Source organism: Klebsiella sp. K-3 (assembly GCF_051207495.1).
GTDB lineage: Bacteria > Pseudomonadota > Gammaproteobacteria > Enterobacterales > Enterobacteriaceae > Klebsiella > Klebsiella aerogenes.
Window position 1 is genome coordinate 1 of record NZ_JBPNXF010000005.1, and the last position, 111,642, is coordinate 111,642.

General features: G+C 57.4%; 112 protein-coding genes, 3 tRNA genes and 2 pseudogenes (1 of these 117 only partly in view). 44 read left to right on the forward strand and 73 right to left on the reverse strand.

Going from position 1 to position 111,642, the window contains the following annotated elements; translation table 11 throughout:
* The first annotated feature begins 242 nt into the window (after positions 1–242).
* Both ACSEMK_RS08770 and ACSEMK_RS08775 read left to right on the forward strand, forming a co-directional pair.
* Complete coding sequence (locus tag ACSEMK_RS08770) at positions 243–518, forward strand: DUF2574 family protein (RefSeq protein ID WP_020079736.1); 276 nt, start codon at positions 243–245, stop codon at positions 516–518.
* A 324-nt stretch (positions 519–842) separates the two neighbouring features.
* Positions 843–1,160, forward strand: coding sequence for a hypothetical protein (locus ACSEMK_RS08775; protein ID WP_020079735.1), 318 nt, complete (start codon positions 843–845; stop codon positions 1,158–1,160).
* Positions 1,161–1,188: 28 nt separating this feature from the next.
* On the opposite strand, the gene ACSEMK_RS08780 is transcribed toward ACSEMK_RS08775, so the two are convergent.
* Genes ACSEMK_RS08780 through ACSEMK_RS08790 form a run of 3 tightly spaced genes read right to left on the reverse strand, consistent with a single transcriptional unit; the run spans position 1,189 to position 6,133 of the window.
* Positions 1,189–2,313, reverse strand: a complete 1,125-nt coding sequence (locus tag ACSEMK_RS08780) for an ABC transporter permease (RefSeq protein ID WP_430914786.1) — start codon at positions 2,311–2,313, stop codon at positions 1,189–1,191.
* On the reverse strand, positions 2,313–5,072 hold the full coding sequence (gene rbbA, locus ACSEMK_RS08785; RefSeq protein ID WP_430914787.1) for a ribosome-associated ATPase/putative transporter RbbA: 2,760 nt from the start codon (positions 5,070–5,072) through the stop codon (positions 2,313–2,315). Before rbbA ends, ACSEMK_RS08780 begins: the two co-directional genes overlap by 1 nt.
* Positions 5,069–6,133, reverse strand: coding sequence for an HlyD family secretion protein (locus tag ACSEMK_RS08790; protein WP_213317783.1), 1,065 nt, complete (start codon positions 6,131–6,133; stop codon positions 5,069–5,071). Before ACSEMK_RS08790 ends, rbbA begins: the two co-directional genes overlap by 4 nt.
* 371 nt (positions 6,134–6,504) lie before the next feature.
* Between ACSEMK_RS08790 and ACSEMK_RS08795 the strand changes: the two genes are divergently transcribed.
* A complete protein-coding gene (locus ACSEMK_RS08795) occupies positions 6,505–7,899 on the forward strand; it encodes a diguanylate cyclase (protein ID WP_430914788.1) in 1,395 nt (464 codons plus the stop codon).
* Between the two features lie 46 nt (positions 7,900–7,945).
* Here ACSEMK_RS08795 and trpS read toward each other — a convergent pair whose 3' ends face one another.
* The 24 genes from trpS to dagR all read right to left on the reverse strand — a co-directional run bounded on the left by trpS (position 7,946) and on the right by dagR (position 30,076).
* Positions 7,946–8,953: a tryptophan--tRNA ligase gene (gene trpS, locus ACSEMK_RS08800; RefSeq protein ID WP_430914789.1), complete on the reverse strand. Its 1,008-nt coding sequence runs from the start codon at positions 8,951–8,953 to the stop codon at positions 7,946–7,948.
* 200 nt (positions 8,954–9,153) lie between these two features.
* The gene (locus tag ACSEMK_RS08805; protein ID WP_004204123.1) at positions 9,154–9,483 is read right to left on the reverse strand and encodes a DMT family transporter; all 330 of its coding nucleotides are present in this window, start codon (positions 9,481–9,483) and stop codon (positions 9,154–9,156) included.
* Positions 9,484–9,500: 17 nt separating this feature from the next.
* Positions 9,501–9,914 (reverse strand): DMT family transporter, encoded by a 414-nt coding sequence (locus ACSEMK_RS08810; protein ID WP_047043812.1) that lies wholly within the window; start codon positions 9,912–9,914, stop codon positions 9,501–9,503.
* A gap of 31 nt (positions 9,915–9,945) precedes the next feature.
* Positions 9,946–10,614: a hypothetical protein gene (locus ACSEMK_RS08815; RefSeq protein WP_430914790.1), complete on the reverse strand. Its 669-nt coding sequence runs from the start codon at positions 10,612–10,614 to the stop codon at positions 9,946–9,948.
* A gap of 12 nt (positions 10,615–10,626) precedes the next feature.
* Entirely contained in the window at positions 10,627–11,247 is a 621-nt protein-coding gene (locus tag ACSEMK_RS08820; RefSeq protein WP_047043816.1) for a phosphate propanoyltransferase, read from the reverse strand.
* Positions 11,244–11,642, reverse strand: coding sequence for a BMC domain-containing protein (locus ACSEMK_RS08825; protein WP_430914791.1), 399 nt, complete (start codon positions 11,640–11,642; stop codon positions 11,244–11,246). Before ACSEMK_RS08825 ends, ACSEMK_RS08820 begins: the two co-directional genes overlap by 4 nt.
* 12 nt (positions 11,643–11,654) lie before the next feature.
* Entirely contained in the window at positions 11,655–12,602 is a 948-nt protein-coding gene (gene cutD / locus ACSEMK_RS08830) for a choline TMA-lyase-activating enzyme (protein ID WP_045395444.1), read from the reverse strand.
* 85 nt (positions 12,603–12,687) lie between these two features.
* On the reverse strand, positions 12,688–16,074 hold the full coding sequence (gene cutC, locus ACSEMK_RS08835) for a choline trimethylamine-lyase (RefSeq protein WP_430914792.1): 3,387 nt from the start codon (positions 16,072–16,074) through the stop codon (positions 12,688–12,690).
* 133 nt (positions 16,075–16,207) lie between these two features.
* Positions 16,208–17,389 carry a 1-propanol dehydrogenase PduQ gene (locus tag ACSEMK_RS08840; protein WP_430914793.1) on the reverse strand — a complete coding sequence of 394 codons (1,182 nt, stop codon included), beginning with the start codon at positions 17,387–17,389 and terminating at the stop codon, positions 16,208–16,210.
* A 17-nt stretch (positions 17,390–17,406) separates the two neighbouring features.
* Positions 17,407–17,664, reverse strand: coding sequence for a EutN/CcmL family microcompartment protein (locus ACSEMK_RS08845; protein WP_020079728.1), 258 nt, complete (start codon positions 17,662–17,664; stop codon positions 17,407–17,409).
* Positions 17,665–17,688: 24 nt separating this feature from the next.
* Positions 17,689–19,290, reverse strand: coding sequence for an acetaldehyde dehydrogenase (acetylating) (locus ACSEMK_RS08850; protein ID WP_430914794.1), 1,602 nt, complete (start codon positions 19,288–19,290; stop codon positions 17,689–17,691).
* 53 nt (positions 19,291–19,343) lie between these two features.
* Entirely contained in the window at positions 19,344–19,622 is a 279-nt protein-coding gene (locus ACSEMK_RS08855) for a BMC domain-containing protein (protein ID WP_004146125.1), read from the reverse strand.
* A gap of 12 nt (positions 19,623–19,634) precedes the next feature.
* Positions 19,635–19,919, reverse strand: coding sequence for a BMC domain-containing protein (locus ACSEMK_RS08860; protein WP_002442227.1), 285 nt, complete (start codon positions 19,917–19,919; stop codon positions 19,635–19,637).
* 17 nt (positions 19,920–19,936) lie between these two features.
* Entirely contained in the window at positions 19,937–20,215 is a 279-nt protein-coding gene (locus ACSEMK_RS08865) for a BMC domain-containing protein (protein WP_012542984.1), read from the reverse strand.
* A 446-nt stretch (positions 20,216–20,661) separates the two neighbouring features.
* On the reverse strand, positions 20,662–21,180 hold the full coding sequence (locus ACSEMK_RS08870; RefSeq protein ID WP_015368469.1) for a FidL-like protein: 519 nt from the start codon (positions 21,178–21,180) through the stop codon (positions 20,662–20,664).
* Entirely contained in the window at positions 21,177–21,980 is an 804-nt protein-coding gene (locus ACSEMK_RS08875) for a winged helix-turn-helix domain-containing protein (RefSeq protein WP_015368468.1), read from the reverse strand. Before ACSEMK_RS08875 ends, ACSEMK_RS08870 begins: the two co-directional genes overlap by 4 nt.
* Before the next feature lie 21 nt (positions 21,981–22,001).
* Positions 22,002–22,586 carry a TetR/AcrR family transcriptional regulator gene (locus ACSEMK_RS08880; RefSeq protein ID WP_015704263.1) on the reverse strand — a complete coding sequence of 195 codons (585 nt, stop codon included), beginning with the start codon at positions 22,584–22,586 and terminating at the stop codon, positions 22,002–22,004.
* 166 nt (positions 22,587–22,752) lie between these two features.
* A complete protein-coding gene (gene dagF / locus ACSEMK_RS08885; protein WP_430914795.1) occupies positions 22,753–23,499 on the reverse strand; it encodes a 2-dehydro-3-deoxy-phosphogluconate aldolase in 747 nt (248 codons plus the stop codon).
* Entirely contained in the window at positions 23,486–24,595 is a 1,110-nt protein-coding gene (gene dgaE / locus ACSEMK_RS08890) for a D-glucosaminate-6-phosphate ammonia lyase (RefSeq protein WP_113374524.1), read from the reverse strand. Before dgaE ends, dagF begins: the two co-directional genes overlap by 14 nt.
* 3 nt (positions 24,596–24,598) lie before the next feature.
* Complete coding sequence (locus ACSEMK_RS08895) at positions 24,599–25,459, reverse strand: PTS system mannose/fructose/sorbose family transporter subunit IID (protein WP_161799897.1); 861 nt, start codon at positions 25,457–25,459, stop codon at positions 24,599–24,601.
* Complete coding sequence (locus ACSEMK_RS08900; RefSeq protein ID WP_015368463.1) at positions 25,456–26,205, reverse strand: PTS mannose/fructose/sorbose/N-acetylgalactosamine transporter subunit IIC; 750 nt, start codon at positions 26,203–26,205, stop codon at positions 25,456–25,458. Before ACSEMK_RS08900 ends, ACSEMK_RS08895 begins: the two co-directional genes overlap by 4 nt.
* Before the next feature lie 25 nt (positions 26,206–26,230).
* Positions 26,231–26,716 carry a PTS system mannose/fructose/N-acetylgalactosamine-transporter subunit IIB gene (locus ACSEMK_RS08905; protein ID WP_015368462.1) on the reverse strand — a complete coding sequence of 162 codons (486 nt, stop codon included), beginning with the start codon at positions 26,714–26,716 and terminating at the stop codon, positions 26,231–26,233.
* Between the two features lie 10 nt (positions 26,717–26,726).
* Entirely contained in the window at positions 26,727–27,155 is a 429-nt protein-coding gene (locus ACSEMK_RS08910) for a PTS sugar transporter subunit IIA (protein ID WP_015368461.1), read from the reverse strand.
* Between the two features lie 119 nt (positions 27,156–27,274).
* Complete coding sequence (gene dagR, locus ACSEMK_RS08915; protein WP_430914796.1) at positions 27,275–30,076, reverse strand: transcriptional regulator DagR; 2,802 nt, start codon at positions 30,074–30,076, stop codon at positions 27,275–27,277.
* 179 nt (positions 30,077–30,255) lie between these two features.
* On the opposite strand from dagR, the gene fosA reads away from it, so the two are divergent.
* Positions 30,256–30,675, forward strand: coding sequence for a FosA5 family fosfomycin resistance glutathione transferase (gene fosA, locus ACSEMK_RS08920; RefSeq protein WP_435336372.1), 420 nt, complete (start codon positions 30,256–30,258; stop codon positions 30,673–30,675).
* 157 nt (positions 30,676–30,832) lie between these two features.
* On the opposite strand, the gene ACSEMK_RS08925 is transcribed toward fosA, so the two are convergent.
* Both ACSEMK_RS08925 and ACSEMK_RS08930 read right to left on the reverse strand, forming a co-directional pair.
* The gene (locus ACSEMK_RS08925) at positions 30,833–32,176 is read right to left on the reverse strand and encodes an APC family permease (RefSeq protein ID WP_430914798.1); all 1,344 of its coding nucleotides are present in this window, start codon (positions 32,174–32,176) and stop codon (positions 30,833–30,835) included.
* Positions 32,166–33,083 carry an acetamidase/formamidase family protein gene (locus ACSEMK_RS08930; RefSeq protein ID WP_275518258.1) on the reverse strand — a complete coding sequence of 306 codons (918 nt, stop codon included), beginning with the start codon at positions 33,081–33,083 and terminating at the stop codon, positions 32,166–32,168. The genes ACSEMK_RS08925 and ACSEMK_RS08930 overlap by 11 nt, the downstream gene beginning before the upstream one ends.
* A gap of 476 nt (positions 33,084–33,559) precedes the next feature.
* Here ACSEMK_RS08930 and ACSEMK_RS08935 point away from each other — a divergent pair, with 476 nt between their 5' ends.
* Complete coding sequence (locus ACSEMK_RS08935; protein WP_049058330.1) at positions 33,560–34,036, forward strand: hypothetical protein; 477 nt, start codon at positions 33,560–33,562, stop codon at positions 34,034–34,036.
* Between the two features lie 3 nt (positions 34,037–34,039).
* Complete coding sequence (locus ACSEMK_RS08940; RefSeq protein WP_063443556.1) at positions 34,040–34,624, forward strand: OmpA family protein; 585 nt, start codon at positions 34,040–34,042, stop codon at positions 34,622–34,624.
* Positions 34,625–34,660: 36 nt separating this feature from the next.
* On the opposite strand, the gene ACSEMK_RS08945 is transcribed toward ACSEMK_RS08940, so the two are convergent.
* The gene (locus ACSEMK_RS08945) at positions 34,661–36,073 is read right to left on the reverse strand and encodes a PLP-dependent aminotransferase family protein (RefSeq protein WP_046883368.1); all 1,413 of its coding nucleotides are present in this window, start codon (positions 36,071–36,073) and stop codon (positions 34,661–34,663) included.
* Positions 36,074–36,250: 177 nt separating this feature from the next.
* Here ACSEMK_RS08945 and ACSEMK_RS08950 point away from each other — a divergent pair, with 177 nt between their 5' ends.
* The 4 genes from ACSEMK_RS08950 to ACSEMK_RS08965 all read left to right on the forward strand — a co-directional run bounded on the left by ACSEMK_RS08950 (position 36,251) and on the right by ACSEMK_RS08965 (position 39,156).
* The gene (locus ACSEMK_RS08950; RefSeq protein ID WP_064571553.1) at positions 36,251–36,415 is read left to right on the forward strand and encodes a DUF1127 domain-containing protein; all 165 of its coding nucleotides are present in this window, start codon (positions 36,251–36,253) and stop codon (positions 36,413–36,415) included.
* A gap of 148 nt (positions 36,416–36,563) precedes the next feature.
* On the forward strand, positions 36,564–37,028 hold the full coding sequence (locus tag ACSEMK_RS08955; protein WP_049047305.1) for a MarR family winged helix-turn-helix transcriptional regulator: 465 nt from the start codon (positions 36,564–36,566) through the stop codon (positions 37,026–37,028).
* Positions 37,029–37,034: 6 nt separating this feature from the next.
* On the forward strand, positions 37,035–38,102 hold the full coding sequence (locus ACSEMK_RS08960; protein WP_015704273.1) for an HlyD family secretion protein: 1,068 nt from the start codon (positions 37,035–37,037) through the stop codon (positions 38,100–38,102).
* Complete coding sequence (locus tag ACSEMK_RS08965; protein ID WP_435336376.1) at positions 38,092–39,156, forward strand: DUF2955 domain-containing protein; 1,065 nt, start codon at positions 38,092–38,094, stop codon at positions 39,154–39,156. The genes ACSEMK_RS08960 and ACSEMK_RS08965 overlap by 11 nt, the downstream gene beginning before the upstream one ends.
* Here ACSEMK_RS08965 and ACSEMK_RS08970 read toward each other — a convergent pair.
* The 6 genes from ACSEMK_RS08970 to ACSEMK_RS08995 form a co-directional block, all read right to left on the reverse strand.
* Positions 39,153–39,407, reverse strand: a complete 255-nt coding sequence (locus tag ACSEMK_RS08970) for a DUF3343 domain-containing protein (protein ID WP_213317803.1) — start codon at positions 39,405–39,407, stop codon at positions 39,153–39,155. The two genes, ACSEMK_RS08965 and ACSEMK_RS08970, sit on opposite strands and share 4 nt — an antisense overlap.
* Entirely contained in the window at positions 39,404–40,171 is a 768-nt protein-coding gene (gene yjiL / locus ACSEMK_RS08975) for a putative 2-hydroxyacyl-CoA dehydratase activator YjiL (protein WP_087858260.1), read from the reverse strand. The genes ACSEMK_RS08970 and yjiL overlap by 4 nt, the downstream gene beginning before the upstream one ends.
* Positions 40,172–40,180: 9 nt before the next feature.
* Positions 40,181–41,332, reverse strand: a complete 1,152-nt coding sequence (locus tag ACSEMK_RS08980; RefSeq protein ID WP_213317805.1) for a double-cubane-cluster-containing anaerobic reductase — start codon at positions 41,330–41,332, stop codon at positions 40,181–40,183.
* Positions 41,333–41,429: 97 nt separating this feature from the next.
* Positions 41,430–41,669: a DUF2164 domain-containing protein gene (locus tag ACSEMK_RS08985; protein ID WP_015704280.1), complete on the reverse strand. Its 240-nt coding sequence runs from the start codon at positions 41,667–41,669 to the stop codon at positions 41,430–41,432.
* A gap of 24 nt (positions 41,670–41,693) precedes the next feature.
* Entirely contained in the window at positions 41,694–42,938 is a 1,245-nt protein-coding gene (gene mdtM, locus ACSEMK_RS08990; RefSeq protein ID WP_411325771.1) for a multidrug efflux MFS transporter MdtM, read from the reverse strand.
* Positions 42,939–42,994: 56 nt separating this feature from the next.
* Positions 42,995–44,287: a DUF445 domain-containing protein gene (locus ACSEMK_RS08995; protein ID WP_430914799.1), complete on the reverse strand. Its 1,293-nt coding sequence runs from the start codon at positions 44,285–44,287 to the stop codon at positions 42,995–42,997.
* 205 nt (positions 44,288–44,492) lie between these two features.
* Between ACSEMK_RS08995 and ACSEMK_RS09000 the strand changes: the two genes are divergently transcribed.
* Together ACSEMK_RS09000 and ACSEMK_RS09005 are read left to right on the forward strand one after the other, a co-directional pair.
* Positions 44,493–45,443: an Rpn family recombination-promoting nuclease/putative transposase gene (locus ACSEMK_RS09000; protein ID WP_113374530.1), complete on the forward strand. Its 951-nt coding sequence runs from the start codon at positions 44,493–44,495 to the stop codon at positions 45,441–45,443.
* Between the two features lie 167 nt (positions 45,444–45,610).
* On the forward strand, positions 45,611–46,981 hold the full coding sequence (locus ACSEMK_RS09005) for an NAD-dependent succinate-semialdehyde dehydrogenase (protein WP_316425136.1): 1,371 nt from the start codon (positions 45,611–45,613) through the stop codon (positions 46,979–46,981).
* A gap of 57 nt (positions 46,982–47,038) precedes the next feature.
* On the opposite strand, the gene yjiA is transcribed toward ACSEMK_RS09005, so the two are convergent.
* From yjiA to ACSEMK_RS09075, 14 genes are all read right to left on the reverse strand, one after another.
* Positions 47,039–47,995 (reverse strand): GTPase, encoded by a 957-nt coding sequence (gene yjiA, locus ACSEMK_RS09010; protein ID WP_087858253.1) that lies wholly within the window; start codon positions 47,993–47,995, stop codon positions 47,039–47,041.
* A gap of 11 nt (positions 47,996–48,006) precedes the next feature.
* Positions 48,007–48,210, reverse strand: a complete 204-nt coding sequence (locus ACSEMK_RS09015) for a YbdD/YjiX family protein (protein ID WP_002887451.1) — start codon at positions 48,208–48,210, stop codon at positions 48,007–48,009.
* 109 nt (positions 48,211–48,319) lie between these two features.
* Positions 48,320–50,470, reverse strand: a complete 2,151-nt coding sequence (locus ACSEMK_RS09020) for a carbon starvation CstA family protein (protein ID WP_435336381.1) — start codon at positions 50,468–50,470, stop codon at positions 48,320–48,322.
* 300 nt (positions 50,471–50,770) lie between these two features.
* Positions 50,771–51,283, reverse strand: coding sequence for a 4-hydroxyphenylacetate 3-monooxygenase reductase subunit (locus tag ACSEMK_RS09025; protein WP_002887467.1), 513 nt, complete (start codon positions 51,281–51,283; stop codon positions 50,771–50,773).
* A gap of 19 nt (positions 51,284–51,302) precedes the next feature.
* Positions 51,303–52,865: a 4-hydroxyphenylacetate 3-monooxygenase, oxygenase component gene (gene hpaB, locus ACSEMK_RS09030; RefSeq protein ID WP_002887473.1), complete on the reverse strand. Its 1,563-nt coding sequence runs from the start codon at positions 52,863–52,865 to the stop codon at positions 51,303–51,305.
* Between the two features lie 225 nt (positions 52,866–53,090).
* Entirely contained in the window at positions 53,091–53,981 is an 891-nt protein-coding gene (gene hpaA / locus ACSEMK_RS09035) for a 4-hydroxyphenylacetate catabolism regulatory protein HpaA (protein ID WP_004182836.1), read from the reverse strand.
* Between the two features lie 9 nt (positions 53,982–53,990).
* Entirely contained in the window at positions 53,991–55,349 is a 1,359-nt protein-coding gene (gene hpaX / locus ACSEMK_RS09040; RefSeq protein ID WP_411325768.1) for a 4-hydroxyphenylacetate permease, read from the reverse strand.
* 21 nt (positions 55,350–55,370) lie between these two features.
* On the reverse strand, positions 55,371–56,168 hold the full coding sequence (gene hpaI / locus ACSEMK_RS09045; RefSeq protein WP_430914801.1) for a 4-hydroxy-2-oxoheptanedioate aldolase: 798 nt from the start codon (positions 56,166–56,168) through the stop codon (positions 55,371–55,373).
* Positions 56,169–56,178: 10 nt separating this feature from the next.
* Positions 56,179–56,982 (reverse strand): 2-oxo-hept-4-ene-1,7-dioate hydratase, encoded by an 804-nt coding sequence (hpaH, locus tag ACSEMK_RS09050; RefSeq protein ID WP_002887487.1) that lies wholly within the window; start codon positions 56,980–56,982, stop codon positions 56,179–56,181.
* A gap of 108 nt (positions 56,983–57,090) precedes the next feature.
* A complete protein-coding gene (locus tag ACSEMK_RS09055; RefSeq protein WP_430914802.1) occupies positions 57,091–57,471 on the reverse strand; it encodes a 5-carboxymethyl-2-hydroxymuconate Delta-isomerase in 381 nt (126 codons plus the stop codon).
* A 9-nt stretch (positions 57,472–57,480) separates the two neighbouring features.
* Positions 57,481–58,338, reverse strand: a complete 858-nt coding sequence (hpaD, locus tag ACSEMK_RS09060) for a 3,4-dihydroxyphenylacetate 2,3-dioxygenase (RefSeq protein ID WP_009485358.1) — start codon at positions 58,336–58,338, stop codon at positions 57,481–57,483.
* A 1-nt stretch (position 58,339) separates the two neighbouring features.
* Positions 58,340–59,806 carry a 5-carboxymethyl-2-hydroxymuconate semialdehyde dehydrogenase gene (gene hpaE, locus ACSEMK_RS09065; protein ID WP_009485357.1) on the reverse strand — a complete coding sequence of 489 codons (1,467 nt, stop codon included), beginning with the start codon at positions 59,804–59,806 and terminating at the stop codon, positions 58,340–58,342.
* Positions 59,803–60,567, reverse strand: coding sequence for a fumarylacetoacetate hydrolase family protein (locus tag ACSEMK_RS09070; RefSeq protein ID WP_020079698.1), 765 nt, complete (start codon positions 60,565–60,567; stop codon positions 59,803–59,805). Before ACSEMK_RS09070 ends, hpaE begins: the two co-directional genes overlap by 4 nt.
* Complete coding sequence (locus ACSEMK_RS09075) at positions 60,564–61,196, reverse strand: fumarylacetoacetate hydrolase family protein (protein WP_015704295.1); 633 nt, start codon at positions 61,194–61,196, stop codon at positions 60,564–60,566. Before ACSEMK_RS09075 ends, ACSEMK_RS09070 begins: the two co-directional genes overlap by 4 nt.
* A gap of 287 nt (positions 61,197–61,483) precedes the next feature.
* Between ACSEMK_RS09075 and hpaR the strand changes: the two genes are divergently transcribed.
* Positions 61,484–61,924 (forward strand): homoprotocatechuate degradation operon regulator HpaR, encoded by a 441-nt coding sequence (gene hpaR / locus ACSEMK_RS09080; protein ID WP_045395485.1) that lies wholly within the window; start codon positions 61,484–61,486, stop codon positions 61,922–61,924.
* A gap of 3 nt (positions 61,925–61,927) precedes the next feature.
* On the opposite strand, the gene ACSEMK_RS09085 is transcribed toward hpaR, so the two are convergent.
* The 4 genes from ACSEMK_RS09085 to ACSEMK_RS09100 are packed head-to-tail and all read right to left on the reverse strand — an operon-like array spanning position 61,928 to position 65,484.
* On the reverse strand, positions 61,928–63,190 hold the full coding sequence (locus ACSEMK_RS09085) for an FAD/NAD(P)-binding oxidoreductase (protein ID WP_316425141.1): 1,263 nt from the start codon (positions 63,188–63,190) through the stop codon (positions 61,928–61,930).
* Positions 63,171–63,434 (reverse strand): (2Fe-2S)-binding protein, encoded by a 264-nt coding sequence (locus ACSEMK_RS09090; protein ID WP_316425142.1) that lies wholly within the window; start codon positions 63,432–63,434, stop codon positions 63,171–63,173. Before ACSEMK_RS09090 ends, ACSEMK_RS09085 begins: the two co-directional genes overlap by 20 nt.
* Positions 63,431–64,540, reverse strand: a complete 1,110-nt coding sequence (locus tag ACSEMK_RS09095; protein ID WP_435336387.1) for an NAD(P)/FAD-dependent oxidoreductase — start codon at positions 64,538–64,540, stop codon at positions 63,431–63,433. The genes ACSEMK_RS09090 and ACSEMK_RS09095 overlap by 4 nt, the downstream gene beginning before the upstream one ends.
* Positions 64,537–65,484, reverse strand: a complete 948-nt coding sequence (locus ACSEMK_RS09100) for a 4-hydroxyproline epimerase (RefSeq protein ID WP_411325764.1) — start codon at positions 65,482–65,484, stop codon at positions 64,537–64,539. The genes ACSEMK_RS09095 and ACSEMK_RS09100 overlap by 4 nt, the downstream gene beginning before the upstream one ends.
* A gap of 310 nt (positions 65,485–65,794) precedes the next feature.
* Here ACSEMK_RS09100 and ACSEMK_RS09105 point away from each other — a divergent pair, with 310 nt between their 5' ends.
* From ACSEMK_RS09105 to ACSEMK_RS09125, 5 genes and pseudogenes are all read left to right on the forward strand, one after another.
* On the forward strand, positions 65,795–66,619 hold the full coding sequence (locus ACSEMK_RS09105; RefSeq protein WP_087858240.1) for an AraC family transcriptional regulator: 825 nt from the start codon (positions 65,795–65,797) through the stop codon (positions 66,617–66,619).
* Positions 66,620–66,770: 151 nt separating this feature from the next.
* Positions 66,771–67,691: a dihydrodipicolinate synthase family protein gene (locus tag ACSEMK_RS09110; RefSeq protein WP_008807565.1), complete on the forward strand. Its 921-nt coding sequence runs from the start codon at positions 66,771–66,773 to the stop codon at positions 67,689–67,691.
* A 14-nt stretch (positions 67,692–67,705) separates the two neighbouring features.
* On the forward strand, positions 67,706–69,310 hold the full coding sequence (locus ACSEMK_RS09115) for an aldehyde dehydrogenase (NADP(+)) (protein WP_430914804.1): 1,605 nt from the start codon (positions 67,706–67,708) through the stop codon (positions 69,308–69,310).
* Between the two features lie 15 nt (positions 69,311–69,325).
* A pseudogene (locus ACSEMK_RS09120) lies at positions 69,326–70,927 on the forward strand (APC family permease).
* A gap of 11 nt (positions 70,928–70,938) precedes the next feature.
* On the forward strand, positions 70,939–71,955 hold the full coding sequence (locus ACSEMK_RS09125) for an Ldh family oxidoreductase (protein WP_435336390.1): 1,017 nt from the start codon (positions 70,939–70,941) through the stop codon (positions 71,953–71,955).
* Positions 71,956–72,067: 112 nt separating this feature from the next.
* On the opposite strand, the gene ACSEMK_RS09130 is transcribed toward ACSEMK_RS09125, so the two are convergent.
* Together ACSEMK_RS09130 and ACSEMK_RS09135 are read right to left on the reverse strand one after the other, a co-directional pair.
* Positions 72,068–73,288, reverse strand: coding sequence for an amino acid deaminase (locus tag ACSEMK_RS09130; protein ID WP_430914805.1), 1,221 nt, complete (start codon positions 73,286–73,288; stop codon positions 72,068–72,070).
* A 43-nt stretch (positions 73,289–73,331) separates the two neighbouring features.
* On the reverse strand, positions 73,332–73,511 hold the full coding sequence (locus ACSEMK_RS09135; protein WP_113374541.1) for a hypothetical protein: 180 nt from the start codon (positions 73,509–73,511) through the stop codon (positions 73,332–73,334).
* On the opposite strand from ACSEMK_RS09135, the gene ACSEMK_RS09140 reads away from it, so the two are divergent.
* From ACSEMK_RS09140 to ACSEMK_RS09160, 5 genes are all read left to right on the forward strand, one after another.
* Positions 73,489–74,928, forward strand: a complete 1,440-nt coding sequence (locus ACSEMK_RS09140; protein WP_430914806.1) for an N-acyl-D-amino-acid deacylase family protein — start codon at positions 73,489–73,491, stop codon at positions 74,926–74,928. The two genes, ACSEMK_RS09135 and ACSEMK_RS09140, sit on opposite strands and share 23 nt — an antisense overlap.
* A 10-nt stretch (positions 74,929–74,938) precedes the next feature.
* Positions 74,939–75,331, forward strand: coding sequence for a RidA family protein (locus ACSEMK_RS09145; RefSeq protein WP_015368415.1), 393 nt, complete (start codon positions 74,939–74,941; stop codon positions 75,329–75,331).
* 186 nt (positions 75,332–75,517) lie between these two features.
* Positions 75,518–77,005 (forward strand): sodium:solute symporter family protein, encoded by a 1,488-nt coding sequence (locus ACSEMK_RS09150; protein ID WP_395226973.1) that lies wholly within the window; start codon positions 75,518–75,520, stop codon positions 77,003–77,005.
* A 9-nt stretch (positions 77,006–77,014) separates the two neighbouring features.
* Positions 77,015–77,887 (forward strand): 2-dehydro-3-deoxygalactonokinase, encoded by an 873-nt coding sequence (locus tag ACSEMK_RS09155; RefSeq protein ID WP_087858231.1) that lies wholly within the window; start codon positions 77,015–77,017, stop codon positions 77,885–77,887.
* On the forward strand, positions 77,874–78,473 hold the full coding sequence (locus ACSEMK_RS09160; protein WP_032713256.1) for a 2-dehydro-3-deoxy-6-phosphogalactonate aldolase: 600 nt from the start codon (positions 77,874–77,876) through the stop codon (positions 78,471–78,473). The genes ACSEMK_RS09155 and ACSEMK_RS09160 overlap by 14 nt, the downstream gene beginning before the upstream one ends.
* On the opposite strand, the gene ACSEMK_RS09165 is transcribed toward ACSEMK_RS09160, so the two are convergent.
* Together ACSEMK_RS09165 and ACSEMK_RS09170 are read right to left on the reverse strand one after the other, a co-directional pair.
* On the reverse strand, positions 78,470–79,333 hold the full coding sequence (locus ACSEMK_RS09165) for a MurR/RpiR family transcriptional regulator (RefSeq protein ID WP_015368411.1): 864 nt from the start codon (positions 79,331–79,333) through the stop codon (positions 78,470–78,472). The genes ACSEMK_RS09160 and ACSEMK_RS09165 overlap by 4 nt on opposite strands.
* An 81-nt stretch (positions 79,334–79,414) precedes the next feature.
* Positions 79,415–79,948 (reverse strand): GNAT family N-acetyltransferase, encoded by a 534-nt coding sequence (locus ACSEMK_RS09170; RefSeq protein WP_430914807.1) that lies wholly within the window; start codon positions 79,946–79,948, stop codon positions 79,415–79,417.
* 32 nt (positions 79,949–79,980) lie between these two features.
* Here ACSEMK_RS09170 and ACSEMK_RS09175 point away from each other — a divergent pair, with 32 nt between their 5' ends.
* The gene (locus ACSEMK_RS09175) at positions 79,981–80,796 is read left to right on the forward strand and encodes a GNAT family N-acetyltransferase (protein ID WP_430914808.1); all 816 of its coding nucleotides are present in this window, start codon (positions 79,981–79,983) and stop codon (positions 80,794–80,796) included.
* A 27-nt stretch (positions 80,797–80,823) separates the two neighbouring features.
* On the opposite strand, the gene opgB is transcribed toward ACSEMK_RS09175, so the two are convergent.
* The 6 genes and pseudogenes from opgB to ACSEMK_RS09205 all read right to left on the reverse strand — a co-directional run bounded on the left by opgB (position 80,824) and on the right by ACSEMK_RS09205 (position 86,534).
* Positions 80,824–83,115 carry a phosphatidylglycerol--membrane-oligosaccharide glycerophosphotransferase gene (gene opgB, locus ACSEMK_RS09180; RefSeq protein ID WP_308958693.1) on the reverse strand — a complete coding sequence of 764 codons (2,292 nt, stop codon included), beginning with the start codon at positions 83,113–83,115 and terminating at the stop codon, positions 80,824–80,826.
* A gap of 256 nt (positions 83,116–83,371) precedes the next feature.
* Positions 83,372–83,863, reverse strand: a complete 492-nt coding sequence (locus ACSEMK_RS09185) for a DUF2501 domain-containing protein (RefSeq protein WP_015368407.1) — start codon at positions 83,861–83,863, stop codon at positions 83,372–83,374.
* 65 nt (positions 83,864–83,928) lie between these two features.
* The gene (dnaC, locus tag ACSEMK_RS09190) at positions 83,929–84,666 is read right to left on the reverse strand and encodes a DNA replication protein DnaC (protein WP_026612409.1); all 738 of its coding nucleotides are present in this window, start codon (positions 84,664–84,666) and stop codon (positions 83,929–83,931) included.
* Between the two features lie 2 nt (positions 84,667–84,668).
* On the reverse strand, positions 84,669–85,208 hold the full coding sequence (gene dnaT / locus ACSEMK_RS09195) for a primosomal protein DnaT (protein WP_087858226.1): 540 nt from the start codon (positions 85,206–85,208) through the stop codon (positions 84,669–84,671).
* 85 nt (positions 85,209–85,293) lie between these two features.
* Positions 85,294–85,767: pseudogene (locus ACSEMK_RS09200) on the reverse strand (threonine/serine exporter).
* Positions 85,758–86,534, reverse strand: coding sequence for a threonine/serine ThrE exporter family protein (locus ACSEMK_RS09205; protein ID WP_087858225.1), 777 nt, complete (start codon positions 86,532–86,534; stop codon positions 85,758–85,760). Before ACSEMK_RS09205 ends, ACSEMK_RS09200 begins: the two are co-directional and overlap by 10 nt.
* A gap of 270 nt (positions 86,535–86,804) precedes the next feature.
* Between ACSEMK_RS09205 and pobA the strand changes: the two genes are divergently transcribed.
* The 4 genes from pobA (at position 86,805) to bglJ (ending at position 90,506) form a co-directional block, all read left to right on the forward strand.
* Entirely contained in the window at positions 86,805–87,989 is a 1,185-nt protein-coding gene (gene pobA, locus ACSEMK_RS09210; RefSeq protein ID WP_213794989.1) for a 4-hydroxybenzoate 3-monooxygenase, read from the forward strand.
* Positions 87,990–88,013: 24 nt separating this feature from the next.
* On the forward strand, positions 88,014–88,883 hold the full coding sequence (locus tag ACSEMK_RS09215) for a helix-turn-helix domain-containing protein (protein ID WP_087858223.1): 870 nt from the start codon (positions 88,014–88,016) through the stop codon (positions 88,881–88,883).
* 259 nt (positions 88,884–89,142) lie between these two features.
* Positions 89,143–89,865, forward strand: coding sequence for a helix-turn-helix transcriptional regulator (locus tag ACSEMK_RS09220; RefSeq protein WP_435336397.1), 723 nt, complete (start codon positions 89,143–89,145; stop codon positions 89,863–89,865).
* A complete protein-coding gene (gene bglJ / locus ACSEMK_RS09225; RefSeq protein ID WP_228306553.1) occupies positions 89,826–90,506 on the forward strand; it encodes a DNA-binding transcriptional activator BglJ in 681 nt (226 codons plus the stop codon). Before ACSEMK_RS09220 ends, bglJ begins: the two co-directional genes overlap by 40 nt.
* 8 nt (positions 90,507–90,514) lie before the next feature.
* Here the strand turns inward: bglJ and ACSEMK_RS09230 are convergent, their stop codons facing one another.
* Positions 90,515–90,973, reverse strand: a complete 459-nt coding sequence (locus ACSEMK_RS09230) for a YbaK/EbsC family protein (RefSeq protein ID WP_087858220.1) — start codon at positions 90,971–90,973, stop codon at positions 90,515–90,517.
* A gap of 336 nt (positions 90,974–91,309) precedes the next feature.
* Between ACSEMK_RS09230 and ACSEMK_RS09235 the strand changes: the two genes are divergently transcribed.
* Positions 91,310–92,653 carry a PTS sugar transporter subunit IIC gene (locus ACSEMK_RS09235; protein ID WP_430914809.1) on the forward strand — a complete coding sequence of 448 codons (1,344 nt, stop codon included), beginning with the start codon at positions 91,310–91,312 and terminating at the stop codon, positions 92,651–92,653.
* 37 nt (positions 92,654–92,690) lie between these two features.
* Here ACSEMK_RS09235 and fhuF read toward each other — a convergent pair whose 3' ends face one another.
* Together fhuF and ACSEMK_RS09245 are read right to left on the reverse strand one after the other, a co-directional pair.
* The gene (gene fhuF, locus ACSEMK_RS09240) at positions 92,691–93,479 is read right to left on the reverse strand and encodes a siderophore-iron reductase FhuF (RefSeq protein ID WP_430914810.1); all 789 of its coding nucleotides are present in this window, start codon (positions 93,477–93,479) and stop codon (positions 92,691–92,693) included.
* A 112-nt stretch (positions 93,480–93,591) separates the two neighbouring features.
* The gene (locus tag ACSEMK_RS09245; protein WP_113374549.1) at positions 93,592–94,638 is read right to left on the reverse strand and encodes a GGDEF domain-containing protein; all 1,047 of its coding nucleotides are present in this window, start codon (positions 94,636–94,638) and stop codon (positions 93,592–93,594) included.
* A 265-nt stretch (positions 94,639–94,903) separates the two neighbouring features.
* Between ACSEMK_RS09245 and ACSEMK_RS09250 the strand changes: the two genes are divergently transcribed.
* Complete coding sequence (locus ACSEMK_RS09250; protein WP_123273287.1) at positions 94,904–95,143, forward strand: DUF1435 domain-containing protein; 240 nt, start codon at positions 94,904–94,906, stop codon at positions 95,141–95,143.
* 21 nt (positions 95,144–95,164) lie between these two features.
* Here ACSEMK_RS09250 and ACSEMK_RS09255 read toward each other — a convergent pair.
* The 4 genes from ACSEMK_RS09255 to rsmC all read right to left on the reverse strand — a co-directional run bounded on the left by ACSEMK_RS09255 (position 95,165) and on the right by rsmC (position 96,684).
* Positions 95,165–95,251, reverse strand: a tRNA-Leu gene (locus ACSEMK_RS09255).
* A gap of 29 nt (positions 95,252–95,280) precedes the next feature.
* Positions 95,281–95,367: transfer RNA gene (locus ACSEMK_RS09260), tRNA-Leu, on the reverse strand.
* Between the two features lie 28 nt (positions 95,368–95,395).
* Positions 95,396–95,482, reverse strand: a tRNA-Leu gene (locus ACSEMK_RS09265).
* Positions 95,483–95,655: 173 nt separating this feature from the next.
* A complete protein-coding gene (gene rsmC, locus ACSEMK_RS09270; protein ID WP_430914811.1) occupies positions 95,656–96,684 on the reverse strand; it encodes a 16S rRNA (guanine(1207)-N(2))-methyltransferase RsmC in 1,029 nt (342 codons plus the stop codon).
* A gap of 102 nt (positions 96,685–96,786) precedes the next feature.
* Here rsmC and ACSEMK_RS09275 point away from each other — a divergent pair, with 102 nt between their 5' ends.
* The 12 genes from ACSEMK_RS09275 to deoD all read left to right on the forward strand — a co-directional run bounded on the left by ACSEMK_RS09275 (position 96,787) and on the right by deoD (position 107,926).
* Entirely contained in the window at positions 96,787–97,200 is a 414-nt protein-coding gene (locus ACSEMK_RS09275; RefSeq protein ID WP_015368390.1) for a DNA polymerase III subunit psi, read from the forward strand.
* Positions 97,169–97,615: a ribosomal protein S18-alanine N-acetyltransferase gene (gene rimI / locus ACSEMK_RS09280; RefSeq protein ID WP_087858214.1), complete on the forward strand. Its 447-nt coding sequence runs from the start codon at positions 97,169–97,171 to the stop codon at positions 97,613–97,615. The genes ACSEMK_RS09275 and rimI overlap by 32 nt, the downstream gene beginning before the upstream one ends.
* Positions 97,616–97,629: 14 nt before the next feature.
* On the forward strand, positions 97,630–98,307 hold the full coding sequence (gene yjjG, locus ACSEMK_RS09285) for a pyrimidine 5'-nucleotidase (RefSeq protein WP_045395924.1): 678 nt from the start codon (positions 97,630–97,632) through the stop codon (positions 98,305–98,307).
* Between the two features lie 91 nt (positions 98,308–98,398).
* Positions 98,399–99,988 carry a peptide chain release factor 3 gene (prfC, locus tag ACSEMK_RS09290; protein ID WP_045395922.1) on the forward strand — a complete coding sequence of 530 codons (1,590 nt, stop codon included), beginning with the start codon at positions 98,399–98,401 and terminating at the stop codon, positions 99,986–99,988.
* Between the two features lie 217 nt (positions 99,989–100,205).
* Complete coding sequence (gene osmY / locus ACSEMK_RS09295; protein WP_430914812.1) at positions 100,206–100,817, forward strand: molecular chaperone OsmY; 612 nt, start codon at positions 100,206–100,208, stop codon at positions 100,815–100,817.
* 123 nt (positions 100,818–100,940) lie between these two features.
* Complete coding sequence (locus tag ACSEMK_RS09300) at positions 100,941–101,102, forward strand: DUF1328 domain-containing protein (RefSeq protein WP_015368384.1); 162 nt, start codon at positions 100,941–100,943, stop codon at positions 101,100–101,102.
* A 151-nt stretch (positions 101,103–101,253) separates the two neighbouring features.
* Positions 101,254–102,327 carry a patatin-like phospholipase family protein gene (locus ACSEMK_RS09305; protein ID WP_047065126.1) on the forward strand — a complete coding sequence of 358 codons (1,074 nt, stop codon included), beginning with the start codon at positions 101,254–101,256 and terminating at the stop codon, positions 102,325–102,327.
* Positions 102,324–103,109, forward strand: a complete 786-nt coding sequence (locus tag ACSEMK_RS09310; protein ID WP_087858212.1) for a TatD family hydrolase — start codon at positions 102,324–102,326, stop codon at positions 103,107–103,109. The genes ACSEMK_RS09305 and ACSEMK_RS09310 overlap by 4 nt, the downstream gene beginning before the upstream one ends.
* 408 nt (positions 103,110–103,517) lie before the next feature.
* On the forward strand, positions 103,518–104,297 hold the full coding sequence (deoC, locus tag ACSEMK_RS09315; RefSeq protein WP_213317872.1) for a deoxyribose-phosphate aldolase: 780 nt from the start codon (positions 103,518–103,520) through the stop codon (positions 104,295–104,297).
* Between the two features lie 113 nt (positions 104,298–104,410).
* Positions 104,411–105,733, forward strand: a complete 1,323-nt coding sequence (gene deoA / locus ACSEMK_RS09320) for a thymidine phosphorylase (RefSeq protein ID WP_087858282.1) — start codon at positions 104,411–104,413, stop codon at positions 105,731–105,733.
* Positions 105,734–105,785: 52 nt separating this feature from the next.
* Positions 105,786–107,009 carry a phosphopentomutase gene (gene deoB / locus ACSEMK_RS09325; protein WP_045395913.1) on the forward strand — a complete coding sequence of 408 codons (1,224 nt, stop codon included), beginning with the start codon at positions 105,786–105,788 and terminating at the stop codon, positions 107,007–107,009.
* Positions 107,010–107,206: 197 nt separating this feature from the next.
* Positions 107,207–107,926, forward strand: coding sequence for a purine-nucleoside phosphorylase (deoD, locus tag ACSEMK_RS09330; protein WP_002887789.1), 720 nt, complete (start codon positions 107,207–107,209; stop codon positions 107,924–107,926).
* A 79-nt stretch (positions 107,927–108,005) separates the two neighbouring features.
* On the opposite strand, the gene lplA is transcribed toward deoD, so the two are convergent.
* Both lplA and ACSEMK_RS09340 read right to left on the reverse strand, forming a co-directional pair.
* A complete protein-coding gene (lplA, locus tag ACSEMK_RS09335) occupies positions 108,006–109,022 on the reverse strand; it encodes a lipoate--protein ligase LplA (protein WP_435336400.1) in 1,017 nt (338 codons plus the stop codon).
* 17 nt (positions 109,023–109,039) lie between these two features.
* On the reverse strand, positions 109,040–109,672 hold the full coding sequence (locus ACSEMK_RS09340) for a YtjB family periplasmic protein (protein ID WP_015368377.1): 633 nt from the start codon (positions 109,670–109,672) through the stop codon (positions 109,040–109,042).
* Positions 109,673–109,776: 104 nt separating this feature from the next.
* On the opposite strand from ACSEMK_RS09340, the gene serB reads away from it, so the two are divergent.
* Complete coding sequence (gene serB / locus ACSEMK_RS09345) at positions 109,777–110,748, forward strand: phosphoserine phosphatase (RefSeq protein ID WP_015368376.1); 972 nt, start codon at positions 109,777–109,779, stop codon at positions 110,746–110,748.
* Positions 110,749–110,757: 9 nt separating this feature from the next.
* Positions 110,758–111,642, forward strand: the 5' portion of a protein-coding gene (radA, locus tag ACSEMK_RS09350) for a DNA repair protein RadA (protein ID WP_015368375.1). Its footprint extends 498 nt past the window's final position; only the first 885 of its 1,383 coding nucleotides appear in the window; it begins with the start codon at positions 110,758–110,760; the stop codon falls past the right edge of the window.

Here is a 111,642-nt window from a genome sequence, read left to right on the forward strand (position 1 = left end):
GCGTCGCAACCCGTAGCCCGGAAAAGGTGCGCAGCACCGCCTCCGGGAAAATACCCGACCCGGCCGCCTGGTTCGTTAACATCAGTAATACCTATCGCACTAATAGCTCTCAGTATAATTGTCCTTATTAATTATATGGATTATCTTTCCTGCGTGATGACATCAACGCATCACCTCTCCTGAGGGAGAAAAATAGAAAGCAAATCGCTTATTTCTCATCCTGTTAACTGGTTATAAATTCAATGAAAAAACCGCTAATTGGGATTCTGACATTAGCTTATGGATTGAGCTTGCCTGCATTCGCTGCTGATACCGCTACATTAACGATCTCCGGGCGTGTGGCGACACCTACCTGCAGCACCAATATCATTAACGAAAAGGCTCAACAGCGTTGTGGGCAAAATACTTACCTCATTAACACGCAAAATATGGCAGTCCCTTCTCATGGGGTGGTTACCCAAACGGTGAATTTACCGAATGATGCGAACAGGAAAATAATTATCAGCAGCTACGATTAATCACCCACTTATATTTCCGCGCCATTATATTGCCCAGCGGCGAAATAATGGCGCGCTGCTATCAGCTATAAAAATCAGCCACTTGTAGACTTGAAAATTTATTCCCACCGCTTAATACTTCTCTCCCCACTTATTTCCACGATCGACAGGTGTTATCCACTCTTTTGGCGTTAATGAGAGACATCATTAACACTTTGTTAACTTGATCTGGTTTAAGTGACGGTAAATTTGATATACAAATAGGGTAGATTGCCTGTATGGATGCTGCCCGAAGTGCCTTGCGATGAATGTTGCAGGTCATCGGCTGGCAATATGAGAATATAAATGAAAATCCTGCTTAACTGGCCGCCGTTGCGCCAGATCGTTACTTACATTCAGGAGCGCTTTACCTTTCTGGTTCTGCTCTGCTGGCCGGCGATTATCTGGCTGTTTTGCCGGGTTGGCGTGTGGCTTACCGATAGCGCCTATCAACTGCTGGGGAAATCGCCTGCCCACTCTTTCACCGTTTATCTTCAGCCATTTATGACGCCCGGCACGTTGCTGCGCATTTCTATCAGCTGGATTGTGCTGTTATTCATTCTTTTCAGTATGGCGATGGCCTTCACCTGGGGTCTGCGCCGCTTTATGAATCGTCAAAAATAAGCCATCGGCGCAGCGCCAGCTCCAGGTTTTATGCCATCTCACCAATTGTCTTGCGAAAACGCAGCAGCGCAATGGTAAAGAAAGCGCTGCCGATAGCGAACAAGATTAAAAACTGCGGCCAGACGATGGCAAAGCTGGCGCCACGGTAAAGTATCGCCTGCGCGAGGCTGACGAAATGGGTGGTCGGCATGGTCAACATAATGTCCTGAACCAGCTGCGGCATACTCTCCCGTGGCGTGGATCCGCCGGAGAGCATCTGCAGCGGCAGCAGCACCAGGATCATCAGTAGCCCCAGTTGCGGCATAGAACGGGCGAGCGTGCCCATAAAAATGCCAATGGAGGTGGTGGCGAACAGGCTGAGCGCAACTCCCAGCATAAACAGCGGAATCGCCCCCTCAATCGGTACCTGCAAAATTCCCTGCACCATCAGCACTAGCGACAACCCGGAGACAACCAGTACCACTAGCCCCATCGACCAGATTTTTGCCATCATTATCTCAAACGGCGTTACCGGCATCACCAGCAGGTGCTCAATGGTGCCGTGCTCTCGCTCGCGGATAAGCGCCGAGCCGGTGAGGACAATTGCCAGCATGGTGATGTTGTTAATAATCGCCATCACCGCGCCGAAGCGCTCTTGCTCAAGGTTAGGGTTAAAGCGCATCCTCACCGCCAGCTCTACAGGCAGCGCACTATTGTCGCGATAGCGGGCGACAAAGCTGTTCACTTCACCGCTGATAATATTCTGGATATAGCCGTTGCCGGTAAAGGCCTGGCTCATTCGCGTGGCGTCGACGTTGACCTGCACTTCCGGCTGGCGACCGGCCAGCACATCGCGCTGGAAGTTTGGCGGAATATTGATGGCGAATGTGTATCGTCCCGCATCCAGACCGGCATCCATTTCATCGGCGCTGATCAACTCCGGCGTTAAAAACCACGGCCGATAAAAGCCGTTAATGATCCGCGATGAGAGCTGTGATTTATCCATATCGGCAATGGCGATAGGCGCCAGATGCAGTGAGCCGGGCATTACCGTGGCCGAGGAGTAAACCGACACGGTAAAAGCAAACACGATCAGCGCCAGCATCGCTTTATCGCCGAGCAGGCTGCGCAGCTCTTTGATGCCGAGGTTATAGATATTGCGTAATCCGCGCATCATCCCTCCTGTTTCTTCAACAGCAACACGCTCAGCCCGAGCACCAGCGGCACCGCAATCAATAGCGGAATGAACGAAACCCACAAATCGCTAATATTCAGCGCCTTGGAGAAGGTGCCGCGGGCGATGGTCAGGAAATGGCTGGTCGGGTAGATTTGTCCGATCCAGCGACCTGGCCCCTCCAGAGATGCCACCGGATCGATCATCCCGGAGAATTGGGTGGCCGGAATAAGCGTAATAATCGCGGTCCCGAAAATGGCGGCGATTTGGCTCTTCATAAATGTCGAGATCAGCAATCCCAGCCCGGTGGCGATGGTGACATACAGCAGCGCCGCCAGGGTGAGGGTCAGGAAACTCCCCTTATGCGCGACGCCAAACACGAAGACCGACAGCGCGCACAGCAGAAAGAAGTTAAACATGCCCAGCACGATGTAAGGCAGCTGTTTGCCGAGCAGGAATTCGCTGCGGGTGGTCGGCGTCACGTATAGGTTGATGATCGAACCGAGCTCTTTTTCCCGCACCACGCTCAGCGCGCTGAGCATTGCCGGGATCATCATCAACAGCAGCGGGATCACCGCCGGGACGATGGCCGGCAGGCTCTTCACGTCCGGGTTATAGCGATAGCGGGTCTCGATGGAAATGAGCGAAGTATCACGATTCGGGCTACTTTGCCGCCCGGCCATCTCCTGCAGCCAGGCCAGATGCATCGCCTGCACGTACCCGCGCACCGTTTCGGCGCGATTTGGCATTGCGCCGTCCACCCACACGCCAATCTGCACCGGCGTACCGCGAGCGATATCGCGGCCAAAGTTCGGCGGGATTTCTATTGCCACCGCCAGCTCGCCGTTACGCATTCGACGATCCAATTCGTCATAACTCTGCAGTGGCGCCTGCTCGATAAAGTAGCGTGAGCCCGCGATATTCTGCGACCAGTTCTGGCTGCTGATCGTTTGATCGCGGTCGAGGACGGCAAAGCGCAGATCCTCAACGTCCATGCTGATCCCATACCCCATGATAAACATCAAGATCACCGTCCCCAGCAGCGCCAGCGTCGATCGCACCGGATCGCGGCGCAATTCCAGCGCTTCGCGGCGGCTATAGCTAAACAGGCGACGCAGGCTGAATGACTGGCGTGGGGACGCATTCTTCTGCTGTGATGCGACAGCAGGCGGCGCGGGCGTTGTAGAGACAGAAACGGTCGGTTGCGCGGCATCCGCCGCTTCCTGCAGCCAGGCGATAAACGCCTCTTCGAGGCTGGCGGAGCCACGTTGCTCAACCAGCGCCTGCGGCGTATCGCTGGCCAGCACCTTGCCGGCGTGCATCAGCGAGATACGATCGCAGCGTTCCGCCTCATTCATAAAGTGGGTAGAAATGAAGATGGTGACGCGATCCTGCCGCGCCAGGTCGACCATCAGCTGCCAGAACATGTCGCGTGCCACCGGGTCAACGCCGGAGGTGGGTTCATCGAGGATCAGCATCTCCGGGCGATGGATTACCGCTACCGCTAATGACAGACGCTGGCGGATCCCCAGCGGTAAGTCAGCGGGAAGCGCGTCTTCAACCTCGGTCAGCATAAAGCGTTTGCTCATTTCTGCGACCCGGCCAGCTATTTCTTGGTCCGGAATGTGAAACAAGCGGGCGTGCAGCTCCAGGTTTTGCCGTACGCTCAGTTCGCTATAGAGCGAGAAGGCCTGCGACATATAACCCACTCGCTGTCGGGTGGCGATATCTTTCGGATCGACCGGTTGGCCAAACAGCCAGGCCTCGCCTTCGCTGGCGGGCAACAGGCCGGTTAGCATCTTCATGGTGGTGGATTTGCCGCAGCCGTTAGAGCCGAGGAAGCCAAAAATTTCGCCACGGGCGATACGAAAGTTAACGTGGTCGACGGCGACAAAGTTGCCGAAGCGCATGGTCAGGCCGCGCGCTTCAATGGCAATCTCTTCCTCGCTGCTGTCGCGCGGCGGGATGACCACTTCGTTATGTGCCAGGCGCTGCGCTTCCGGCAGCAGGGCGATAAACGCCTGCTCCAGGGTCTGGCTGCCGGTCTGTTTTTTGAGCGCCGCCGCGCTACCGGTCGCCAGTATTTCGCCGGCATTCATCGCCACCAGCCAGTCGAAGCGCTCGGCCTCTTCCATGTAGGCGGTGGCGACCAGCACGCTCATTTCCGGCTGGCGCTGGCGGATGCTGTCGATCAGATCCCAGAACTGCGCGCGGGAGAGCGGGTCGACGCCGGTAGTGGGTTCATCAAGGATGAGTAGCTGCGGGTCGTGGATAAGAGCACAGCACAGGCCGAGCTTTTGTTTCATTCCACCGGAGAGTTTACCGGCAGGGCGATCGCGAAACGGCGCCAACCCGGTGCTCTGCAGCAGTTCGTTGATACGAAGTTCACGCTCGGCTTTATCGTGACCAAACAGGCGGGCGAAGAAGTCGACGTTTTCATAGACCGATAACGTATGGTAGAGGTTTTTCCCCAAACCCTGCGGCATCCAGGCGATTTTCGGGCACACCTGCTGGCGGTGACGAACATCGCGCATATCGCCGCCGAGCACCATCACGTTACCCTGCGCGATGGCCCGCGCCCCGGCGATAAGCGAGAGCAGGCTTGATTTGCCGACCCCGTCCGGGCCAATCAGGCCAACCATACGCCGCGCCGGGATCGCCAGGTTGATATCGCGTAACGCGATGGTGGCGCCAAACTGCTGGCCAACGTTTTCCAGCAGGGCGACGGGGGGCGAAGTATCCTGCGGCGTCAGTTTCATTGCGGCAACCTCACCGTCAGCGCTTCAGGCCAGCTTTTCTGCTTATCCAATCGTACCCAGGCCATCCCAGGCAGGCCGGTTTTGACATATTCCAGATGCTGCTCCAGTAGTTCTGGCGGAATGCGCGCCTTGACGCGGAACATCAGCTTGAGCCGCTCGTCGCTGGTTTCTACCGTTTTCGGCGTGAATTGCGCGACGCTGGCGACAAAGCTGATATTTGCCGGGATGACTAGCTCTGGCGCGGCATCCAGGATCAAGCGCGCTTCACTGCCGAGCGCCAGGAGACCCGCCTGTTCCGTTGGTAGGAAGAAGGTCATATAGACGTCAGCCAGGTCGACCATGTTTAATATCCGCCCCCCGGCGGCCAGCACTTCGCCTGGTTCAGCAACGCGATACTGGATGCGGCCGTCGCGCGGCGCTTTCAGCTGGCTATCGTCGATATCGGCGAGGATCCGCCGCTCGGTGGCTTCGGCGGCTTCAACGCGGGTTTTGGCCTGAATGATGCTGGTACGGGCGGCTTCAATGGCGGCGCGGGCGGCAGAGACCTGCGCTTTCGCCGATTCCAGCGCCGCGCGGGCGCTTTCAGCGGCCGCGCGATCGTCATCCAGCTGCTGAGCGGAGACGGCGCCACGCTGTGAAAGGGTGCTGGAACGGACGTGGCGTTTAGCGGTGGAGTCTAGCTCCGCCTGGCGTTGCTTCACCACCGCTTCGGTGGCGCGCATTTCGCTCTGCCGCTGGTCGAGTAACGCGTTGGCGGCGGCAACCGCGCTTTGCGCTTCTTTGATTTGCGCGGCGGCTTCGAGGCGCTGCTCGTTAAGTACCCGCGTATCCATCCGCGCCAGCACATCGCCTTTATGGACGAACTGCCCCTCTTTGACCAGAATCGTCTCGATACGCCCGGCAATTTTGGTGGCGATATCGACTTCCGTCGCCTCGATGCGGCCATTACTGGCGGCGAAGCCCGGCGGTAGCCCGGCCGGGCGCAACATCCACCATGCTGCGGCGATGATTACCGCTGCAACTACGATATACCCGGTCCAACGTCGTTTGTTCTTGTCCATACGCGACTCGCTCTGTTCCATATTGCTGAGTGGTGCGCGTTTCGCTATTTCGCCCGGCGGGACGATAAAAAAAGAGGAGATAAGGCCGTCCGGCGCAAAATCCTGTTACGTTGCCAACCGGTGGGGAAGATGTGCTTTTAGAGTGGTCATCATCAGCAATCCTGGCCTTAAATGAAACACGCATATTTATAATCTGGATACTAACATCGGTTGCGCCAAAGTCCATATATAAACTATGGAATTGCGAGCCCCTCACTGTAATGGCTGAGAACTACGCTATCCCTATGATTTTCTTCGTCTGGTTGACCTGCGGCAACTCATGTATGATCGGCAACCCCGAAATAGACTAACGCCCGGCGAGCGCTTTATTCATGAACGATGAAAGCAAAAAATATATCTCTGTTATTTTTAAGGAGTGGCTACCTCTGTATGACAGCCTGACGCCAGCCGTTAAGGAGGTACTTAAAAATATCGCAGAGGAGCAATCGGAAGCGTTAGCGGCCCGGTTTTATGATTTTATTTTTCAGGATCCGGATATTGCCCGCCACCTGACTTATGATTTAGTTCAGGAGCGTCTGAGCCGCTCGCTGGCGCTATGGGTGAAGGAGATCCTGACCAGCGATAAAGCGCAGTTGCCGGCGTTGGCGGAACAGCAATATCAGATTGGCAGCATCCACGCGCGGATCGGCATCCCGGCGGAGGCGGTTCTGCGCGGCGCCCGGCAGATTAAGGCCGGGCTTATCGAGTATATCCGCGGCCACGTTAGCGACCGCCAGATTGCCGTCGATGCCATTTATTACGCTATTATGGCGATTAATATGGCTGTTGAGATGATGTGCCACGCCTATACCTTATCGCACTATCGGGCGACCAAAAACGAAGAGGCGTATCGCCTGTATAGTTTGATGGACAATGTCCCGATGGAATATGGCAAACAGCAGGCGGCGCTTTCCGGTTGGGAAAATACGGCGATTTTTAATATTGTTAGCGAAAATAAAGCACATACTAACGCTACGTTATTATCTGAATCGGAATTTGGTCTCTGGTTCCGCCATAAATGCGTACGCTATTTTAACAAAAATAGCCAGATGGACGAAATCGCCGCATTAATTTCGCAGGTCGACGACTTATTAATAGGATGGCGGGCATCAGCCTCTGCCATGGATTATAAAAATACACAAAACCTGATACAGGGGATCCATATTCATTGCCAGCAAATCGGCAGCCAACTGGGCGTAATTTTTAGCAGCCTGTCGCAGATGCAAAACGGCAAAGATGCGTTAACCAGCCTGCTTAACCGCCGCTATTTGCCGGTGGTGCTGAAGCATGAAGTGACGCTGGCGATGGAGCATGAGTTGCCGATGACGGTGGCGATCGTCGACATCGATCATTTCAAAGGCATTAACGATAACTGGGGCCATATGGTCGGCGACCGGGCGATTAAACATGTCGCGGAACTGCTCAGCGATAATATCCGTTCCAGCGACTATATCTTCCGCTACGGCGGGGAAGAGTTTCTGCTGGTGCTGGTGGAGACCGGCGTGTCAGAAGCGTTTACCATCCTCGACCGCCTGCGGAAGAAAATTAGCCAACTGGCGTTTAACGTTGGCGGCGATACGCAGATCCCGATCACCGCCAGCATTGGCTATGCCGTGCACTCCGGCCATCCCGATTACAACCTGCTATTGCGCGATGCCGATAATGCGCTGTACGCCGCCAAACGCGAGGGGCGCAACTGCGTGAAGATGCATAAAGGCAGGGTGTAAAACGAGCCCCGGTAAACGTAGCGCGACCGGGGCAGGGCTCTGAAGCTCAGAACAGTACCGGCAGCCCCAGCCCGCGCTTCACTTCATGCAGCGTCTGCTGCGTGAGCTGGTGGGCGCGTTCGCTGCCCTGGCGCAACAATTCCAGTAGCATTCCTTTATCCTGACTGTAAGTGGCCCGGCGTTCACGGATCGGCGCCAGTAGCTCCTGCAAGCAGGTTTCCAGTTCATTCTTACACTGGCGATCGCCCAGCCCGCCGCGCTGATAGTGGGCTTTCATCTCAGCAACCCGCGCCTTATCGCTATGGAAAGCGTCGAGATAGGTGAACACTACGTTGCCGTCGACATGCCCCGGATCGCAGACTCTCAGGTGTGTCGGGTCGGTATACATCGCGCTGACCGCGCGGTGAATCTCCTCTTCACTGGCTGATAACGTCAGCGTATTGCCCAGCGATTTCGACATTTTGGCATTACCGTCGACGCCCGGCAGGCGGCTCACTTCGCTGAGTAGCGCTTTGCAGTGGCGCAGCACCGGTTCGCCGGTGAGGCTATTCATTTTGTGGACGATTTCGTTGGTCTGCTCAATCATCGGTAGCTGATCGTCGCCCACCGGCACCAGCTCGGCCTTGAAGGCGGTGATATCGGCGGCCTGGCTAATCGGATAGGCGAGAAAGCCAACCGGCAGCGAGCGGGCGAATCCCTTCTGGGCAATCTCATTTTTTACCGTCGGATTACGTTCCACGCGAGCGACGGTGACGATATTCATATACAGCGCGCTGAGCTCAGCCAGCGCGGGCAGAGCGGACTGCAGGCAAATAGTGGTGAGCTTGGGGTCGATGCCGACGGCCAGATAATCGGCCATGACTTCGAGGATATGGTGGCTGATTTTTTGCGGGTTGCTGCCGTTATCGGTGAGCCCTTGCAGGTCGGCGATCAGGATAAACTGCTGGTGGTCGTGTTGCAGCGCGACGCGCTGGCGCAGCGAGCCGACGTAGTGGCCAAGATGTAGTTGGCCGGTCGGGCGGTCGCCGGTGAGAATGGTTTGTGGATGGTTCATCAAGGACTCCTTATCAGACTGTTCAGCCGAAAGACGTCCTGAAAATAACAAAGCCGCCTTCCGGCGGCTTTGAAAATGGAAACGTGTATCGTGCCGCCTGTTATGCAGGCAGCCACCAACGACGGGGGTAGGTAACGATAACGTTTCTGTTCATCTTTTTATCCTGCCACGAAATCACGGCGAGGTAAACCCGCCTTGTATTACATGGTCGAGAAGACGTTCATGATCACGCCGCCGGAGATAATCAGCGCCATGGCGATAATGGCCGCCAGGTCCGGCTTCTGCTTATAGAGGATCATCGAGCAGATGGTGACGCCGACGATACCGAAGCCGCACCACAGCGAGTAGGCTACGCCCACCGGGATGGTGCTCATCGCGCGGGTGAGGGCGAAGTAGCACAGGCCGTAGGCGCAGACCACCAGCACTGAAGGCGCCAGCTTGCTGAAGCCGTTGGTCTTTTTGATCATCGAGGTGCCGGTGATTTCGGAGCCGATAGACAGCGCCAGCCATAAAAATCCGAGATTAAACATAGGGTATTCCTTTCCTGTTAGTTGGCGATTTTCTTATCCATGGAGGCGACTGGCGTGACGGGTGCAGCCTCTTCGCTCTCTTCGGAACCCATCTTCGAGAACAGGTTCATGATAACGATGCCGCTGGCGATCACCGCCATGCCGATGATGGCGGCGGTATCCGGGTGCTGGCCGTAGAATGCCATTCCCAGCGTCGAGACCACCAGGATGCCGGTACCGGACCAGGTGGCGTACGCCAGGCCTACCGGGATATCTTTCACCGCCCTTGAGAGCGAGTAATAGCAGGTGCAGTAGAGCGCAATCAGCAGGCCGAGCAGCAGCATTTTTGTGCTGCCTTCGCTGCTACCGAACATTTTTAACGTCGAGGTTGCTGAGGTTTCGGAGAGGATAACCAGCAGCATCCATAACCAGCATTTTGTTTTCGAAGACATCGTTAAGCTCCAGGTTCATAGTTGGGTAAGGTCATATCTTTCTGTTTTTTAAATAATCAATGGCCGCATCGGTCAGCTGCGCGTGCGGAGCCGCCGCCAGCGCCGGATTATTCACCACGTCTGTGACGGTGAGATAACGGCGCGGTTCGCTGCTGGCGGCGGCTGGCGCGGTGGGCGCGTCCAGCGTCGCCAGCAGCTCATTCATGGTGCCGAGGAAGACGCCGCAGGCTTCCAGACGAGCCAGCGTGGCTTGCAGATGCCCGGCATAGGCACTGTCGGCCTGAGCGCCGCGCAGTTGGTTGAGTTCGCTGAGCGGATCGCAGTGATAGCGCAGCGCCAGCACGGGAATACCCTTCAGCAGCGCCTCATGCGCGCAGCGGGCGAGCGGGCTGCTGAGCGTGCCGTTCAGCAGGTCTGAAGCCAGCGGATAATCGAGAAACGGCAGCAGTACCGCCCGCCACGGCGCTGACGGAAGGGCATCCTGCCAGGCCGAAGAGGGAATTATCTCGCCGACCTCCCGCCACGCGGCGGTGTCAGCGAGGCCATCCTCCAGCGCGAGGCGTAGCGGATGGCCGCTTCCCGCCAGGCGTTGGCGGATAGCCGCGCGATAGCCATCAGCGGCGGTCACCATCACCAGTACCGGCGGGCGCAGGCGCTGCAAAACACGCGCAACTAAACCTTCAATCTGTTCGTCGGTCATGGCGAGCCTCCGTTAGCCGATGAGCGTCACCTGCGCGCCGTTTTTCAACCCGGCGGCATTGGCTTCTTCGGTGTCAATGTGAAACTCCAGCGCGAAGTCATCGCGCACCCGCACCACCACTTCATCGAAAGTCAGCTGGCGCTCGCCGTTGCTGCGCACGCTGACCTTCTGGCCATTGCTAACGTTGAGTCGGCGCGCGTCCTGCGGCGACATATGAATATGGCGCCAGGCGCAGATCACCTGCGAATGGAGTTCAACGTGGCCAGCGGGCCCAATCAGCAGCGCGCTGCCGGCATTCTCCAGCTGGCCGGACTCACGAACTGGCGCCTTAATCCCGAGCGTGAAGCAGTCGGCGCGCGACACTTCCAGCTGCGATAGCGGGCGGGTTGGCCCCAGCACGCGGACGTTGGTCAGCGAGCCCTTCGGCCCGACAACGGTCACGCACTCCTGGGCGGCGAACTGCCCCGGCTGGCGCAGCGGTTTGAACGGCGTCAGGCTGTAGCCTTTGCCGAATAGCGCCTCGACGTCCTGTTGCGCGAGATGGACGTGGCGGTTGGAGATCCCCACCGGGATCGCCGGCGCCGTTGCGCTCAGGCGAACGGTGATTTTTTCGCGAAGCAAGGTGTCGATCATGACTTCTTCCCTTTCTTCAGCGCCGGATGCTTATCTTCCGCTTCGTTCGGGGCGGCAGGCGGAACGATGGGTTCCGGGGCGGCGATAACCACAGGCTCGGCCGCTTTTTTCGCAGGCGGCGGGTTGCCTTTGAGGTTGCTTAACGCTTCAACCACGCAGCGCTCCGGGCGGGCAACGACCAGCGACTTCACGGTGTGCTCGGCGCCAGCCACCGCCACTCCGCGCTCGATAGCGGTGTGGATGGCGCTGATTTCCCCTTCAAAGCAGACGCTTACCAGCCCGGAGCCTGGTTTGCGATAGCCAATGCAGGTCACTCCCGCAGCTTTACAGGCGGCGTCGACGGCCTGAATGGCGGCGACCCATCCTCGCGTTTCAATTACGCCTAAACTTTTCATGGTCGGCTCCTGTTAATGGCGGACTAAGCGAATATCAAAATCAAATTGCTGGAAGAAGGTTTCCAGCCGGTCCAGTTCGTCCGGTGAATAAGACGGGTCCTGGGTAATCGGGTAGGGCATATCCAGGCGTTCGTATTTTTTGCGCCCCAACTGGTGGTACGGCAGCATGTCGATGCGGCGGATATTCCCGCGCTTCGCCAGCTTCTGTACGTAATCAATCGCGCCGGTAATGGCGTCGAATGAGTCGTTGTAGCCGCGAATGAGCGGCATGCGCACAATCACATTGGCGCCGGAATCCACCAGCCATTCGAGATTGCGGCGGATCCCTTCGTTGCCGATGCCGAGCATCGCCTTGTGGTGTTCGCTGTTAATCTGCTTTATGTCGAACAAGAAGGTGTCGGTGACCGGCGCCAGCTTCTGGTAGTTGGCAAGCGGGGTGGTGCCCTGGGTTTCGACGGCGGTGTTAATCATCATTTTTTTGCATTCGCTAAATAAGGCGACGGCAAAATCGGTCTGCAGACTCATCTCGCCGCCGCCGATGGTCACGCCGCCGCCGGAGGAGATGTAGAAGTCGTAGTCCTGCATGATGATCTCCATCAGCTCGCTGACGGTGACGTCCTTGCCCATAATGTCCAGCGCGTTCTGGGTGCAAATCTCTTCGCATTTGCGACAGCCGATGCAGTCTTTGTTGCGGTCGACGAAGTGCTTCATTTCGCCGTTTTCTTCCGCCCGATAATGAATACCCGCCGGACAGACGCTGACGCAGTCGCCGCAGTTAATGCATTTGTCGTGCGAGAACATCACCTGGAACTGGCTGCTCAGCCCTTCCGGGTTGGCGCACCACGGGCAGCGAATGTTGCAGCCCTTAAAAAACACCAGCGTGCGAATGCCATCGCCGTCATAGATCGAATATTTCTGGATATTGAAAATTCGGCCCGTTAATTCTTGTTTTGCGATCACGCTTGCCTCCCGCTCCGTCCCGTTACGGGACGGAGAACTTCCGGTTATTTCTCAAATACAGCTCATTTAATTCTCTTTAAGAGAACTAGAACTTCTCAATCACCGTACGACTGATGATCTCGTCCTGGACCTCTTTGCACAGCTCAACGAAGTAGGCGCTGTAGCCGGCGACGCGAACGATCAGGTCGCGGTATTTCTCCGGCTCCTGCTGCGCCTTCTTCAGTACTTCGTTATCGACGTAGCTGAACTGCATCTGGCCGTTGCCGAGAATCGAGGCGGTACGCAGCAGGGTAATCAAGCCGTGGCGACCTTCCGGGGTATCCAGCAGCCCTTTGAGGAACTTGAAGTTGTGCACCATGCCGATGTTCATGGTTTCCACGTTCATCTTGCTGACCGACTTGATAATCGCCGTCGGGCCTTGTTTATCCGCGCCCTGAGTCGGGCTGATGCCGTCGGAGAGCGGCATCCACGCCAGGCGGCCGTTAGGCGTGGCGTTGGTCAGCTCGCCGATTGGCGTGTTGTTGGAGATAGACAGGGTGCCGTGGCTCAGGGTCGAGTAGAGCATTTTGTATTTACGGCACTCTTTCTCGGTCCATTCGGTAATATCCAGCGCGTACTGGTCGACGTAGTTATCGTCGTTACCGTATTTCGGCGCGTTCAGGCAGTCGCGGCGCAGCGCTTCGTAACCTTCAAAGTTGGCCAGCAGCGCATCGCGGATCTGCTCAAGGGTGTATTTCTTCTCTTCGAACACCAGCTTGCGGATCGCCGCCATCGAATCGACGTAGGTCGCTAAGCCGGAGAAAATCAGCCCCGGACCGTGGTTGACCATCGCGCCGCCTGCGGCGACATCTTTGCCGCTCTCCATGCAGCCTTCGACCAGCAGCGACATCAGCGGCTTCGGCGCCACATCGCGGTGGACGCGCTGGCTGATGACGGTGCCGATGGCCGACAGGCGCACGATGTGGGCGATCTGCTGTTTCACCGCCGCGTCGAAATCTTCGAAGGTGCGCAGGTCGCGCAGGTCGCCGGTATCCAGCCCCTGATAGCTATCGAACAGCACCATCCTCCCGCGGTTGAGCACGAATTCAATCGCGATAGGCCACTGGGTGTAGCCGGTGGAGGTCCACTGATAGATGCGCCCGGATTTTTGCGGCTCAACGCAGCCCATCAGGCAGTAATCGCGGGCGTCTTCAAAATCGAAGCCTTTGCGCAGCATCATCTTGATGTGGGAGTCATCGAAGTGGCAGGCCGGGAAGCCCATTCCCGCTTTCACCACGTCGACGATTTTTTCCATGTATTTCTGCGGCGACTGGTTGTGGATACGGCAGGCCAGCGACGGCTGGTAAACCTTCACGAAACGCACCGCGTCCATAATTAGATAGGTCAGATCGTTACAGGCATCGCCGCCGCTACGTTTCTGGCCGCCAACGGTGAGGTTGATAAACGGCTGATAACCCGCGAAATATTTCGCTCCCAGCTCACTCGACATCCACATCAGTTCAGCGCATTTGATGATGAATGCCTGCAGCAGCTCCAGCGCGGTCTCGTGGGTCAGACGGCCTTCGCGGATATCGGCTTCGAACATCGGGTAGCAGTACTGGTCGACGCGCCCCAGCGACAGCCCGGTCTGGTTTTCTTCGATTTCAAACAGCGATTCGACGGTCCAGATGCTCTGCAGCGCTTCCTGCAAGGTCTTCGGCGGATTGGCCGGCACGTTTTCGTTCACTTCGGCGATGGTCAATAGCTCGGCGCGGCGCTGGGCGTTTTGCTCTTTAGCCGCCAGTTCGCGGGCGTGGGCGGCGATGCGGCGGGCGTAGTTGACCACCCCTTCACAGGTTTCAATCGCCGCTTTGTAGTAGTAGATACGGTCAATATCTTCCGGGTTTTCCATGCTCAGGCTGGCCAGATGCGCCTCGGCATCGGCTTTAATGCCGTTCATCCCTTTAGTGAACAGCAGCACGTCGTAGCCCGGACAGGTATCGCCGCCGCCGTTAATCTGGTGATAGGAGAGGTCGCTGACGAAGGTCTCGCCGCTGAAGGCCCAGACGCCGGCCTCACGGTATTGCGCTTCGCAAATCTCATCCAGCGAACGGCCTTTCCAGAACGGGACGATCTCTTCGCGAATGGTTTTTTTATCCGCTTCGCTGATTTCAAACGGATCCTGCGGGCGGGTGCTCATGGTGTCGAGCTCATCGCGTACCCAGCGCCAGGCGATATCCGGCGAGAAGGCGCCCGCACGCGGCTTGCCGCACGGATGGCCGACGATCAGCTCATCGTCCTGAATCAGAATCGGCGCGGTTTCGCAGGCGTGGCGGAAAGCTTTGGCGCGCAGCAAAATGGTCGGCATGCCAGGGTTGGCTTTGACCACTTCGGTAAAGGCCAGCGCGCGATAGATAGAGACGCTCGGGCGTACCGTCAGGTAGTGGTTACGCAGGCGCTGCATACGCGGGGTTAAGCCTTCTATCGCCGGCGTGTCGGCGCAGGCCGCGAACGGCGCGTGGCTGACCTGTTGTGCGCCGCTAAACAGACGCACCGGCAGATTCAGCGCGCTGAGGTTGCGCTGGGCGCTGATAAACATCGCCGAGAGTTCGTTCACTTCGGCGTTGTCAAAAGAGGCGCCGTGCAGCATGGTGTCGAGCATCGGATAGCCGTCAATGGCGCAGGCGGCGCGGACTTCGCTCAGTTCCGCCAGCTTGAACCACAGGCACTCCACGATTTCATAGGCCTGCTGGTTATTCAGCGCGCCGCTGTTGATATCGCGCTGGAAGTAAGGCAGTAGCGCTTTATCCGCCCCTTGCGGGTTAACCGCATAGCTGCCGTTATCCAGCTGTAGCGCCAGCTGGAACAGATAGAACGCCTGGCAGGCTTCTTTGAAATTACGCGCCGGATGGGCCGGAACGTGGTGCAGAATGGCCGCGCTATCGAGCAGCTCGGCTTTGCGATAAGCATTGGTTTCCGCGGCCGCCAGCTGCTCGGCGCTGTTGGCCAGATTTTGCGCCAGCGCGAGCAGGGCGTCACAGGCGTAGATGGCGGCGCGGCAGCCGTTGACTTCATCCATACCGCTGCGGCTAACGGCGCTACCGAGGGCGCGGGTTTTCTCTTCCAACTGGTGCTTAATCGCCAGCACGCCTTTTTCGACGACCAGGTTGTAGTCCGGTGAATCGAGATCGCTGTTGAGGTTGAGGAACTGGAATACGGATGGCCGATGCGCGGCGCTTTCATCATGGAAAATCGCCCCGTGCGGTTTACGGGTCTGGTTACCGACGATCAGTTCGTCGGCGCTAATGGTCAGCGGCAGCTGGCGCATCAGTTCATAGAAACGGCGAGCCGGTTTGACGGCGGCGGGAATGCCTGCGATATCGCTATCCAGCGCGCTGAGGATCGCGGCGTGCTCGGTGCACAGGCTGCTTGCCTGTGAACGTAAACGGTCTGCCAGCACTTTGACGCGCGGCGTTAAGCTGTAGTGTGCCATGTAGTATTCTCCAGATGTTCTTTTTCCGCGGCTGATGACAACCCGGTTGTGGATACAGTGTCCGTATTCCTGCCGGGTGGCGGCTGACGCCTTACCCGGCCTACAAATAACTCAGCGATCACCCGGTTATCTGTTACCCGTAGGCCCGTGCAAGCGGAGCGCCGCCGGGCGATTCCAGGCAACCGGACCAGGCCCGGCGATAAAGCTCGGTTAACGCGTTAGCGTCCGGCGCGCGTGGGTTGGTTGGGGTACAGCTGTCGCGCAGCGCCTGGCCGACCATCTCCGGCAAACGGCGTTCGAATTCAGCCGCCTCAATGCCGGTGTCGCTAATGCCGGAGGGCATGCTCATCTCTTCTTTTAAAGCCTGAATGGCGACCAGCAGGCTGGCGACGCCCTGGCGCGGCGAGGCGGCTGGCAGATCCAGCAGATGCGCCAGACGGGCATATTTCGTTGCTGCAAGGGTGTCGCACTGGCCGTTGAAATCGGCGTTCCAGGCGACGACTTGCGCCATCAACAGGGCGTTGGCGCGGCCATGGGGTACGCGGAAGACGCCGCCGAGGGCGTGGGCCAGGCTGTGGGTTATCCCAAGCGAGGCGTTGGTGAAGGCCATCCCCGCCATGCAGGAGGCGTTATGCATCTTTTCACGCGCCTGCAGGTTGTCGCCGCTGCGCCAGCAGGTCGGCAGATAGCGAAATACCTGCTGCACCACTTTCTCCGCCAACGCGTCGGAAAAGTCGCTGGCGGCGCGGGAGACGTAGGCCTCAAGGGCGTGACACAGCACGTCCATGCCGGTGTCGGCGGTAATGGCCGGCGGCACCGAAGCCACCAGCGCCGGGTCAAGAATGGCGATATCCGGCAGCAGCGACGCATCCACCAGCACCAGCTTCTCCGCGTTGGCTTTCACCACCGAAAAGGCGGTGACTTCCGAGCCGGTACCGCTGGTGGTTGGGATAGCGACAAAGCATGGACGCGGGCGGTCAGTCTGCGGACGGGTTTGCGCCAGGGAGAAAATAACCGCTTTGGCGGCATCGATTACCGAACCGCCGCCGAGCGCGATAACCAGATCTGGATAGTGGTTATCCATTAACTTCATGCCGCGCACCACGGTGGCGATATCCGGATCCGCCACTACGTCGTCCCACATCTGCCAGGCGATCCCGCGCTGGCGCAACAGGGCGGTGACGCGCTCGGCGAGACCAAACTTCACCATCGCTTTATCGGTCACCAGCAGCACGCTGCGGGCGGAAAGTTCGTTCAGCACCGAGAGGGCGTTCTGACCGAAGCAAATCCGCGGTTTCAGTAAAAATTCACTCATTGGGCTACTCACTCCTGTTAGGCGTCCCGAAACACGTTCTCGACAATGGCGACCACCGACATCGCTTTGTAGCGCTCTTTATTGAGCGCGAAGTACTCTTCCGCCAGCACGATGTCGTGCATGCCGGCGCCGACGTTATCGACGGCAACCCAGGTCTGGTCTTTCATCGGCTGCTGTTTGTCATCTAAGCGGGTGATCAACAGCAGGTTGCTGCCGCGTAGCTCATCGCATTTTTGCGTGGCGACGACATGGCCGGTTACCTTTGCGAGAATCATCGTTTATCGCCTTATATCAGTGCGTTACTTAGCGAGGCGCTCCAGCACCTGGCGAATAACGCGTTCCACGTTTTGTTCGTTGATTTCACCTTCCATACTGGCGGCGCCTGCGCTGGCGAAACGGTCATCGCTGCCTGCAGTGCGCGCTGGCGCGGCGCTGGCCGGGACGTTGAAACGCACGTCATCAAGAATGCTGCGCTGCGGATCGCTCGCCGGAGTAACGATGGCCGGCTGGGGTTCAGGGCGGCTGCCCGGCGCGCGCAGCTCGTCAATCGAACGTACGCCAAAGCCGACTTTGCGGATATTGAGCAGGTTCATCGGGCCGACGTTGTCGGAGCTGGAGCCGCCGCCGACCGCGCCGCAGCCGAGAGTCAGCGCCGGAGAGATGTTGGTGGTCGCGCCGATACCGCCGAGCGCCGCCGGAGTATTAATCAGAATGCGGTTGACCGGTTTTTCGAGGCTGAACTGGCGGATGACGTCCTGATTACGGGTGTGGATCACCAGCGTATGGCCGAGTCCTTCGTTGGTCAGCAGCTCCACCACGCGGTGGCAGGCGGCTTTCCAGTCCTCTTCCACGTACAGGCCGAGTACCGGGCACAGTTTTTCCCGCGAGTAGGGGTTTTTCGGCGATACGGTGGTTTGCTCGGCGATCAGCACTTTAGTGCTGGCCGGTACGCAGAATCCCGCCATCTGGCTGAGGTATAGCGCGGTTTTGCCGACCACTTTCGGGTTGATGGTGCCGTTCGGGCGCAGCAGCAGCGCCGCCATTTTCGCCGCCTCATCTTCATTCATGAAGTAGACGCCCTGCGCTTCCAGCTCGCGGTGAACCTCGTCGTAAATGCAGCGTTCGACGATAATCGACTGCTCGGAGGCGCAGATCACGCCATTATCAAAGGTTTTACTGGTGACGATATCTTTCACCGCGTGGTGGATATCGGCGCTGCGTTCGATAAACGCCGGGCCGTTACCCGGGCCGCCGCTGATGGTCGGGGTGCCGGAAGCGTAGGCCGCCCGCACCATGCCTTCGCCGCCGGTGGCGAGGATCAGCGACACGTCTTTGCTGTGCATCAGTTCGGAGGTGGCTTCGAGCGTTAACTGGGTGATGCCGTCAACGCTGCCTGCCGGGGCGCCGGCCGCTTCTGCCGCGCGTTTGACGATTTCAATCGCCTTCCAGCTGCACTGACGCGCGCCTGGATGCGGGGAGAAGATAATGGCGTTACCGGCCTTGAGGGCGATCAGCGCTTTGTAGATAACCGTAGAGGTTGGGTTAGTTGAGGGGACCAGCGCGCAAATCACGCCGAGCGGCACGCCCACGTCCATCACTTTTTTTACCGGGTCGTCATGAATGATGCCAACGGTCTTCATATCTTTGATGGCGTCGTAGACGCGCAGCGAGGCGAAACGGTTTTTCAGCACTTTGTCCTGCCAGTTGCCAAAACCGGTCTCTTCCGCGGCCATTTTCGCCAGCGCTTCGGCGTGGTGCGCTGCTTCCTGGGCCACGTTTTTCACGATGGCGTCGATTTGCTGTTGCGAAAAGGTGGCCAGAATCGCCTGCGCCTTTTTGGCGTTGCGCACCAGTTCCCGCGCGTTCTGCCGGGATTGCAAATCGTTATCCAGTTCAATCATGAGTCTATCCTTCATCAGACGAAAAGAGTGGAGACGGGGCGCGCCCTGTCAGGTCATGCTTTGTGCTGCGCCGCGATTTTTTCGATGTCGTTATGTGGACGCGCAATGACGCGAGAACTGACGACTTCGCCGATGCGTTTCGCCGCTTCCACGCCGGAGTCGACCGCCGCGTTGACCGCGCCGACGTCGCCTTTCACCATTGCGGTGACGAGGCCGGAACCGACGTTTTCATAGCCGATAAGCTCGACGTTGGCGGCTTTACACATCGCGTCCGCGGCTTCAATGCAGGCCACCAGACCTTTGGTTTCGATAAGACCAAGCGCTTCTTTCATCAGGATTCTCCGTTAGTCCGCAATCTTGTAATGCGAGACGATTTTGTTGATGTCGTTATGCGGACGGGCGATAACCAGCGAGGTCACCACTTCGCCGATGCGCTGCGCCGATTCCACACCAGAATCCACCGCCGCTTTCACCGCGCCGACGTCGCCTTTCACCATCGCGGTGACCAGGCCGGAGCCGACGTTTTCATAGCCGATAAGCTCGACGTTGGCGGCTTTACACATCGCATCCGCCGCTTCAATGCAGGCCACCAGACCTTTGGTTTCAATCAGACCTAATGCATCACCCATTTGCGTTCTCCTGGCCTTCAGGCCTTGTGTTTAATGACGATTTTGTTGATGTCGTTATGCGGACGCGCGATGACCAGCGAGGTCACCACTTCGCCGATGCGCTGCGCCGATTCCACACCGGAATCCACCGCCGCTTTCACCGCGCCGACGTCGCCTTTCACCATCACGGTGACCAGGCCAGAGCCGACGTTTTCATAGCCGATCAGTTCGACGTTGGCGGCTTTACACATCGCGTCCGCTGCTTCAATACAGGCCACCAGACCTTTGGTTTCGATAAGCCCCAATGCATCACCCATCGTGATTTCCTCCAGAACAGGTTTTGTTATTCGGGAAAACCGTCCGCGTAACGGCATCAACACGCGGAAGCGGCGTTCGGGGTTCACTATAGGGAATGGGGAAAGAAGTGAAATTTAAATCCGTGGAGATGAATATTTTAGGTTTTTACTCTGTGATTTAGCCTTATTTAGCCTTCCATTTATCTTTTCGTTCTGTTTTATGCGTGTTGATTTTTATGATGATATGGCGCTTTTTTAGACTATTTATCGGCGAGAGGTGAATGTTAATAAGATGCTAATTACTTGCCAGCAGGCGGTAATATAGCCGCGTGATAATTGTGGGTATGCGCAAGTTTTGGCGTCGAAGCTAAATGCAAAACGTGCGCTTTTAGCATCGTGGAAAGAGGGGGCAATAATGGCGCGTGAGCGAGGGCGCATTTTCCTCGCGGCGGTTCAGGGGGGACGGGTTAGTTAAGCGTGCTGCCGGACTTCAGCGTGCAGATGTAGAGCGGCGAGTTGATAGAACTCAGCAGGATAGCTTTGTCGTTAAGCTTCTGCGCGTTGAGGAACAGGCCATCGTGGCTGTCGGACATCTCGCGCATGAAGTAGTCGAAGATGACATTCGGCGATTCGTCGATGGATGAGGCGCTGGATTCCCATTTTTTAATTCGGTAGTGGCGTTCGGTTGCCGAGATGCGTTGGCTGGTGTAGCTGAATTTGACGTAGCGCTGCAGGTAGAGCCAGCCGGCGGCGGAATCGGTATAGCCTTCCACCACCATCGAACCGTTGCCGTTGGCGGCAAAATTAAAATGAATATTGCCGTTCACATTCTCTTTTTCCATGTTTTCAAAACGCATGATCGCTTTGGTGGAACAGCTCATCACGCCGTCGTTGGCATCCGGCAGCAGGCGCCAGGCGCTAAAACCGGCGGCGGCGATAAACGCCAGGGCGGAAAGGGCGAAAAAGGGGCGGGGCGCGAGTCTCATTGCGGCTTCCAGGAGTAGTAAAAGTAGTTATCGCAATAGCTAAATGGGTTGTCTTCGTGCATCGCGCAGTGGGCGAGAAATACCCGGCCCAGGCCGTTAGTCTCCAGCCGGTCGCCGTAGAAGAAAACGAAACGCTCCCCCGGCTTGCAGCTGAGCTTCAGCCGCTGACGCACCTCATCAAAATTCTTACCGTAGGCCGTGGCGGAAACCGAACGCAGCATTTCATCGCTGGCCAGCAGTTCGCACTGGCTGTGGCTCATCAGCGTCAGATTGATTGGCCGGGCGACGTGGGTGCCGGCGAGACTAAATGCCACCAGCAGCAGGGCGATGAGCAGCAGACAGCCGCCGGCCAGATACCAGCACATACCGCGCGCATGTAGAGATGCGGTGGGCGGCGTTGGCGCCGCAGCGGGGGCGGCTTCATCAGGCGTAGCGCATGTGAGAACGGCATCGGCGGGCGTCGGCTCGGCGTCGAGCAGTTCGATGCTGAGATCCTGATTCAGCTGCAACATGCCGCGCGACACGGTGACAATAATGTTATCGATATCGTAGTGGCGGAAGGTTTTGCGCAGCATGCTCAGGTATTGATTGAGATTGCTGTTGGATGAGGTTAAACCGTTATCGTCCCAGACCTTTTTCAACACTTCATCGCGACTGACAACGCCGGTATGGCGAAGAAAAAAATAGAGCAGCGCGTTGGCGGTAATGGATAGCTGGCTATCCGGCTCATTGCCGCCCGGTAATGTTAGGGTGCCGTCCGTTGCGTCATAAATGAGACGGGCATTGATGTTGTAGCGCATCGCGGCCTCACTCTACTCGCTTCACGCGGGAAGCGTCATTTTTGTCAGATCGTTTACCAGCGCCTGGCGGTGTTCGCTGCTCATGGTGCGCCCTTCGGTCAGTTCCGATAACCAGATGCCGTCGGCGGCATAGCGCACCAGCGTGCCGGTCGGGCCGTTATCAAGCGCATCGCCCTGCGCCAGATGATCCAGCATCCAGTCGCGCCAGCATTTTCGCAGCACCGGTTCGTCGGGCATTGCCAGCGACAGCACCATCAGTTGCCGGCTTTCGTGGGTATCCGTCAGCTCCGGGTTGGACAGATAGCGCAAATAGGCGCGGGTAAAGCGGCCGTAAGCGATGTTATCGGCGGCCATCAGCTCGCTAATCGCCTTTTCCATAATTGCCAATAGCCGGGCGAACAGAGCGAAAATCAGCGCCTGTTTATTGGGAAAGTGGTGCATGAGCCCGCCTTTGCTGACGCCAGCCTCGCGGGCGACGGCGTTCAGCGACAGGGCGGCGATACCGTCCCGGCCGGCAATCATCGCTGCGGATTCAAGCAGTTGACGATGCAGACGGACGGGGTCTTTTTTACGATGCTGGGCTTCCATGTTCATGGCCCGAATCATACCGACCAGACGGTATGATTATTCTTGATCGCTATCAATATGAGAGGGCGCTTCGGACGGCGGGATGTCGTTATTGCGTGGAGGCTCACAGATTGACAGTGACCTTCAGCAGATCAGGAAGTTAGCGCGTGCGGTAATAGTGGTCTACACCGCACGCGCGGGGGGATTAATCGACCAGTTCCTTGACGATGTTCATCAGAGCATGGACATCTTGCGGTCGGGTATTACCGCTTTGCGGATCGATAATCGAGCTGTAAACATGCGGCATGACCTGCGCGACGCCGGCCTGCAGGCAAGTTTGCAGAATCAGCGCAAAGTTATCGAGATCGATACCGCCGGTGGGCTCAATCAATGTCATGCCATTCTCTGCCGCGCTTTGGGCCAGCGCTTTTAGCTCCGCCAGCGACTTTTCGCCGCCCATCGGGAAAAATTTAGCCGCATGCGCGCCCATATCCTGCATCATTCTGACCGCCGCATCGCAGGAGACTTGTGCAGGGGTGCCGTGGGCGCTGCGCACGCCGGTGGAAATGAGCACTTCGCCGGGCGTGCTGCTGGGGCTGACCAGTGCGTTGATTCGGGTCTGCTGACCACCGGTTGCCGCCAGCGCCCCGGCGGCAAACCCGCTGCCGGTGAAGGTCTGGTTGACGTGGGCGGGGTGGAGCTGCGCCGCAATCATTGCCGCTTTGTAAAACTGTGCCGGATCGCCGGCGCCGAGACCGACGGAAATAGAAGGCACTTCCGCCATCCAGCGGCGCACTTCTGCAACGCCTTGTTCGACGCTGGTAAATTGCGCCGAGAGTACGCCAATCACCGCGTGCCCTTCAGCGGCGTCATAGATTTCCCGGGCGTTGGCGATGTCCTTCGCCAGCACGTTAATCGCCACCCGCTGGCGATAAAAGTTAATCCGCTGCATGCTGCGTAATCTCCTGTAAGCGCGCGACGATGAGCGACATTTCTCCTTCGCCGACGGTGCGAGGGTCAAGGCTAAAATGGCCCTCATGCAGATAGTAGCGGCGGGCGTAAATGGCGATATCGCCGCCGCGTAGCTGGGCTTCAACCTCATGGGCGCTGAGTCCCAGTTCATTGGCGTCGACGCTGACACGAATGCGCCAGATGGCGCGCCCGGCCTCATCCTGCTCGATATCGGCGCGCAGGCCGGGTAGCGCGGAGATCGCCTCGGCGAATGGACGCAGCGCGGCGGCGTCGGGCGCCGGTGCCGCCGTCCGGTAACGGTCCAGCGCGTAAACGAGACCGACCATATTCTCTTTGCCGATTTTCATCGCCCGCGCGATGCCGTAATGCTGGGCTTTACAGGCGGCGATCCAGTTACGCTTGCCACTAATAAAGCCTGAGGTTGGGGCGTTAAAGGCTTTTGCTCCGCTGTAGATAACCATGTCCGCGCCGCTGGCAACCCACTGGCGCAAGTCTTCTTCGGCGGCGGCATCGACGATCAGCGGCAGATTATGCTGGCGGGCGACCTGCACGAAATCGTCAATACCGAGCATCCCTTTTTGCACGCAATGGTGGGATTTCACATACAGTAGCGCCGCCGTGCGTGCGTTCACCGCGCTCTCCAGCTGCCAGCGTGCCGCCAGATTGCTGGAGCCGACTTCGACAATACGCCCGCCACCGAGGCGGATAGCGCTGGTGATTGGCGCGCCGTAATCGACATTATGCCCGCGCAGTATCACTATCTCGTTCGGCCACTGGCTGCTGTCCGGCATCTGCGCCACCTTTTCCGGCTCGCCGCGGGTGATCGCCGCCGCGACGGCGATGGCGATACCGGCAGAGGCGCAGGAGGTGATATAGCTGTCTTCCGCGCCGGTGTGGGCGGAAACCAGTTCGCCCGCGCGGTCGGTTAATTTATCGATTTCGACGAAGGCTCCCGCCGCCTGCGCGGTGGCCTGCATCACTTGCGGGTCGACGGCGGACACGCCGAGGATGGTCATTTTGCCGCAGGCGTTAATCACCCGTTTTAAGCCCAGTTGCTGGTAGATGTTGCTGTTCATGATTTACAGCACTCCCAACAGCGAGCAGACGATGCTGATAGCAACGATTGACAGTAAAATGGTGGTGTAGCGCGGCCCTTTTTTCAGTAAGTAGAAATAGATAGCGAACACCGCAGCCAGCGGCAGCAGGCCGGGGGCAATCGAGTCGAGGATCTGCTGGACCACCACTTCCGAGCCTTTAAGCGCGCTGATTTTCAGCGGGGTGGTGATTTTGACGTAGCTTGCCGACAGCGCGCCCATCATGATGAGACCCAGCACGTTGGCGCCGTAAATCAATTCTTTAATTCGCCCCCCTTGCAGCAGGCCGATAATGGAGTCACGGCCCAGGGTGTAGCCTTTATGCACCAGTCCGTAGCTTATCGCCATGGTGATCGCCGGGTAGAGGATCAGCGGGGCGATCCCGCCGAACGCGCTGCCGCTGGCGGCGAAGGGGATGAAAATGGCAATCAGCAACGGCATCACCGCGGCCCAGATGATCGAGTCGCCCATCCCGGCCAGCGGCCCCATCAGGCCGGTTTTGATCCCGGTGATTGAAGCATCGCTGATCGGCTCGCCGCGGGTTTTCTGCTCTTCCATGGCGATGGAGATACCCTGGATAACCGAGCCGAAAGTTTGCTCCGAGTTAAAGAAGTTCAGGTGGCGTTTGAGCGCCTCGGCCTGCTCCTCTTTTTCCGGGTACAGCTTTTTGATAATGGGCGTCATTGAGGCGCAGAAAATCAGGCTCTGCAGACGTTCGTAGGAGCTGGATACTTCCGCCCCCAGCCAGTAAATCAGCCAGGCCTTGGTGATATCGGCTTTGCTCAGCGCCTGGGTTTCGCGGGCGCGTTCAACCAGTTCATGTTCCATTACATCGCTACTCATCATGCAGCTCCTTCATTTTTGGCCAGGCCTTTAATCAGGAAGGCGACGCAGGTGCCGAAAATCGCCATCGCCATGATGTCCACCTTCAGGTAGAGCACCGCGAAAAATCCGCCGATAAACCACGGCAGCAGGCTCTTTTTGCCGATCACCATGATGGTGATGGCAAAGCCCAGCGCTGGCAGGATACCGCCCATAATTTCAAACGAGTGGGTCAGCCAGTGCGGCATCAGTTTGAGGAATTTTTCCACTACGCTTTGGCCAAAGTAGTTGGCGGCGAAGACCACCGGGAAGCGCAGCACCAGCCCCAGCAGCGCCGGATAGATAAAGGCGCAGCGCATGATGCCCGCCATGTTGGCGCTTTCGGCGTGTTTGTCGGCCATATGCACCCACGCGGCGTTGAGCGTGCGGCGCAGCTGATCGAGGAATACCCCGATGACGCCAAACGGGATCGCCAGCGCGATCGCCAGGTTGGGCTCCATCCCGGCCTTCACGGCGATCGGAATGGCGATACAGGCGGCCAGCGCCGGGTCCGACGGCACGTTGCCGCCCGGTGTGGAGGTGACCCCAAGATAGACCAGCTGCATGCCTGCGCCGATGATCATCGCGGTTTTCATATCGCCCAGCAGCAGTCCGACGAATACGGCGATCACTACGGGCTGCAGCAACATGGCGGAGAAGGTATAGCCTAAACGTAATCGGGCGAACCAGTAATACAACCCCATCAGGCTCGCAAAAAGTAAGGTATCCATAGTTTTTTACCTTTTTATCAACTGGTTAGAATTTTTTCAGGATGTCGTCCAGTGACTGTGGTTTATCTTCCGGGATGGTCTGAAAGAACACCTGAATGCCGCTATCCTTCAGAGCGCCGAGGATGCCGACATCTTTTTCATCAAGGGTGATGTTCTGGAACACGGCCTTGCGGTTCGGCCCGCCGCCCAGCCCGCCAACCTGAATCGTCTGCACGTCAAAGCCCAACTGGACGGCTTCCTGAACGGCTGACAGCGACGGGAATAGCACCAGCACATTGCCATCGCCGAGCTGATTCTCTTTCCAGGCGGCGGCGAAGCTGGCGTTGCCGTAACAGTCGACTTTGATGTTCGGCGGCGCGGCCATTAAATAGATATTTTTCATAAACGGATCGGCATCCAGCTCGTCGCTGACCACGGCGATACGATTGGCCTGCGACTGGCCGACCCATTTGGTGACGACCTGACCGTGGATCAGACGGCTATCGATACGACATAAAACGATTTTTGCCATGATGGGCTCCTTAAGAGGTTAACTGGTTCACGTGGGCGACAACGTCGCGGCAGCTGCTGCGTCCTGCTTCGACCAGCGCATTAACGCAGCCGGTGAGCGGGCCCTGCTCGCGCAGATCCAACGCCTCCAGCAGCAGCGAGGCGTTGAGCCCGCAGACGACGGCGATGGGGTAATCCGCGCTCAAGCGCGCGGCGACGTTGGAGGTAGTGCCGCCGAGAAAATCGGTCAAAATCAGCGAGCCTGCCGGCATCGCCTGCACGGCCGCTTCGACGCGCTGATAAAACTCGCCGAGGGTATCGACCGGCATAAGCGCGATTTCGCTGACGCCGGCGATTTCGCCGGTCACCATGCGCAGACTGTCGCAAAGTTGCGTGCCCCAGCCGCCGTGCGTCAGCAGCAGAATTTGGGGTAACTGGGTGGTAGGTTCAGTGGATGACAAAGTGGCCTCCTGGCGCCGAATCGTTGACGCACTAATAAGAGCAAAGCGCGTGCCACAATTTGTGTCATCTACCGAAGAGGAAAAGGCTGGCGGGCCGCAAAGCCGCGCCAGAACAGGCGTTAACTAAATAATAATTCGTAGATATAAATGTACTCGGCATCGGATAAACGGATGGCGTAGGCCTCCTCAACCGGATGGAAAGCCGATTTAATGACACTAAATGCCTGAGCGTCCATATCCGGCCGCGTTTCCAGCGCCATCTGTAACGGTTTCCGGTTAATCACGATACGCTCGACCATACAGCAGCAGTGGATCAGAAAGCGTAGTGTCACCTGGCGGTTAGGCGCGATGGCCAGCGTGTTCCTGAGCTGGTTCAGGATCCCTTCCATTTCTTTTAATATGCGCTGCGGATTGAGCACCGAAATATGGTTGATAATGCTTTCCATGGTCAGGGCGCTGATAAACCGTGAAGCGCTGCGCTCCATCTCCAGACGGCGCTCGCTGCTGGATAAATCCGGGGTCAGCAGGCTGAGCACCAGCTCCGGCCCCTGCTCGGAAAACAGCTCCTCCAGCGAGATAAACGGGATATCGGGCAGCCCCGGCTGGAATGTCCCGACAATACCCGCCAGCCGTTCATGCGCCCTGATTGCCTGCTGTAGGCGCTCCGGGCTGCGAACTTCGTTGTAATCGAGGATAACCATCCGGGTATCCTGCGACATCAGCTCGCCAAAGCTCTCCTCCAGCACCTTTTTGATTTTTTCCGCCGTGCCCATGCCGGTAATGCAGGAGATAACCAGCACCTTGCCGGCGTTCTCCTGCTGCGGCGTGCACAGCTGGCTAGCGATGCCTTTTTCCTGCATCAGATTGACCAACCGCGGCAGGTCGCCGGTTTCGTAGCTGAGATCGAGACCGATCTCCAGCAGGCTGGTCAGGGTGATATTCGGCATCAGCAGGACATCGATCTGGAACAGTTTGCTGATGGTGCTGCCGAAATGGACCAGCGATCCGATGTCGACCATCAGGATCAGCCGCTGCCAGCCTTTGCTGTGGATCAACTGGATCAGTTTTTCCAGCGTATCGTGCACCGATTGTTCAAACGGCATGTCGATGGCGCTGAACAGTTCGCGTTCCAGCACCCGATTGACGTACTGCGCCATGCTGGTGGCCGTGGTGGCGCCATGAGCAATGAGGATCGCCCCGCAGTCAGGGCTGGCGGTGATGCGCTGGCGGTAATGGCGGCACTCTTTGAGGAACAGGCACAGCCAGACCACTTCGGTGGCCGGACACTGGATATGCAGCAGATCGTTGATCTTCTTGCACAACAGAGTGGCGTTATCGTATTCATCTTTGCAGCGATCGAGGATCAGGCTCGAAGAGTATAACTGCGGGATCAGGCCGCGTTGTACGTAGCTGATGAGAGCGAGAAAGTGTTTACGCAGCGGGTTGACCAGGTTTTCCGGCAGGGCGAAGCCGAGTACCTGCTCAACGTAGCCGATAAGCAGGGTCACGCGCTCCTCAATCCGATCGCCATAGCGTGGCGCGTGGCTGGCGCTATCGCGGCTGTAGAGGCCATATTCAAAAATCGAGCTGAGCTTATTTTTAAGAATCGCCAGCGTCTCGGCGGGCGGCACGTTGCTATTGCGCAGGTTAACGTATTCGCGGGTCAGGAAGCTGTAGAACAGATCGCTCTCCTCGACGCTGTCATCGGCCGCCGAACTTTTCAGCTGCGGAAGAGTTCGGGCATCGATGTTCAGCAGGGGACGGCCGTTAAACAGCGCATCGACCAGCTGTCGTTGCTCCGGCGTGGCATTGATCGGGCCGTCCGCCAGTTTGCTGTCCAGCAGCAGTATCTCGTTATTAGCCGCCATTCCCAACGCCCATGCCTGGGCGCACAAGAACTGGATGTCGCTTTTAAGCTGGCCGATGTTGCCTTCCAGCGGCTTGTTCAGCAGCCACAGCAGCAAGGTTTTATCGATACTCACCGTGCGCTCGATTTTGCGACTTTCGCGTTGTAAAAAACCGATGATCAGTTCGATCTGCTCTTCAACTGAACGCTGGCGGATGCCGGGTAAATCGATAGCGACCTGAATACGCCGCTGAAAGGTACGTAATAGCGATGAGCTGACGGGCTCGGTGGTGGCGCAGATCAGACGTACGGCGATATTGCGCGCCGGGCCGCTGGCGCCGAGCGGGCGATATTCGCCTTTATCCAACAGCGAAAAGAGCTTTTCCTGCCCTTCATAGGGCAGGCGATGCACTTCATCCAGCAGCAGATAGCCGCCGTCGGCCTGTTCGATCAGCCCGCTTTTGTTTTCCGTCGCCCCGGTAAAGGCGCCCTGACGGTGGCCAAAGAGATGCGATGACAGCAGCTCCGGGTTGTTGGCGTATTCCGCGCAGTTGAAGTAGACCAGCGGCGGCCGTTTTTCACCGGCATGCTCGCAGGCGTAGCGGTGCATCAGCTCGGCAAAAAAGGTTTTACCCACGCCGGAGGGACCGGTCAGCAGGACGTGCAGCCCGTGGGGATACAATACCGCGGCTTTCCCTTTTTCCACGGCATCGTGCAGGCTGCGATCGTGGCCGATCAGCATGGCGAACGGGTCGACAGCCTCATTGTTATCTTGCGGCTGCGGCAGGAGATCGGCGAGAGTCGCCGGCTCGCGTTCGCTTTCCGTCAGCGTATGGTCGAGCAGCGTTTCCGTCGTCCGGCGATGTAAAAAGAATACCGGGCGGCCGCGCGTTTTAATCACCAGCCCGTCGCTCCATAGCTGATTGAGATCTTTACTCACCGAGTTGCGCGCCAGCCCGAGGTTAAAGCCGATTTGCTCTGCGGTGAAGGCGTTCGAGCCCCTGGCTAAATCCTCCAGCGTCACGGCCTGGCTCAGCCTCTCCAGCTCCCGCAGTACTATCTCAATACGTCTCATCTCGTTACCGGGTTGTTCAATGTCGATAGTTGAGAACATACACTATTACGCGGCGTCAGAAAGAGACCAGGGGCGAAGTTGGCGGCCTTAACGATATCTACAGGGTGTCCTTTCGCTGCCACAATGGTGGTTTAAGGTGGGATTGGGTATGGTTAGCGCATCTCACCGGAGGAACAGATATGTTGAGCGGATTGAATCATCTGACCCTGGCGGTCAGCCAGCTGGCGCCGAGCGTGGCGTTTTATCATCAGCTACTCGGCATGACGCTGCACGCGCGCTGGGATAGCGGCGCGTATCTTTCCTGCGGCGATCTGTGGCTGTGCCTGTCGCTGGATCCGCAGCGGCGCGTCACTCCGCCGGAGGAGAGCGACTACACCCATTATGCGTTTAGCATCAGCGAGGCGGATTTCGCCAGCTTTGCCGCCCGTCTTGAGGTCGCTGGCGTAGCGGTATGGAAGCTAAACCGTAGCGAAGGCGAATCGCACTATTTCCTCGACCCCGACGGCCACAAGCTGGAATTGCACGTCGGCAGCCTCGCCCAACGCCTGGCCGTCTGCCGCGAGCAGCCGTATAAGGGGATGGTGTTTTTTGGCGAGTGATAGAGAGGCTCCTGGAGGCGGCGCTTGCCGCGCCTTTTCCGGGCTACCGGCCCGCAAACGGCTGTGAACCAGTAGCCCCGCTAAGCGCAGCGCTAGCGGGGAAATACTCAGGGGCGTCGGGCCCACAAATAGCGGCGAGCCCGACGCCCGGTGGTGTTTACCCTTCCAGATTCAGCTCCACGTTGCGCTTAAGCGCCAGACGCATAATGGCGTAATACACCACGCCGACGGCCAGCCAGCTCAGGCCGAGCACTTTGGCTTCAACATCCATCTCATAAATGACAAAGCCGATAATGCACAGCCCAATCACCGGGAAGAGCAGGTGCATCACCAGATTGCGCGACTTTTGGCGAATCAGATAGTGGTTGATCACCGCCACGTGCAGCACCAGGAAGCCCATCAGCGCGCCGAAGTTCACCAGCCGACTGAGGTTGTCGATATCTCCGTAGAACCAGAGACCGGAAACCAGTGAAATCAGCGCGACAAATAAGGTACTGACATACGGGGTTTTCAGGCGCGGATGCACCTTCGCCAGCAGCTGCGGGAGCTGCTTATCGCGGGCCATCGCAAACAAGATGCGTGAAACCGCCGCCTGAGCAACCAGCGCGTTGGCGATCCCCCAGGAAATCACCGTGGACCACATGGTGACGTATTTCAGCCATTGGCCGCCGGCCAGATTGGCGGTGTCGTAGAACGCGGTATCGAGGCTGCCAAATTTCATACCCTGCGCCAGATCCGCGGCAATCCAGGTCTGGACAATGAACAGCGTACCCACCAGCATCAGGGTGCCTAACGAGGCCTTGCCGACGGTATCGACGCCGCCTTTGGTTTCTTCCGACAGCGTCGATATACCATCGAAGCCGAGGAAAGAGAGTACGGCAATCGAGACTGCGCCCATCACCAGCGGCAGACTGAATTTATCGGCATTATACAAGGGATCGAGCGTCAGGTGGCCTGCCCCGGCTCCGGAATAAAGTGCAATCAATCCCAGCACCACAAAAATCGCGAGGACCACGATTTCAGCAACCAAAATGCTATTATTCGCTCGCGCGGTAAAGGTAATGCCGCGTAAGTTAATCAGGCTGTTAATCGCGATAAAGCCGATAATCCAGACCCAGCCCGGAACGCCCGGCAGCATCGGCCCCAGCGCCGCCGCGCTGACGATATACAGCAGCGATGGCACCAGAATGTAGTCCAGCAATATCAGCCAGCCGGCAAAAAAACCGACGATAGGGTGTATTCCGCGCTGAGCGTAAGCGTATACCGAACCGGAAACCGGGAATGCGCGCGACATCGACCAGTAACTCATGGCGGTGAAAAACATTGCCACCATGCCGATCAGATAAGCCAGCGCCACCATGCCCTGCGCGCCATCCCAGACGTAGCCGAAGACACCGAAAGGAGCGATGGGTACCATAAAAATCATGCCGTAAACCAGCAGATCGCGGAAGGTCAGCGCTCGATGGAGCTCCTGTTTATAGCCGAACTGTTCAACGCTCATGCTTGCCCCCATCAATCGACAGAGAAAGCTGTTCGGCGACTGTTTTCGGCAGCGCGTAGCGGCAGGTTTTCAGCGGATCAACGACCTGGCAAATTTGTAGATCTCCGGCGATGCTCAGTACGTTGATCGCCTCAGCCAGCGTTAATGCGGTATTGTCGGCAATGAAATGGGCCATATTACGTGCCGCAAGGGCTGCCGCATCGTCTAGGGTAACGGCGGAGGCGAGGGTGAAAATCGTTTCGTTGTTTTCCAGCATCGGTAAGGGGAGCTGACGGTTTTTAACAACGGTTAACTCAACGAGGACTTCGCCCGGCACTTCCAGACCGCAGACAGACACTTCGCCATCCCCCATCGCGGCGTGCAAATCGCCCAGCCCGAATAGCGCGCCGGGCACGTTGACCGGCAACCACAGCGTGCTGCCGGCGGCGATCATTTTGCAGTCCATATTGCCGCCGTGACTATCCGGCGTGCCGCAGGAAATGGGTTCTCCTGCTGGAGCAACGCCAATGACGCCGATCATCGGCTTCAATGGCACGCGCACGTTCCCCGGGAGGACCGCATGATCCTCGACGATTGGGACGATGGTGACCGTGGGCTCATGCAGTTCATCGCCAATGACGCCGAGCTGCGGCGCGGTCACCATCACCGCCTGTTGAGCCGTCAGGGTGATGCGTTTGATGCTGACTTTTAAGCAATCGCCAGGCTCTGCGCCTTCAATAAAGACGGGGCCGGTCGCCGGGTTAATGCGCTGCCAGTCCAGTTCATTAAAGACGGCATCGGCTGAGGTGATTTGATCGGAGAAGCAGTCGCAGGTTTCAAAAGTGACTTCGCTACCGCTGGCTACCGTGGCGACGGGGGCGTTGTCGCGCGACATCGCATAGACTACCTGATCGCGGGTTATTTTCATGATGTTTTCCAAATGATGTTGTTATGTTTTTTATAATTAGCGTTTCCCGGTGGGGAATTTTGACTTTATAGGCATTATTTTATTAAGACAACCAGGCGCACTGCTACCTCATAATTTATAAATCAAAATATTAATATAATTACCCAGCAGATATTATTGTTCTTAATTTTATAACACAGGTTTTTTTCTATATATAAATCTGGGTTTTTGCTTTTTTTTGAAAATTATATTTCATACGATTGCTCAATTTTTAGCGGATTAATCCGCTGGGGCGCTTATATCTTTTAGGGGGCAGTGAGCGGGTAGAAAGAAGCAGAGAACCGCTAAATGTGATCCCACCGACGTTTTTGCCCGCGGTAGGGGTGATAGCGGGACGTTTTACTATACTTCGAGGGCATTACTCTCCCGGCGACTTTCCTATGTTATTGAAAATAATAAATAACAAAGACAGCGCCCTACAGAATAAGGACCTCAACATGAAGCGAATGAAAAACTTCGTTGCCTCCTGTCTGTTGACCGCGCTGGTTGTCCCGAGCGTCGTGCTGGCAGAGGAGCCGACTACCGCGCCGTTGGCCACCGGGATGGTGAGTGCGGGAACGGCGGAAGCGCAGGTGGTGGAAGCGGTTCGCCACGGGGACATTCTGACCGTCAAGGTGCGCTTTAAGGGCCTCACCGATAACCTGACCGGGCAATCCCTGTATACCGGAATTGATAAAGACGCTCTCGCCAAATCTTTCTATCTGCTGGTGGGTAATAAGAAATACCTGCTGCTGACCGATTCCAATGGCGTCCCGTTGGCTCCGAATAGTGTGATGTTTAGCTCACGCGCCGGCGTGCCGTACGTTGGGTCGTGGTACGGTAGCTTCCCGGCGCCGCCAAAGGATGTCAAAGAAGTCTACCTGACTATTGAAAACGTTGAGCCGCTCGGGCCCATCGCCATTACGGATCGTTAAGCAATGAGCGGCCTGTACAAACTCCTGTTCATCGGCGGCCTGGCGCTGTGCTCCCCCGCAGGGGCGGAAGAGTCGCCGGCGCATGCGCCGCCGACGATCCTCGATCTGCAAGCGACAACCCTCGATCTGGTAGGTTTCCCCGCGGATACCGGCGGCGCGGTGCTGGATTTGCAGAGTAAGGCGGCGGATCTGGCGAAGCAGTCGGCGGATATCTCTTTCCGCGACGATAAAGACGCGGTGACGCTGTCGATGCGCAGCGACGTGCTCTTCGCTTTTGATAGCGATGCGATTGCCAAAAAAGCCGAACCGACGCTGAAAAAGGTCGCACAACTGATCGCCGACGATCCTGCCGGCGTGGTGACGATCGAAGGACATACCGATTCAGTGGGCAGCGATAAGTACAATCTCGACCTGTCGCAACGTCGCGCCCGCGCGGTCGGCAAATGGCTGATCGCCCACGGGGTGGAGCCATCACGCCTGCGCGAGCAGGGCAAAGGCGAAAGTCAGCCGGTGGCGAGTAACGATAACGACGCCGGGCGCGCGAAAAATCGTCGCGTCGATTTTATCTTGCCGAAGAAGAAAGAGTGAGCCGCCGTCGCACATGGATAATTCCGGTACGGCCTCTTACTCCATCGCCACCTTCACCGCTTCCCCCAGCTTGACCATCACCTCTTTATGCTTCTCAATCGGCGGCAGGGCGCAGTTGATCCTTAAGCAGTTGCGATATTTCCCGGATGCCGAAAACAGCGAGCCCGGCGCGACCTGGATCTTCAGGCGACACAGCTGCTTGGCGACGCAGACCATATCCACCTGCTCCGGTAGCTCGACCCACAGCATAAAGCCGCCTTTCGGCCGGGTAACGCAGATGCCGCAGGGGAAAAACTCCCGCAGCCAGCAGGTATAGATCTCCATATTACGCTGATAGATCTGCCGCATCCGCCGCACGTGGCGGTGGTAATGGCCTTCGCGAATAAAGTTACAGGCCGCCAGTTGGGTTGAAGGGACGTTAGTGCCGCTGGCGGCGTACTTCATCTGCAGCAGACGATCGTAGTAGCGACCGGGGGCAATCCAGCCGATGCGCAGGCCGGGGGCGATGGTCTTGGTAAACGAGCTGCAAAGTATCACCCGACCGTCGATATCCCATGAATGAATCGTGCGCGGGCGCGGGTATTCGGTCGCCAGCTCGCCGTAAATGTCATCTTCGAAAATCACGATATCATGGCGCTGGGCGAGGGACAGCACCGCGCGTTTGCGCGCGTCAGGCATGATGTATCCCAGCGGATTGTTGCAGTTAGGCACCAGGATCACCCCTTTGATTGGCCACTGATCCAGCGCCAGCTCTAAGGCCTCGATGCTGATCCCGGATTCCGGATCGGTTGGGATCTCAATGGCTTTCAGCCCCAGGCCGCGTAGTATCTGCATGGTGCCGTAGTAGCAGGGGGATTCGACGGCGACGATATCGCCGGGATGACACACCGACAGCAGCGCCAGCGATAGTGCGCTGTGGCAGCCGCTGGTGATCAGTAGATCGTCGGCGGTGACGACCGATCCGCCGTCGAGCATCAGGCGGGCGATCTGTTCGCGTAGTTCGCGACGCCCGGCCAGTTCGTCGTAGTTGAGCACTTCGCTGAGGTTGTGCTGAATTGCCCGGCTGAGTTCGCGCCAGATAGGCTTAAGGCTAGGCTGGGTGACGTCCGGCGAGCCGCCGCCGAAGGTAATGATTGATTTATCATTGCGCGCATCGAGCATGGTCAACACCTGGTCCCACTGGGTGATCTCCACCGGGCGCTGCACCGGGCGCGACATCGGTGGCACCGGCGCCTGGGCTTTGCGCGGGGCGACGAAATAGCCGGAGCGCGGCTGCGGCACGATCAGCTGTTGCTGTTCCAGCGTCTGGTAGGCCTGCTGAACGGTACTGATGCTGACGCCATGCTCCTGGCTCAGGCTGCGCACCGACGGCAGCTTTTCGCCGTGGCGATACAGCCCTTGTTCGATACGCTCGGCCAGCAGGCTGGCCAGATGTTGGTAACGGGTCATGCTGTATCCTTAGTAATTGCCATACAGATAGATAAACCAGTACAGATGGCGGTCAAAAATGGGGCATGGTGTACGTTTTAGCCAATCTGTATGTTAAAGAAAAGTGTTTTGTGAATCTGTATTGTTCAGGCCCGGATCCGTGAAGATAAAGCCTCTGGCAAGGCGAGGAGGTAGAGGATGGAATTTCACGAGAATCGGGCAAAACAGCCGTTTATCGGCTGGGTATTTCTGGCGCGAGCAATTAGAAAATGGTGGCTTCGTGGGCAAACGCGCAAAGTATTGCAGCGAATGAGCGACGAACAGCTGAAAGATGTCGGGTTGCGCCGGGATCAGATTAATTAAAAAGTGCTTTTTTGTAGCCCCGGTAAGCGTCAGCGCTACCGGGGAATTACATTCACAAAATTTATCAATTGATGCTTCTACTCCCATCGTTTCTTGATACTTACCCTGATAAGTATTATTTTCCCCACAGCTAAGTGAGGAAAGTAACATGACCGAAGACGAACTGTTTGCCCGCCGCCCGATGGGGATGCGCATGGCGATGGTGGTGCGCCAGTGGCGCGCGATTATCGACAGCGCCATTACCGATACCGGCCTGACCCAGTCAAGCTGGACGGTGCTGATGCAGCTGCATCAGCTGGGGTGCAACGTCTCGGTAAGCGAACTGGCGGAAGTGCAGGGTATTGAGCTGCCGCCGCTGATGCGCACCCTTACGCAGCTGGAAAAGCAGGGGTATCTACTGCGCTCAACATCGCCATATGACAAACGCATCCGCCTGCTTACGCTGACGGCAGAAGGCCGTACTATCCTGGAAAAGCTGAACCGCGTCATTGAGACCTATCAACAGCGCGTGACGGAAACCATCCCCGATGCGGACCTCGACACCTTCAGCGCCACGTTAAATCAAATCGCCTGCAACTTGCGGACAATCCGCGAAGAAGATAACAAGATCTAAAAAACTATGATGACGCCAGAACAAAAATTTGCCCGCTGGGTAAGGGTAAGTATTGCCGCTTTCCTGGTGATATTCGCCTGGTTTATCGTTGCCGATATCTGGATCCCGCTAACCCCGGATTCCACCGTGATGCGCGTGGTGACTCCGGTCTCGTCGCGGGTCTCCGGCTACGTCTCGCACGTCTACGTGCACAACAATAGCCAGGTGAAAAAAGGCGACCTGCTGTATGAGCTCGATCCCACGCCATTCATTAATAAAGTTGAAGCGGCGCAAATCGCTCTTCAACAGGCCAAACTGAGCAACCAGCAGCTGGATGCGCAAATCGCCGCCGCTCGCGCCAACCTGCGCACCGCGCAGTACACCGCGCGTAATGACAAAGTCACCCTCGACCGCTACCAGCGTCTGAGCACCATGCAAAACGTGTCGCAATCGGATCTCGATAAGGTGCGCACGACATGGCAGACCAGCGAACAATCGGTCAGCGCCCTGAATGCGCAGATTCAGAACCTGCTTATTCAGCGCGGCGAGCGCGACGACAAGCGCAACGTGACGCTGCAGAAATACCGCAACGCGCTGGAAGAGGCGCAGCTCAACCTCGGCTGGACCCAGGTGCGCGCTGAGACCGACGGTATGGTCAGCAACCTGCAGCTTAATCCGGGTATTTACGCCACCGCCGCCACCGCCGTGCTGGCGCTGGTCAACAACAATACCGATATCGTCGCCGACTTTCGTGAAAAAAGCCTGCGCCATACGGCGGTGAATACCGATGCGGCGGTAGTGTTCGATGCCCTGCCGGGTAAGGTCTTCCCGGCACATGTGACCAGCAGCGATGCCGGTATTCTTGCCGGTCAGGAAGCGGTGAATGGCCAACTGTCGCAGCCTGAGCAGTCCACTCGCTGGGTGCGCGATGCGCAGCGCATGCGGATTCACGTCGCGCTGGATCAACCTCTGGATAAGCCGCTGCCGACCGGCGCCCGCGCCACCGTCCAGTTGTACAATAGCGACGGCCCCTTCGCCCGCACCTTTGCCGGCCTGCAGATCCACCTGGTGAGCTGGTTGCACTATGTCTATTAACACCCTGGCGCACGTCTTTACCCCGCACGGCAATATCGTCTATACGGCCAATGATTTTCGCCAGACGGTACGCATTGCCGTCGCCGGGACCATCGCGCTGAGTATTTCGACCTTCTACGACGTGCAGTACGGCGTGTTTTTCGTCGTTTATCCACTGATGCTGATGTCGCTGGTGCCGGTGTTTAACCGCCACGTCGCCCGGCAGTTTGTGTTCAGCGCGGCGGTCAATTGCGTCGAAATGGTGCTCATCGTCGGCTATCTGTCGCAGTGGCCGGTAATTATGACATTAGTCGTCTTTGGTCTGTACGTGATGCGTTTTCGCTTTATGAGCCAGGGGCCGCTGTTCCTGCTGGGATCGATGGGCGTGGTGTGCCAGAGCACGATGCTCAATTTTATGAGCTATCCCACCAGCAACTGGCACACGCTGATGTTCTCCAATATGGAGGCCTGCGTGATGGCGGTGGCGCTGAGCGCGCTGCTGCACTATTTGATCCCGGATGTTGAACCGCGTAAGCCGCCGCCGCGCATAGAGAAAGACGCCGCGCGGATCCGCCATGAATCGCTGCTTTCCGGCACGGTTGCGACCATTATCTTTGTGATCTTTCAGATCTGCGATCTGAGCGATTCGCTATCGGCGCTAATGGCCGGGGTGCTGATCCTGTTTCCGATGCACTATCGCGGCGCGGTAATCAGCTCGATCTGGCGTGTGGCGGGGGTCGTGCTGGCTTGTCTGTACATTCTGGTGGTGCAGCTGATTATCTATAATTTCAGCAACCATATGATCCTGATGATGCCGCTAATTGGTCTTGGCCTGGCCTTTAGCGCCCGCCTGCACGTGATGGAAAAAGTGGGCGCGGGCGTAGGTTTCGCCAGTATCACCACCATCGGTATTATGTTTGGCCAGAACCTGCATCCGAATCAGGATCTGGTGTTCAGCGACCTGTACCGTATTACTTCGGTCACGGTCTCGCTGGTGGCGACGCTGACCATGGTGTTTCTGGTCCATCGGGTACTGAACTGCTTCGCGCCGACGCGGTTTGTGATCACCGATTAATCCTCCTGCGGGAAGCGGGCGATGCAGCGCCACGCTTCCCCGTTTTGCTGATAAAGCGCCGCAGTATGCCCGGCGATTATCCAACTTCGCGCTGTTTTTTCGCCCCCCTCAATCAATACGCACAGCCCGCAGCCGCTGCGCAGCTGGCGGGGAATATCTTTTACCTCGAAGGTCATCCCTGCCGCCTGCAGGGCTTTGCGCATCCGCACGACGCCCACCGTTGAATGGAATAAGAATAGATATTTGCTCATCCGCGTCTCCGCTGGCGCTGGCCGATCAGCGCCGCGCCGATCGCCCCGGCAAACTGGGCGTCGGGATGGGTCGCGACCGGCATGCCAACATGCTTCTCCAGCATGCGGGCGAAGGCGACGCAGCGGCTGACGCCGCCGGTAAACAACAATGGCCCCTGTGCCGATAAGCGGCCAATAAAGTTCGCGCTGCGCCGCGCCATGGCGTTGATCACCCCGGCCAGAATTGACTCCGGCGCGACTCCGGCGGAACGCAGGCTGATGACTTCCGATTCGGCAAAAACCGTACACATGCTGGTGATGGCGTGCGGTTCTACGCCTTCGGTAATAGTGTCCAACTGGTCGACGCTGGCGCCGAGGGTCCGTGAAATAACTTCCAGAAAGCGCCCAGTACCAGCGGCGCATTTGTCATTCATCAGAAAGTCGCTGAGGTTGCCCTGCTCATCAAGCTGGATGACTTTGCTGTCCTGGCCGCCGATATCAATCACCGCGCGGGTTTCCGGCGCCAGCAGGCGCGCGCCGAGCCCGTGACAGGAAATCTCGGTGACTTGTTTATCGGCGAAATCGACCAACTGGCGACCATAGCCGGTGAGGGTTAAAAAAGGCGTTGTCGCGAGGTCCGCGCGCAGCGTCTCCCAGGCCTCGTGAATGGCATCGGCGGGGCGAAAGGGCGTCGGAATGAGGAAACGGCGCACGATGGCGCCGTCTGCCAGTAGGATGCCTTTGGTGGCGGTGGAGCCGGAATCAATACCTACCGAGTAGATCACGCTTGCTCCTTATAGCATTTCGATAAACGCGGCGACGCGGGTACTGAGCTGGCCGAGATCCGCCGTCGAATAATCGGTCTCGATCGCGATATAAGGAATGTCGTGCCGCTGGCGAACGTGACGCTTAATCGCCAGCGATTCCACGGCGTAGGTATGGCAAGCCTGCAGAATGACATCGACCACGCCGTCGGCCTGGTATTCCTCAACCATCTGGCTTAGCAATTGCAGGCGCTGGTCGTTAGGTGAAATACAGGAGCAGCCGATGGCGAGATATTTATCGGTTAAGGCATCGTAGACGTCGCCATCTTCCGCCACGCAGCGCTCGGTGGCCTTCGCGCCGGTACAGTTCTCGTAGCCCACCACCCAGCCGCCGTTTTCTTCGATAGCGCGGACGACTTTTTCCGCCGCGCCGCCGATCGGGCAGCCGGTGATCAGAATACGCGGACGAGACGCCAGCCGTTGGCCTCCTTGCCATTGCTGATGGATACGTTCCGCCATCGCGTTCAATTCGTCAATCAGCGCGCTTTTGTCGAAGCGGAAGGTCGCGCCATAAACCACCTTCAGAATATCGCTGCCGCTAAGCGCCGGCGGATTGAGTTGCCCGAGGCGATAGAAGTTGGCCAGCGCCCGGCGTTCGCAATTTTTCAGTATGATGGCTTCACGCAGCGCCGCTTCGCTAATGGGCGTGGCAAACCGGGTTTCAACGACCTGCTGCAGGCGTTTGATTTCCGCTTTCCACAACGCGCGGGAGGTGGCGTCGCTGGCGCTGTTCGGTAGTTGCATTACGTGTACTGCCTTGAATTCGGCCATGTACTCGTACATCTTCTTTTTGCCGTCGCAGGTGGTTTCGCCGACCACCAGATCGGAGAAATAAAAGTAGGGGCATTTATCGGTTTTGCCGAAGCCGTAGCTGCTTTTAATCAGTGGGCAGAGGTTGCGCGGCAGGTCTTTCTCCGCCTCTTCAATAGTTTCATCAGAAGTGGAACACAGCGAGACGACCACGGCGCCCGCCGCCATGGCTATCTCCTGGGGCATAAAAGTGCAGTAGGTACCGACCAGCGGTACGTTCTGCTCTTTGAGTTCCATTACGCTGAGAAAGCCTTTCTGGCGAGCTTCTGAGAATTGATCGAAGAGGGCGGGTAGATCGGTGATGAGCGACATGATTTTCCTTCCCCGTACACGGGAGATGATGAAAGAGTCGCCATTATAACCATGTTATTTGTGTGTATTTATTGATCTCCCGCCCATCCCGGTGGCGTTAATAGACCTTCTTCAAATCCATTTCTTCCTGAATGCGCTCGCTCCATGCCAGGTGGGTGCGGATGGCCTCTTCAATGCCGGCGTTGTAGAACAAAGGCCCCAGCTCTTTAGCGATAAAGTCGACAAAAAACTCGGCGTCGAACTGTTCCAGCTCCAGGTTAAAGGTCTCTTCGCAGTACTTGCTTAGCCGCTCGCGCAGCAGATCGCGCTGCGCCGGGCTGAGTTCAATATCGCTCATGCGTGGTTAATCTCGGTGAGTTAGTCAGGATTGTCGGGCTTCGATGACCGCCTCTGAACGCTGGCGCAGATTGCGGAGTAGCCCCGCCAGACAGCAGGCGGCGACGATCCCGGCGGCCACTGCCAGCAGGTGGAACGGCAATCTGCCGCCATGGAACCATAACCAGCGCGCGCCTTCAATCGACAATGCGCTGACGCTAAGGATCACGATATTCAGCGAGGCGGAAACGGTCCCTTTCGGCAAGTCATTGGAAAAAAGGGTAAAGCGGAACAGCGTCGGGAAAATCAGCCCGATGCCGAAGGCGTAGAAGCAGGTGCCGAGCACCGACCACAGCCAGACGTGCGGCCACGTCAGATTACCGATAATCAGGATCGCCAGACCAACCATCTGGATGGGGACTGCGCTTAACACAAAGCGCGGGCGAGTCGGGTCTTTCACCCAGCGCGCCACCGACAGATTAGCGATAATCACCGCACTGAAAACCGGCACCTGGCTCCAGGCAAACTCGCTGGTGGTGAGCCCGCCGGCGTCCATTAAAATCACCGGCGACACCGCCACCCAACTCATCAGCGGAATATAGCTCAGCGCCAGCGTGGCGGCGCCGAGTAAAAAGATGCGGTTGCGGAAGACGTCGCGAAAATCGCGCACCACGCCGAGCGGGCTGAACGGCACGTCGCCGCGACGCACCGTCTCCGGCATGTTAAACAGTAAACCCAGCCAGGCCACCAGCCCCATCGCGGCGATAATGCCAAACAGCGCTTTCCAGTGGATAAAGTGCATCAGCGCCGCGCCGGAAAGCGGGCCGACGATCGGCGCCACCAGCACGATGGAGGTAATTACCGCCATCAGCTTAATTGACCGCTTTTCGTCAAAGGCCTCCTGCACGGTGACGTAACCAACGGTGGCGATAAAACAGATGCTGGTGCCCTGCACAAAGCGGGCAATCAGGAACTGGGTCATTGAGGTCGTCCACAGGGTGGCGAAGCAAGCGAGGGTAAAAATCAGCGCGCCGCTCAGCAGTACCGGCCGGCGGCCAATACGGTCGGAAAGCGGCCCCAGCAGCCACTGCAGCGCCATCCCGCCGGCCATATATAAACTCACCGAGGCTGGAGCCAGCGCCACATCGGCGTTGAAATCCCGCACCACGTGCAGGATCCCAGGCTGGATGAGATCGGTGGTCAGGTAGGCGGAAAAGTCATACAGGATCAGCGCCATCGGAAAGAACAGCGATGCGCCGTAGCGGGCGCTCAATCGCGAAATCCATGACATAGCCGTCTCCTTGCCGTCGTGTATTCATCGTGAGAATGGATATGATGCTACCATTTTCAGCCAATATGCAGATGCAGCAGCGCTGGAATTTGCGATAACAGCCACAGGCCGAGGCCGATAGTGCCGCCAACCAGCGTGCCGTTGATGCGAATAAACTGCAGGTCCTTGCCGATGTTGAGCTCGATCTGTCGCGACATATCGCGCGCGTCCCAGCTTTTGACCGTGTCGCTGATATGGCGAGTCAGGAAGGCGGCGAATTCCGGCGCCACCCGATGCGCCGCCTGCTCCAGATGCTCATTCAGCGATTCACGCAGCGCGTCGTCGCGCACCAGCGTTTCGCCGAACCACTGACCGGCCTCGGCGATCCGCTGCTTGATGCGCGAATCGTCACTGCTGATATCGTTTTTCACCCAACCGCGCAGATCCGCCCACACCTCGCCGAGATAGCGATTAAAGGTCTCATCGTTTTTCAGATACGCTTTGATGTTATCGGCTTTTTGCGCCATTTGCGGATCCGATTTCAGATTGTCGATAAGCTTCTGCGCCGCGCGGTCGAAGGCCTGACGAATTTGATGCGTGCGGTCCTGAGTGACTTCATCGAGCAGCGTATTCACGGCGTCTGTCACCATTTCGGCGCTGTGCTCGCCAAGCCACTCGGTGGGTAACAGTTTGGCCTTCAGCGGGTGTTCGGTCTCCAGCCAGTGCACGATGCCGCGGGCGATAAAGGCGCGGGAGCTGTCGCGCTGTAGCAGGGCGATAAGCTGGCTTATCAGTGAATCCAACAGCTTCTGATGACGATTGTCGCGGGTCAGCCCCTCCAGCATCATGGAGCTGGTCTGGGTCAGGTCGACCTTATCGATAGCCTTGTGCACCGCGCGCCGCAGCAGACGCTGAATGCGGGTGTCATCGGTGAGCTCGAGAAAACCGCTCATCACCTGTAGCAGATGTTGGCCGACACGGCGGGCGTTTTCGGGCTGACTGAACCAGTTACCGAGCATCAGGGCCGGTTCGTAGCGGCGGATCAGCGCCACCAGAGATGGGGTATCAAGAAACTTCTCCTGCACGAAATGGCCAAGATTATCGGCGATCCGGTCTTTATTGCGCGGAATGATCGCCGTATGGCGGGCGACAAACGGCAGCGGAATGCGGCGAAACAGGGCCACCACCGCAAACCAGTCGGCCAGCGCCCCGACCATCGCCGCTTCGGAAATAGCCTTCAGCGCGCTGACCCATGGCGTCGGCGGTAGCAGCAGCGTAGTGATAAACAGCGCCGCCGCAATCAGCAGCAGCGACAGCGCCAGCAGTTTGGCGCGTTTTAATTCAGCGAGTTTTTCCATAGGCTTAAGCATATAACCTGACGGCGAGGTCATGCAAAAATCGGCACAACTTCCTGTATGCGCGGGTCAATTTGCGAGTGGGCTGCCAGGGTAAGATAACGATTGCAGCACGCAGAAATTAGCTTTCGGCACGGCTCGAGAAAACGCTTTTTGCCAGGTGTCAGAGGGAGATCTGCAGCGTAGAGTCGCAGCAGAATTGGCTGGCAGGGGCGAACACATGGAAAGGTCCACAACGTCTACGCCGCATGATGCGGTTTTCAAAAAGTTTCTTACGCAGGCTGATACCGCCCGTGATTTTCTGGCGATCCATTTACCGCCCGCGCTACATCAGATCTGCGATCTCAATTCGTTACAGCTTGAATCGGCTAGTTTTATTGAGGAGAACCTGCGAGCCTGGTATTCGGACGTGCTGTGGTCGCTAAAAACGGTTTCTGGCGAGGGCTACATCTATGTTGTTATCGAACATCAGAGTTCACCCGATGCGCAGATGGCGTTTCGCCTGATGCGTTATGCTATTGCTGCGATGCAACGTCATCTCGACGGCGGCCATAAAACCTTGCCGCTGGTGGTACCTATGTTGTTCTACCATGGTTCCGTGTCTCCGTATCCGTGGTCGCTTAACTGGCTCGATAGGTTCGCTGACCCACAACTCGCGAAGGCGCTTTATTCGTCACCCTTTCCGCTGGTAGATATCACCGTTATCCCGGACGATGAAATTGTGGGACATCGACGCGTGGCGCTATTAGAACTTATCCAAAAACATATTCGTCAGCGCGATTTAATGGGCATAGTCGAGCAGCTAACGTCAATTTTACTTAGCGGTTACGCTAATGACAGGCAGCTAAAAACGCTATTTAATTATTTACTGCAAACTGGCAACGCGCGCCGATTTGGCCGGTTTATTCGCGAAGTCGCGCATCGGGTTCCTCAACACAGGGAGAGATTGATGACCATCGCAGAAAGATTACAGGAAGTTGGCCGCAGAAAAGGCAAACGTGAAGGGCGGCTTGAAGGCAGGCAAGAAGGACGGCAAGAAGGACGGCAAGAAGGGCGGCACGCCGAGGCGCTGCGGATTGCGAGGATGATGCTTGCCGACGGTATTGCACGTGAAACCGTGCTGAAAATTACCGGTCTGGCTGCCGAAGAGATAGCCACGTTACCACATTGATAAAGCCGTTATGCCGGGGCGCCCCCAGGGGCGTCCCTGCTACCCACTCTCATGGAATATTCCGGATATACCTAACTTTACCCGCATCGCCAGCTATCTCGACTACCCTTAATATCCTTAGCGGCATTTTTGACTGCATTAATAGCGATAACAAGGAGACATGCGATATGGCTTATCAGACAGTGAATCCTGCGAATAATCAGCTTATTAAAAGCTATCCCGCACACAGCGATGCTGACGTGGAGGCAGCGCTGCAGCAGGCAAATGCGCTTTATCATTCTGCGTGGGCGAAAGGCGATATTGCGCAGCGTCTGCCGGTGCTGCATAAGCTTGCCGACCTTATCGACAGCCGGACGGAGGAGCTGGCGAAAATCGCCAGCCAGGAGATGGGCAAACTCATTAAACAGAGCCGCGGTGAGGTCAAACTCTGTGCGCAGATCGCCCGCTATTATGCCGACAACGCCGAACGGTTCCTGGCGCCGGTGAAGTATCCCTCCGAGCTTGGCGAAGCCTGGGTTGAGCATCATCCCATCGGCGTCTTGATGGCGGTGGAGCCGTGGAACTTCCCCTATTACCAGTTAATGCGCGTGCTGGCGCCAAATCTGGCGGCCGGTAACCCGGTGATTGCCAAGCATGCCAGCATCGTTCCGCACTGCGCCGAGACCTTCGCGCATCTGGTGCGCGAGGCTGGCGCGCCGGAAGGGGCGTGGACCAACTTGTTTATCTCTCAGGATCAGGTAGCGAAAATTATCGCGGATGACCGGGTGCAGGGCGTGGCGCTGACCGGCTCGGAAAAAGCGGGCGGCATCGTGGCGTCGCAGGCGGCGAAGCATATCAAGAAAGCGACGCTGGAGCTGGGCGGCAACGATGTGTTTGTGGTGCTCGAGGATGCCGATCTGGAACGCGCGGTGAAAATTGGCGTACAGGCGCGGCTGAACAACGCCGGGCAGGTTTGTACCGCCGCTAAACGCTTCATTCTGCATGAAAAAATCGCCGAGTCGTTCCTGAGCAAGTTTAGCGACGCCTTCCGCCAGGTGAAGATCGGCGATCCGCTCGATGAAAGCACTACGCTTGGCCCGCTCTCCTCGAAAGATGCGCTGGAAACCTTAAGTAAGCAGGTCGACGAGGCGGTGAAGCATGGCGCTAAATTACACCTCGGCGGCAAGCCGGTTTCGGGCGAAGGTAACTTCTACGAACCCACCATTCTGACGGGAATTACCCGTGATAACCCGGCGTACTTCGAGGAGTTCTTTGGCCCGGTGGCGCAGATTTACGTGGTGAAAGACGATGATGAGGCGATTGCGCTCGCCAACGACTCTCACTACGGCCTGGGCGGCGCGGTGTTCAGTCAGGATATTGAGCGGGCGAAGCGCATGGCCTCGGGGATTGAAACCGGCATGGTCTATATCAACTGGTTAACGGATACCGCGCCGGAACTGCCTTTTGGCGGCGTGAAGCGCTCCGGCTTTGGCCGCGAGCTTTCCGACCTCGGTATCAAAGAGTTTGTGAATCAGAAGCTGGTGGTCGTTCGCCGCTAAACCACCCATCATGAAGTATCCCTCTCCCATCGGGGGAGGGATACATCCTTGCGTCGGCTATTTACGGAGCCCGGCAAACGCGGCGCGGATTTCCTCTTCCGGCAGCTGAATGCCGATAAACACCAGCGTGCTGTGCGGCGTTTCATCGCCCCACGGGCGATCCCAGTCGGCGCTGTAGAGGCGCTGCACGCCCTGGAACAGCAGGCGATTTGGCTCGCCGTCGATCCACAGCATGCCTTTATAGCGCATCAGTTGCTCGGCGAAGGAGAGCAGCAGGTTTTCCATCACCCGTGAGACTTCACTGATATCCACCGGATAGTCGAGTTCGACCACAATCGACGAGACGTCGTTCTGTTTTTCCGCCACGAAGTGAAAGCGCGGTGTGGCGCTTACGACCTTCTCTTCCAGCATAAAACCGCTGGTATTAAAGAGCAGGCTTAAATCGATATCGCCGTGGATGACAGTATAAATTGGCGCCCGCGCGTTGATGCGCGCCAGCCGTTCGCGCAGCTTTTCGCTGTCGCCGGCGACATCGGTTTTGGTTAACAAAATCCGGTCCGCGTAGCCGACCTGCGACTGGGCAATGGTGAACTGATCCATCTGCTGGTCGGCATGGACGGCGTCAACCAGGGCGATCACGCCGTCCAGCAGATAGCGTTCGCAAAGCACCTCATGGGAGAAAAAGGTCTGAATAATCGGCCCCGGGTCGGCCATGCCGGTGCACTCAATCACCAGTCGGTCGAAGGCAATCTCGCCGCGATCGCGGCTGTCGAGCAGATCGAGCAGGGCATCTTCCAGTTCGTTGGAGCGCGTACAGCAAATACAGCCGTTGGTCAGGGTTTTAATCTGCGTGGCGCGGTCGCCGATCAGCTGATCGTCAACGGACACTTCGCCAAATTCATTTTCAATCACGGCGATTTTGAAACCGTGCTGCTCATTAAGGATGTGGCGCAACAGGGTGGTTTTTCCTGCGCCGAGGAAACCGGTTAATAGGGTGACTGCAATCGGTGCCATTATTGCCTCCATTAACAGCAGCGTACGCCGCCTTTGCCGTCGCCGCCGTAGCGGGCCTGCTGGCGTTCGCGGAAGAATTCTTCATAAGTCATGTACGGCTGATCCGGATGGTTGGTTTGCATATGGGTGACGTAGTTGTCGTAATCCGGAATGCCGATCAGCATTTTCGCCGCCTGACCGAGATATTTTTTTGCCTGACCTAAGTTACCAAACATTGTAAGTTCCAGATAACGAATAAAGCCGGATGGCGACTCGCGCCTTATCCGGCCTACGTTAATGCGTTTTTGGTAGGCCGGATAAGCGTAGCGCTATCCGGCATCAGGGTTAATGATGTGACGAGGTTTTCACGCCGCCTTCCGGTACCGGCACGTACGGAGTCTCTTTGTCGGTACGCACCTTATTGTTGCGGACATTGAGCCAGGTTTTGATGCCGTAAAAGATGATGCTGTACACCACCACCAGGAACAGGATGCTCAGGCCGGCGTTGGTGTAGTTGTTAACCACGATATGGTTCATGTTGGCGACCTGCTGCGCGGTCAGCTCGCCGCCGGCGGCAATCTTCTCTTTATACTGCTGAGCCATAAAGAAGAAGCCTTCCATCTGCGGGTTGGTGCTGAACAGTTTCAGACCCAGCGCCCAGGTTGTGCATAGCAGCAGCCACGCAGCCGGAATAACGGTGACCCAGATATATTTGGTGCGCTGCATTTTGATCAGCACCACCGTGCCGAGCACCAGCGCCACCGCGGCCAGCATCTGGTTAGAGATACCGAACAGCGGCCACAGGCTCTTCACCCCGCCTAGCGGGTCGACCACGCCCTGATACAGCAGGTAACCCCACAGGCCGACGCAGCCGGCGGTACCGATAATACCGGCGACCAGCGAGTCGGTTTTTTTCAGGAACGGCACGAAGTTACCCAACAGATCCTGCAGCATAAAGCGGCCTGCGCGGGTACCGGCATCCAGCGCGGTGAGGATAAACAGCGCTTCAAACAGAATACCGAAGTGGTACCAGAAGCCCATATCCGCCATCGGGATGATTTTGTGGAACACGTGAGCGATACCGACGGCCAGCGTCGGCGCGCCACCGGCGCGGTTCAGTACGGAAGGTTCGCCGATATCTTTCGCCGTCTGCAGGATCTGCTCAGGTGAAATCACGAAGCCCCAGGAACTGACGGTCTCCGCCGCGTGGACGGTCACTTCTTTCAGCTGTGCGGCGATCATCGCCGCGTTTTCACCGCCCATTTCATGCAGGTTCGGCATGACGATGCCAAGGCCTGCCGGCGGGGTGTTCATGGCGAAGTAGAGACCCGGTTCGATAATTGATGCTGCGACCAGCGCCATGATGGCGACGAACGACTCCATCAGCATCGCGCCGTAGCCGATAAAGCGGGCGTCGGTTTCGTTGGCCAGCAGCTTCGGCGTGGTGCCGGAGGCGATCAGCGCGTGGAAGCCGGAGACCGCGCCGCAGGCGATGGTGATAAACAGGAACGGGAACAGCGCGCCTTTCCACAGCGGGCCGGTACCATCAATGTACTGGGTCACTGCCGGCATTTTCAGGTCCGGGTTGAGGATAACGATCCCCAGCGCCAGGCCAACGATCACGCCGATTTTCAGGAAGGTGGCCAGATAGTCACGCGGCGCCAGAATCAGCCATACCGGCAGCAGCGCGGAGATAAACGCGTAGCCAATCAGAGTAAAGGTGATGGTGGTGTCTTTAAAGGTCAGCGCCGGGCCCCAGTACGGGTCGTGGGCAATGATGCCGCCAAACCAGATAGATGCCACCAGCAGCACGATACCGATAACCGAAACTTCGCCGACGCGGCCAGGGCGCAGGAAGCGCATATAAATACCCATAAACAGGGCGATAGGCACCGTCGAGCAGACGGTAAAGACGCCCCACGGGCTCTCCGCCAGCGCTTTCACTACGATGAGCGCCAGCACCGCGAGAATGATGATCATAATCAGGAAGCAGCCGAACAGGGCGATAGACCCTGGTACCGGCCCCATCTCCTGTTTAATCATCTCGCCCAGCGAAGCGCCGTTACGCCGCGAGGAGATAAACAGCACCATGAAGTCCTGTACCGCGCCCGCCAGCACCACGCCGGCCAGCAGCCAGAGGGTGCCCGGCAGATAGCCCATCTGCGCGGCCAGTACCGGGCCAACCAGCGGACCAGCGCCGGCAATAGCGGCGAAGTGGTGGCCGAACAGCACGTAGCGGTTGGTCGGCACGTAGTTCAGGCCATCGTTATTAATGACCGCCGGCGTCGCGCGCGTTGGGTCAAGCTTCATCACCTTCTGCGCGATGTACAGGCTGTAATAACGGTAGGCGACGAGGTACACGGAAACCGACGCGACGACGATCCACAGCGCACTGACGTGCTCACCGCGGCGCAACGCGACGACTGAGAGGCAAAATGCCCCGATGATTCCAAGAATCACCCAGGGTATGTGCTTGAGTAGTTTTTTGGTATCCATAGTAAAACCTGGCGTTAATTAGATTAATAATTGGCCGAAGCCGTCTGGTTTTGTGTTTGGGTTGGTGGAGGTATTGATTAGCTAGGCTAGCGTCGATCTTGCCAGAACTGCGCGCGCGTAAAGTTGGGTAAATGAGTGAGTGGTTGTATGGGGGGTTAAGCGGTCGCTAGCTGGGGTAAGCGGTTGGCTATGAAGTGAACAGGAGATAAATATGTGATTGAGATCACAGGGGATTGTGGCCGAGAAGATGGTCATGAAAGATAAGGCTCCTCCCCGGGCGGAGAGGAGCAGGCGAGGCCATTACACCGCGACTTCCATTTCCATCATCACCGGGTGGAAACGGCGTTTAAAGTAAATCAGGCCGTGCCCTTGCGGGCTCAGGGTAATATTGCGGATCTCCACCAGATACACCAGGTGGGTACCAATGGTTTGCACCTGGCTAATCTCACCTTCGAGACTGGCCAGCGAACCCTTCAGCACCGGCTGCCCGAGCGCGCCCTGCTGCCAGCCGCTGAGGGCAAACCGCTCTTCCATCGTCACTCCGGTCATCCCGGCGAAATGACGGGCCATGATTTCCTGTTCGTGGTTCAGCACGTTGATGCACAACTTGCCGTTGCCCTGAAAGACCGGGTTCATCGCGCTGTTGGCATTGATACAAACCATCACCGATGGCGGTGTATCCGTCACCGAGCAAACCGCCGTGGCGGTAATGCCGCAGCGGCCGGCTTCACCTGCGGTGGTGACAACGTTAACCGCCGCCGACAGGCTGGCCATGGCATCGCGAAAACGCAGGCGTTGTTCATCTAATTGCATTATGACCTCCCGCTGTGAATTACTTCAGCAGCTTATCCAACATGTTGATATCAGCGTTATTGTGCAGATGCGGCACCGTCCAGCCGTTCTGGTCGTACTCGGACAGGCAGCGGTCGACCATTGCCATCATTTTGTCCATATTGCCGGAGCTCTGCGCCTGACGCAGACACTGCAGGCGAATTTCATCCTGGCTACCGGAGTAGTTGATTTCATACAGTTCATGACGACCGCCGAATTCGCTGCCGATCGCGTCCCACATCAGTTTGAGGATCTTGATACGTTCAACGTGATCCATACCGTTGGAGCCGCGCACGTATTTCGCCAGATACTGGTCGATCTGCGGGTTGTTCAGATCGCGAGCGCTGGACGGCAGATAAATCAGGCCGCTGGTGACGTTACGCTCGATGATGTTCTTGATCTTGGCGTAGGCCATCGGCGCCATCACGCGGTAGGTCTGCAGCGCGGCGTGATCCGGCAGCCATGCGCCGTTGACCCACGGCGTCGCTTCCGAGCACATGGAATCGCTTAATGCCCAGAACATGTTGCGCCACGCCACCACTTCGCCGAGGTCGGCCTGTACGCCGCGAAATTCGAGGGTGCCGGTACATTCCAGAGAACGCTTCAGCAGGGCAGTGATAAAGTCCAGTTTTACCGCCAGGCGCACGCAGGCCTGCAGCGGGTACATGCGGGCGAAACCCCCTTCCATCGTCCAGCGGCGGCAGCGGTCAAAGTCGCGATAAATCAGCACGTTCTCCCATGGGATCAGCACTTTATCCATTACCAGAATCGCGTCGTTCTCGTCGAAACGGCTGGAAAGCGGATAGTCGTACGGGGATCCGGTCGCACCGGCGACCATTTCATAGGAGGCGCGGGAGATAAGCTTGACGCCTTCGGCATCCATCGGCGCGACGAACATCAGCGCGAAGTCCGGGTTCTCGCCCATCACCTGTGCGGAGCCGAAACCGATCATGTTGTAGTGGGTCAGCGCCGAGTTGGTGGCGACCACTTTCGCGCCGCTGACGATGATCCCGGCATCGGTCTCTTTTTCCAGCTTGATGTAGACATCTTTAACTTCATCAGCCGGCTTGTGACGGTCGATTGGCGGGTTGACAATAGCGTGGTTAAAGTACAGGCCGGTTTCCTGAATGCGGGTGTACCAGTTGCGGGCGTTCTGCTCGAACTGGCCGTAAAACGCCGGGTTGGCGCCCAGCGCGCAGCCGAAGGCGGCTTTATAGTCCGGGGTGCGGCCCATCCAGCCGTAGCTTAAGCGCGACCACTCGGCGATGGCGTCGCGCTGCTGGCGCAGGTCGTCGGCGCTTTTCGCCACGCGGAAGAATTTATGGGTGTAGCCGCCGCTACCGGTATCGGTGCCCCAGCACAGGGAATCCTGCATCTCCGGTTTGTGCAGCGCATCGTACAGCTGAGCGACAGAAGCCGCGGCATTACGGAAAGCCGGGTGCGTAGTGACATCCTTCACGCGCTCGCCGTAGATATAAATTTCGCGGCCATCCTGCAGGCTTTTTAAATACTCTTCGCCAGTTAACGGGCGCTTCGCGTCGGCGCGAAAATCTTCAGGTTTCATAGGGGCCTCTTCAGTATTTATCGGAATAATAATGTTAAATATATGTTTTGTTTTTGTTGTTTAATTGAAGCGGTTATTGCGCTTGTCGTGAAGGGACGTTTGCGACAACGGCGGGTACTTTTCAGGCGGGAGTAAATTTTGTGATCTCTGCAGCTTTTGGCGGGTGGCGCGGCGCTAACTGGCCCTATGGACCGTAGCCCCGGCAAGCGCAGCGCCACCGGGGAATTACGACACCGGTACTTTTTGCGCCCGGTAGCTGCTGGGCGAGCAGCCGACCTGGCGGCTAAAAAAGCGCGCAAAATAAGCGGGATCTTTAAACCCCAACTGCCAGGCTATCTCATTGACCGCGCTATCGGAAAACAGCAGCAGCCGCTTAGCCTCGCGTAGCTGGCGGTCGAATATCAGCCGCTTCGGCGGGCGGTTGGCGAAGCGGCGGCAGATGTCGGTCAACCGCGATTCGGTCAGATGCAGTTCGTTGGCGTAATCCGGTACCGTCCAGTGCTGATGAAAGTGGCTGTCGATCATCTGGTTAAAGCGCTGGAATAATTTCAGCTCGCCGCGCATCCCGCTGGCGGCATGATCGTCGAGCCTGGCGTTGCGCAGCAGCAGGGTAAATACCGCCTGCGCCAGCAGCGCCAGGGTATGCTCGCGCCCCGGCAGCTGAGCGGTGGATTCACGGCGAATCAGCTGCCAGTAGTGCGCCAGCGCCGCCAGCTCGTCAGGTTTATCCGCCAGCGACAGGCAGATCCCCGGCAGGCCGAAGGTCTCCCGCGTGCCGGGATAAAGCACCTCCAGCAGCGGCCAGATGAGTTCTTCGTGCACCGTCAACACGTGACCATCGCTATCGGACTCGGTAATAAAGGCGTGCGGCACCGAAGGCGGCGTTATCACAAACAGCGGCGCCTGCACCGAATAGCGGTGGTCATCAAGCTGTAGCTCAATCTGTCCGGTATCAAGAAAGTGCATCTGAAAATAACGGTCGTGGCGATGCGCCTGCATGTCGCGGCCAAAAAAGGCCGCCATGCGGGCAAACGACTGATAGTGCACCTCTTCGGTGCCCAGACTCTCGTCGTAATCTTTATTGATGTCGATGTTGGCGATTGAATGCTGGCACATACCCGCTCCTTAGTGGCCTTTTTGCGCCGCTAAGCCCGGCGCGGCGGCAGCGTCCTCACGCTGGCTCATCGGAATGCGGGTGAGCACCAGCGCGCCGACGATCAGCAGCCCGGCGACAAACCACAGCCCGGAGCTAAAGCTGCCGGTGGTATCGCGCAAAATGCCGATCAAAAGCGGGCTGACGGCAGAGCCGACGTTGCCGATGGCGTTGATCACCGCCAGCGCTACCGCGCGCGACTGCAGGCTGATCACCCGATCCGGGGTGGTCCAGAAAATGGCCATCGCGGTAAAAGATCCCACCGAAGCCATAATAATGCCGATCAGCTGGATCAGACTGTGGTGCGTTGCCGAAGCCAGCAGCCAACCCGCCGCGGCGAACAGGTAGGGCAGGATGGTATGCATCTTGCGCTCTTTGCGCCGGTCGGAGCGGCGGCTCCACCAGATCATGCCGAAAATGGTGCAGAACTGCGGGATCGCCGCCAGCAGGCCAATCATGATGTTGCTACTGCCGGTGTTGAAGCTCTGCAGGATCTGCGGCGTCCAGATATTAATGGCGCTGAGGGTATTGGTCAGGCAGAAGTAGGCGAGGGTATACATCAGCACCGCTGGCGTCAGTACTTCGCGCAGCGTGGAGCGCGGCGAAGCCGGGACGATCGCCGCATGTTCCCGCTCGCGATCGATCATCGCCTTCAGCGCCTGTTTCTCTTCGTTGTCCAGCCAGTTGGCTTTATCCGGCGTGTCGTTGAGGAAGAACCAGGTGACGACGCCGAGCACCACCGACGGCAGGCCTTCCAGCAGAAACAGCCACTGCCAGCCCTTCAGGTTCCACAGGCCGTCGAGCGCCAGAATATAGCCGGAAAGTATCGAGCCGAGCATCATGGTCACCGGCATGGCGATCATAAACAGGGCGTTGGCGCGGGCGCGATGGTAGGCCGGGAACCACCAGGTCAGATAGACGAGGATCCCCGGCAGAAAACCGGCCTCGGCGATGCCGACCAGCATGCGCAGGATGTATAGCGTATGCGGGCTGGTAGCGAACATGGTACAGGTCGAGGCGATCCCCCAGACCACCATGATCCCGGCGATCCAACGGCGCGCGCCAACTTTCGCCAGCATGATATTGCTGGGGATCCCGCACAGCACGTAGGTGACGTAGAACAGCGTCGCCGCCAGGCCGAACATGGTGGAGGTCAGGCCGAGATCTTTACCCATCGTCAGGCCGGCGAAGCCGATATTAATTCGATCCAAAAATGAGAAAACAAAGAGAACAAACAGGAAGGTGATCAGGCGGCGGAACAGCTTTTTGATCACCCGGTTTTCTACTTCAATGGATTTATTATCATTGTGTTGCAGGGTAGAGGTAGTCATGTTGCGCTCCACATTATCCGTTCAATAGACGGATTTATTGTTATCGGTTGTGGTGGTTGCGGTGTGGGTAAAACGGGCCGCCAGCGCTTCTGCGCCGCGGGCCAGCAGGGTGGTATCGACGCCGACGGCGACGAACAGCGCGCCCAGTTCAAGATAGCGTTTCGCCAGCTGTTCATTGGCCATCAGGATCCCCGGCGCCTTACCGGCCTGACGGATTTGCTGGATGGCATCTTCAATGGCGGCCTGCACTTCCGGGTGTTGTGGGTTGCCGCCGTGGCCCATATCAGCGCTCAGATCCGCCGGGCCGATAAACACGCCATCCACCCCTTCGACATCGAGGATCTGCGGCAAATTTTTCAGCGCTTCGCGGGTCTCAATCTGTACCAGTACGCACATGGCGTCATTGGCCTGGTGGATATAATCAGGGACGCGATTCCAACGCGAGGCGCGGGCCAGCGCGCTGCCGACACCGCGGATGCCGGCAGGCGGGTAGCGGGTGGCTCTGACCGCCAGCCGCGCTTCTTCGGCGTTCTGCACCATTGGCACCAGCAGGGTTTGCGCGCCGACGTCCAGCAGTTGTTTAATTTGTACCGGATCGTTCCACGACGGACGCACCACCGGCTGGCTGGGGTAGGGCGCAATGGCCTGAAGCTGGGTCAGCACCGTTTGTACATTGTTGGGCGCGTGTTCGCCGTCGATTAGCAGCCAGTCGAAGCCCGCGCCGGCCAGCAGTTCGGCGCTGTAGCTGCTGCACAGCCCAAGCCACAGGCCGATTTGCGGACGCCCGGCCTTGAGCGCCTCTTTAAATACGTTGTTCATGTTGCTCTCCTCAAACAAAGCGGCAACTGATGGCGCCCATGTTGCCGTAGTCGACGTGGAAGGTATCGCCCTTGCGCGCCGGGACCGGGCGGGTGAAGGAGCCGCCGAGGATGATTTGCCCGGCCTCGAGCTGGACATCGTACGGCGCCAGTTTGTTGGCCAGCCAGGCCACGCCGTTGGCCGGATGATTGAGCACGCCCGCGGCGACGCCGGTCTCTTCAATCACGCCGTTGCGATACAGCAGGGCGGAGATCCAGCGCAGGTCGAGCTCGTCTGGTTTAATCGGCCGGCCGCCGAGGATCACCCCGGCGTTGGCGGCGTTGTCGGAGATAGTGTCGAACACTTTGCGCGGGCGCTGGGTTTCCGGGTCGATGTTGTGGCAACGCGCGTCGATAAGTTCCAGCGCCGGGATGACGTAGTCGGTGGCGTTGTAAACATCAAACAGCGTGCAGTTCGGGCCGCGCAGCGGTTTGGCCAGCACGAAGGCTAGCTCGACTTCAATACGCGGCACGATAAAGCGGTCGGTGGGAATATCGCTGCCGTCGTGAAAGAACATATCGTCGAGCAGCGCGCCGTAGTCCGGTTCGCTGATCTGCGAACTGGCCTGCATCGCTTTAGAGGTCAGGCCGATCTTATGACCTTTGAGCACGCGGCCTTCGGCGATCTTCATCTCGACCCACTCGCGCTGGACGGCGTAGGCGTCCTCAATGGTGATTGACGGATAATCCAGCGAGATCGCGCGGATCTGTTCACGCTGTTTTTCGGCCTGGTTCAGCCGCTGGGCAATCAGGGTTCGGGTCTGTTTATCGAGCATAGTGATTCCTGTGGCATTGTATTGCCGGATGGCGCTTCGCTTATCCGGCCTACAAATTCATGGCCGTTGTAGGCCCGGTAAGCGCAGCGCCACCGGGCAATTTGCACGTTATTTAAATAACGCGTGCACGTTGTTTTGTTTGTAGTTCAGCGTCGGGTCGAGCTCTTCCATGGCGAACGACAGTGCCAGATAGCGGCTCTCCATCAGCGCGGCAAAGTGGGCTTTAATCAGCGCGAACAGCATTTCTCCCACCTCCTGACGGCTCTTAAGGCTGCGCCCGGCGCCGATCTTCAGGGTCATATGCACGAAGGCGTAATCATGCTTGCCGTCGGCCATCTGCCAGGTATCGAGCCAGTGGGCGCGGCTACGAATACCGCCAATCGGAAAGATGCCGGTGGCGGCCAGCGCCTCGTTGACTTTGGCGAACAGGCCCGGTAAATCGGCCTGTTCGCGGATATTGTCGCTACACTCGGCGATAAAATGCGGCATACGGCCTCCTTACGCCTGCGCCGGCAGTGGGAACACGGCGTTCACCTGTCCGGTACCGGAACTGGCGAATAGCTCGGTGATAAACTCCACCTTGCCGTCGTATTTATCCCAACCCAGCAGGCCGAGCAGCATCACCGTGTCGTGCATGTTGCCTTCGCCGTAGCAGTAGTCGGCGTACTCCGGCAGCATGGTGCAAAACTCTTTGAATTTGCCTTCGCGCCACAGTTTCACCACGCGCTCATCCATCTGATGATCAAACTCGCGGGTATAGCTGTTCATCCCCTCTTCGGCGCGCTGGTCGTCGATAAAGCGATGCGACAGCGAACCGCTGGCCAGCACCGCCACGGTGCCGTCATATTTGTCGATGGCCTTGAGGATGGCCTCGCCCAGCTTGCGGCTGTCGGCAAAATCGTGAACGGTACAGAAGGCGGAAATGGATACCACTTTGAAATGCTTATCGCTATTCATGTAGCGCATCGGCACCAGGGTGCCGTACTCCAGCTTCAGGCTCGGAATATTGTGCGCTTTGGCGCGTACGCCAAGCTTGACGGCCTCGTCGGCAATCAGGTGGCCCAGCTCCGGGTTGCCGTCGTAGTCGTAGGTCATGTCGCGAATAAAATGCGGCAGTTCGTTACTGGTGTAGACGCCCTGAAAATGGTCGGCACAGTTGATGTGATAGGCGCTGTTGACCAGCCAGTGGGTATCGAACACGATGATGGTATCGACGCCCATTTCACGGCAGCGCTTGCCAATTTCTTTATGCCCGTCGATCGCGCCCTGACGGCAGCCGTGGTTTTTCCCCGGCAGCTCAGACAGATACATCGACGGCACGTGAGTGATTTTTGCTGCTAACGCTAACTTACCCATATCAGACTCCCCATTTCGGGATCGGATGGTCGCCCATCGAGATGCAGACGTTCTTCATTTCGGCGAACACTTCAAAGCTGTACTCGCCGCCTTCGCGGCCGGTGCCGGAGGCCTTCACGCCGCCGAACGGCTGACGCAGGTCGCGCACGTTCTGGGTGTTGACGAACACCATTCCGGCTTCAATACCGCGCGCCAGGCGCAGCACTTTGCTGACGTCCTGGGTCCAGATGTACGACGCCAGACCGTATTCCACATCGTTGGCCAGACGCAGTCCTTCCGCTTCGTCTTTGAACGGCAGCAGGCAGGCGACCGGGCCAAAAATCTCTTCCTGGGCGACGCGCATGCGGTTGTCGACATCCGCCAGTACCGTCGGGCGCAGGAAGTTGCCGGATTTCAGATGCGCCGGCAGGTCGGACGGTTTATCCGCGCCGCCGGCCAGCAGGGTGGCGCCCTCTTCGATGCCGAGGCGAATGTAGCCGGACACTTTTTCCCAGTGCTGCTTGCTAATCAGCGCGCCGACCTGGGTATTCGGATCGGTCGGATCGCCTACGCGCAGGCGGTTGGCGCGCTCGGCGAAACGCTTAACGAACTCCGGATAAATACTTTGCTGAATGAAAATGCGCGAACCGGCGGTGCAGCGTTCGCCGTTGATCGAGAAGATAGTGAACAGCGCGGCGTCGAGCGCGCGCTCAATATCGGCGTCTTCAAAAATCAGCACCGGCGATTTTCCGCCGAGCTCCATGGAGTACTTTTTCAGGCCGGCGTTCTTCATGATGTTGCGCCCGGTAGCGGTGCCGCCGGTGAAGGAGACGGCGCGCACATCATGATGGCGTACCAGCGCGTCGCCAGCGGTGGCGCCATAGCCCTGCACCACGTTGAGCACGCCTGCCGGGATCCCGGCCTCCAGCGCCAGCTCGCCCAGACGATCGGCGGTCAGCGGCGACAGTTCGGACATTTTCAGCACTGCGGTATTCCCCAGCGCCAGGCATGGCGCCACCTTCCAGGTGGCGGTCATAAACGGCACGTTCCACGGCGACACCAGTGCGCAGACGCCAACCGGCTGCACGAGGGTGTAGTTAAGCATCTTGTCGTCGACCGGATAGGTCTTGCCGTTCATCTGCTGGCACACTTCGGCGAAAAATTCGAAGTTATGCGACGCCCGCGGGATAAGCACGTTTTTGGTCTGGTGGATCGGCAGGCCGGTATCGGCGGTTTCCATCGCCGCGATCTCCGGGACGTTCTGATCGATCAGATCCCCCAGGCGGCGCATCAGGCGCGCGCGCTCTTTCATCGGCAGGTTAGCCCACTTCGGGAAGGCCTCTTTCGCCGCCGCTACCGCCTGGTTGATTTCGGCTTCACCGCCGGAGGCGACTTCAGCCAGTACCTCGCCGGTGGCCGGGTTGGTGGTATGAAAATAGTCTGCGCCGGCAACGTTTTTACCGTTGATCCAATGGTTAATCTTTTTCATGACAGTGTCTCCTCATACGCTTGCTGGCTGATGATATGGTTGACCAGGCGGCCCACGCCCTCGACTTCAACGATCACCTCGTCGCCCGGCACCACATCGGATAGCCCTTTCGGCGTGCCGGTGGCGATCATGTCGCCCGGTTGCAGGGTCATAAATTCGCTTAAATAAGCGATGAGAAACGGGATGCTGAAGATCAGATCGGCGGTGGTGCCCTGCTGGCGCAGTTCGCCGTTGACCCAGGTGCGCAGGGCCAGATTATGCGGGTCCGGGATCGCCTCTTTGGCGACGATCCACGGGCCGATCGGCGTCAGGGTATCGCGGCTTTTCACCCGCAGGTTCGGGCGGTAGTAGTTTTCCAGATAGTCGCGGATCGCGTAGTCGTTGCACACGGTATAGCCAGCGACATAATCCATAGCCTCGGCTTCGCTGACGCGGCGCGCGGTTTTCCCGATCACCACCACCAGTTCGGCTTCGTAGTGCATGTATTCGACGTTATCCGGGCGTACCGACTGCTGCTGGTGGCCAATAAAGGTGTTCGGCGCTTTGATGAACACCAAAGGTTCGGTTGGCGGTTTAAACTCCAGCTCGCTGGCGTGATCGGCGTAATTCAGCCCCAGCGCGAACAGCGTGCCGTCGGCGGGCGGCAGCCAGCGGAATTCACCTTCTTTCAATACCGTGCCATCGTGCAGGCGCACCTGGTCGCGTTCATCGACCAGCACGTCGCGTACCTGTCCTTGCCATTCAATGCGTGCCTGTTTCATGCCAGCTCTCCTTCTGCGACAACCGGGTTTTCGAGCGCCGGGAAACCGTCGGCGAGAATACGTACGCGGTCGCCGGGGCGCAGCGTAACGCGAGAGTGGGGCGTGCCGATAAGGATCGCGTCGCCGGGATTGAGGGTGGCGAACTCGCTCAAGGCGCTAAGCAGCTGCGCGGCGTTACGCTGCAGATCGCCGGTATGCCAGCTATCCGCCTCGCGGCCGTTGATTTCGGTGATGATGGTCAGGTTATCGACGTTGCGCACCGCCGACAGCGCGCCGATGGGGCAGAAGCCATCGCGGCATTTGGCTTTGATCGCCGGGCGATAAAAACTTTCTTCCGGCAGGCTAACGTCGTTAGCCAGCGCGTAGCCGGCGATATAGTGCGCCGCCTCTTCCGCCGCCACTTTACGCGCGGTTTTGCCGACAATCAGCGCCACCGTCGCGCCGCTTTGTACGGTCTCGCCCTGCGGATGGGGAATGGCTTCGCCATCGCCAATCACGGTATTACGGGGTTTGATGAACCAGACCGCGGTTTTCGGCGGCGTCTTGTAGGGGGCCTGTTGAAACGCTTCGCGCCAGGCGTCGAGCTGGCTGCGATGATTGAGCGCAACGGCGAAGATGGTACCTTTCATTCACCACTCCTCTGGTACTGATTTCGGATTCAAAGGGATTTCATTAATATGTTAATGATCATCTTTTATTCTTTGCGCGCCGGTTTGGCAAATAGAAGTGAATGTTTTGTGATCGGATTAACACAATATTTACATGTTTTTTATTTATATCTTATATATCAATTACATATATTTATTTTTGATAGCGACTGGTACTTTTCAGGTGCAGAAACCGGTTGTACATGGCAGGATTAGGGCCAATTATTAAATTGTTAATAAGTTTTGGTGAGCGTTGTTGAGGGGATACCATGCATGATTCATTAACCATTGCGCTGCTGCAGGCGCGAGAAGCGGCGATGGGCCATTTCCGGCCGATCGTTAAACGCCACAATCTGACCGAACAGCAGTGGCGTATTGTGCGTATCCTTGCGGAAAACCCATCGATGGATTTTCACGACCTGGCCTGGCGCGCCTGCATTTTGCGCCCCAGCCTGACCGGGATTCTGACGCGCATGGAGCGCGACGGTTTAGTGCTGCGCTTAAAACCGGTCAACGATCAGCGCAAGCTCTACCTGTCGCTGACGCCCGCAGGGCTGGCGCTGTATGAGAGCGCCCAGGCGCAGGTGGAAGAGGCCTACCGGCAGATAGAAGCGCAGTTTACGGCGGAGAAGATGCGCCAGTTGACCACGCTGCTGGAGGAGTTTATTGCGCTTGGCGTCCCTGCCGCGCGCGGTGATGAAGAAGAGTAGCGGTTAAGGCTCGGCGCTCGGCCGGGCGAGGGCAATAAGCGTTTCCGCGCGGGCGGGGGCCAGCGGTTCTCTTGGCTGCGGTAGCGGCCAGCCGTACAACCAGCGGGCGCTGGCGGCGCAGGTGCGCCCCTGACAGGCGCCCATTCCGCAGCGCAGGCTAAGTTTGGCCTGCGGCCAGCCTCCGGCGGCGTCAACGTCGCCGCAGCGTACATCTTCGCATCGGCACAGCAGGCTTTCCGGCGTCGCGGCGTTTTTCAAGGACTCCCTCAGCCGGAAGGTACGGTTGATTGCTTCGGCGAAGCGCTGCCAGCGGGCGCGACGGGCAAAAATCGCCTGCGCTTGATGGCTGGCCCCGGCGGCGGCAAAACCGGCGATTTCGCCCTCCAACAGCGCCAGCTCGCTGCCGCCGAAACCGGTGCACTCGCCGGCGGCGTAGATATCCGCGATGCTGGTCTGCTGCCAGCGGTTAACCTGTATCGCCTCCTGCGCCGTGGCGCAGCCGAACAGCAGCGCCGTCTCGATATTGGGTATCAGCCCGTAGCCGATAGCCAGCCGATCGCAGGCGATAGTCCGCTCGACGCCGCGCTGGCGTAACGTAATCGCTTCAAGCCGCGTTGTGCCGTGAGCGCGGATCGCCTGCGCGTTGCTGAGATAGCCTTTCGGGGCCAGCGTCGCTAACTGGCGCAGCTTCTGCGGCCAGCGCCACAGCCCGCTGGCGAAGCGCAGCAGCGCCGGGAGCGGCGCTTGCTCAATGATATTCGTTACTTCGCCTCCGGCCTTGTTCACCGTATCCGCCACCGCCAGCAGTAGCGGACCGCTGCCGGCAATCACCACTTTTTCACCCTTCAGTGACAGACCCTGTTTGATTTGCGCCTGCAGGCCGCCCGCGCCGGTCACGCCGGGTAAGGTCCAGCCGGGAAAGGGCAGCGACAGCTCGCGCGCGCCGCAGCAGAGGATCAGTTTCTGCCAGTGAACCACGCCGCCGCCGTCGGCGGTTTCAAACAGCATGCTGTGCGCGGAGGGGCGGGCAATCAGCCGCGCGCCGTTCACCACCAGGATGGCGGCAGATGCGGCGATGGCGTCACGGTAGCGCCGGGCCAGGTCGGGTAGCGTCGCCTGCGGACCGGCACGCCAGATTTGCCCGCCAGGGGCGGGGTTATCGTCGAGGATGATGACCTGTTTATCGCAGGCGGCGGCGGAGAGCGCGGCCGCCATCCCTGCGGGGCCGGCGCCGAGGATTAAAATGTCACAGCGCAGCGTGTTCATCGCGGCTCCTTTCTATTTGCATATCGGCCCGGCACAAGGTCTGGCAGGCCAGCACCCGTAGGCCATCGACGGTGACCCGGCACTCCTGGCAGACGCCCATGCCGCAAAACGGCGCGCGGAGGTCGCCGTTAACCGCCTGGCGGGTGGTGGGGTCGCCGGTCAACGCCAGCGCCGCCGCCACGCTGATCCCTTCCGGCACCGTCAGCGCTTCGCCATCAACGATGATAGTGAGCGTGGCATTCATGCGATCGCCTCCTGTTGAGCTAAACGAGCCGGGAGCCAGGCGTCGGGAGCCAATGGGCAGCGTTCATCGAGGATCTGCGCCGCCAGCAGTTCAGCCGAGGCCGGGGCAGTGGTGACGCCCAGCCCTTCATGGCCCAGCGCTAGCCATAAACCACGGCGGGTGGGGTGCGGGCCGATCAGCGGGTTGCCATCCTGCGAGGCGGCGCGCAGGCCGCTCCAGCAGCGGATGATATTCAACGTCGCCAGCGCCGGCACGAAGTGGCGGGCGCGATCGAGCATCTGCGCCAGCAAGGGCAGATCCAACTCGCGCTCGCGGTTATCAAACTGACGCGAAGAGCCAATTAGCAGCTGGCCGGTCGGTCGCGGCTGAAGGTTAAACGCCACCGAGGTGCCGCCGCCGTGGGCGCTGGCGCCGTAACCCAGCTCAACCAGCTGGTGATGCACCCGCGGCTGGTAGCGATCGGTAATCGCCAGTTGGCCTTTTTTCGGTCGCAGCCAGTTTTCCGCTAACAGCGCGTTGGCTTCAAGTCCGCAGGCCACCACGATTGCCCGCGCCTGTAGCCGTTGGCCGCTGGCGAGCAGCACCTGCGGCTCTTCGATCGTCTGTACGCTATCGCGCAGGCAGGTAAGATGGTTTCCGGCATCAGTAATCAACCAGCGGGCGACGTTCGGCGCGTAGACGATGCCATCGCCTGGCACCCACAGGCCGCCGGCTAGCCCGCCGCGCAGCAGCGGCTCGCGTCCGGCGATCTGCTGCGGGGTCTGGAGCTCGCTGTGCACCTGATGACCGGCCATCCGCCGCTGTTTGTCGCCAGCCACGGCCATCTCTTCTTCGCTTTCCGCCAGCCACAGCGTACCGCAGCCGCGCCAGGCGCAATTGTTGGGCATCCGCGGCGTGATAGCGCGCCAGCGTTCCAGCGACCACGCCGACAAGGTAAGCTCGGCGGGGTCGTCATCCATGCACACCAGATGGCCCATACCGGCCGCCGTGGCGCCGGGCTGACCGTTATCGATGAGCGTCACGCTCTGCCCCCGCTTCGCCAGCTGCCACGCGCAGGCGGCGCCGATGATCCCGGCGCCGATCACGATGACATCACACTGCTTCACGGCGCGATCCCCCAGCAGAAGGGATCGTCAGGGTTGAGGATCAATTGGTTATCGCCGCACACCCAGGCTTCGCCGCGGATCGTTGGGATGATGCCTTCAGCGGTACGCTGGTAGCTGGCGGTAAACTGGCTGCCGATGATGCTGGCCTGACGCCAAATTTCCCCCGGCTGCAGCTTGCCATCCTGCGCCAGACAGGCCAGCTTGGCGCTGGTGCCGGTACCGCATGGCGAGCGATCCCAGGCCTTTCCCGGACAGAGCACGAAGCTGCGGCTGTCGGCGGTATCGTCATCGGCGAAGAGTTCAATATGGTCGATAACGCCGCCGTCGTCGCCGCGGATCCCCGCCGTCTCCAATCCCTCGCGCACCGCCCAGGCGTAGTCGGTGAGCTGTGGAATATGTTCGGGGGTAATGGCGAATGGATGGTCGTTAATCAGGAAAAACCAGTTACCGCCCCAGGCAATATCGCCGATGACGGGACCCAGCGCGGTCTCAACGCGGATCTGTTTTTTCCAGCGGCGGGCCGGGACGTTTTGCACCGATACGCTGCCATCGTCGTGCAACGTGGCGCTTACGTCGCCGACCGGCGTTTCAATCAGATGTACGCCGGGTTGGAGACGTCCAAGCCAGGCCAGCGAGGCGATAAGCCCGATGGTGCCGTGGCCGCACATATTCAGAAAACCGGCGTTGTTGAAGAAAATCACGCCAGCGGCGGCCGCTGCCGAGACCGGTTTGCACAGCAGCGCGCCGACCAGTACGTCATTGCCGCGCGGTTCGAGAATGGCCGCCTGACGCCAATGGTCGAAGTCGCGGGCGAAGCGGTCGCGGCGTTCCGCCATGCTACCGCCGCCGAGATCGGGGAAGCCGTCAACGATCAGGCGGGTCGGTTCGCCGCCGGTGTGTGAATCAATAGCTCTCAGCGTAATAGGGGGGCGTGGCGCGGTCATCAGGCTCTCCGGAAGTTAACAACATGTTTCATCATGCTGGCGCAACCTTTCCCGACCTGCTTGAGCGCTTTCGTCAGAGAAAATGACGAAATCTGCATAGTACTGAGCGCGGTATATTTCTATTCCACATAGTTATTTCTTATTAATCATTTGCTTAATGCTGTGGTAAACCGAAAGTGACCATTGCGCCAGTGGCTAAATCAGGGGAAGGCGTAAAGCGGATCCAGGATCGCAAATCCAGCGCTTGACGCTTGTGATGTTAACGAAAAGTGAATAAATATCCTTCGGTCACTTACCATGAGGAGGCCTTATGATCGGTGTTTCTGATGCGGCGCCGCCGCGCGCGGTTAACCAACCTGAGCTGGCCGTCGATGAGCTAAGCCAGATCTGCGAAGGGCTGGCGCGCCAGCGGCCGGAAAATATGCCGGCGCTGCTGAATGCGCTGGCGCTGATTGCGCCCCTGCTCAATGCTATTCCTAATGTGGTATTTTTTATCAAAGATAGCCAGGCACGTTATCTGCTGGCGAACCTGACGCTGGCCCGCCGCTGTGGTTTCAAAAGCGTCTCCTCGCTGCTGGGCAAAACCTCCGCCGATGTCTTTCCTTCCGCGCTGGGCCAGGGTTACACCGAGCAGGATCTTCGGGTGTTGCGGGAAGGCGTGACCCTGCGCGATCAGCTGGAAATGCATCTCTACAATGGCCGCGAGCGCGGCTGGTGCCTGACGCAGAAATTGGCGCTACGCGATATCAGCGGCCAGGTGATCGGCATGGCCGGGATCTCGCACGATCTGCAGGAGGCCCACGCCCGCCATCCGGCATGGCAGCGGCTGGCGATCGTCGACGATCATATTCGCCGCCACTATCACCGGCCGATCGCCATGGAAGAGTTAACCGCCTTAAGCGGAATGTCGATTGCGCAGATCGAACGCTACTGCAAGCGGATCTTTCATCTCACCCCGCGGCAGATGATCCACAAAGTGCGGCTGGAAAAAGCCACCGAACTGCTGGCTGGCGATACGCCGATTACCGATATCGCCTTGCAGTGCGGGTATACCGATCACAGCGCATTCAGCCGCCAGTTCAAGGCCATGACCGGCTCGACGCCGCGTGATTTTCGCCTCACGCTGCTCGGATAAACGCTGGCTCACACTTTTGCCGACTGTGCTAATTTCGTCATCGTATTGAGGGAAAACCGACAAGCCGCCGGTTCCGCGACACGTCAATCTGTCAGTGAATATTCACCATTCATTCACTTTGACTTAACAAAATGACGACAAGGAACCGAGCATGAGCAAAAAAGCGATTCACTGGAGCGGCGTATTCCCGGCGGTCAGCACGCAGTTTCGTAGCGACTACTCCCTCGATTTAGACGCCACTCACGCGGTGATGAAAAACCTGGTGAAAGATGGCGTTTCCGGGCTGGTGGTGTGCGGCAGCGTAGGTGAAAACACCTCGCTGAGCACCGATGAAAAACTGCAGATTATCGAGGTGGCGAAGGATGCCGCCGGCGGCAAAATTCCGGTCATCGCCGGGGTGGCCGAGTTCACCACCGCCTTTGCCCAGAAAATGGCGAAAGAGGCGGAGCGCGTCGGCGTCGACGGGATCATGGTGATGCCGGCGCTGGTCTACTCCTCAAAACCGCATGAAACCGCGGCCCACTTCCGCAGCGTGGCGAGCGCTACCGACCTGCCGATTATGGTCTACAACAACCCGCCGATTTACAAAAACGACGTGACGCCAGACATTCTCGCTACCCTGACCGACTGCGACAATATCGTCTGCTTTAAAGACTCCTCCGGCGATACCCGCCGCTTTATCGACCTGCGTAACACCGTTGGCGACCGCTTCGTGCTGTTTGCCGGGCTGGATGACGTGGTGGTGGAAAGCATCGCCGTCGGCGCGGAAGGCTGGATCTCCGGGATGTCCAACGCCTTCCCGCGCGAAGGGGAAACGCTGTTCCGCCTGGCGCGCCAGCAGCGTTACGAAGAGGCGATGGCGCTGTACCGCTGGTTCATGCCGCTGCTGCATCTCGATGCGCGTCCGGATCTGGTGCAGTGCATCAAGCTGTGTGAAGAGTTACTGGGTCGCGGTAGCGCCATCACCCGTCCGCCGCGTCTGGCGCTGGAAGGCGAAACGCGCCAGCAGGTGGTGGCGATTGTTGAACAGGCGCTGGCGACTCGTCCGACGCTGCCGGATGTCGGCCTCTGAGCTCAGGAGTCAATATGAATGCATCTCAGACCACGGCGGGACGGCAGTTTATTGCCGGACACCGTATTGCCAGCGGTGAGGCGACGCTATTGAGCCTGCGGGCGGTGGACGGCGAAGCCACCGGCCACCGCTTCTATCCGGCTTCACGCGAGGAAGCCGCTCAGGCCGCAGAAGCCGCGCAGCAGGCCTTTGCCGTCTATTCACAAACCACGCCGCAGCAGCGGGCGCGCTTTCTCAACGCCATTGCTGATGAACTGGATGCGCTGGGCGAGGCGTTTTTTGCTATCGCCGGGCAGGAAACCGCGCTGCCGCTGGCGCGGCTGCAGGGAGAACGGGCGCGCACCAGCGGCCAGTTGCGGATGTTTGCTGGCGTGATCCTGCGCGGCGATACCTTCGCCGCCCGTATTGATACCGCCTTAGCCGACCGTCAGCCGCTGCCGCGCCCGGATCTGCGACAGTATCAGCAGGCGTTAGGGCCGGTGGCGGTGTTTGGCGCCAGCAACTTTCCGTTGGCCTTTTCCACCGCCGGCGGCGATACCGCCTCGGCGCTGGCGGCTGGCTGTCCGGTGGTGGTGAAGGCCCATCCGGGCCATATGGCCACCGCCGAGCTGACCGCCGAAGCGATCGTCCGGGCGGTAGTGCGGTGCGGTTTACCCGGCGGCGTATTCAATATGATTTTCGGGACCGATATCGGCGCCGAATTAGTCCGCCATCCGGCGATTCAGGCCGTTGGCTTTACCGGTTCTCTGGCTGGTGGTAAGGCGCTGTATCAGCTGGCGCAGCAGCGCCCGCAGCCAATCCCGCTGTTTGCTGAAATGTCGGCGATTAACCCATTGATTATTCTGCCACAGGCGCTGCAGACGCGGGCAGAGGCGCTGGCGAACGAGCTGGTGGCGTCATTCACCCTCGGCGGCGGCCAGTTCTGTACCCGTCCGGGGCTGATTCTGGCGCTGCGCGGCGCCGGGCTGGAACGCTTTAAGTCGGCGCTGTGTGCGGCGGTAGCGGGCTCTTCGCCGCAGGTGTTGCTCAATGCGCCGACCCTTCAGCACTACCGCCAGGGCGTGGCGGCGCTTGCGGCGCACCCGCGTATCGAGAAGCTGGCGAGCGGCATCGCCGCCGGCGCCGGGCAGGCGCAAACCCTGCTGTGGCAGGCTCAGGTCGAGGATCTGCTGGCGCAGGATACGCTGCTGCAGACCGAAGTTTTCGGCCCGCTATCGCTACTGGTGGAAGTGGACGACGTGGCCCAACTGCAGGCGGTGGTGAAAGCGCTGCAGGGGCAGCTCACCGCGACGCTGCATGCTGAGGCGGATGATGGCCCGCTGGCGGCGAGCCTGCTACCGCTGCTTTGCGAAAAGGCCGGACGGGTGCTGTTTAACGGTTATCCCACCGGCGTGGAAGTGTGCGATGCGATGGTCCACGGCGGCCCGTGGCCGGCGACCACCGACACCCGCGGGACTTCGGTCGGCAGCCGGGCGATTGAGCGCTTTCTGCGCCCGGTCTGTCTGCAGAACGCGCCAGCCGCCCTGTTACCGCCGGCGCTGCAGGATGCGAACCCTTTGAACCTGCTGCGCCTGGTCAACGGCCAGTGGACCCGGGAAGCGATTTCCTCCTCTCATTGACGCAAGGGCATCACCATGACCATTCACTCTACGCATAACAGTCAAACCCGCGTTGCAGAGTCGGGTAAGTTTAAAAAACAGCTGACCCTAACCGATCTCACCTTTATCGGCCTGGGGGCGATTTTCGGCTCCGGATGGTTATTCGCCGCCAGCCACGTCGCATCCATCGCCGGTCCGGCCGGGATCGCGTCGTGGGTGATCGGCGGCTTTGCGGTATTGCTACTGGGGATTGTGTACTGCGAGCTGGGGGCGGCACTGCCGCGCGCCGGCGGCATTATTCGCTACCCGGTCTTTTCCCACGGCGAGCTGATGGGCTATCTGCTGGGATTCATCACCCTGATCGCGTTCTCCAGCCTGATTTCGATTGAAATCGTCGCCGCCCGGCAATATGCCGCGGCCTGGTTTCCGGCGTTGACCCAGCCGGGCTCCAGTTCGCCGACGCTGCTGGGGTGGGTGGTGCAGTTCCTGCTGCTCTGTTTCTTCTTTGCGCTGAACTACTACAGCGTCAAGACCTTCGCCCGATCGAACAACTTCATCAGCGTGCTCAAGTTTCTGGTGCCGCTGCTGGTGGTGGTGACGCTGTTCACCTTCTTTAAACCGGAGAATCTGCACGCTCAGGGTATTGCGCCATTCGGCATGTCCGGGGTGGAAGCGGCGATCAGCGCGGGCGGAATTATCTTCGCTTATCTGGGATTGACGCCGATTATCTCGGTAGCCAGCGAAGTACAAAAGCCGCAGCGGACTATCCCTATTGCGTTGATTTTATCAGTGGTGCTGTCGACGATTATCTACGTGCTGCTGCAGCTGGCGTTCCTTGGCAGTATCCCCACCGAGATGCTGAACGGCGGTTGGGCCGAGGTGAGCAAACAGTTCTCGCTGCCGTATCGCGATATCGCTATTACCCTCGGCATGGGCTGGCTGGCCTTTATGGTGATAAGCGATGCGATCATCTCCCCGAGCGGCACCGGCAATATCTATATGAACGCGACGCCGCGGGTGATCTACGGCTGGGCGAAGGCGGGTACTTTCTTTAAAGCCTTTACCCATATTGATAAAGCGTCCGGTATTCCGCGCCCGGCGCTATGGCTGACTTTTGGACTGTCGATTTTCTGGACGCTGCCGTTTCCCTCCTGGGAACAGCTCATTAGCGTGGTGTCGGCTGCCCTGGTGCTGAGTTACGCCATCGCCCCGGTGACCGCCGCCGGGCTGCGCCGCAACGCGCCGGATCTGCCACGGCCGTTCCGCGTGCGCGCCTTCGGCATCATCGGCCCGGTATCGTTTATGATCTCGGCGCTGATTGTTTACTGATCCGGCTGGAATACGCTCTCGTGGCTGTTGGGGCTGCAAATCGTGATGTTTGTCGTCTACGTGATGTGCAAAGGTAAGGTGCCGGAACATACCGTGAGCCTGGCGCAGCAGGTGAAGTCTTCGCTGTGGCTGATCGTTTTTTATGCGTTGATTATCCTCTTTTCCTGGCTGGGCAGCTTCGGCGGGCTTAATGTTATCGGTCACCCCTGGGATACGGTGCTGGTGGCGGCGATGTCGTTGGGGATTTACTACTGGGGCGCGCGCAGCTGCCTGCCGCAGGCTAACTTTAGCGGAGACGAAGAAGAGTAAAGGAGAACAGTATGGAGTCGGTAAATCTATCGTTACCTGAAGCTTATGACCTGGCGCTGGAGGTACTCAGCGCCAATGGATTTAGCGCCGACCACGCGGCGGCCATTGCACGTAATGTGGCCGCCGGGGAGCGCGACGGCTGCGCTTCCCACGGCCTGTGGCGGCTGTTGGGCATTGTCGATACCTTGCGTAAAGGTAAGGTATCGCCTGATGCCGAGCCGCAAATCCACGACCAGGCGCCGGCGATTGCGCGGGCGGACGCCGGCGGCGCTTTTTCGCTGCTGGCCTACGAGCGCGCGCTGCCGTTACTGCTGGAGAAGGCGCGGCACAACGGCATTGCGGCGTTGGCGATTAATCGCTGCGTCCATTTTTCCGCGCTGTTTGCCGATATTGAGCCGTTGACCGAAGCAGGGCTGGTGGGGCTGGCCTGTACGCCAAGCCACGCCTGGGTAGCCCCGGCGGGCGGCACGCGTCCGCTGTTCGGCACCAACCCTATCGCTTTTGGTTGGCCGCGGCGGGATAAGCCGCCGTTTATTGTTGATATGGCGACCAGCGCCGCGGCGCGCGGCGAGATCCAACTGCATCAGCGCGCCGGTAAAGCGCTACCGCAAGGGTGGGGAATCGACAGTCAGGGACAGCCAACGACCGATGCCGCGGAGGTGCTGAACGGCGCGATGTTAACCTTCGGCGGCCATAAGGGCTCGGCGCTGGCGGCAATGGTCGAGCTGCTGGCTGGGCCGCTTATCGGCGATATGACCAGCGCCGAATCGCTGGCGTGGGATAACGGCGCGGGCGGTCTCCCCTACGGCGGCGAGCTTATCCTGGCGCTGGATCCGCAGCGCTTTCTCGGCGCGCAGGCACCAGAGCAGCTGGCGCGCGCCGAAACGTTGTTCAATGCGATGCAGGATCAGGGGGCGCGGCTGCCGGGCGAGCGGCGTTTCGCCTGCCGCCAGCAGAGTGAGCGGCAGGGGGTCGCCATCAGCCGTTCATTGCATGATGAGATTTGCGCCTTGCGCCAGGGCGGGTAAGGCGCGAAGACCCGGGACATTCCCCGGCTTGCGCTACGCTTAGCCGGGCTACCGAACGTCGCGGGTTGTGTAGCTCGGGTAAGGCACGAAGCGCCGCTACCCGGGATGCCTGTCAAAATAGCGTGTCGAGCTCGTCCAGCACGTTATAGTCGTCATCGACCAGCAGCAACGTCTTCCACTTATCAAAGGTCAGACACGGGTGCGAGGTGCCGAACAGCAGAATATCGCCGACCTGCACATCGCTGCCAGGCGCCAGGCGCAGCATGCAGTGTTGATCCATGATGCCGATACTGACGATCGACTCCGCGCGCAGCGCTAACTGCTGGCCGTTACGATAATGGGCGATCGGCTGCGGCAGCCCGGCGTCGAAAGCGCAGTCGCGCTTGCCGAAATTCACCACCGCGCGATCCGCCTCCGGTACCGATTGCACCATCGCCATCAGCTCCAGCGCTGAAGTGAGATCGCCGGCGAGATCGCAGGCAATTGGATCGCGGGCGATCAGCTCTTGTTGTGCGAGATCGTAGATCCCGCGATCGTGGGTGATATAACAGCCAGGGCGGATGACGATACGGCAGCGGCGCGGTTTTGCCGCCGCCAGCCAGATGTTGCACACCACGTCATACCAGACGGTGCCCGCGCCGGTGAGAATAAATTCGCCGTCAACCAGCGGCTCCATGCGGCAGGCAAGCGCCGCGGCCTGCTGTAATAGCGCTTCCACCTGCGGCTGCGGATCGTCGCCGTGCAGCACCCCTTCATACAATTCCAGCCCGCGTAGCCGTAGCCCCGGCAGATCGCTTACCCGCTGCGCCAGCGCCAGCGCGTCATCGACGCTACGACAGCCGCAGCGCCCGCCCGGCACGCCAAGTTCAATCAGCACATCCAGCGTTTGTCCTTGGGCGGCGAAAAACGCGGAAAGGGCGCGCACGTTGGCCTCGCTATCGACGCAGCAGATAAAATCCACTGCCCGATAGTGGGCTTTTAGCTGCGCGACCACCTGCATATTGGCCTTGCCGACCAGCTGATTGACCATCAGGACGCGTTGGATGCCGCTGGCCATCGCCGCGCTGGCCTGCCAGGCGCTGCCCACGCCGCTCCCCCACGCTCCCGCTCGCTGCTGCGCCTGAAATATCCATGGCGTCATTGTCGTTTTACCATGCGGCGCCAGCGACACGCCGCGGGCGTCGGCATAGCGCTGCATCCATGAAATATTGTTTTCCAGCGCCGACTTTTTTAACAGCGCGGCGGGCAGACAGACCTCTTCCGCCAGCAGATTAGCCGGCGCGGACATGAGGGCGGATTTGTGCGGGATGAGCGGTGCTGAATGGTATTTCATAACACTATCCTTTCAGGGTTTATAATCGGTTAATCGCTAGGTATCATTTATAACTATTTGATAAATATATTTTTAATATAAAAATGTTATTCGATTTGAATAAAAGTATCACAAAATGATCTGGGTTTTGCGTAGTTTTCCACTGTTTTTTGCGCTTGTAAATGGTTAACTTATCGGCATGTCGAAAGGGAGTAATTGCTATGAAAGTTGACTGGCTTTTCAAAAACGTCACGGTGATCGACGGGAGCGGCGGGCCGCAATACCGTGCCGATGTGGCGGTGAAGGGCGACCGAATAATCGCTATCGCCCCGGCGCTGGACGTCGCGGCGGAGCAGGAAATTGATGGCCAGGGGCGGGTACTGGCGCCGGGCTTTATTGATGTGCATACCCATGATGATATCAACGTTATCCGCATGCCAGAGTACTTGCCGAAGCTCAGCCAGGGGGTGACGACGGTGATCGTCGGCAACTGCGGGATCAGCGCGGCGACCGCTACCATGCGCGGCGAAGTGCCGGACCCGATGAATCTCCTCGGCGAGCAGCAGCACTTTATCTATCCCACCGTGGAGGCTTATGCCCATGCGGTGGAAGCGGCGCGGCCGTCGCTGAATGTCGGCACGTTAATCGGTCACACCGCGCTGCGCAATAACCATATGGACGATCTGTTTCGTCCGGCGAATGAGACGGAAATCGCCGGCATGCGCGTACAGCTACGCGATGCGCTGCGCCAGGGGGCGTTAGGTCTCAGTACCGGGCTGGCCTATGCCAGCGCTTTCCAGTCGACCACCGAAGAGGTGATGGCGCTGGCGGAAGAGCTGGCGGCCGGGAAGGGCGTCTATACCACCCATTTACGCTCGGAGTTCGAGCCGATTCTTGAGGCGCTGGACGAAGCCTTCCGTATCGGCCGTCACGGCAACGTGCCGGTGGTGGTTTCGCACCACAAGTGCGCCGGGGCGAAAAACTGGGGGCGTACCAAAGAGACGCTGGCGTTTTTCGATGAGATGCGCCAGCAGCAGGATATCGCCTGCGACTGTTATCCCTACTCCGCCAGCTCGTCGACGCTGGATATGAAACAGGTGACCGACGAGTTTGATATCGTGATCACCTGGTCCGAAGCGCAGCCGGAACAGGCCGGGAAAACGTTGCAGCAGATCGCCGATGAGTGGCAGGTGAGCCTGCACGACGCCGCGGCGCGGCTGATTCCGGCGGGCGCTATCTACTACAACATGGATGAGCAGGACGTACGGCGGGTGATGCGCTATCCGGTCACCATGATTGGCTCTGACGGGCTACCGAACGATCCGATGCCGCATCCGCGCCTGTGGGGCGCCTTCCCGCGGGTACTCGGCCACTATAGCCGCGACGAGCAGCTATTCCCGCTGACTACCGCGGTACACAAGATGACCGGGCTGTCGGCGGCGCGCTTCCAGTTGGCGGATCGCGGGCTGGTGAAAATTGGCTACTTCGCCGACCTGGTGCTGTTTGACCCGCAGACGGTGCGCGATGTTGCTAGCTTCTCCGATCCGAAACGACCGGCGGACGGCATTGAGGCGGTGATGGTCAACGGCGTGATGAGCTACGGCAGTGATAAGAAAATTACCGGGCGGGCAGGGCGTTTCCTGCGCCGTCGGATGGACTAAGGAGTTGAATATGAGTATCAAACGTTATGGCGTAGAAGGCGGTACCGGAACCGGTGGTCAGCATCTGCCGTTCGCCCGCGCGGTGGAAGCTGGCGGCTGGCTGTACGTTTCCGGGCAGACGCCGATGAAAAATGGCGAAGTCGTAGAAGGCGGCATCGTCGAACAATCGCGGCTGGCGATCCAGAACTGCGTCGACATCATGAGCGAAGCCGGCTACGGCCTGGCGGACGTAGTGCACGTCAAAGTGATCCTCACCGACGCGCGCTATTTCCAGTCGTTCAATAAGGTATTTCGCGAGTTCTTTGGCGATAATCCGCCAGCGCGCATTTGCTGCGTGGCGGACCTGGTGGTGGATTGCAAAGTTGAAGTGGATGTGACCTGTTTTAACGCTGCGCGACAATAACGCTCGAAACCTAAAAATAAATCCCTCCCTTTCCGGGAGGGAGCATCAAAAAAGTGTGATATCGGCACCAGAGTGAATAAATAAATCGGTGCCACTGGGTTCGCTATGCCTTTTTTCAGGCATGGTTCCTGTTAACTCATAATATTCAGCGGCACGAATATTATTTATTACGTCTGGATGTGAGCCATGAATAATATGTCATTTATGATTTGGTTTTCCGTTTATGCCTGCGCGATGATTACCTTAGGTTGGTACGTTTCGCGCAAACAGAAAACCGGCGAAGACTTTTTACTTGGCGGCCGTTCGCTGCCGATGATCCTTACTCTCGGCTCGACGGTCGGCACCATGGTGGGCACCGGCTCCAGCGTCGGCGCCGTCGGCTTTGGCTACAGCAACGGCTGGGCCGGGATGCTTTACGGCCTCGGCGGCGCGGTGGGGATTCTGCTGGTGGCATGGTTATTCGCTCCGGTACGCAAACTTCGCTTCATGACCATGAGTGAAGAAATGTCGTATTACACCGGCGGCAGTAAAATAATTAAAAACCTCGTCGCGATACTTATTTTTATTGCTTCTATCGGCTGGCTGGGGGCGCATATATTAGGTGGCGGATTATATCTGGCGTGGGCCAGCGGCATTGATATTAATGTCGCAAAAATTATTATTGCGCTGGCTTTTGTGGTTTATGTCGGTATTGGCGGCTATTCCGCGGTGGTGTGGATCGATACCATTCAATCGATTGTACTGTTCGTCGGCTTTATTTTAATGGCGGTGCTGGCGGTTCATCACGTTGGCGGCTGGAGCCATATTCAGCAGGCCGTCGATCCGGCGGCGCAAAGCTTGTTCGCGGTCGATAAATTAGGCGTGTTGCCGGCGCTATCATTGGCGATGGTGATCGGCGTCGGCGTGCTGGCGACGCCTTCTTATCGCCAGCGCATTTACTCGGCGAAGACCGTCTCCTCGGTACGTCAGTCCTTCACGATTACCGGCCTGCTGTATCTAGGCTTCTCCTTCCTGCCGGCGATCATCGGTATGGCGGTATGGACCATGAACCCGCAGTTGGAAAACAGCGGCTTCGCCTTCTTATTTGCCACCCAGGTGCTGCCGCCGGTGCTGGCGATGGCGATCCTGATTGCCGGCATGTCGGCCAATATGTCTTCCGGTAGCTCTGATGCCATCGCCGCGGTGTCCATCATGCTGCGCGACCTCTACACCCTGGTGACCGGCCATATGCCCGCGCCGGAGAAAGCCATTCGCCTGTCGCGGATCTTCCTGGTTCTGGTGATTGCGCTGGCGCTGCTGTTTGCCCTGACCTCCAACGACATCATCAGCTATATCACCAAAATGATCTCGATGATTATGTCCGGCATGTTTATCTGCACCATGCTTGGTCGTTTCTGGACACGCTTTAACTGGCAGGGCGCGGTCGCCGCGCTGGCCGGCGGCGCCGGAGCATCGGTTGCGGTGCTGGTGGATAGCGACTGGCTGGCGTTCTGGGGCAACCCGTGTATTCCGGCGGTACTGACGAGCCTGGTGGCTTCGGTTGTGGTGACGTTACTGACCCCGGCCAGCAGCATGAGCCGCGAGCAGGCGCTGGAGATGATTACCCACGAACGTGAAAGCCGCCCAACGCCACCGCCGTTGCCGATTGGCAAACGTCATACCTCACGCGGGTAAGGGGTAATCATGAACGAGTATATTGCCGTCGATTGGGGCTCTACGCAGCTGCGGGCATGGCGGATGCGTGATGGCGAATGCATCGACAAGCTGAAGCTGCCCTGCGGCATCACGCGCCTGAACGGGCAGCGCCCCGAAGCGGTATTTCAGCAGCAGTTGGCGCCGTGGCGCGGCGACCCCGCGCTGCCGGTGGTGATGGCGGGGATGATCGGCAGCGATGCCGGTTGGCAACCGGTGCCATATCTGGCCTGCCCGCTGGCGCTGGAGGCGCTCAACGGTCAGTTACATGAGGTGGCGGAAAACGTGTGGATCGTGCCGGGGCTGAAAGTGGCGCAGGCCGCAGATTACGATGTGATGCGCGGTGAAGAAACGCAGCTGCTGGGCGCCTGGCAACGGATGCCCGCGGAGTGTTACGTGATGCCCGGCACCCACTGTAAATGGGTGCAGGTGCAGAACGGCGTGGTGCGCCAGTTCGCCACGGCGATGACCGGCGAACTGCATCACCTGCTGCTTAATCATTCGCTGCTCGGTCAGCAACTGCCTGTACAACAACCTGATGACGCCGCTTTCGCTCTCGGTATGGAAAAAGGGCTAAATCAGCCGGCGTTATTGTCCGGGCTTTTTAGCGCCCGCGCCGCGCGGGTGTTAGGGGCGCTGGCGGCGACTTCGGTGAGCGATTATCTCTCCGGGCTGTTGATTGGCGCGGAGGTGGCGACCTTTAGCGAGCGCTATCGCGCCAGCCGCGTGGTGCTGGTTGGTGAGCACTCGCTTAGTGCCCGTTATCAGCAGGCGATGGCGGCGCGAGGGTTGACCGTTTCCTGTTGCTCCGGCGAGGCGGCGTTTCTTTCGGGTATAGCGAGGATGATTGATGGACAAGGTTAAACTGGTGGCGATTTTACGCGGTATTCAGCCCGGTGAAGCGGCGGAGCATATCGCCGCGCTTATCGATGCAGGTTTTCGCTATATTGAAATTCCGCTTAACTCGCCGGACTGGCAGCAGAGTATTCCGGCGATGGTGCGCCAGTTTGGCGAACGGTCGGTGATTGGCGCGGGGACGGTGCTGAAGGTTGAGCAGGTTGATTTTCTGGCTGAAGCCGGGGCGAAGCTTATCGTGACGCCCAATACGGCCCCGGCGGTGATCCGCCGCGCGGTAGAAAAGGGGATGCTGGTGTGCGCCGGCTGTGCCACAGCCTCTGAGGCGTTTAGCGCGCTGGATGCCGGGGCGCAATGGCTGAAAATCTTTCCGTCATCGGCATTCGGCCCGGACTATATCCGCGCGCTGAAAGCGGTGTTGCCGCCGGAGGTGCCGGTGCTGGCGGTCGGGGGCGTGACACCGGAAAACCTGCACAGCTGGCGTCAGGCGGGCTGCGCGGGGGCGGGGTTAGGCAGCGATCTCTACCGCGCCGGGCAGCCGTTGGCGCGTACCCGCCAGCAGGCGCAACGCTTTATCGCCGCCTGCGGCGATTAATCGCCGAGCGGCAGTCGGTCGACGCCGTCGCGGTGGTCGTCGAGCGCCAGCTTAATGCGGCGCAGACGGTCTTTCGCCTGCGGTTTATTGGCCATCGCCAGTTCGGTGGCCAGCACATCTACCATCGCCAACATCGCATAGCGTGAAGCGCTGGGCTTGAAAATATAGTCGTTTTCGCTCACCAGCAGCGGTAGCACGATATCGGCCTGCGCCGCCAGTGGCGTTTCCGGCGGGGTAATGGCGACAATTTTCGCCCCGTATTGCCGGGCGATGGCGGCGCTTTCAATCATCTCTTTGGTATAGCCGCCGAGCGACAGCACAATCACCACATCTTTCGCCGTCACCGCCGAACTCATCATGCGTACCAGCAGGCCGTCGCTCTGGCTGACTACCGGCAACCCGAGGCGGAACAGGCGATACTGGATCTCCTGCGCGCAGATGGTCGAACCGCCGCCCATACCCAGCGCAAGCACCTGACGGGCGTCGCTAATCCATTCCACCGCGCGTTTCAGCGCCGCAAGGTCCAGCGCCCGACGGTTGGTTTCCAGCACGCTGATGATTGATTCATAAATTCCCTGTACGCCTTCCAGATCCGGTACGTCGAGAATAAAGCGCTGACCAATGGCCAGCGACTGGGCGAGCTTCATTTTCAGTTCGCGCACGTCTTTACAGCCCAGCGCACGCGCAAAGCGCGTCACCGATGCCTGGCTGGTGTCGGTCAGGCGCGCCAGTTCGGCAATCGGCATTTCCGCCGCGGCGGCGACGTCGTCGAGAATAAACTGCGCAATACGCTTTTCGGTCGCGGTCAGCGCCATAAAGCGGTCGGTGATGCAGGAGATGATATCGATCGAGTAGGCCATTCCGGGTATCAGGTTATGTATTAGGAATGGTACTTTGTACCATATACCGGTGACAAAATCAGCGCGGCGCCTCTCGCGGCGCTAAAAATCAAGGCGCATCGCGCAGCGGGTTTCCGCCGTCAGGCCATGCTCTGCTTCCAGCGCGCGTTTCGCCGCCAGCCCTTCGGGTAGGTGCAGTTCATTGAGGATGGTGAAGCCCAGCCGGGTATAAAAGGGCGCGTTCCACGGCACCTCGCGAAAGGTGGTGAGCGTCACCGCCGGGAAGCCGTCGCGGCGGGCGTTGTCGATAGTTTGGCTAAGCAGGGCGCGGCCAATACCCTGGCCCTGCCACTGCTGGTGGACGGAGATTTCTACAATAAACAGGGCATCGTCCAGCGGCTCGCTCAGCAGGAAACCAACGGGCCTGTCGTCAGCAAGCGCCAGCAGGCTATGGCCGGTTTCCAGGTATTGCCGGTGCTGTTCAACGCTCATTACCGGGCTTTCCGCCAGCCAGGCGAAAGCGGGAATGCGCGCAAAGGATTGTGCCGCCGAACGCTCCAGCGCGGGCAGCAGCGGCAGATCGCCTTCTTCGGGCAGGCGAAAAGTGAAAGTGGGGTTTATAGTGTTAGTTTTCATCGCCTCAGCATAGCAGCCTCAGGGAGAAATGCATGGAGTTCACCGCCGTTCCTGCCGTCCAGTTTAGCGGCGCGCAGTTGACTACGATTTTGAATGACTGCTTTGCCGATTATCTGGTGCCGGTATCGATGTCGGTAGATCTGTTTGTACAGCGCTTTAGCGCCGAAGGGTTAAACCTGTTGCAGTCTAAGGTGTGGCTGGCAGGAGATGAACCGGCGGCTATCGGGCTCATCGCCCGCCGCGGGCGTGATGCGCGACTGGCGGCTTTTGCTATTCATCCCGGATTTCGCGGCAAAGGACGAGGGCGACAATTGATGACCTCGCTTATCGCCGATTTACGCGCTCAGGGCGTACAGCGAATGTGGCTGGAGGTGATCCGCGATAATCACCGGGCGGTGGCGCTATATCAGTCATTGGGCTTTGCGGTGCGTCACGGGCTGTGCGGCTATCTCAGCGAGACGCAAGCGGAGCCGCGTGAGTCTCCCCTGGAGGATTACGATTTGCTGAGTCTGCTGCGTCATACAAGCCTGGAGCAGGAAGGGCAACTGCCGTGGCTGCTGGATCCACTGACCTTTATTACCTTGCCATGTCGGGCGTTGACGCTGCAGCAGCAGGCCTTCGCCGTGCTGGCAACCACTGCCAGCAAGCCGCAGCTGCAGTTTTTATGGCTGACGCCGGCGGCGCGCGGACGCGGGCTGGGGCGGGAAATGCTGATCGCGCTGGCTCAACAGTTTCCGGGATTAAGCACTTCGGTGACCATCCCGGAAACCTTCACGCCGCTGTTTAAATCGGCGGGTTATGCGCCGCTGGCGCTGCAGCAGTACGAGATGTGCCTGCGCTTGAACTAGCCCGGCGCAGACGCCGGGCCGTAGGTGTTAACCTTCGCGACCGACGATTTTAATATCCACCATGCCAATGCCCAACTGGCGCGGCGCGTGGCCGACAATATTGCCTTCGTTGGTGGACTGCGGCTCCGGCGGAGTGATAGTTAAGGTGTTGCTGCGTGCCGGGTTCTCGAAATGCAGCGTCGTCGTGGTCACTTCATTGGCTAAAGTAAGTACTTGCTCACTTTTCCCGACGCGCACCGGTATTGGCTGGTTGGCGTTCGGGCCGAAGGCCTTGGCGGTGATCACCAGATCGAATTTTTCCGGCAGCGGTTCTTTATATTCAATCTTCACTTCGTCACCGAGCTGGGCGTTGGACCAGCGTCCCCACAGCTCAGGCCGCGAGATGCCGCTGAACTGTTTGACCTCCTCCGGCGCGCCGGCGACATTAAACACAAAGCTATCGGCTTTATAGCGAATATCGTTATCGACAATTTTCAACGTATCGACGTTGCCTTTGTAGCGCTCCATATCGATAACGGTATCTTTGAAGGCGGTTTTGCCCTGCCATTGCGGCTTGTCGACGTGCTGTACCTGCTGTTCGCCGCCCAGCTGACCTTGCGAGACGCACCAGTCGGTGGACAGCGCCAGTTCCGGCCGCCACAGTTGGCCCATCTTGTAGCAGCGGTCGACCCATACGAAATTGTCGCGTGGGGCGAAGTCCGCCAACTGGAAGCGCAGCGGCGCGGAATACTCGCTTTCCGGAATCGGCTCGACGCGCTGATCCGAGACCCGTAGCAGCAGCGGCAGACGGAAATGGCTACCGGAGAATGAGATCATGTTCTTCTGCGAGTCGATGTTGAAGCTCTTAATCTCCTTCGGGAAATTCCACAGACGAATGACGTCCGGTTTCCATGCCAGCACTTTCTCTTTCATGTTCATGAAGATAGTGGAGAGCGATTCTGCGGAAAGGCTGCTGCGGCCAAGGCCGATATAGTTATCGCCGCCGAGAATATCCAGCACCGTCGCGCCGTTATCCATGGTATTACGCTTCACGGCCAGCACATCCTGCTGAGGCTGGTCGCCGCGCAGGATAAAGAACAGATTACTGCGATCCTGTTTGTTCAGATAATCCCAGGCGCTGTTTTTCATCGCCAGATGATCGGACGAGACCACGATGACCGTATTTTTGAAGTACGGCGAGGCCTTAATCTTTTCAATTAGCGCGGCGATGTGCTCCTGGCTACAGGCCACGGCGCTGAAGGAGAGATTCTTTTTGCCATCCATGTCATAGCGTTTACGCTCGCAGGTGCGCGAAATAAAGCCGTCAGGATGGTGGGTATCGACGGTGAGGGCGAACAGCGAAAAGCGTTTGCCGGATTGGGAGAGTTCTTCGAACTTTTTCCACGTTTCGTCAAGCACGGTGTCGTCGTAGAAGCCCCAGTCGTTGCGGTAGGACGGGTCGGCCACCGTCGTTTTCAGCTCTTCCGCACCGTACAGGTGATCGAAACCGTGGGATTTGAGGAAAACGTCTTTACCGGCGAAGCGCAGGTTGGCGCCCTGTACAAAGTAGTTTTCGTAACCGGAATTTTTCAGGATATCGCCGAGACAGATATTTTGCGGGAAGAAGCTGGATACCGCCGCGGAAGCGTTGCCTTCGAACGGCGCGAACAGCGGAATACCACACTGGGAAGCGACCATACCGGCGATGGTGTAATCGGTGCCGGGAAGCTGTGCGGTATTGCTGAAATCCAGTCCTTCGCTTTTGATTTTACCCAGTTCCGGCGTGAGCTCCGGGAAAGCCTCGTTATTGAAATAGGTGCGCTCCAGGCTCTCGCCGTAGATATAGACCAGATTCAGCTGCGGATTGTTGATGCTTTTCGACGGCTCTTTGTAGTAAGCCGTGAAGTCCGGATCGCCGTCGCGGGACTGCGATTTCACGAGTTCGGTGATTTGGCGGAACGCCGGGCTGGCGTCGACGGAGGCCAGCGCCAGTACCAGCGCAATCAGGCTGTAGCCAAAGTGATGCGGATGGTGGCGGCGACGGCGTAATATCCAACCGAGGGCGCCAAATACGGCGACCAGCGCCAGCACCAGACCGATACCCGGCAGAATATATTTACTGACGCCCGCGCCGGTCAGGCTGTTGGTCAGGGTATAGAGTACCGCGTCGTTAATACCGTCGCCGGTGAAGTAGTCGCTGGCGTAGAGGGTGATATTGAGCACAACAAACAGCCCCAGCACCGCAAGAGTGGCAGAGAACCACCAGGTATTGCGACCGGCTTTCCAGGCATAGATCACCACCGAGGCGAGAAACAAGGCGATGGATAACAACTCTGACACAGCTAACCCTCATGTGCGCCAGCGGCGGGCTGGCCGGATAGATCGATTTTCACGCTACACTGTAATGGCAGCGTCTTTCTGCTGCAATTGTAGTGTCATGAAAGTGTGCTGTGATTCAGAATTGGTTTAGAAAGCGTCTTTTTTGTACGATGTCTCATCCTGTCGTCACGGGGAAAACAGGAGCAGAAAAGTAAAAATAGCGATTGCGGCCGCGCTGGCGACGCTAAAGCGCCAAACGCGGCATCGGCGGGGAAATTTAAGACAGGAAGTTAACGCCCTGTTTCAGTACCAGGTCACAGGCCTTAGTCTTCACTTTTTCAGCCAGCGGGCTGCTGCCCAGGGTGTTCAGATTCAACTGCTGGCCGTTATTACTGCTCAGCAATCCCTGTAGCCCTTCCAGATAACCGGTATCCTGTTTCTGTTTCTCCGGCGTGCTCAGGCCAAGCTTATCCAGTACCTGGTTTTTCACGTTGTCGGCGTTGGTGACCGAGGTCAGTTTTTTTTGCGCGCAATAAGAGAGAACGCCGGCGGCATTGTTCATGCTGCTGGAGGTGAGCGCCTGGTTGCCGCCGTTGAGCAGGCTGGTTAAGGACGACATCGACATACCGCCGCCGCTTTGCTGGGAACTGCTGCTGAGCTGGCTGGCGGCGCTATTGAGTGAGTCCTGCCAGGAGGCGGCGTAGGTGGGAGCCGCCATCAACGCGCCGGCTGCGATAGCGGCGCAAAAAGCTGTCTGCAAAGATTTCATAAACGTACTCTTCGTCGTTACTTAAGAATCTCTTCAGTATAACGCCGCTTGAGCTCGGAAATCTCTCAATACTCTTTACCGGTAACGCGATCGCGGTAGCTATCCCAGGTGAAGTTTACCCACAGGCTATTACCAAGGCGCATGCGATCCATGACGCGTTCGCCGAGCAGTTTGTTCATTTCATCCATGGTACTGTTGGTCAGCATGCCGGTCGGGCGTTTCGAGGAGGAGCGACGATCGACAATCTGGTTGATGATCACTTTCTCGTAGCGCGATTCGGTTTGCATACCGATTTCGTCGATAACCAGCAGATCGACCCGGCTCAGGTCGCTTAGCAATTGCTCTTCGCTGGTTTCCCGATTACCAAAGGTATCTTTCATCGCCGACATAATATCGGCGACGGTGATGATTAATACCGATTTACCGCGCAGCAGCAGCTCGTTGCAGATAGCGGCGGCAAGATGATTTTTACCGGTGCCCGGCTTGCCGGAGAAGATAAAGCTCGCGATGTTGCCGTCAAACTCTTCAACGTACTGGCGGGCGCGGGATAGGGCTATCATCTGCCCGTCGTTTTCGACCCGGTAATTATCAAATGAACAGTTCTGATGTAATGGACGGATCCCGGAGCGATTAAAGGTGCGCTGCATTTTCATCGCCCGATTTTCCCGCTCCAGCGCCTCTGAACGCAGCTTACCTTGCTCTTTTTGCCAGGCCAACAGCTCTTCGCCGGTTTTAAACGCCGGTTGCACGTGGGCTGGCATCATTTTTTGCAGGCGCTTCATGAGATCGCCAACGTTTTTCATGCTCATCCTCGGAAACCTCGCGGGATCTGGTTATCGGGTTCGCTAATGGTGTTCACATCGCGCTTCGGCTGCCCGCCGTTGCTGGCGCGGCCGATTTGCACGCTACGCGCCAGCTTTTGCTGCCACTGCACGTGGTGGAAAACTTTGCCTTCCGCCTGCCAGTAGGCGACAAAGGCAGCCAGTTCTTCAGGGGTGACCGGCTGCGTCAGGGCGATGCCCCACAGCGCCGCCAGACGCTGAAAATCGGTATCCGGCTGCCAGCCGGCATACATGGCGAATTTCCCCATCGGCACGGCGACGGGCGCGGCGCTCGGCTCGTCAAAGAACTGCGCATCCAGCGCGATATCGCTGGTGGGGCGCGCCAGTTTCGCTTCCAGTTCCAGCAACTGCGCCAGGCGCTCCGGCGTCAGCGCGTAAAACGCCGGGGCGTTATTGGCAAACACGGCGACGGCGCCGCTGGCTGATTTTTGCAGCCTGGCCGCGTGGTTCTCGACGAAATCGTCAAGACCGCAAAAGTCGGTGGTTAAAATTCGTGAAGACATAACGCTATCTCAACTCTGAACAGCAAAGAGTGGGGGAATTGCTGACATAGTAGCATAGTGCGAGGCCAGGAAGCAGCGCTGCCGGTTATACGCGCGGGCGTTTGCGATAGAGCCACAAACCGGGAATAGATAGCCCGATAGAGAGCGCCCCGACGATGGAGGAGGCTTTTAAAAAGTTGCTTAACAGCATAATCATCATCTCTTCGGAGTAACCAAAATGGCTGATTTTGACGGCCGAGATCATCGCCGTATAAGCCGAAATCCCAGGGAACATCGGGATCACTGCGGCGACGGTAAATATCTTCGGGTGCGCCAGATACCAGCGCGACCATTGAATGCCGATACTGCCGACCAGTAACGAGGCGAGAAAGGTGGCTCATTCTATATTGAAGCCTGCGCTCATCATTACCATCCGCGAGCCGTGGCCGATAGCCCCCAGTAATGCGCACCAGCGCAGCGCGCGCTGTGGAACGTTGAACACCATCGCAAAGCCGACGGCAGGGATGGCCGCCAGCGCCATATCCTGCGCCAGGTCGAAAAGGTAAGAGATTATGCCCATCCGCGTAGCCCCCACACGGTCATTGCCATCACCACCCCAATACAGGTCGCCAGCGTCAGCAGGCTGGCGATCGCCCAGCGGGCCAGCCCGGTATTAATATGGCCCTTGAACATATCGGCCACGGCGTTAATTAACGGAAAGCCGGGAACCAGCAACAGCACGCTGGCGGCCATGGCGATAGTCGGCGTGTCGCTAAAGGCCGGCAGACGCAGCATCAGCCCGGAAATCGTGGTAGCGACGAAGGCGGTAATGCAGAAATTAATCTGCGGATGCATGGAACGGTGGGTCAGCAGCTGGCGAATATACATGGCGACGGTGCTGGCAAAGAAGGTCACCACCGCGCCATCCCAGCCGCCGTTGTTCAATTTACAAAAGCAGGCGCAGGAGAGGCCAACCATCAATACCAGCAGCCAACGCGGGTAGCGCAAGGGTTTGATCTGCGAAAAGCGCTTCTCGACATCTTTGTAATCCAACAGCTTATGTTCGGCCATGATCACGATATGCTGTACCTCCGTCACCACGTGCATGTTAATTCCGCGATCGCTGTTTTTGCGGGTGGAAGTCAGGCATTCACCATTTTTAATCGTGGTGAGCACAATCGCGTTAGAGGAGATGGCGCTCTCAACGCTATCCATACCTAACGCTCGCCCGAGGCGGGTAGAAAGCTCCTCAACCAGCGCGCTTTCCGCACCGTGCTGGAGTAAGTAAAGGGCACACTGGATGCACAACCGAGTGACGGCGCGCTGCTCTGATTTATCTGCCTGCATAAGTACCTGCTGTCCGCGTCTCTATTAATACTTGTACCTGAACTCCACCCCGTTGTGCGGCGTGCCGGATCAAACAATGTGCAAAAATTGCTCCATCAATGGCGTTGGCTGAAATTTGAACCGCGCCACACTTTCACCACTTCGTTGGAAAGTGCAATTTTTACCGCCATTCATCCCTTCTTTTTCCCGTTTGAGTTATCAAAAATGCATCTGTGAACTTTTAATAAACAAAAAACAAACAAATAATTAACTTTCGAGAGCGAGTTCCCTATGAGAACACAGGTTGCCATTATTGGCGCGGGCCCTTCGGGGCTGCTGTTAGGCCAACTGCTGCATAACGCTGGTATTCATACCGTCATCCTTGAGCGTCAGAGTGCGGAATATGTGCTGGGGCGCATCCGCGCGGGGATACTTGAAAACGGTACCGTCGAACTACTGCGTGAAGCGGGGGTAGCGAAGCGCATGGACGCGGAAGGGCTGGTTCATCATGGCGTGGAGTTTTTATTTGAAGGCCAGCGGGTACCGGTACCGCTCAGCGAGTTGACCGGCGGTAAAAGCGTGATGGTTTACGGTCAGACTGAAGTCACCCGTGACCTGATGGCGGCAAGACGCGACAGCGGCGCGGCGATTATCTATGGCGTTAGCGAGGTGGCAATCGAGGATGTTAAGAGCGACCGGCCGGTGGTCTCCTACGTGAGCGGCGGCGAAAAGTGTCGACTGGAGTGTGACTTTATTGCCGGTTGCGATGGTTTCCACGGCGTTTCGCGGCAAAGTATTCCACGTGACATTCTCAAAGAGTATGAAAGCGTGTGGCCGTTTGGTTGGTTAGGTTTACTGGCGGATACGCCGCCGGTGAATCCGGAGCTGATTTACGCTCATCACGAACGCGGATTTGTATTGTGTAGTCAGCGCTCACTCACCCGCAGCCGCTATTACCTGCAGGTGCCGCTAAGCGATAGCGTCTCGGCGTGGTCTGATGAACGCTTCTGGGATGAGCTAAAACGCCGCCTGCCGGAGGATCTTGCAAATAAGTTAGTAACTGGTCACTCACTTGAGAAGAGCATTGCGCCGCTGCGCAGTTATGTCGTTGAGCCGATGCAGTACGGCAGACTGTTTCTGGTCGGAGATGCCGCGCATATCGTGCCGCCAACCGGCGCAAAGGGGCTGAATCTGGCGGCGTCGGATGTCAATTATTTATGGCGGATCCTGCGCGAATATTATCACCATGGCCGCGCGGATCTTATTGCCAGCTATTCGCGCTTTGCTCTCGACCGCGTGTGGAAAGGAGAAAGATTCAGTTGGTTTATGACTCGCCTGTTGCACGACTTTCCTGAACAGAATGAATTCGATAAAAAAATGCAGGCCGCCGACCGCCGCTACTATCTGGGTTCTCGAGCCGGGCTAACGACCATTGCCGAAAATTATGTGGGGCTGCCGATGGAGCGCGTCACGTAACGACAAACGAAAACTGGAGAGACCATGTTAACCGCGAACACGATTCCCGTTTTTACCCTGTATGGCGAAGAGCGCGGTTGGCCGACGCCGGATCTGCTGCATTGCGAATCCATTTTGCAGCGCAGCAGCCTTTATGAGTGGCATATCCGCGTACATCAACATGCCGAAATGGTGCAGCTTTTATATCTGCATAAGGGGCGCGCTGAAATTGAAATCGAAGGCGTCACCAGGGTGATGACCGAAGCCTGTATACAGGTCGTGCCGGCATTATGTATTCATGGCTTTCGTTTCTCGCCCGGCACGCAAGGGTTTGTCCTGTCGCTGTCGCAGCCGTTGCTGAGCCGCTTTGAAAGCCAGTTTGGGCGCACGCTTGATGTGCTATCGCAGCCGCAGTGCGTGGCGGTGAAACGCTCCCGCGGCCATATTCGTTCGTTGTTTACCGCCTTACGTGAAGAATATTGCGAAGAGCATGATGCGCGCGAAATGATGCTCCATTCGCTGCTGGGAGCGCTATTAGTATGGTTAAACCGCCAGTGCCGGCCGACACCCGTGACAGAAGACAAAGCCGAACGTAAGCGCAGCGTCATGCGCCATTTTTCCCGTCTGATTGAAAGCCACTACCGGGAACATCTGCCGCTGGCTGAATATGCAAAGCTAGTGGGGCTTTCCGCAACGCATTTAAATTATTTGTGTCGTGAATTTCATGGCTGCAGCGCATTAGGCGTATTACATCAACGTTTAATGTTGGAAGCGCGGCGTAACCTGCAATATACCAGCATGACTATCACCCAACTTTCTGATTATTTGGGGTTTACTGATGCTGCTTATTTTTCGAGATTCTTTCGACGATATAGTGGGGTCTCACCGAAAGCATTTAGGAAAGAAATTAAATAAATTATTTATTTAATTCTTAAGGTAATTTTTCTAATGAGGCTTTTAATTTTTTCTAATTTATTGATGGCATCATTTTGTGTTAGGGTAAATCGTTGGTGAGAGTAATGCAAAAATATCCCTCACGGTTATGGAATTAACTTCAGGGCATACGTCATGCCCACCAGGGACGATAAAGATTCAATTGGCGAAATAATATTATAGTAGCCATTCATCCGTTATTTATTTCGGGTGTGAATCTTTGACAGGAGGTGGAGGTTTTATGTTGCCAGGACAAGGTAAATTTGGCGTCATCATTAGTAGAATACCGGTTATGCAATCGGGTTTGAAGGCTATTTTAAGGGAACATCTCCCTGATTACGATCTGAGTTTCTGTGGTTTACAGGATGAACTCACGCTGCTTCAGCTTCGCCGCGCCGTGCTGGTTCTCGTCGACCTCTCCGGTCACATTGAACGCCCGCGAGATATTTGTGAGCATTATTATTCGTTAATGAATCAATACCGGGATATTCACTGGATCTTTATGGTTGGTCACTCCTGCTTCCCACTGGCAGTTGAGTTTCTGATGCGGCCGGAAAGTTCTCTGATTTCTGATAGCGAGCCGGTCAAACGTTTCATTGAGGTTATCCGAGCTGGTAAAGCTTCTGCCGAAAGAATTAGCCAGACACTCTTTTCACCCGAGATGGACAACTTAGGTGATGATGCTAGCGATACGGTCATCTTAACCTTTTCAGAACGCAAAGTGTTGCGGCTACTGGCAAAAGGGTGGGGAATTAACCAGATTGCTGCCTTGTTGAAAAAAAGCAATAAAACGATAAGCGCGCAGAAAAATAGCGCCATGCGCCGACTTTCGTTACGCAGTAATGCAGAAATGTATGCCTGGATCAATAGCGCTCAAGGAATGAAGGAACTGAATCTGTATTCAGCCTATGGAGATAACACGGAATGGAAAAAAATCTCACAACACGATGTGTCGCTATCGTAGAAAAATGCGCAATGACTGAGATGGCGCTTCGTTATATTTTAGATAATGAAGCAGGTAAAAAATATAGCATTCATTTTTATAAAGATACTCAGGCATTAAAGCGTGAATTCGCTTCCAAAAACTTTATCGCCGTTATTTTTTCTCTTTCCGGTAGCCGACGTATTCGTCTGGAAAGCCTGCTTTTTTTACATGAAATAGCGCAAACGCGACCCGAAATACAGCGAATTGTACTGGCGGATAATACGGCGGAAATGCGTCTGATCAGTCATCTGACACCTTCAAGCCCGCAAACGATTCTGAATAAATCATCTTGCCTTACTCGTCTGCAGGAACGTTTACTGCAGCTGATCGAGCAGGCGCCATTGGATAAAGAAAGCATTCTGGAGCGCAGCTACAGCTCCTGTGGGCAAATTCTTAGCCCGACGGAGCATACGATACTGCGTTATATGACCTATGGCTATTCATTGCCCGAAATTGCCACCCAGCTTGATAGAAATATCAAAACCATTCGCGCACATAAATTTAACGCGATGACCAAACTGGGCGTTAACTCTGATATTGGCCTGCTTAGCGCGGCGGACATTCTGCTGTGTCTGCCGGCGAATAACGACGATGGGCCAGGAATGTGCCTGGCGCAATAACCGGCAAGTTACAGGCAGACGTCCACCCAATCGGCTTCTGTCAGTTGTGCCATGCGCTCAGGCGAAATTCGTACCGCACTATGAATTGCCCCTGCTGCCGGTAGAACTTCGGCGTACTGCTTGAGTGAAACATCGCAATAGACCGGCAGAGGGTTTTCCAGGCCAAACGGACAGACGCCGCCAACGGGGTGGCCGGTTAGCGTAACGACTTCATCACTGCTGAGCATCCGCGCTTTTGCCCCGAAGGCGTCTTTCAGCTTCTTATTATCAAGGCGAGCATCGCCTTTAGCGACGATCAATATAACCCGTTCTTTTACCTTTAAGGATAAAGTCTTAGCGATTTGCCCCGGCTCGACACGATGCGCGGCGGCGGCAAGCGCAACGGTCGCCGTACTTTGATTCAACTCGATGATTTCAATATCGGGGGCATGCTCAGCAAAAAACTGCCTCACGGACTGCAGACTCATGGGGTTCTCCTGGTAGTTATCCGCTTAAATCTGTCACAAGGCCGGAAATCTGTAAATATTGTCGATGGATAATCAGGAATTATTCTGATTTCTGGATCTTCTTCACAATCGCCGCAACCGGTTACTGTAACCGGTTGCAGGATCGCGCTCGTCGATGAATACTGACATGGTAACTCCCTGTACCAAAGATAACTAACAGCCGCGCATGAGATCCTCCTGCTGGCATTATGGCAACCGTCAGTCCCGGTCAGCCACAATCCGTCTGCAGTTAATTTCAGCATAGCGGCAAGATTACCGTTGTTGGTCCTGTTTCGATAGCCTGTCAGGAGGGCTGCTATGTCTGCAAACCATGCTGCGTTTAATCTGATATTTCGCTTTGTAGAGAACTATATAAGTCCCGTTGCCGGGCGCATTTCATCGCAGCGCCACGTCATGGCTATTCGTGACGGATTTATCTCGGCCATGCCGTTTATGATTGTAGGCTCCTTTCTCTTGGTCTTCGCCTATCCGCCGTTTTCACCGGATACCACCTGGGGCTTCGCCCGCGCCTGGCTGGATTTGGCCAAAGAGTTCGAAGGACGCATTCTGACGCCTTTTGATATGACCATGGGCATCATGTCTATTTATATCTGCGCGGCGATTTCCTACAACCTGGGCAAACATTATGAAAAGGCGTACCAGCTCGATCCTTTCATGTGCGCCATGCTGTCGATCATGGCCTTTCTACTGATCGCTGCGCCAAAAACCAATGGCAGTCTGCCGGTTGATAGCCTGGGAGGTACCGGGATCTTTACCGCGATCCTGGTGGCGATTTACTGTGTTGAGATGATGCGTTTCTTAAGGGCGCACAACATCGGGATCCGCCTACCGGATCAAGTGCCGCCGATGATCAAAAACTCTTTCGATCTGTTGATCCCGGTTCTGGTGGTGGTACTGACGCTCTATCCTCTGAGCTTGTTTATCCAGCATCATTTCGACCTGCTGATCCCGCAGGCCATTATGGCTATCTTTAAGCCGCTGGTATCCGCCGCGGATTCATTACCGGCTATTCTGCTGGCAGTGTTGATTGGCCACCTGCTGTGGTTCGCAGGGATTCACGGGGCGGCGATTGTTTCCGGTATGCTGCAGATGTTCTGGCTCACTAATCTGGGGATGAACCAGCAGGCTCTGGCGCAGGGCGCGCCGCTGCCGCATATTTTCATGGAAGCGTTCTGGACGTTCTTTATTGTCGTAGGCGGTTCTGGCGCCACGATGGGCTTGGTGTTCTGTTATCTACGCAGTCGTTCTGCGCATTTGCTCTCTATCGGCCGTTTAAGCGTGGTGCCAAGCCTGTTTAACATTAACGAGCCGGTTATCTTTGGTACGCCTATCGTCATGAACCCGGTATTCTTTATTCCGTTCCTGCTGGCGCCGATGGTTAACGCGGTGATTGCCTGGGCGGCCATGAAATTGGATCTGATAGGCCGAGTTATCTCGGTCGTACCGTGGACGGCGCCGGCGCCGATTGGCGGCGCATGGGCTCTGGGATGGGATTTCCGCGCGGCGATCCTGGTCGTTATTCTTGCCTGCGTATCGGCAATCATCTACTTCCCGTTCTTTAAGGTGTACGAAAAGCAACTGCTGGCGCAGGAAGCTGAAGAGGCGCAGCGCGCCGAGCAGGAGAACGAGCAGACCGCATAAAATAACAACGGGCGGTATATTGCCGCCCGTCAGATGATTACTTTAACGTGCAGTCGCCGCATTGCTGAACGTCCGGCAGGCGATAACGTTGACAGCAAGTTCGGCGTACCAGTAGCCCTTCGCGCACGACTACCGTCCGCCACAGCGGATTATCCTCGCCACTGGCCTGCTGTTTTGCAAAAAAACAGTGTTGACGTAGCGCGTTAACCTGCTCGTCGCCAAGCAGATTTTTCATTTCACCGAGATACCAGTTAATCAAATAGCCGGTATTGCTCCAGATAAGCTTACCGTTAATGTCGCCGGTAGCTTCCAGCGCTTCCACCACCGGCTTCAGGGCTTTATTGACCAACATATCCATACGCGCTTGCGCGGAAAGCACTAGCGCATCATGGTCGGCATGCACGTCAATCCAGAAGCAAGCCGCGCGCCCGCTTTCATGGAACTCAACGCGAAAATGCTCCGGTTCAAGGCTAATAGCTTGTTCTTCTGTTAGTAACGCCAGCATCAGCGGCGGTACCAGCAGGCCGATATACCACTGCGCCCACAGTGACAGCAGGGGTTTTTGTTCACGCGGCTGGCCGGGCTGATGGCGATAAATATGATCGGAATAGGTGGCCAACAACGAAATGAGGGTAGTGGGTTGCGACCATTCCGCGAGGCTCAGGGTAAGCGGCGGCGCTTCTTCATCCAGACGCAGGAAATCCAGCAGATGCGGGCGTACCGCCGCGATCTTTTCCCGTATCGCATTCGCCAAAGCGTGCTCGACGGGCGCAAGCGGCGCACGCCAAATAATATCATCGCTGAAGGAGAAGGTACGGTAAGCCATCAGATTTCCAGATACAAATCTAAATGATAATGATTGCTGATACTAGTTGTTCACCGCAGGGAGCGCAAGCGATTTGTCAGCGCCGCGTATCCCTCGCGGCGGGCTGGAAGCGTTAGTTGACGAGAATGATATTACGCCCCTGATTTTTGGCTTCATATAGCGCGCTATCGGCGCGTTTTATCGCACTGTCGATATCGCCATCCACCAGCGGGGTCATACCGATACTGATGGTGACATTGGTAGCGACGCTCTCGTTAAAACGATGCGCGATTTTTAAATCGTAAACCCGCTGGCGAATGCGTTCTGCCGTCTGGAAGGCGGTTTCCGCCGTGCTACTGGTTAGCACGACCATGAACTCTTCACCGCCAAAGCGAGCGACGATATCGCGTGAGCGCACGGAATTACGAATCGCCGCCGATACCTGGATTAACGCCTGGTCGCCCATCATATGGCCATAGTTATCGTTGTAGGCTTTGAAATGGTCAATATCCAACAGCAGGATGAAATGTTCGCGCGAATCCACTGCCAGGATGTTATCCATGCGGTTTTGCAAGCCGCGACGGTTATAAAGGCCGGTCAAAGGATCAAGCATACTGAGATCGTTCAGGGTGTTACGCTCTTGCAGCAATTTATCCATTAGCCCTTGGGTAAAATTATCGCTGCGCTTTTGCATAATGTTTTGCAACGTAATCCCGGCAACAGGCAGGACAAAGCAGTAAAACATCCGCAGCCATTGTTCACCGCCAGCCAGCGCCAGACACACCATAAAAGTCGGTAGAGAATGTAGAGTAAAGGCGATGATATTGTTAGAAAAAGCGATAGTTCCAATAAACAGGATGCTTAATAAGGCAATAACCAGAAAGTTAAAATGCGGAGGGGGTAACAATGAGGATTTTATTACGATGTGCCAGGCCCATAGCACGCCAAATAACAGAGAAATAACAGGAATATTTATTTTCTGTTTTGGGAATTTCCAATTCCATAACAATAAGCCCAGGCTGGCCGCACAGATCAGCGCACTCGGCAATGTGACGGTGACAATGGTAAACAGCGGGCTGAACAGCGCCAGAGCAGCAGAAACACAATTAAGTAATAAAAAAAGTCGTAAGGAATACTGATATTTTTGCTCATAATGAGCCCGCCAGGTTTGTGCAGTCATATAGGTACTATCATTATTAGTAGTTAAGTTTCAAGATGATGGCTGCCAAAGGGGGAAAATATAAAACAATGCATAATATAAGGATATCTGCGCAAATGATCAGACAATTTAATATATAGATTTAATTTGCTTAATTTATCATCCCAATGAATGTATGTCATTACCCCTGAGTGCAAGAGTAATAAAAGTTGAACGCCCTGAGATGACAAATGATAAAAATTATCATATGATATTGGTTATCATTATCGTTGTAAGAGGCAAAACCATGTTGCAGCGAGCTTTAGGGAGTGGTTGGGGAATTCTGCTGCCGGGCGTTCTGGTGATGGTGTTAGGCATGATTGGTCTGCCGGTGGAAGCCTGGCGCGTGATGATTGCTTTGGGGTTATTACTATCGGCGGCTATGATCTGGCACCGTCAGTTGCGTCATTTCGTACTGTTGCCGTCAAGCGTAGCGTTGGTTAGTGGAATAATGCTGATAATGTTGAATTTGAAGCTGATGGGATAAAACAGAGAAGGGTAAGAATATTGGTGCGAGGGGGGGGACTTGAACCCCCACGTCCGTAAGGACACTAACACCTGAAGCTAGCGCGTCTACCAATTCCGCCACCTTCGCACAGTATTCTTAATCTGATATCGCCTCGTTGGTGCGAGGGGGGGGACTTGAACCCCCACGTCCGTAAGAACACTAACACCTGAAGCTAGCGCGTCTACCAATTCCGCCACCTTCGCACAGTGCGAGCGATATCAACGTGGATTATGGTGCGAGGGGGGGGACTTGAACCCCCACGTCCGTAAGGACACTAACACCTGAAGCTAGCGCGTCTACCAATTCCGCCACCTTCGCATACCATCGACACTATAAAAAGTATCGTTACCACGGAGGCGCATTCTAGTGGTTTTCGGCGACACGTCAATAGTTAATTATGCAGGTTTTATCGATTGCTGCAAAAATCGGCTATTCAGAGCGGAGGGAAGTACCGGCGGCGCATTGGGAGCGCCGCCGGCAAGGATCAATGATTATTTCTTCGCCTGGCGAGTCATCACCGTGCGGTAAACTTTGAAACGGCCGGTTTGGGCGATCACTTCGTGGAAGCCAAACGTCTCATCCAGGACCTGCGGATACGGCAGGAAGGCGTTGGCGACGATACGCAGCTCGCCGCCGCTGTTCAGATGGCGGACCGCGCCGCGGATCAGCGCCTGCGCCGCTTCCAGGCTGGTTTGCAGGCCGTCGTGGAATGGCGGATTTGAGATGATCATGTCAAAACGGCCGCTGACCTCAGAGAAGACGTTGCTGGCAAAGACCTCGCCTTCAAAACCATTCGCGGCAAGCGTCGCGCGGCTGGCTTCAACCGCCGGAGCGCTGACGTCGCATAGCGTCAGGCGTACCTTCGGCGAATGGCTGGCCAGTACCGTGGCCAGCACCCCAGCGCCGCAGCCGACATCAAGCACTTTACCTTTGGTATGCGGTTGCAGGGTTGACAGCAGCAGTTGGCTGCCAACATCAAGGCCGTCGCGGCTGAACACGCCCGGCAGCGTTTTAATGGTCAGGTTATCAAGCGCGTACTCGTTCCAGTACTGTTCGGCGTTGAAGGAGGGCTGTTTTTCCAGACGGCCGTGGTAGAGACCGCAGCGGCGGGCGCTATCCACTTTATTCAGCGGCGCGTATTCGGCGAGCATTTGCTCGGCGCTACGTACGCCGCTGCGGTTTTCGCCGATCACGAAAATATCGATCCCTACCGGCAGCAAAGAGAGCAGGTTCATCAGTTGGAACTGCGCTTCCGGCTTGTTCTTCGGCCAGTAGTAGATCAGGGTGTCGCAATCGGCGACGTCGGCGGCCTCGGCCACTAAGCTAAAGCGAACGTTGTCGCCCATCTGGCGATTCAGGACCTGCCAGTGGTGGAATTGTTGGGTGTGAGCGCGGCTGGCCGCGGTATCCAGACGTGCAGGCAGGTCATCCTGCAGGTCACCGGCAAACAGAACGCGGGCGGACTCGAAATCATCACTGTGGCGCAGCAAGACTTCACTTGCCGGGGTAAAAGCTGACATGAAACACTCCTTCAATAAGACTGGCGCCGATTATAGTAGTTTGTTGGCGCAGATACGACGGATTTGCTATATTGCGCGCTTGTTTAACAGGAGTGTTTCGCTATGACTTCCCGACGAGACTGGCAATTACAGCAACTGGGAATTACCCAGTGGTCGCTGCGTCGCCCGGGGGCGTTGCAGGGCGAAATCGCTATCTCGCTTCCTGAACATATTCGTCTGGTGATGGTGGCGGAAACCCCGCCGTCGCTGACTGAACCGCTAATTAGCGATATTCTGCGCGCGCTCTCGATTCGCGCCGATCAGGTACTGCAGCTTACGCCGGACCGGGTAGCGATGCTGCCGCAAAATAGCCGCTGCAACAGCTGGCGACTGGGCTGCGAGACGCCGCTGTCGCTGGCGGGCGCCCAGGTCTCGACGCCCGTTTTTGATGAACTTCAGAGCAGCGCGCCGGCTCGCATCGCGCTCTGGCAACAAATCTGCGCACATGAACACGATTTCTACCCTCAGCACGGCTGATTTATCCAAAGCCTGGCAAATCGAAAAACGCGCCCACGCTTTTCCGTGGAGCGAACAAACCTTTGCCAGCAATCAGGGTGAACGTTATCTGAATTACCAACTAGCAGTCGATGGGGAAATGGCGGCATTTGCCATTACTCAGATTGTTCTTGATGAAGCGACGCTTTTTAACATCGCCGTCGACCCCGCATACCAGCGCCGCGGCCTGGGACGGGAACTGCTGGAACATGTTATTGATGAAGTTGAAAAACTCGGCGTCGCCACGCTGTGGCTGGAGGTGCGGGCATCGAATGTCGCCGCCATCGCGCTCTACGAAAGCTTAGGCTTTAACGAGGCGACTATCCGCCGCAATTACTACCCTACGGCCGACGGGCGTGAAGACGCAATTATCATGGCTCTGCCAATCAGTATGTAAGACAAGGTGAAACGATGAAATGGGACTGGATTTTCTTTGATGCCGATGAAACGTTGTTTACGTTTGATTCTTTCAGCGGCTTACAGCGGATGTTTCTCGACTATAGCGTGACATTTACCGCCGAAGATTTTCAGGACTATCAGGCCGTTAATAAGCCGCTGTGGGTGGATTATCAAAACGGCGCCATCACCTCGCTACAATTACAGCATCAGCGTTTTGATAGCTGGGCGGAACGGTTGAACGTCCCCCCGGGCGAACTGAACGACGCTTTCATGAATGCGATGGCAGAAATCTGCGCGCCGCTGCCGGGCGCCGTATCGTTGCTGGATGCGCTGCAGGGCAAGGTAAAAATGGGCATCATCACCAACGGTTTTACCTCGTTGCAGCAGACTCGTCTGGAGCGTACCGGCCTGCGCGATCATTTTGATTTGCTGATTATTTCTGAGGAAGTCGGCGTCGCGAAGCCGGATGCGCGTATCTTCGACTATGCGCTGGCGCAGGCGGGTAATCCGTCGCGCGACAGGGTATTGATGGTCGGCGATACCGCCGAGTCGGATATCCGCGGCGGCGTCAATGCCGGGCTTGCCACCTGTTGGCTGAATGCGCACCAGCAAACGCTGCCGGCAGACCTGCAGCCCGACTGGACGGTGACCTCTTTAAGCGAACTGGAGCAGCTCCTGTGTAAACACTAATTGCCTCCCCCCCATTGATGGGTAAAATAGCCGCAATTTTTCGTATTCCACATGCGCGGCCCGTTGCCGCGTTTACTTAGAAGATTGAATTATGACGTTGTCTCCTTATCTGCAAGAGGTGGCCAAACGCCGCACTTTTGCCATTATTTCTCACCCGGATGCCGGTAAGACCACCATCACTGAAAAAGTGCTGCTGTTCGGACAGGCGATTCAGACCGCCGGTACCGTGAAGGGCCGCGGCTCCAGCCAGCATGCTAAATCCGACTGGATGGAGATGGAAAAGCAGCGTGGGATCTCAATTACCACCTCGGTGATGCAGTTCCCGTACCATGACTGCCTGGTTAACCTGCTGGATACCCCGGGGCACGAAGACTTCTCCGAGGATACCTACCGTACCCTGACGGCGGTTGACTGCTGTCTGATGGTTATCGATGCGGCGAAAGGCGTCGAAGATCGTACCCGCAAGCTGATGGAAGTTACCCGTCTGCGCGATACGCCGATCCTCACCTTTATGAACAAACTCGACCGTGATATCCGCGATCCGATGGAATTGCTGGATGAAGTCGAAAATGAGCTGAAAATCGGCTGCGCGCCGATTACCTGGCCTATCGGCTGCGGCAAGCTGTTTAAAGGGGTTTATCATCTTTATAAAGATGAAACTTACCTCTATCAGACCGGTAAAGGGCACACCATTCAGGAAGTGCGCGTGGTTAAGGGGCTGAATAATCCTGAACTCGATGCCGCGGTGGGCGACGATCTGGCGCAGCAGCTGCGCGATGAACTGGAACTGGTACAGGGCGCATCGAACGAGTTCGATAAAGATCTGTTCCTGGCGGGCGAAATTACTCCAGTGTTCTTCGGGACCGCATTAGGCAACTTCGGCGTGGATCATATGCTGGATGGCCTGGTGGAGTGGGCGCCGGCGCCGATGCCGCGTAACACTGATACCCGTGAAGTGACGGCCGCAGAAGAGAAATTCACCGGCTTCGTGTTTAAGATTCAGGCCAACATGGACCCGAAACACCGCGACCGCGTGGCCTTTATGCGCGTGGTATCCGGCAAATACGAGAAAGGCATGAAGCTGCGTCAGGTGCGTATCGGCAAGGACGTGGTGATTTCCGACGCGCTGACCTTTATGGCGGGCGACCGTTCGCACGTTGAAGAAGCCTACCCGGGCGATATCATTGGTCTGCATAACCACGGCACTATTCAGATTGGCGACACCTTTACCCAGGGCGAAATGATGAAGTTCACCGGTATTCCGAACTTCGCGCCGGAACTGTTCCGTCGTATTCGCCTCAAGGATCCGCTGAAGCAGAAACAGCTGCTGAAAGGGCTGGTACAGCTCTCTGAAGAGGGCGCGGTACAGGTCTTCCGCCCTATTGCTAATAACGATCTGATCGTTGGCGCCGTCGGCGTGCTGCAGTTTGACGTGGTAGTAGCGCGTCTGAAAAGCGAATACAACGTTGAAGCGATTTACGAATCTGTCAACGTGGCCACCGCGCGTTGGGTTGAATCAACAGATGTGAAGAAATTCGAAGAGTTCAAGCGTAAGAACGAAGTTCAACTGGCGCTGGATGGCGGCGATAATCTGACCTATATCGCCCCGACGATGGTGAACCTGAACCTGACGCAAGAGCGTTATCCTGATGTGGTGTTCCGCAAAACGCGCGAACACTAATACCTCTCTGGAGCGCGGCGATGCTGCGCTCCAGCCTGTTTTGCTCGTCTTCCTCCTTACCATAGAAAGTTCTTAAATCTGCGCAAATCGTAGCTTTTTTATTCAAACCCTCCGCCGCATCTCCGCTCATCTACTATATTTATTAAGCACTTTTCAGAAACTTGGCTGAATAAATAGCCATTTGTTTTACCAAAGCAGACATCGTGAGGGCATACCAATGACCAGACTAAAGAGCGCCAGGCTATTGCTGCCTCTCTTCTTAGGCTCAGCGTTGATAAGCGCCTCGACCTATGCGGAAACCACCGCAACCGATAGCGCGAAGGCCGCCGCGACCAGCGCCGGAGAAAGCGTCGATAAATCGATCAACAAGGTTGGCGATTTTATGGATGACAGCACGATCACCGCCCGTGTCAAAGCGGCGCTGATCGATGACAAAAGTATCCGTAGCACCGATATCTCGGTGAAAACGGAAAACAAAGTCGTGACCTTAAGCGGGAGTGTTGAGAGCGCTGAGCAAAAATCACAGGCCGTTAGCGCGGCGAAAGGCGTCGAAGGGGTGAGTTCGGTAAGCGACAAGCTGACCGTGGCAGGTGAAAAATCGGCAAGCCTGAAGGGCTATGCTGGCGACACCGCTATCACCAGCGAAGTCAAAGCCAAACTGCTCGCGGACGATATCGTTCCGTCGCGGAAGGTGACGGTGGAAACCAGCAACGGGGTGGTACACCTCTCCGGAACCCTGGATTCGAGCAAACAGGTCGATCGTGCGGCAGACATTGCCAAAGCGGTAACCGGTGTTAAGAGCGTGAAGAACGATCTTAAAGTGCAGTAAGGGTATTCATTAAAAGATATTCGCCAGCGGCGATACCGCTGAGCGAGTTGTACGCAGGGTTGATGTATGCGCGGCCTGAGCGCGCAGAAAAGCGACCGTTAATCATATGGTAAGGAGAACAGTATGTTTAGATGGGGCATTATTTTTCTGATCATCGCGTTGATTGCCGCCGCATTGGGTTTTGGTGGTCTGGCGGGTACCGCGGCGTGGGCGGCTAAAATCGTCTTTGTTGTCGGTATTATCATTTTCCTGGTCAGCCTGTTTACCGGGCGAAAACGACCCTAGAGGCCATGTGCCGAAAGGCGTGAATCAATAACCGCGCAGTGATGACATAACGTCTTACATAAAGCCAGTCAATGTGACTGGCTTTTGCGGTTTCAGGGGACGACAATTTGCGTTACTTTAATGATAGAAAATAGACAAACAGGAAAGCAGGGTGGGGCAGCGCATTCCCGTGACGCTGGGCAATATCGCCCCGTTAGCGGTAAAACCCTTCCGTCCGGGCAAACTTGCTCTGGTGTGCGAAGGCGGTGGTCAGCGAGGTATTTTCACAGCCGGGGTTCTGGACGAATTCATGCGCGCCGGATTTAACCCTTTCGACCTGATGCTTGGTACTTCCGCTGGCGCGCAAAACATCTCCGCTTATATCTGTAATCAGCAGGGCTACGCCCGTAAAGTCATTACGCGTTATACCACCTCGCGGCAGTTTTTCGACCCGATGCGCTTCGTACGCGGCGGCAATCTTATCGATCTCGATTGGCTGGTCGATTCCACTTCACAACAAATGCCGCTGGCGATGAACTATGCCGAGGAGCAGTTCGCGCTGGGTAAAGAGCTGTGGATGTGCGCCTGCCGCGGTGACGATTACACGGCAAACTATTTTTCCCCCACCCGTCAGACCTGGCTTGATCTGATCCGCGCCTCCAGCGCCATTCCCGGTTTTTACCGTAGCGGTGTCCTGCTGGATGGCGTGAACTACCTCGATGGCGGCGTCAGCGATGCGATTCCGGTGCAGGAAGCGGCGCGGCGCGGCGCGCAGACTATCGTGGTGATCCGTACCGTCCCTTCGCAGATGTTCTACACTCCGCAGTGGTTTAAACGAATGGAACGTTGGCTTGGGGAGAGCAGTCTGCAGCCTTTTGTGAACCTGGTGCAACACCACGAAACCACCTATCGCGCGACGCAGCAGTTTATTGAAAAACCGCCGGGTAAACTGCGGATATTCGAAATCTATCCGCAACGGCCGCTGCGCAGTATGGCGCTTGGCAGCCGTCTGCCGGCGCTGCTGGAAGATTATAAAACCGGGCGCCAGTGCGGCCGCTACTTCCTCGCCACGGTAGGGAAGCTGCTGACCGAACAACCGCCGCTGTTACGCCATGCGCCGCGTGTGGCAAGGCCGACCCCGGTGGTGGTGCCGCCGCTGCCGGTAGCGAATGAAGCGCCGCAACAGGCGATTATCACCGCGCCGCAGGCCAATGACCCCAGCTTTAATAACGAGGATCTGGCGTGACGTTACGCTTTATTGATACCCACTGTCACTTCGATTTTCCCCCGTTTGAAGATGATGAACCCGCGAGTATCGCGAGGGCGGCGCAGCTGGGCGTTGGGCGTATTATCGTGCCGTCAATATCCGCCGGGCGCTTTGCTCGCGTGCTGGCGCTGGCGGAGCAACACGAGCCGCTGTATGCCGCGCTAGGGATGCATCCTATTGTTATCGAACAGCATGATGACCGCGGGTTAGCGCAACTGGAAAGCTATCTTGCACTGCGTCATCCAAAACTCGTGGCCATCGGAGAGATTGGCCTCGATCTCTACCGCGACGATCCACAATTCGACCGCCAGCAGGCGCTGCTGGAAGCGCAGTTGCGGCTGGCGAAGCGTTACGATTTACCGGTGATCCTGCATTCGCGGCGCACGCACGATAAGCTGGCGATGATGCTAAAAAAACATAACCTGCCGCGTGCCGGGGTGGTGCATGGTTTTTCCGGCAGTCTGCAGCAGGCGGAGCGTTTTGTACAACTGGGCTATAAGATTGGCGTTGGCGGCACCATTACTTATCCCCGCGCCAGCAAAACTCGCGATGTCATGGCGCGCCTGCCGCTTTCTTCACTGCTGCTGGAAACCGATGCTCCGGATATGCCGCTGAATGGTTTTCAGGGGCAGCCAAACCGTCCGGAACAGGCGGCCCGCGTCTTTGACGCGTTATGTGAACTGCGCGCGGAACCGGCGCAGGAAATTGAAGCGGCACTACTGGCGAATACCAAAAGCCTCTTTACCGCGCTCACTCTCTAACGGCCCACCTTCTGGGCAAAGTCGTCCCCGGCTCTGGCAGGGTGTGATAATCCCATCATTTTTTGTAAATCTAAAATCTATTACATTTCAATTAGAAAGTATATTTGTGGCCAGTGTTTGCACAATTTGTGCGCCATGGCGTCGAGATAATTCGTTTTGATATGTTAGAATAATAACATCGATAAGAACTTAGGTTTGCCGATTATGCTTAAACAGGACATGACCGGTAGATTGGCGGTAATCGATGGTTAATTGTGAGTTATGTCACGTTACAGCAATGCAAATTAGTAATTAGTTTTCATTAACTGTGATGAATGTCGAAGTGTAATGGCGAGCGGTTGTTACAATAGTAACAGGCTCGCAAGGTGAACAAACTATTGAACCGGCAATACGCCGTCGGAGTATGAAATGACTGATTTGAAAGCAAGCAGCCTGCGCGCGTTGAAACTGATGGATCTGACCACCCTGAATGATGACGACACCAATGAGAAGGTGATCGCGCTGTGTCATCAGGCGAAAACCCCGGTGGGCAATACCGCCGCTGTCTGTATCTACCCGCGTTTTATCCCGATTGCCCGTAAGACGCTGAACGAACAAGGAACGCCGGACATCCGTATCGCGACGGTGACTAACTTCCCGCATGGTAATGACGATATTGAGATCGCGCTGGCGGAAACCCGCGCGGCAATCGCCTATGGCGCGGATGAAGTGGATGTGGTTTTCCCGTACCGCGCGCTGATCGCTGGTAACGAGCAGGTTGGTTTTGATCTGGTGAAAGCCTGTAAAGAAGCCTGTGCGGCGGCGAATGTGCTGCTGAAAGTGATCATCGAAACCGGCGAACTGAAAGAAGAAGCGTTGATTCGTAAAGCGTCTGAAATCTCTATTAAAGCGGGCGCGGATTTCATCAAAACTTCGACCGGTAAAGTGCCGGTAAATGCGACGCCGGAAAGCGCGCGCATCATGATGGAAGTCATCCGCGATATGGGCGTTGAGAAAACCGTTGGCTTCAAACCTGCCGGCGGCGTGCGCAGCGCGGAAGACGCGCAGCAGTTCCTGGCGATTGCCGATGAACTGTTCGGCGCCGATTGGGCTGATTCCCGTCACTACCGTTTCGGCGCATCAAGCCTGTTGGCTAGCCTGCTGAAAGCCCTGGGTCACGGCGACGGTAAGAGCGCCAGCAGCTACTAATCCCTTGATATGCCGGATGGTGCTTCGCTTATCCGGCCTACGAATTGATGCCTGTAGGCCGGATAAGGCGCTCGCGCCGCCATCCGGCGATTTATACCATTTGGGAGGTTACCGTGTTTCTCGCACAAGAAATTATTCGTAAAAAACGTGATGGTCATGCATTAAGCGATGAGGAGATTCGCTTTTTCATCAACGGCATCCGCGATAATACTATCTCTGAAGGACAGATCGCCGCGCTGGCGATGACCATCTTCTTCCATGATATGTCTATGCCGGAACGTGTTTCGCTGACCATGGCGATGCGGGATTCAGGAACCGTTCTCGACTGGAAAAGCCTTAACCTCAACGGCCCGATCGTCGATAAACACTCGACCGGCGGCGTGGGTGACGTCACCTCGCTGATGCTGGGGCCAATGGTTGCCGCCTGCGGCGGTTACGTACCGATGATCTCCGGGCGCGGTCTCGGCCATACCGGCGGTACGCTTGATAAACTGGAAGCGATCCCGGGCTTCGATATCTTCCCGGACGACGCGCGTTTCCGCGAAATTATTAAAGATGTCGGCGTGGCGATCATCGGGCAGACCAGCTCGCTCGCCCCGGCTGACAAACGTTTCTATGCCACCCGCGATATTACCGCGACGGTGGATTCCATCCCGCTGATTACCGCGTCTATTCTGGCCAAGAAACTGGCGGAAGGTCTGGATGCGCTGGTGATGGACGTCAAAGTCGGCAGCGGCGCCTTTATGCCGACGTATGAGCTTTCTGAAGCGCTTGCCGAAGCGATCGTTGGCGTCTCCAACGGCGCCGGCGTGCGCACGACCGCGCTGTTAACTGATATGAACCAGGTGCTGGCCTCCAGTGCGGGTAACGCCGTTGAAGTTCGCGAAGCGGTGCAGTTCCTGACCGGTGAATATCGTAACCCACGCCTGTACGACGTCACCATGGCGCTGTGTGTGGAAATGCTGATTTCCGGCAAGCTGGCGGCGGATGACGCCGAGGCGCGCGCGAAATTGCAGGCGGTGCTGGATAACGGTAAAGCGGCCGAAGTCTTTGGCCGTATGGTGGCGGCGCAGAAGGGGCCGAACGACTTTGTCGAAAACTATGCGAAATACCTGCCGACGGCAATGCTGAGCAAAGCCGTCTATGCTGAAGGCGCCGGATTTGTCTCTGAAATGGATACCCGCGCGCTGGGGATGGCGGTGGTGTCGATGGGCGGCGGTCGTCGTCAGGCTTCCGATACTATTGACTACAGCGTTGGCTTTACCGATATGGCGCGCCTTGGCGATAAAGTCGATGGCGAACGTCCGCTGGCGGTGATTCATGCGAAAGATGAATCCAGCTGGCAGGAAGCGGCCAAAGCCGTGAAAGCGGCAATTAAACTGGACGCTCAAGCCCCAGAAATTACACCGACGGTCTATCGCCGAATCACCAAGTAGCGATATACTGATCTGATCGCTTTTTTGCAGCGCATGATGTATGGAGAACAAGATGAAACGTGCATTTATTATGGTGCTGGACTCCTTTGGGATTGGCGCAACGGAAGATGCTGACCGCTTTGGCGATGTGGGTGCCGATACCATGGGCCACATTGCGGAAGCCTGCGCCAAAGGTGAAGCTGACAATGGTCGTAAAGGCCCGCTGAATTTACCTAACCTGACCCGTCTGGGCCTGGTGAAAGCGCATGAAGGTTCTACCGGTAAAATTGCCGCCGGTATGGACGGTAATGCCGAAGTCGTTGGCGCCTACGCCTGGGCGCATGAACTCTCTTCCGGTAAAGATACGCCGTCTGGCCACTGGGAAATCGCCGGCGTGCCGGTGCTGTTTGATTGGGGCTACTTCAGCGATCATGAAAACAGCTTCCCGCAGGAACTGCTGGATAAACTGGTTAAGCGCGCGAACCTGCCGGGCTACCTCGGCAACTGCCACTCATCCGGTACCGTGATTCTGGATCAACTGGGTGAAGAGCATATGAAAACCGGGAAACCGATTTTCTATACCTCTGCTGACTCGGTGTTCCAGATAGCCTGTCACGAAGAGACTTTCGGTCTCGACAAGCTGTATGAGCTGTGCGAAATCGCCCGTGAAGAACTGACCGAAGGCGGCTATAACATTGGCCGCGTGATTGCGCGTCCGTTCGTGGGCGACAAAGCCGGTAACTTCCAGCGTACCGGTAACCGTCACGACCTGGCGGTCGAACCGCCGGCGCCGACCGTGCTGCAAAAGCTGGTCGACGAGAAAAACGGTCACGTGGTTTCCGTGGGTAAAATCGCCGACATCTACGCCAACTGCGGCATCACTAAAAAGGTGAAAGCCACCGGGCTGGACGCGCTGTTCGACGCGACCATCAAAGAGATGAAGGAAGCGGGCGACGAGACTATCGTCTTCACTAACTTCGTCGACTTTGACTCCTCCTGGGGTCACCGTCGTGACGTCGCTGGCTACGCAGCGGGTCTGGAACTGTTTGACCGCCGTCTGCCGGAGCTGATGGAGCTGGTTGGGGAAGACGACATTCTGATCCTCACCGCCGACCACGGCTGCGACCCGACCTGGACTGGTACCGACCACACTCGCGAGCACATTCCGGTGCTGGTGTACGGTCCGAAAGTGAAGCCGGGTTCGTTAGGCCACCGCGAAACTTTCGCCGATATCGGCCAGACGCTGGCGACATACTTTGGTACGTCGCCGATGGCGTACGGTAAAAACATGCTGTAATACCCGTTGTCTTTCGCGCTGTAGATGCGTTGACTTCATTCGCTCACCCCGGTCACATAGTTAATCTATGCTCCCGGGGATTCACGAATTCGTCGCCTTCCTACAACGCGAAATCCTTAGGGTATTTGAATACGTTTTGTAGGCCTGACAAGGCGTAGCCGCCATCAGGCTCGAACAATTTATATAAGGATAAAACGATGGCTACCCCACACATTAACGCAGAAATGGGCGATTTCGCTGACGTAGTTTTGATGCCGGGCGACCCGCTGCGCGCGAAGCACATTGCAGAAACCTTCCTCGAAGACGTGCGTGAAGTAAACAACGTGCGCGGCATGCTGGGCTTCACCGGTACCTACAAAGGCCGCAAAATCTCCGTGATGGGCCACGGTATGGGTATCCCATCCTGCTCTATCTACACCAAAGAGCTGATCACCGATTTCGGCGTGAAAAAAATCATCCGTGTCGGCTCCTGCGGCGCGGTACGTGAAGATGTCAAACTGCGTGATGTGGTTATCGGCATGGGCGCGTGCACCGACTCTAAAGTCAACCGTCTGCGCTTCAAAGACCATGACTTCGCGGCGATTGCCGATTTCGGCATGGTACGTAACGCGGTAGACGCAGCCAAAGCGCTGGGCGTTGACGCGCGCGTCGGCAACATCTTCTCCGCTGACCTGTTCTATACGCCGGACCCGTCTATGTTCGACGTGATGGAAAAATACGGCATTCTGGGCGTGGAAATGGAAGCGGCCGGCATTTATGGCGTCGCGGCGGAGTTCGGCGCGAAAGCGCTGACCATCTGCACCGTTTCCGATCATATCCGTACCCACGAGCAGACCACTGCCGCTGAGCGTCAGACGACCTTCAACGATATGATCAAAATCGCGCTGGAATCCGTACTACTGGGCGATAAAGAGTAAGACCTGTTGTGCCGGGTGGCGGCTTCGCCTGACCCGGCCTACGGTTTCCCAGGCCCGCTAAGCGCAGCGGGCTTTTTTATCAGCGCACCGCGCCGGCCATCCACGCCGACAGTTCTTTTAGTTCCGCTTCCTGCTCCGGGAAATCGGCGAGCAGCGCCTCACACTGCTGCTGTAATATTTCCGCCCGATACTGACAACCGACTAATCGTGCCGCCAGCGCCTCGAGCGGCGCCGGGTTCAGGCTATCGGTAAAAGCCTGCGCGCGGGTGATATGGCCCTTCTCGACGTCAAAATGCAGCTCGACGCCGCCCCAGCGAAAGCGCTCATCCAGCAGGTGAGAGAAAGCGGGCGCCTGACCGAAGTTCCACTCCCAACTGCTCTGGCGGGCGAAGGTCTCGGCAAAATTCGGCAGATCCGGCGTGTTGTCCGGCGAAATGACTTCCGCCGCTACCCGTTCGCCGTAATGGTTGAAGAATGCCTCCTGAATGGCTTCGCAAATCTGCTGGTGGGTAATGCCCGGTAGGAGTTCAACCAGGTTCGCCACGCGCCCGCGTACCGAGGTAATGCCTTTGGCCTGTAGCTTTTTCTTGTCCGGATTAAGATAGTTGGCGAGACGGCTTAAATCGGCGTTTAGCAGCAGGGTGCCGTGATGAAAACCGCGGTTCATCGTTTCGCGATAGGCTGAACCAGAAACCTTGCGATCGCCGTTGTCGGTTTTGACCACCAGATCGTTGCGCCCGGAGGCCTCCGCGGTCACGCCAAGCGAATTCAATGCCGCCAGCACGATAGCGGTAGAAACGGTTTTGTCGTATTCCGGTTTGCCTGCCATAAAGGTAAAGCAGGTATTGCCGAGGTCGTGGAATACCGCGCCGCCGCCGCTGCTGCGACGGGCCAGCCGCACGTTATCTTCTTCCATGCGTCGGGTATTACACTCCTTCCACGGGTTCTGCGCGCGGCCAATAACCACGGTGTCGGCGTTACGCCACAGAAACAGTACCCGTTGGGTGGCCGGCATCTGGCGGAAAATACACTCCTCGACCGCGAGGTTAAACCAGGGGTCGTAGGAATCGGAGAGCAACAGGCGGAGCGTCGGCATAGGATATCCTTGTCTGATTAATCTTTATCTTCGTCCTGGACGGGCTTATTGGCGGTGAGCAGGAAGGGCGATTGCTGCCAGCGGGTACGTTTACCCTGCAGCAATGTGCGGGTCAGCACCACGCCGATTGCCAGCGACAACAGCAGCATCAGGCGTAAGATATTGGTGGTATTATCCACCTGTTTCGCCTCAGTGGCTAACGTGTGGGTATCCAGCGTCAGGCGCAGATAGCCGACCGGGCCGTTTTTGCCGAGGATCGGCTCGACGATTTGCTGGTTAAAGTAGCCGCCGGCTTTTTTGCCATCCAACGCCAGGCGGTCGCGCACGTCGACGCTTTCGCCGGAGCGAGCCACCAGATCGCCCTGTTCATCATATACACCGGCATCGAGCACCCGGCTTTTATCCGTCAGCTGTTCCAGCAGGCGGGTAATGCGCTTTTCGTCGGGCGTTTCGCTACGCATCAGCGGCGCCAGGTTCAGCGTAACCTGCTGCGCCAGCGTTCGCGCCAGCTCTTCCAGCTGCGGATTACGCTGCTTTTGGCTATTCTGACTGAACCACGAGGCGCCCTGCATTAGCGCGACGAGAAGCGCGAGACAGATCAGAACAATGACGGCGCGATGCAGTCGGAATTTCAGTTTTGCTCGTACCATATTCCACCTTTGAAAATTTGCAGCTTAATGTTGCCAGAAGCGCTGGTTACAAGGTAGCCTCATGCGTTATTTTCCTCGCCTGAATGAAGAGATGTGGAGCCGTAATGCCTAACAGTTTGACCTGGTGCGACCTGCCCGAAGATGTTTCCTTGTGGCCTGGGTTGCCGCTTTCCCTGAGCGGCGACGAGGTCATGCCGCTGGATTATCACGCCGGGCGCAGCGGCTGGCTGCTGTATGGTCGCGGTCTCGATAAACGTCGGCTGACGGCGTGGCAGCGCGAGCTCGGCGCGGCGCTGGTCATCGTCTCTTCCTGGGTCGTGGAGGATTATCAGGTGATTCGCCTGGCGGGTTCGCTGACGCAGCGCGCCACGCGCCTGGCCCACGAAGCCGGGCTGGACGTCGCGCCGCTGGGCAAAATCCCGCATCTGCGCACGCCGGGCCTGTTGGTGATGGATATGGACTCCACGGCGATTCAGATCGAATGTATCGATGAAATTGCTAAGCTTGCCGGCACCGGCGAGCTGGTTTCGGAAGTGACCGAACGCGCGATGCGCGGCGAGCTCGACTTCACCGCCAGCCTGCGCCAGCGCGTCGCCACTCTGAAAGACGCCGACGCGAACATCCTGCTGCAGGTGCGGGAAGCGCTGCCGCTGATGCCGGGGCTGACCCAACTGGTGCTGAAGCTGGAAACGCTGGGCTGGAAGGTGGCCATCGCCTCCGGCGGCTTTACCTTCTTTGCCGAATACCTGCGCGATAAGCTGCATCTCGACGCGGTATTCGCCAACGAGCTGGAAATTATGGACGGGAAGCTCACCGGCAACGTTATCGGCGATATTGTCGATGCCAAATATAAAGCCAACACTCTACGTAAACTGGCGGAAAAATATGAAATTCCGTCGGCGCAAACCGTGGCGATTGGCGATGGCGCCAACGATCTGCCGATGATCAAGGCGGCAGGTCTCGGCATTGCCTATCATGCGAAACCAAAAGTCAATGAACAGGCGGAAGTCACCATCCGCCACGCTGACCTGATGGGGGTATTCTGTATTCTCTCCGGCAGCATGAATCAAAAGTAAGAGGTTAACGTGGCGAAAGCTCCAAAACGCGCATTTGTCTGTAATGAATGTGGTGCGGATTATCCGCGCTGGCAGGGGCAGTGCAGCGCCTGTCATGCCTGGAACACCATCACCGAGATGCGCATCGCCGCCTCGCCGCAGGTGGCGAGAAACGAGCGTCTGTCAGGTTACGCTGGTAATGCCGGCGTGTCGAAGGTACAGAAGCTGTCGGAGATAAGCCTGGAGGCGCTGCCGCGTTTCTCCACCGGATTTAAAGAGTTCGACCGCGTGCTCGGCGGCGGCGTGGTTCCGGGTAGCGCGATTCTAATCGGCGGCAACCCCGGCGCCGGGAAATCGACGCTGCTGCTGCAAACCCTCTGCAAGCTGGCCGAAGGGATGAAAACGCTGTACGTCACCGGGGAAGAATCCCTGCAGCAGGTAGCGATGCGTGCGCATCGTCTCGGGCTGCCGACGGCGAACCTGAATATGCTCTCGGAGACCAGCATCGAGCAAATCTGCCAGATCGCCGATGAAGAAAAGCCGCAGCTGATGGTCATCGACTCCATCCAGGTGATGCATATGGCTGATGTCCAGTCGTCGCCGGGGAGCGTGGCCCAGGTACGTGAAACCGCGGCTTATCTGACGCGCTTTGCCAAAACTCGCGGCGTGGCGATCGTGATGGTCGGCCACGTCACCAAAGATGGCTCGCTGGCCGGGCCGAAAGTACTGGAACACTGTATTGACTGCTCGGTGCTGCTGGACGGCGATGCCGATTCCCGTTTCCGCACGTTGCGCAGCCATAAAAACCGCTTTGGCGCGGTCAACGAACTCGGCGTCTTCGCGATGACCGAGCAAGGCCTGCGCGAAGTCAGCAACCCCTCCGCCATCTTCCTCAGCCGCGGCGATGAAGTCACC

Excerpts from the sequence above, each read along its gene's own strand:
- ACSEMK_RS08770 (WP_020079736.1), top strand. The coding sequence starts at position 243 with ATGAAAAAACCGCTAATTGGGATTCTGACATTAGCTTATGGATTGAGC.
- ACSEMK_RS08775 (WP_020079735.1), top strand. The coding sequence starts at position 843 with ATGAAAATCCTGCTTAACTGGCCGCCGTTGCGCCAGATCGTTACTTAC.
- ACSEMK_RS08780 (WP_430914786.1), bottom strand. The coding sequence starts at position 2,313 with ATGCGCGGATTACGCAATATCTATAACCTCGGCATCAAAGAGCTGCGC.
- rbbA (WP_430914787.1), bottom strand. The coding sequence starts at position 5,072 with ATGAAACTGACGCCGCAGGATACTTCGCCCCCCGTCGCCCTGCTGGAA.
- ACSEMK_RS08790 (WP_213317783.1), bottom strand. The coding sequence starts at position 6,133 with ATGGACAAGAACAAACGACGTTGGACCGGGTATATCGTAGTTGCAGCG.
- ACSEMK_RS08795 (WP_430914788.1), top strand. The coding sequence starts at position 6,505 with ATGAACGATGAAAGCAAAAAATATATCTCTGTTATTTTTAAGGAGTGG.
- trpS (WP_430914789.1), bottom strand. The coding sequence starts at position 8,953 with ATGAACCATCCACAAACCATTCTCACCGGCGACCGCCCGACCGGCCAA.
- ACSEMK_RS08805 (WP_004204123.1), bottom strand. The coding sequence starts at position 9,483 with ATGTTTAATCTCGGATTTTTATGGCTGGCGCTGTCTATCGGCTCCGAA.
- ACSEMK_RS08810 (WP_047043812.1), bottom strand. The coding sequence starts at position 9,914 with ATGTCTTCGAAAACAAAATGCTGGTTATGGATGCTGCTGGTTATCCTC.
- ACSEMK_RS08815 (WP_430914790.1), bottom strand. The coding sequence starts at position 10,614 with ATGACCGACGAACAGATTGAAGGTTTAGTTGCGCGTGTTTTGCAGCGC.
- ACSEMK_RS08820 (WP_047043816.1), bottom strand. The coding sequence starts at position 11,247 with ATGATCGACACCTTGCTTCGCGAAAAAATCACCGTTCGCCTGAGCGCA.
- ACSEMK_RS08825 (WP_430914791.1), bottom strand. The coding sequence starts at position 11,642 with ATGAAAAGTTTAGGCGTAATTGAAACGCGAGGATGGGTCGCCGCCATT.
- cutC (WP_430914792.1), bottom strand. The coding sequence starts at position 16,074 with ATGGCACACTACAGCTTAACGCCGCGCGTCAAAGTGCTGGCAGACCGT.
- ACSEMK_RS08840 (WP_430914793.1), bottom strand. The coding sequence starts at position 17,389 with ATGAGTGAATTTTTACTGAAACCGCGGATTTGCTTCGGTCAGAACGCC.
- ACSEMK_RS08845 (WP_020079728.1), bottom strand. The coding sequence starts at position 17,664 with ATGATTCTCGCAAAGGTAACCGGCCATGTCGTCGCCACGCAAAAATGC.
- ACSEMK_RS08850 (WP_430914794.1), bottom strand. The coding sequence starts at position 19,290 with ATGATTGAACTGGATAACGATTTGCAATCCCGGCAGAACGCGCGGGAA.
- ACSEMK_RS08855 (WP_004146125.1), bottom strand. The coding sequence starts at position 19,622 with ATGAAAGAAGCGCTTGGTCTTATCGAAACCAAAGGTCTGGTGGCCTGC.
- ACSEMK_RS08860 (WP_002442227.1), bottom strand. The coding sequence starts at position 19,919 with ATGGGTGATGCATTAGGTCTGATTGAAACCAAAGGTCTGGTGGCCTGC.
- ACSEMK_RS08865 (WP_012542984.1), bottom strand. The coding sequence starts at position 20,215 with ATGGGTGATGCATTGGGGCTTATCGAAACCAAAGGTCTGGTGGCCTGT.
- ACSEMK_RS08870 (WP_015368469.1), bottom strand. The coding sequence starts at position 21,180 with ATGAGACTCGCGCCCCGCCCCTTTTTCGCCCTTTCCGCCCTGGCGTTT.
- ACSEMK_RS08875 (WP_015368468.1), bottom strand. The coding sequence starts at position 21,980 with ATGCGCTACAACATCAATGCCCGTCTCATTTATGACGCAACGGACGGC.
- ACSEMK_RS08880 (WP_015704263.1), bottom strand. The coding sequence starts at position 22,586 with ATGATTCGGGCCATGAACATGGAAGCCCAGCATCGTAAAAAAGACCCC.
- dagF (WP_430914795.1), bottom strand. The coding sequence starts at position 23,499 with ATGCAGCGGATTAACTTTTATCGCCAGCGGGTGGCGATTAACGTGCTG.
- dgaE (WP_113374524.1), bottom strand. The coding sequence starts at position 24,595 with ATGAACAGCAACATCTACCAGCAACTGGGCTTAAAACGGGTGATTAAC.
- ACSEMK_RS08895 (WP_161799897.1), bottom strand. The coding sequence starts at position 25,459 with ATGATGAGTAGCGATGTAATGGAACATGAACTGGTTGAACGCGCCCGC.
- ACSEMK_RS08900 (WP_015368463.1), bottom strand. The coding sequence starts at position 26,205 with ATGGATACCTTACTTTTTGCGAGCCTGATGGGGTTGTATTACTGGTTC.
- ACSEMK_RS08905 (WP_015368462.1), bottom strand. The coding sequence starts at position 26,716 with ATGGCAAAAATCGTTTTATGTCGTATCGATAGCCGTCTGATCCACGGT.
- dagR (WP_430914796.1), bottom strand. The coding sequence starts at position 30,076 with ATGAGACGTATTGAGATAGTACTGCGGGAGCTGGAGAGGCTGAGCCAG.
- fosA (WP_435336372.1), top strand. The coding sequence starts at position 30,256 with ATGTTGAGCGGATTGAATCATCTGACCCTGGCGGTCAGCCAGCTGGCG.
- ACSEMK_RS08925 (WP_430914798.1), bottom strand. The coding sequence starts at position 32,176 with ATGAGCGTTGAACAGTTCGGCTATAAACAGGAGCTCCATCGAGCGCTG.
- ACSEMK_RS08930 (WP_275518258.1), bottom strand. The coding sequence starts at position 33,083 with ATGAAAATAACCCGCGATCAGGTAGTCTATGCGATGTCGCGCGACAAC.
- ACSEMK_RS08935 (WP_049058330.1), top strand. The coding sequence starts at position 33,560 with ATGAAGCGAATGAAAAACTTCGTTGCCTCCTGTCTGTTGACCGCGCTG.
- ACSEMK_RS08940 (WP_063443556.1), top strand. The coding sequence starts at position 34,040 with ATGAGCGGCCTGTACAAACTCCTGTTCATCGGCGGCCTGGCGCTGTGC.
- ACSEMK_RS08945 (WP_046883368.1), bottom strand. The coding sequence starts at position 36,073 with ATGACCCGTTACCAACATCTGGCCAGCCTGCTGGCCGAGCGTATCGAA.
- ACSEMK_RS08950 (WP_064571553.1), top strand. The coding sequence starts at position 36,251 with ATGGAATTTCACGAGAATCGGGCAAAACAGCCGTTTATCGGCTGGGTA.
- ACSEMK_RS08955 (WP_049047305.1), top strand. The coding sequence starts at position 36,564 with ATGACCGAAGACGAACTGTTTGCCCGCCGCCCGATGGGGATGCGCATG.
- ACSEMK_RS08960 (WP_015704273.1), top strand. The coding sequence starts at position 37,035 with ATGATGACGCCAGAACAAAAATTTGCCCGCTGGGTAAGGGTAAGTATT.
- ACSEMK_RS08965 (WP_435336376.1), top strand. The coding sequence starts at position 38,092 with ATGTCTATTAACACCCTGGCGCACGTCTTTACCCCGCACGGCAATATC.
- ACSEMK_RS08970 (WP_213317803.1), bottom strand. The coding sequence starts at position 39,407 with ATGAGCAAATATCTATTCTTATTCCATTCAACGGTGGGCGTCGTGCGG.
- ACSEMK_RS08980 (WP_213317805.1), bottom strand. The coding sequence starts at position 41,332 with ATGTCGCTCATCACCGATCTACCCGCCCTCTTCGATCAATTCTCAGAA.
- ACSEMK_RS08985 (WP_015704280.1), bottom strand. The coding sequence starts at position 41,669 with ATGAGCGATATTGAACTCAGCCCGGCGCAGCGCGATCTGCTGCGCGAG.
- mdtM (WP_411325771.1), bottom strand. The coding sequence starts at position 42,938 with ATGTCATGGATTTCGCGATTGAGCGCCCGCTACGGCGCATCGCTGTTC.
- ACSEMK_RS08995 (WP_430914799.1), bottom strand. The coding sequence starts at position 44,287 with ATGCTTAAGCCTATGGAAAAACTCGCTGAATTAAAACGCGCCAAACTG.
- ACSEMK_RS09000 (WP_113374530.1), top strand. The coding sequence starts at position 44,493 with ATGGAAAGGTCCACAACGTCTACGCCGCATGATGCGGTTTTCAAAAAG.
- ACSEMK_RS09005 (WP_316425136.1), top strand. The coding sequence starts at position 45,611 with ATGGCTTATCAGACAGTGAATCCTGCGAATAATCAGCTTATTAAAAGC.
- yjiA (WP_087858253.1), bottom strand. The coding sequence starts at position 47,995 with ATGGCACCGATTGCAGTCACCCTATTAACCGGTTTCCTCGGCGCAGGA.
- ACSEMK_RS09015 (WP_002887451.1), bottom strand. The coding sequence starts at position 48,210 with ATGTTTGGTAACTTAGGTCAGGCAAAAAAATATCTCGGTCAGGCGGCG.
- ACSEMK_RS09020 (WP_435336381.1), bottom strand. The coding sequence starts at position 50,470 with ATGGATACCAAAAAACTACTCAAGCACATACCCTGGGTGATTCTTGGA.
- ACSEMK_RS09025 (WP_002887467.1), bottom strand. The coding sequence starts at position 51,283 with ATGCAATTAGATGAACAACGCCTGCGTTTTCGCGATGCCATGGCCAGC.
- hpaB (WP_002887473.1), bottom strand. The coding sequence starts at position 52,865 with ATGAAACCTGAAGATTTTCGCGCCGACGCGAAGCGCCCGTTAACTGGC.
- hpaA (WP_004182836.1), bottom strand. The coding sequence starts at position 53,981 with ATGTGCCAGCATTCAATCGCCAACATCGACATCAATAAAGATTACGAC.
- hpaX (WP_411325768.1), bottom strand. The coding sequence starts at position 55,349 with ATGACTACCTCTACCCTGCAACACAATGATAATAAATCCATTGAAGTA.
- hpaI (WP_430914801.1), bottom strand. The coding sequence starts at position 56,168 with ATGAACAACGTATTTAAAGAGGCGCTCAAGGCCGGGCGTCCGCAAATC.
- hpaH (WP_002887487.1), bottom strand. The coding sequence starts at position 56,982 with ATGCTCGATAAACAGACCCGAACCCTGATTGCCCAGCGGCTGAACCAG.
- ACSEMK_RS09055 (WP_430914802.1), bottom strand. The coding sequence starts at position 57,471 with ATGCCGCATTTTATCGCCGAGTGTAGCGACAATATCCGCGAACAGGCC.
- hpaD (WP_009485358.1), bottom strand. The coding sequence starts at position 58,338 with ATGGGTAAGTTAGCGTTAGCAGCAAAAATCACTCACGTGCCGTCGATG.
- hpaE (WP_009485357.1), bottom strand. The coding sequence starts at position 59,806 with ATGAAAAAGATTAACCATTGGATCAACGGTAAAAACGTTGCCGGCGCA.
- ACSEMK_RS09070 (WP_020079698.1), bottom strand. The coding sequence starts at position 60,567 with ATGAAACAGGCACGCATTGAATGGCAAGGACAGGTACGCGACGTGCTG.
- ACSEMK_RS09075 (WP_015704295.1), bottom strand. The coding sequence starts at position 61,196 with ATGAAAGGTACCATCTTCGCCGTTGCGCTCAATCATCGCAGCCAGCTC.
- hpaR (WP_045395485.1), top strand. The coding sequence starts at position 61,484 with ATGCATGATTCATTAACCATTGCGCTGCTGCAGGCGCGAGAAGCGGCG.
- ACSEMK_RS09085 (WP_316425141.1), bottom strand. The coding sequence starts at position 63,190 with ATGAACACGCTGCGCTGTGACATTTTAATCCTCGGCGCCGGCCCCGCA.
- ACSEMK_RS09090 (WP_316425142.1), bottom strand. The coding sequence starts at position 63,434 with ATGAATGCCACGCTCACTATCATCGTTGATGGCGAAGCGCTGACGGTG.
- ACSEMK_RS09100 (WP_411325764.1), bottom strand. The coding sequence starts at position 65,484 with ATGACCGCGCCACGCCCCCCTATTACGCTGAGAGCTATTGATTCACAC.
- ACSEMK_RS09105 (WP_087858240.1), top strand. The coding sequence starts at position 65,795 with ATGATCGGTGTTTCTGATGCGGCGCCGCCGCGCGCGGTTAACCAACCT.
- ACSEMK_RS09110 (WP_008807565.1), top strand. The coding sequence starts at position 66,771 with ATGAGCAAAAAAGCGATTCACTGGAGCGGCGTATTCCCGGCGGTCAGC.
- ACSEMK_RS09115 (WP_430914804.1), top strand. The coding sequence starts at position 67,706 with ATGAATGCATCTCAGACCACGGCGGGACGGCAGTTTATTGCCGGACAC.
- ACSEMK_RS09125 (WP_435336390.1), top strand. The coding sequence starts at position 70,939 with ATGGAGTCGGTAAATCTATCGTTACCTGAAGCTTATGACCTGGCGCTG.
- ACSEMK_RS09130 (WP_430914805.1), bottom strand. The coding sequence starts at position 73,288 with ATGAAATACCATTCAGCACCGCTCATCCCGCACAAATCCGCCCTCATG.
- ACSEMK_RS09140 (WP_430914806.1), top strand. The coding sequence starts at position 73,489 with ATGAAAGTTGACTGGCTTTTCAAAAACGTCACGGTGATCGACGGGAGC.
- ACSEMK_RS09145 (WP_015368415.1), top strand. The coding sequence starts at position 74,939 with ATGAGTATCAAACGTTATGGCGTAGAAGGCGGTACCGGAACCGGTGGT.
- ACSEMK_RS09150 (WP_395226973.1), top strand. The coding sequence starts at position 75,518 with ATGAATAATATGTCATTTATGATTTGGTTTTCCGTTTATGCCTGCGCG.
- ACSEMK_RS09155 (WP_087858231.1), top strand. The coding sequence starts at position 77,015 with ATGAACGAGTATATTGCCGTCGATTGGGGCTCTACGCAGCTGCGGGCA.
- ACSEMK_RS09160 (WP_032713256.1), top strand. The coding sequence starts at position 77,874 with ATGGACAAGGTTAAACTGGTGGCGATTTTACGCGGTATTCAGCCCGGT.
- ACSEMK_RS09165 (WP_015368411.1), bottom strand. The coding sequence starts at position 79,333 with ATGGCCTACTCGATCGATATCATCTCCTGCATCACCGACCGCTTTATG.
- ACSEMK_RS09170 (WP_430914807.1), bottom strand. The coding sequence starts at position 79,948 with ATGAAAACTAACACTATAAACCCCACTTTCACTTTTCGCCTGCCCGAA.
- ACSEMK_RS09175 (WP_430914808.1), top strand. The coding sequence starts at position 79,981 with ATGGAGTTCACCGCCGTTCCTGCCGTCCAGTTTAGCGGCGCGCAGTTG.
- ACSEMK_RS09185 (WP_015368407.1), bottom strand. The coding sequence starts at position 83,863 with ATGAAATCTTTGCAGACAGCTTTTTGCGCCGCTATCGCAGCCGGCGCG.
- dnaC (WP_026612409.1), bottom strand. The coding sequence starts at position 84,666 with ATGAAAAACGTTGGCGATCTCATGAAGCGCCTGCAAAAAATGATGCCA.
- dnaT (WP_087858226.1), bottom strand. The coding sequence starts at position 85,208 with ATGTCTTCACGAATTTTAACCACCGACTTTTGCGGTCTTGACGATTTC.
- ACSEMK_RS09205 (WP_087858225.1), bottom strand. The coding sequence starts at position 86,534 with ATGCAGGCAGATAAATCAGAGCAGCGCGCCGTCACTCGGTTGTGCATC.
- pobA (WP_213794989.1), top strand. The coding sequence starts at position 86,805 with ATGAGAACACAGGTTGCCATTATTGGCGCGGGCCCTTCGGGGCTGCTG.
- ACSEMK_RS09215 (WP_087858223.1), top strand. The coding sequence starts at position 88,014 with ATGTTAACCGCGAACACGATTCCCGTTTTTACCCTGTATGGCGAAGAG.
- ACSEMK_RS09220 (WP_435336397.1), top strand. The coding sequence starts at position 89,143 with ATGTTGCCAGGACAAGGTAAATTTGGCGTCATCATTAGTAGAATACCG.
- bglJ (WP_228306553.1), top strand. The coding sequence starts at position 89,826 with ATGGAAAAAAATCTCACAACACGATGTGTCGCTATCGTAGAAAAATGC.
- ACSEMK_RS09230 (WP_087858220.1), bottom strand. The coding sequence starts at position 90,973 with ATGAGTCTGCAGTCCGTGAGGCAGTTTTTTGCTGAGCATGCCCCCGAT.
- ACSEMK_RS09235 (WP_430914809.1), top strand. The coding sequence starts at position 91,310 with ATGTCTGCAAACCATGCTGCGTTTAATCTGATATTTCGCTTTGTAGAG.
- fhuF (WP_430914810.1), bottom strand. The coding sequence starts at position 93,479 with ATGGCTTACCGTACCTTCTCCTTCAGCGATGATATTATTTGGCGTGCG.
- ACSEMK_RS09245 (WP_113374549.1), bottom strand. The coding sequence starts at position 94,638 with ATGACTGCACAAACCTGGCGGGCTCATTATGAGCAAAAATATCAGTAT.
- ACSEMK_RS09250 (WP_123273287.1), top strand. The coding sequence starts at position 94,904 with ATGTTGCAGCGAGCTTTAGGGAGTGGTTGGGGAATTCTGCTGCCGGGC.
- rsmC (WP_430914811.1), bottom strand. The coding sequence starts at position 96,684 with ATGTCAGCTTTTACCCCGGCAAGTGAAGTCTTGCTGCGCCACAGTGAT.
- ACSEMK_RS09275 (WP_015368390.1), top strand. The coding sequence starts at position 96,787 with ATGACTTCCCGACGAGACTGGCAATTACAGCAACTGGGAATTACCCAG.
- rimI (WP_087858214.1), top strand. The coding sequence starts at position 97,169 with ATGAACACGATTTCTACCCTCAGCACGGCTGATTTATCCAAAGCCTGG.
- yjjG (WP_045395924.1), top strand. The coding sequence starts at position 97,630 with ATGAAATGGGACTGGATTTTCTTTGATGCCGATGAAACGTTGTTTACG.
- prfC (WP_045395922.1), top strand. The coding sequence starts at position 98,399 with ATGACGTTGTCTCCTTATCTGCAAGAGGTGGCCAAACGCCGCACTTTT.
- osmY (WP_430914812.1), top strand. The coding sequence starts at position 100,206 with ATGACCAGACTAAAGAGCGCCAGGCTATTGCTGCCTCTCTTCTTAGGC.
- ACSEMK_RS09300 (WP_015368384.1), top strand. The coding sequence starts at position 100,941 with ATGTTTAGATGGGGCATTATTTTTCTGATCATCGCGTTGATTGCCGCC.
- deoC (WP_213317872.1), top strand. The coding sequence starts at position 103,518 with ATGACTGATTTGAAAGCAAGCAGCCTGCGCGCGTTGAAACTGATGGAT.
- deoB (WP_045395913.1), top strand. The coding sequence starts at position 105,786 with ATGAAACGTGCATTTATTATGGTGCTGGACTCCTTTGGGATTGGCGCA.
- deoD (WP_002887789.1), top strand. The coding sequence starts at position 107,207 with ATGGCTACCCCACACATTAACGCAGAAATGGGCGATTTCGCTGACGTA.
- lplA (WP_435336400.1), bottom strand. The coding sequence starts at position 109,022 with ATGCCGACGCTCCGCCTGTTGCTCTCCGATTCCTACGACCCCTGGTTT.
- ACSEMK_RS09340 (WP_015368377.1), bottom strand. The coding sequence starts at position 109,672 with ATGGTACGAGCAAAACTGAAATTCCGACTGCATCGCGCCGTCATTGTT.
- serB (WP_015368376.1), top strand. The coding sequence starts at position 109,777 with ATGCCTAACAGTTTGACCTGGTGCGACCTGCCCGAAGATGTTTCCTTG.